The organism is Blautia sp. Marseille-P3087, from assembly GCF_900120195.1.
Lineage (GTDB): Bacteria > Bacillota > Clostridia > Lachnospirales > Lachnospiraceae > Blautia_A.
Genome location: NZ_LT635539.1, coordinates 807,401 through 909,157 on the forward strand (window position 1 = coordinate 807,401; position 101,757 = coordinate 909,157).

The 101,757-nt window shown below is 43.0% G+C and carries 111 protein-coding genes, 7 tRNA genes, 2 rRNA genes, 2 riboswitches and 1 other annotated feature (1 of these 123 running past the window's edge); of the genes, 19 read left to right on the top strand and 101 right to left on the bottom strand.

Annotated elements, in window-relative coordinates:
* Positions 1 to 267, top strand: the final stretch of a protein-coding gene (locus BQ7344_RS03850; RefSeq protein ID WP_072521491.1) for a sensor histidine kinase. It extends 1,140 nt beyond the left edge of the window; 267 of the gene's 1,407 nt are visible here — the last part of the coding sequence; the start codon falls outside the window, past its left edge; its stop codon occupies positions 265 to 267.
* A gap of 135 nt (positions 268 to 402) precedes the next feature.
* On the opposite strand, the gene BQ7344_RS03855 is transcribed toward BQ7344_RS03850, so the two are convergent.
* The 49 genes from BQ7344_RS03855 to BQ7344_RS16135 form a co-directional block, all read right to left on the bottom strand.
* Complete coding sequence (locus BQ7344_RS03855; RefSeq protein WP_072521492.1) at positions 403 to 1,827, bottom strand: glycoside hydrolase family 25 protein; 1,425 nt, start codon at positions 1,825 to 1,827, stop codon at positions 403 to 405.
* Between the two features lie 34 nt (positions 1,828 to 1,861).
* Complete coding sequence (locus tag BQ7344_RS03860; RefSeq protein ID WP_072521493.1) at positions 1,862 to 2,191, bottom strand: ribonuclease; 330 nt, start codon at positions 2,189 to 2,191, stop codon at positions 1,862 to 1,864.
* A gap of 2 nt (positions 2,192 to 2,193) precedes the next feature.
* The gene (locus tag BQ7344_RS03865) at positions 2,194 to 2,496 is read right to left on the bottom strand and encodes a hypothetical protein (protein WP_200793031.1); all 303 of its coding nucleotides are present in this window, start codon (positions 2,494 to 2,496) and stop codon (positions 2,194 to 2,196) included.
* A gap of 89 nt (positions 2,497 to 2,585) precedes the next feature.
* Positions 2,586 to 2,714 carry an XkdX family protein gene (locus tag BQ7344_RS03870; RefSeq protein ID WP_083585477.1) on the bottom strand — a complete coding sequence of 43 codons (129 nt, stop codon included), beginning with the start codon at positions 2,712 to 2,714 and terminating at the stop codon, positions 2,586 to 2,588.
* Positions 2,711 to 3,013: a hypothetical protein gene (locus BQ7344_RS03875; protein ID WP_072521495.1), complete on the bottom strand. Its 303-nt coding sequence runs from the start codon at positions 3,011 to 3,013 to the stop codon at positions 2,711 to 2,713. Before BQ7344_RS03875 ends, BQ7344_RS03870 begins: the two co-directional genes overlap by 4 nt.
* Positions 3,010 to 4,503: a hypothetical protein gene (locus tag BQ7344_RS03880; protein WP_072521496.1), complete on the bottom strand. Its 1,494-nt coding sequence runs from the start codon at positions 4,501 to 4,503 to the stop codon at positions 3,010 to 3,012. The genes BQ7344_RS03875 and BQ7344_RS03880 overlap by 4 nt, the downstream gene beginning before the upstream one ends.
* 11 nt (positions 4,504 to 4,514) lie before the next feature.
* Complete coding sequence (locus tag BQ7344_RS03885) at positions 4,515 to 5,396, bottom strand: hypothetical protein (RefSeq protein ID WP_072521497.1); 882 nt, start codon at positions 5,394 to 5,396, stop codon at positions 4,515 to 4,517.
* 1 nt (position 5,397) lies between these two features.
* Positions 5,398 to 7,758: a hypothetical protein gene (locus tag BQ7344_RS03890; protein ID WP_072521498.1), complete on the bottom strand. Its 2,361-nt coding sequence runs from the start codon at positions 7,756 to 7,758 to the stop codon at positions 5,398 to 5,400.
* Positions 7,759 to 7,762: 4 nt separating this feature from the next.
* Positions 7,763 to 8,125, bottom strand: coding sequence for a hypothetical protein (locus tag BQ7344_RS03895; RefSeq protein ID WP_072521499.1), 363 nt, complete (start codon positions 8,123 to 8,125; stop codon positions 7,763 to 7,765).
* Between the two features lie 8 nt (positions 8,126 to 8,133).
* Complete coding sequence (locus tag BQ7344_RS03900) at positions 8,134 to 11,154, bottom strand: phage tail family protein (RefSeq protein ID WP_072521500.1); 3,021 nt, start codon at positions 11,152 to 11,154, stop codon at positions 8,134 to 8,136.
* A 195-nt stretch (positions 11,155 to 11,349) separates the two neighbouring features.
* Positions 11,350 to 11,718, bottom strand: coding sequence for a Gp15 family bacteriophage protein (locus BQ7344_RS03905; protein ID WP_330392897.1), 369 nt, complete (start codon positions 11,716 to 11,718; stop codon positions 11,350 to 11,352).
* Entirely contained in the window at positions 11,682 to 12,014 is a 333-nt protein-coding gene (locus BQ7344_RS03910; protein WP_072521502.1) for a hypothetical protein, read from the bottom strand. Before BQ7344_RS03910 ends, BQ7344_RS03905 begins: the two co-directional genes overlap by 37 nt.
* A 16-nt stretch (positions 12,015 to 12,030) precedes the next feature.
* A complete protein-coding gene (locus tag BQ7344_RS03915) occupies positions 12,031 to 12,480 on the bottom strand; it encodes a phage tail tube protein (protein ID WP_072523345.1) in 450 nt (149 codons plus the stop codon).
* A complete protein-coding gene (locus tag BQ7344_RS03920) occupies positions 12,477 to 12,893 on the bottom strand; it encodes a phage tail terminator protein (RefSeq protein ID WP_072521503.1) in 417 nt (138 codons plus the stop codon). Before BQ7344_RS03920 ends, BQ7344_RS03915 begins: the two co-directional genes overlap by 4 nt.
* Positions 12,890 to 13,282 carry a hypothetical protein gene (locus tag BQ7344_RS03925; RefSeq protein ID WP_235816035.1) on the bottom strand — a complete coding sequence of 131 codons (393 nt, stop codon included), beginning with the start codon at positions 13,280 to 13,282 and terminating at the stop codon, positions 12,890 to 12,892. The genes BQ7344_RS03920 and BQ7344_RS03925 overlap by 4 nt, the downstream gene beginning before the upstream one ends.
* The gene (locus BQ7344_RS03930) at positions 13,279 to 13,617 is read right to left on the bottom strand and encodes a hypothetical protein (protein WP_072521504.1); all 339 of its coding nucleotides are present in this window, start codon (positions 13,615 to 13,617) and stop codon (positions 13,279 to 13,281) included. Before BQ7344_RS03930 ends, BQ7344_RS03925 begins: the two co-directional genes overlap by 4 nt.
* Positions 13,618 to 13,621: 4 nt before the next feature.
* Positions 13,622 to 14,008, bottom strand: coding sequence for a head-tail connector protein (locus BQ7344_RS03935; RefSeq protein WP_072521505.1), 387 nt, complete (start codon positions 14,006 to 14,008; stop codon positions 13,622 to 13,624).
* A gap of 1 nt (position 14,009) precedes the next feature.
* Positions 14,010 to 14,252 (bottom strand): hypothetical protein, encoded by a 243-nt coding sequence (locus tag BQ7344_RS03940; RefSeq protein WP_072521506.1) that lies wholly within the window; start codon positions 14,250 to 14,252, stop codon positions 14,010 to 14,012.
* Positions 14,252 to 15,151, bottom strand: a complete 900-nt coding sequence (locus BQ7344_RS03945; RefSeq protein ID WP_072521507.1) for a capsid protein — start codon at positions 15,149 to 15,151, stop codon at positions 14,252 to 14,254. The genes BQ7344_RS03940 and BQ7344_RS03945 overlap by 1 nt, the downstream gene beginning before the upstream one ends.
* 18 nt (positions 15,152 to 15,169) lie before the next feature.
* On the bottom strand, positions 15,170 to 15,820 hold the full coding sequence (locus tag BQ7344_RS16435) for a hypothetical protein (protein WP_072521508.1): 651 nt from the start codon (positions 15,818 to 15,820) through the stop codon (positions 15,170 to 15,172).
* Between the two features lie 126 nt (positions 15,821 to 15,946).
* Entirely contained in the window at positions 15,947 to 16,126 is a 180-nt protein-coding gene (locus tag BQ7344_RS03955) for a hypothetical protein (RefSeq protein WP_072521509.1), read from the bottom strand.
* Positions 16,127 to 16,159: 33 nt separating this feature from the next.
* Positions 16,160 to 16,654: a DUF2829 domain-containing protein gene (locus tag BQ7344_RS03960; protein ID WP_072521510.1), complete on the bottom strand. Its 495-nt coding sequence runs from the start codon at positions 16,652 to 16,654 to the stop codon at positions 16,160 to 16,162.
* A gap of 73 nt (positions 16,655 to 16,727) precedes the next feature.
* Positions 16,728 to 16,949: a hypothetical protein gene (locus BQ7344_RS03965; RefSeq protein ID WP_072521511.1), complete on the bottom strand. Its 222-nt coding sequence runs from the start codon at positions 16,947 to 16,949 to the stop codon at positions 16,728 to 16,730.
* Positions 16,912 to 19,470 (bottom strand): phage minor capsid protein, encoded by a 2,559-nt coding sequence (locus BQ7344_RS03970; RefSeq protein ID WP_072521512.1) that lies wholly within the window; start codon positions 19,468 to 19,470, stop codon positions 16,912 to 16,914. The genes BQ7344_RS03965 and BQ7344_RS03970 overlap by 38 nt, the downstream gene beginning before the upstream one ends.
* Complete coding sequence (locus tag BQ7344_RS16265; protein WP_200793068.1) at positions 19,451 to 19,594, bottom strand: hypothetical protein; 144 nt, start codon at positions 19,592 to 19,594, stop codon at positions 19,451 to 19,453. The genes BQ7344_RS03970 and BQ7344_RS16265 overlap by 20 nt, the downstream gene beginning before the upstream one ends.
* Positions 19,566 to 21,191, bottom strand: coding sequence for a capsid protein (locus tag BQ7344_RS03980; protein ID WP_072521514.1), 1,626 nt, complete (start codon positions 21,189 to 21,191; stop codon positions 19,566 to 19,568). The genes BQ7344_RS16265 and BQ7344_RS03980 overlap by 29 nt, the downstream gene beginning before the upstream one ends.
* Complete coding sequence (locus BQ7344_RS03985) at positions 21,188 to 22,558, bottom strand: terminase (protein ID WP_072521515.1); 1,371 nt, start codon at positions 22,556 to 22,558, stop codon at positions 21,188 to 21,190. The genes BQ7344_RS03980 and BQ7344_RS03985 overlap by 4 nt, the downstream gene beginning before the upstream one ends.
* Positions 22,558 to 23,061: a terminase small subunit gene (locus tag BQ7344_RS03990; protein ID WP_072521516.1), complete on the bottom strand. Its 504-nt coding sequence runs from the start codon at positions 23,059 to 23,061 to the stop codon at positions 22,558 to 22,560. The genes BQ7344_RS03985 and BQ7344_RS03990 overlap by 1 nt, the downstream gene beginning before the upstream one ends.
* Before the next feature lie 222 nt (positions 23,062 to 23,283).
* A complete protein-coding gene (locus tag BQ7344_RS03995) occupies positions 23,284 to 23,835 on the bottom strand; it encodes a hypothetical protein (RefSeq protein WP_072521517.1) in 552 nt (183 codons plus the stop codon).
* A gap of 13 nt (positions 23,836 to 23,848) precedes the next feature.
* A complete protein-coding gene (locus tag BQ7344_RS04000; RefSeq protein WP_143143533.1) occupies positions 23,849 to 24,850 on the bottom strand; it encodes a DUF6731 family protein in 1,002 nt (333 codons plus the stop codon).
* A 312-nt stretch (positions 24,851 to 25,162) separates the two neighbouring features.
* Positions 25,163 to 25,576, bottom strand: coding sequence for a hypothetical protein (locus BQ7344_RS04005; RefSeq protein ID WP_072521519.1), 414 nt, complete (start codon positions 25,574 to 25,576; stop codon positions 25,163 to 25,165).
* Positions 25,576 to 25,869, bottom strand: coding sequence for a hypothetical protein (locus BQ7344_RS04010; RefSeq protein ID WP_072521520.1), 294 nt, complete (start codon positions 25,867 to 25,869; stop codon positions 25,576 to 25,578). Before BQ7344_RS04010 ends, BQ7344_RS04005 begins: the two co-directional genes overlap by 1 nt.
* Positions 25,859 to 26,188 carry a hypothetical protein gene (locus BQ7344_RS04015; RefSeq protein ID WP_072521521.1) on the bottom strand — a complete coding sequence of 110 codons (330 nt, stop codon included), beginning with the start codon at positions 26,186 to 26,188 and terminating at the stop codon, positions 25,859 to 25,861. Before BQ7344_RS04015 ends, BQ7344_RS04010 begins: the two co-directional genes overlap by 11 nt.
* Positions 26,181 to 26,459 (bottom strand): hypothetical protein, encoded by a 279-nt coding sequence (locus BQ7344_RS04020; RefSeq protein WP_072521522.1) that lies wholly within the window; start codon positions 26,457 to 26,459, stop codon positions 26,181 to 26,183. Before BQ7344_RS04020 ends, BQ7344_RS04015 begins: the two co-directional genes overlap by 8 nt.
* 18 nt (positions 26,460 to 26,477) lie before the next feature.
* Complete coding sequence (locus BQ7344_RS04025) at positions 26,478 to 28,085, bottom strand: DNA cytosine methyltransferase (protein WP_072521523.1); 1,608 nt, start codon at positions 28,083 to 28,085, stop codon at positions 26,478 to 26,480.
* Between the two features lie 90 nt (positions 28,086 to 28,175).
* Positions 28,176 to 28,331 (bottom strand): hypothetical protein, encoded by a 156-nt coding sequence (locus tag BQ7344_RS16120; protein ID WP_159431349.1) that lies wholly within the window; start codon positions 28,329 to 28,331, stop codon positions 28,176 to 28,178.
* 3 nt (positions 28,332 to 28,334) lie between these two features.
* Positions 28,335 to 29,201, bottom strand: a complete 867-nt coding sequence (locus tag BQ7344_RS04030) for a DUF4373 domain-containing protein (protein ID WP_072521524.1) — start codon at positions 29,199 to 29,201, stop codon at positions 28,335 to 28,337.
* A gap of 6 nt (positions 29,202 to 29,207) precedes the next feature.
* Positions 29,208 to 29,456 (bottom strand): RusA family crossover junction endodeoxyribonuclease, encoded by a 249-nt coding sequence (locus BQ7344_RS16440; RefSeq protein ID WP_442855820.1) that lies wholly within the window; start codon positions 29,454 to 29,456, stop codon positions 29,208 to 29,210.
* A 36-nt stretch (positions 29,457 to 29,492) separates the two neighbouring features.
* Positions 29,493 to 29,642: a RusA family crossover junction endodeoxyribonuclease gene (locus BQ7344_RS16445; RefSeq protein ID WP_235816036.1), complete on the bottom strand. Its 150-nt coding sequence runs from the start codon at positions 29,640 to 29,642 to the stop codon at positions 29,493 to 29,495.
* A 54-nt stretch (positions 29,643 to 29,696) separates the two neighbouring features.
* Complete coding sequence (locus BQ7344_RS16125; RefSeq protein ID WP_159431350.1) at positions 29,697 to 29,837, bottom strand: hypothetical protein; 141 nt, start codon at positions 29,835 to 29,837, stop codon at positions 29,697 to 29,699.
* Positions 29,838 to 29,932: 95 nt separating this feature from the next.
* Positions 29,933 to 30,760 (bottom strand): recombinase RecT, encoded by an 828-nt coding sequence (locus BQ7344_RS04040; RefSeq protein ID WP_072521525.1) that lies wholly within the window; start codon positions 30,758 to 30,760, stop codon positions 29,933 to 29,935.
* 13 nt (positions 30,761 to 30,773) lie between these two features.
* Positions 30,774 to 31,712: a YqaJ viral recombinase family nuclease gene (locus tag BQ7344_RS04045; RefSeq protein ID WP_072521526.1), complete on the bottom strand. Its 939-nt coding sequence runs from the start codon at positions 31,710 to 31,712 to the stop codon at positions 30,774 to 30,776.
* On the bottom strand, positions 31,709 to 31,909 hold the full coding sequence (locus BQ7344_RS04050; RefSeq protein ID WP_072521527.1) for a hypothetical protein: 201 nt from the start codon (positions 31,907 to 31,909) through the stop codon (positions 31,709 to 31,711). Before BQ7344_RS04050 ends, BQ7344_RS04045 begins: the two co-directional genes overlap by 4 nt.
* On the bottom strand, positions 31,906 to 32,112 hold the full coding sequence (locus BQ7344_RS04055; RefSeq protein WP_072521528.1) for a hypothetical protein: 207 nt from the start codon (positions 32,110 to 32,112) through the stop codon (positions 31,906 to 31,908). Before BQ7344_RS04055 ends, BQ7344_RS04050 begins: the two co-directional genes overlap by 4 nt.
* Before the next feature lie 92 nt (positions 32,113 to 32,204).
* A complete protein-coding gene (locus BQ7344_RS04060; RefSeq protein ID WP_072521529.1) occupies positions 32,205 to 32,528 on the bottom strand; it encodes a hypothetical protein in 324 nt (107 codons plus the stop codon).
* On the bottom strand, positions 32,516 to 32,659 hold the full coding sequence (locus tag BQ7344_RS16130; protein WP_159431351.1) for a hypothetical protein: 144 nt from the start codon (positions 32,657 to 32,659) through the stop codon (positions 32,516 to 32,518). The genes BQ7344_RS04060 and BQ7344_RS16130 overlap by 13 nt, the downstream gene beginning before the upstream one ends.
* Positions 32,656 to 32,988 (bottom strand): hypothetical protein, encoded by a 333-nt coding sequence (locus tag BQ7344_RS04065; RefSeq protein WP_083585479.1) that lies wholly within the window; start codon positions 32,986 to 32,988, stop codon positions 32,656 to 32,658. The genes BQ7344_RS16130 and BQ7344_RS04065 overlap by 4 nt, the downstream gene beginning before the upstream one ends.
* A 17-nt stretch (positions 32,989 to 33,005) precedes the next feature.
* On the bottom strand, positions 33,006 to 33,233 hold the full coding sequence (locus tag BQ7344_RS04070) for a hypothetical protein (RefSeq protein WP_072521530.1): 228 nt from the start codon (positions 33,231 to 33,233) through the stop codon (positions 33,006 to 33,008).
* A 13-nt stretch (positions 33,234 to 33,246) separates the two neighbouring features.
* Positions 33,247 to 33,387, bottom strand: a complete 141-nt coding sequence (locus BQ7344_RS16135; RefSeq protein WP_159431352.1) for a hypothetical protein — start codon at positions 33,385 to 33,387, stop codon at positions 33,247 to 33,249.
* Positions 33,388 to 33,519: 132 nt separating this feature from the next.
* Here BQ7344_RS16135 and BQ7344_RS04075 point away from each other — a divergent pair, with 132 nt between their 5' ends.
* A complete protein-coding gene (locus BQ7344_RS04075) occupies positions 33,520 to 33,720 on the top strand; it encodes a hypothetical protein (RefSeq protein WP_072521531.1) in 201 nt (66 codons plus the stop codon).
* Here the strand turns inward: BQ7344_RS04075 and BQ7344_RS04080 are convergent.
* Entirely contained in the window at positions 33,713 to 34,114 is a 402-nt protein-coding gene (locus tag BQ7344_RS04080) for a hypothetical protein (RefSeq protein WP_072521532.1), read from the bottom strand. The genes BQ7344_RS04075 and BQ7344_RS04080 overlap by 8 nt on opposite strands.
* A gap of 12 nt (positions 34,115 to 34,126) precedes the next feature.
* Complete coding sequence (locus tag BQ7344_RS04085) at positions 34,127 to 34,345, bottom strand: hypothetical protein (RefSeq protein ID WP_072521533.1); 219 nt, start codon at positions 34,343 to 34,345, stop codon at positions 34,127 to 34,129.
* A gap of 190 nt (positions 34,346 to 34,535) precedes the next feature.
* On the opposite strand from BQ7344_RS04085, the gene BQ7344_RS04090 reads away from it, so the two are divergent.
* The 5 genes from BQ7344_RS04090 (at position 34,536) to BQ7344_RS04110 (ending at position 38,333) form a co-directional block, all read left to right on the top strand.
* On the top strand, positions 34,536 to 34,862 hold the full coding sequence (locus BQ7344_RS04090; protein WP_072521534.1) for a hypothetical protein: 327 nt from the start codon (positions 34,536 to 34,538) through the stop codon (positions 34,860 to 34,862).
* A 21-nt stretch (positions 34,863 to 34,883) separates the two neighbouring features.
* On the top strand, positions 34,884 to 35,594 hold the full coding sequence (locus BQ7344_RS16450; RefSeq protein ID WP_235816037.1) for a Zn-ribbon domain-containing protein: 711 nt from the start codon (positions 34,884 to 34,886) through the stop codon (positions 35,592 to 35,594).
* Positions 35,595 to 35,622: 28 nt separating this feature from the next.
* Positions 35,623 to 36,090: an ImmA/IrrE family metallo-endopeptidase gene (locus BQ7344_RS04100; protein WP_072521535.1), complete on the top strand. Its 468-nt coding sequence runs from the start codon at positions 35,623 to 35,625 to the stop codon at positions 36,088 to 36,090.
* A gap of 27 nt (positions 36,091 to 36,117) precedes the next feature.
* The gene (locus BQ7344_RS04105) at positions 36,118 to 36,975 is read left to right on the top strand and encodes a restriction endonuclease (protein WP_072521536.1); all 858 of its coding nucleotides are present in this window, start codon (positions 36,118 to 36,120) and stop codon (positions 36,973 to 36,975) included.
* Between the two features lie 179 nt (positions 36,976 to 37,154).
* On the top strand, positions 37,155 to 38,333 hold the full coding sequence (locus BQ7344_RS04110) for a tyrosine-type recombinase/integrase (protein WP_072521537.1): 1,179 nt from the start codon (positions 37,155 to 37,157) through the stop codon (positions 38,331 to 38,333).
* 182 nt (positions 38,334 to 38,515) lie between these two features.
* On the opposite strand, the gene trmL is transcribed toward BQ7344_RS04110, so the two are convergent.
* From trmL to BQ7344_RS04135, 5 genes are all read right to left on the bottom strand, one after another.
* A complete protein-coding gene (gene trmL, locus BQ7344_RS04115; RefSeq protein WP_072521538.1) occupies positions 38,516 to 39,016 on the bottom strand; it encodes a tRNA (uridine(34)/cytosine(34)/5-carboxymethylaminomethyluridine(34)-2'-O)-methyltransferase TrmL in 501 nt (166 codons plus the stop codon).
* Positions 39,003 to 39,605, bottom strand: coding sequence for an AIR synthase-related protein (locus BQ7344_RS04120; RefSeq protein WP_072521539.1), 603 nt, complete (start codon positions 39,603 to 39,605; stop codon positions 39,003 to 39,005). The genes trmL and BQ7344_RS04120 overlap by 14 nt, the downstream gene beginning before the upstream one ends.
* 203 nt (positions 39,606 to 39,808) lie before the next feature.
* Positions 39,809 to 41,461, bottom strand: a complete 1,653-nt coding sequence (locus BQ7344_RS04125; protein WP_072521540.1) for a B12-binding domain-containing radical SAM protein — start codon at positions 41,459 to 41,461, stop codon at positions 39,809 to 39,811.
* Positions 41,462 to 41,485: 24 nt separating this feature from the next.
* A complete protein-coding gene (gene trxA, locus BQ7344_RS04130; protein ID WP_072521541.1) occupies positions 41,486 to 41,788 on the bottom strand; it encodes a thioredoxin in 303 nt (100 codons plus the stop codon).
* Positions 41,789 to 41,857: 69 nt separating this feature from the next.
* Positions 41,858 to 42,754, bottom strand: coding sequence for an NAD(P)/FAD-dependent oxidoreductase (locus tag BQ7344_RS04135; RefSeq protein ID WP_072521542.1), 897 nt, complete (start codon positions 42,752 to 42,754; stop codon positions 41,858 to 41,860).
* Between the two features lie 268 nt (positions 42,755 to 43,022).
* Here BQ7344_RS04135 and BQ7344_RS04140 point away from each other — a divergent pair, with 268 nt between their 5' ends.
* A complete protein-coding gene (locus BQ7344_RS04140; RefSeq protein WP_072521543.1) occupies positions 43,023 to 44,207 on the top strand; it encodes an iron-containing alcohol dehydrogenase in 1,185 nt (394 codons plus the stop codon).
* Between the two features lie 95 nt (positions 44,208 to 44,302).
* Here the strand turns inward: BQ7344_RS04140 and BQ7344_RS04145 are convergent, their stop codons facing one another.
* Entirely contained in the window at positions 44,303 to 45,373 is a 1,071-nt protein-coding gene (locus BQ7344_RS04145; RefSeq protein ID WP_072521544.1) for a 3D domain-containing protein, read from the bottom strand.
* A gap of 169 nt (positions 45,374 to 45,542) precedes the next feature.
* Between BQ7344_RS04145 and BQ7344_RS04150 the strand changes: the two genes are divergently transcribed.
* On the top strand, positions 45,543 to 46,214 hold the full coding sequence (locus BQ7344_RS04150) for a lysozyme family protein (protein WP_072521545.1): 672 nt from the start codon (positions 45,543 to 45,545) through the stop codon (positions 46,212 to 46,214).
* 128 nt (positions 46,215 to 46,342) lie between these two features.
* Positions 46,343 to 46,415: transfer RNA gene (locus BQ7344_RS04155), tRNA-Gly, on the top strand.
* Positions 46,416 to 46,833: 418 nt separating this feature from the next.
* Here BQ7344_RS04155 and BQ7344_RS04160 read toward each other — a convergent pair.
* From BQ7344_RS04160 to BQ7344_RS04205, 10 genes are all read right to left on the bottom strand, one after another.
* The gene (locus BQ7344_RS04160; protein ID WP_072521546.1) at positions 46,834 to 48,018 is read right to left on the bottom strand and encodes a phosphoribosylaminoimidazolecarboxamide formyltransferase; all 1,185 of its coding nucleotides are present in this window, start codon (positions 48,016 to 48,018) and stop codon (positions 46,834 to 46,836) included.
* Between the two features lie 16 nt (positions 48,019 to 48,034).
* Entirely contained in the window at positions 48,035 to 48,748 is a 714-nt protein-coding gene (locus tag BQ7344_RS04165; RefSeq protein ID WP_072521547.1) for an IMP cyclohydrolase, read from the bottom strand.
* An 87-nt stretch (positions 48,749 to 48,835) separates the two neighbouring features.
* Positions 48,836 to 48,916, bottom strand: a riboswitch (ZMP/ZTP riboswitch).
* Between the two features lie 52 nt (positions 48,917 to 48,968).
* Positions 48,969 to 50,423, bottom strand: coding sequence for an IMP dehydrogenase (gene guaB, locus BQ7344_RS04170; protein WP_072521548.1), 1,455 nt, complete (start codon positions 50,421 to 50,423; stop codon positions 48,969 to 48,971).
* A 68-nt stretch (positions 50,424 to 50,491) separates the two neighbouring features.
* Positions 50,492 to 50,995: a DUF6106 family protein gene (locus tag BQ7344_RS04175; RefSeq protein ID WP_072521549.1), complete on the bottom strand. Its 504-nt coding sequence runs from the start codon at positions 50,993 to 50,995 to the stop codon at positions 50,492 to 50,494.
* A 90-nt stretch (positions 50,996 to 51,085) separates the two neighbouring features.
* On the bottom strand, positions 51,086 to 52,711 hold the full coding sequence (groL, locus tag BQ7344_RS04180) for a chaperonin GroEL (protein WP_072521550.1): 1,626 nt from the start codon (positions 52,709 to 52,711) through the stop codon (positions 51,086 to 51,088).
* A 170-nt stretch (positions 52,712 to 52,881) separates the two neighbouring features.
* Positions 52,882 to 53,166, bottom strand: coding sequence for a co-chaperone GroES (gene groES / locus BQ7344_RS04185; RefSeq protein WP_015540859.1), 285 nt, complete (start codon positions 53,164 to 53,166; stop codon positions 52,882 to 52,884).
* Positions 53,167 to 53,421: 255 nt separating this feature from the next.
* Positions 53,422 to 54,210 (bottom strand): GTP-sensing pleiotropic transcriptional regulator CodY, encoded by a 789-nt coding sequence (codY, locus tag BQ7344_RS04190; protein WP_015540858.1) that lies wholly within the window; start codon positions 54,208 to 54,210, stop codon positions 53,422 to 53,424.
* Between the two features lie 130 nt (positions 54,211 to 54,340).
* Entirely contained in the window at positions 54,341 to 56,410 is a 2,070-nt protein-coding gene (gene topA / locus BQ7344_RS04195) for a type I DNA topoisomerase (protein ID WP_072521551.1), read from the bottom strand.
* Between the two features lie 62 nt (positions 56,411 to 56,472).
* Positions 56,473 to 57,360 carry a DNA-processing protein DprA gene (dprA, locus tag BQ7344_RS04200; RefSeq protein ID WP_072521552.1) on the bottom strand — a complete coding sequence of 296 codons (888 nt, stop codon included), beginning with the start codon at positions 57,358 to 57,360 and terminating at the stop codon, positions 56,473 to 56,475.
* Between the two features lie 66 nt (positions 57,361 to 57,426).
* A complete protein-coding gene (locus BQ7344_RS04205; protein ID WP_072521553.1) occupies positions 57,427 to 58,947 on the bottom strand; it encodes a YifB family Mg chelatase-like AAA ATPase in 1,521 nt (506 codons plus the stop codon).
* A gap of 254 nt (positions 58,948 to 59,201) precedes the next feature.
* Here BQ7344_RS04205 and BQ7344_RS04210 point away from each other — a divergent pair, with 254 nt between their 5' ends.
* A complete protein-coding gene (locus tag BQ7344_RS04210) occupies positions 59,202 to 59,417 on the top strand; it encodes a helix-turn-helix domain-containing protein (protein WP_015540854.1) in 216 nt (71 codons plus the stop codon).
* Between the two features lie 83 nt (positions 59,418 to 59,500).
* On the opposite strand, the gene BQ7344_RS04215 is transcribed toward BQ7344_RS04210, so the two are convergent.
* The 10 genes from BQ7344_RS04215 to BQ7344_RS16270 form a co-directional block, all read right to left on the bottom strand.
* Positions 59,501 to 60,427: a YARHG domain-containing protein gene (locus BQ7344_RS04215; RefSeq protein WP_072521554.1), complete on the bottom strand. Its 927-nt coding sequence runs from the start codon at positions 60,425 to 60,427 to the stop codon at positions 59,501 to 59,503.
* Positions 60,428 to 60,475: 48 nt separating this feature from the next.
* Positions 60,476 to 62,431: a fructose-1,6-bisphosphatase gene (locus tag BQ7344_RS04220; protein ID WP_072521555.1), complete on the bottom strand. Its 1,956-nt coding sequence runs from the start codon at positions 62,429 to 62,431 to the stop codon at positions 60,476 to 60,478.
* Between the two features lie 84 nt (positions 62,432 to 62,515).
* A complete protein-coding gene (locus BQ7344_RS04225; RefSeq protein WP_072521556.1) occupies positions 62,516 to 66,991 on the bottom strand; it encodes a PolC-type DNA polymerase III in 4,476 nt (1,491 codons plus the stop codon).
* Positions 66,992 to 67,006: 15 nt separating this feature from the next.
* Positions 67,007 to 68,062: a flavodoxin-dependent (E)-4-hydroxy-3-methylbut-2-enyl-diphosphate synthase gene (gene ispG / locus BQ7344_RS04230; protein WP_072521557.1), complete on the bottom strand. Its 1,056-nt coding sequence runs from the start codon at positions 68,060 to 68,062 to the stop codon at positions 67,007 to 67,009.
* A gap of 65 nt (positions 68,063 to 68,127) precedes the next feature.
* Positions 68,128 to 69,306, bottom strand: coding sequence for a toxic anion resistance protein (locus tag BQ7344_RS04235; protein ID WP_072521558.1), 1,179 nt, complete (start codon positions 69,304 to 69,306; stop codon positions 68,128 to 68,130).
* Positions 69,307 to 69,373: 67 nt separating this feature from the next.
* The gene (locus BQ7344_RS04240; protein ID WP_072521559.1) at positions 69,374 to 70,570 is read right to left on the bottom strand and encodes a 5-bromo-4-chloroindolyl phosphate hydrolysis family protein; all 1,197 of its coding nucleotides are present in this window, start codon (positions 70,568 to 70,570) and stop codon (positions 69,374 to 69,376) included.
* A gap of 136 nt (positions 70,571 to 70,706) precedes the next feature.
* The gene (locus BQ7344_RS04245) at positions 70,707 to 71,732 is read right to left on the bottom strand and encodes a branched-chain amino acid aminotransferase (protein ID WP_072521560.1); all 1,026 of its coding nucleotides are present in this window, start codon (positions 71,730 to 71,732) and stop codon (positions 70,707 to 70,709) included.
* A 93-nt stretch (positions 71,733 to 71,825) separates the two neighbouring features.
* Complete coding sequence (locus BQ7344_RS04250; RefSeq protein WP_072521561.1) at positions 71,826 to 72,317, bottom strand: dihydrofolate reductase; 492 nt, start codon at positions 72,315 to 72,317, stop codon at positions 71,826 to 71,828.
* Positions 72,318 to 72,363: 46 nt separating this feature from the next.
* Positions 72,364 to 73,212, bottom strand: coding sequence for a thymidylate synthase (thyA, locus tag BQ7344_RS04255; RefSeq protein ID WP_072521562.1), 849 nt, complete (start codon positions 73,210 to 73,212; stop codon positions 72,364 to 72,366).
* A 24-nt stretch (positions 73,213 to 73,236) separates the two neighbouring features.
* On the bottom strand, positions 73,237 to 73,389 hold the full coding sequence (locus tag BQ7344_RS16270; protein ID WP_200793032.1) for a hypothetical protein: 153 nt from the start codon (positions 73,387 to 73,389) through the stop codon (positions 73,237 to 73,239).
* Positions 73,390 to 73,524: 135 nt separating this feature from the next.
* Between BQ7344_RS16270 and BQ7344_RS04260 the strand changes: the two genes are divergently transcribed.
* Positions 73,525 to 74,058: a VanZ family protein gene (locus BQ7344_RS04260; RefSeq protein ID WP_072521563.1), complete on the top strand. Its 534-nt coding sequence runs from the start codon at positions 73,525 to 73,527 to the stop codon at positions 74,056 to 74,058.
* Between the two features lie 51 nt (positions 74,059 to 74,109).
* Here the strand turns inward: BQ7344_RS04260 and BQ7344_RS04265 are convergent, their stop codons facing one another.
* From BQ7344_RS04265 to BQ7344_RS04275, 3 genes are all read right to left on the bottom strand, one after another.
* Positions 74,110 to 74,550, bottom strand: coding sequence for a DUF308 domain-containing protein (locus tag BQ7344_RS04265; RefSeq protein WP_072521564.1), 441 nt, complete (start codon positions 74,548 to 74,550; stop codon positions 74,110 to 74,112).
* A complete protein-coding gene (malQ, locus tag BQ7344_RS04270; protein ID WP_072521565.1) occupies positions 74,550 to 76,124 on the bottom strand; it encodes a 4-alpha-glucanotransferase in 1,575 nt (524 codons plus the stop codon). Before malQ ends, BQ7344_RS04265 begins: the two co-directional genes overlap by 1 nt.
* Positions 76,125 to 76,185: 61 nt before the next feature.
* Positions 76,186 to 77,118, bottom strand: a complete 933-nt coding sequence (locus tag BQ7344_RS04275; RefSeq protein WP_072521566.1) for an alpha/beta fold hydrolase — start codon at positions 77,116 to 77,118, stop codon at positions 76,186 to 76,188.
* 156 nt (positions 77,119 to 77,274) lie between these two features.
* Between BQ7344_RS04275 and BQ7344_RS04280 the strand changes: the two genes are divergently transcribed.
* A complete protein-coding gene (locus BQ7344_RS04280) occupies positions 77,275 to 78,372 on the top strand; it encodes a DUF5067 domain-containing protein (protein WP_072521567.1) in 1,098 nt (365 codons plus the stop codon).
* A 94-nt stretch (positions 78,373 to 78,466) separates the two neighbouring features.
* Positions 78,467 to 78,682 carry a DUF378 domain-containing protein gene (locus BQ7344_RS04285; protein WP_072521568.1) on the top strand — a complete coding sequence of 72 codons (216 nt, stop codon included), beginning with the start codon at positions 78,467 to 78,469 and terminating at the stop codon, positions 78,680 to 78,682.
* On the opposite strand, the gene deoD is transcribed toward BQ7344_RS04285, so the two are convergent.
* From deoD to BQ7344_RS04305, 4 genes are all read right to left on the bottom strand, one after another.
* Positions 78,683 to 79,396 (bottom strand): purine-nucleoside phosphorylase, encoded by a 714-nt coding sequence (gene deoD, locus BQ7344_RS04290; RefSeq protein ID WP_200793033.1) that lies wholly within the window; start codon positions 79,394 to 79,396, stop codon positions 78,683 to 78,685.
* A gap of 61 nt (positions 79,397 to 79,457) precedes the next feature.
* Positions 79,458 to 79,530 (bottom strand) — tRNA-Gly (locus BQ7344_RS04295).
* A gap of 5 nt (positions 79,531 to 79,535) precedes the next feature.
* Positions 79,536 to 79,606, bottom strand: a tRNA-Gly gene (locus tag BQ7344_RS04300).
* Between the two features lie 159 nt (positions 79,607 to 79,765).
* On the bottom strand, positions 79,766 to 80,698 hold the full coding sequence (locus tag BQ7344_RS04305; protein WP_072521569.1) for a serine O-acetyltransferase: 933 nt from the start codon (positions 80,696 to 80,698) through the stop codon (positions 79,766 to 79,768).
* A gap of 159 nt (positions 80,699 to 80,857) precedes the next feature.
* Between BQ7344_RS04305 and BQ7344_RS04310 the strand changes: the two genes are divergently transcribed.
* Positions 80,858 to 80,945 (top strand) — tRNA-Ser (locus BQ7344_RS04310).
* Between the two features lie 70 nt (positions 80,946 to 81,015).
* A tRNA-Trp gene (locus BQ7344_RS04315) sits at positions 81,016 to 81,086 on the top strand.
* Positions 81,087 to 81,203: 117 nt separating this feature from the next.
* Here the strand turns inward: BQ7344_RS04315 and BQ7344_RS04320 are convergent.
* From BQ7344_RS04320 to BQ7344_RS04375, 12 genes are all read right to left on the bottom strand, one after another.
* Positions 81,204 to 81,797, bottom strand: coding sequence for a thiamine phosphate synthase (locus BQ7344_RS04320; protein ID WP_083585480.1), 594 nt, complete (start codon positions 81,795 to 81,797; stop codon positions 81,204 to 81,206).
* Positions 81,778 to 83,037 (bottom strand): 2-iminoacetate synthase ThiH, encoded by a 1,260-nt coding sequence (gene thiH, locus BQ7344_RS04325; RefSeq protein ID WP_072521571.1) that lies wholly within the window; start codon positions 83,035 to 83,037, stop codon positions 81,778 to 81,780. Before thiH ends, BQ7344_RS04320 begins: the two co-directional genes overlap by 20 nt.
* Before the next feature lie 15 nt (positions 83,038 to 83,052).
* Complete coding sequence (locus BQ7344_RS04330) at positions 83,053 to 83,817, bottom strand: thiazole synthase (RefSeq protein ID WP_072521572.1); 765 nt, start codon at positions 83,815 to 83,817, stop codon at positions 83,053 to 83,055.
* Positions 83,818 to 83,865: 48 nt separating this feature from the next.
* Positions 83,866 to 84,060, bottom strand: a complete 195-nt coding sequence (thiS, locus tag BQ7344_RS04335) for a sulfur carrier protein ThiS (protein WP_015540832.1) — start codon at positions 84,058 to 84,060, stop codon at positions 83,866 to 83,868.
* A 239-nt stretch (positions 84,061 to 84,299) separates the two neighbouring features.
* The gene (locus tag BQ7344_RS04340) at positions 84,300 to 85,475 is read right to left on the bottom strand and encodes a cation:proton antiporter (protein ID WP_072521573.1); all 1,176 of its coding nucleotides are present in this window, start codon (positions 85,473 to 85,475) and stop codon (positions 84,300 to 84,302) included.
* Positions 85,476 to 85,524: 49 nt separating this feature from the next.
* A riboswitch (Fluoride riboswitch) is annotated at positions 85,525 to 85,603 on the bottom strand.
* Between the two features lie 438 nt (positions 85,604 to 86,041).
* Positions 86,042 to 86,671: a flavodoxin family protein gene (locus BQ7344_RS04345; RefSeq protein ID WP_015540830.1), complete on the bottom strand. Its 630-nt coding sequence runs from the start codon at positions 86,669 to 86,671 to the stop codon at positions 86,042 to 86,044.
* A gap of 26 nt (positions 86,672 to 86,697) precedes the next feature.
* The gene (locus BQ7344_RS04350) at positions 86,698 to 87,843 is read right to left on the bottom strand and encodes an aldo/keto reductase (RefSeq protein ID WP_072521574.1); all 1,146 of its coding nucleotides are present in this window, start codon (positions 87,841 to 87,843) and stop codon (positions 86,698 to 86,700) included.
* Positions 87,844 to 88,125: 282 nt separating this feature from the next.
* On the bottom strand, positions 88,126 to 88,746 hold the full coding sequence (locus tag BQ7344_RS04355) for a methylated-DNA--[protein]-cysteine S-methyltransferase (RefSeq protein ID WP_072521575.1): 621 nt from the start codon (positions 88,744 to 88,746) through the stop codon (positions 88,126 to 88,128).
* A gap of 37 nt (positions 88,747 to 88,783) precedes the next feature.
* A complete protein-coding gene (locus BQ7344_RS04360) occupies positions 88,784 to 89,323 on the bottom strand; it encodes a phosphohydrolase (RefSeq protein WP_072521576.1) in 540 nt (179 codons plus the stop codon).
* A 273-nt stretch (positions 89,324 to 89,596) separates the two neighbouring features.
* Complete coding sequence (locus BQ7344_RS04365; RefSeq protein WP_083585481.1) at positions 89,597 to 90,955, bottom strand: M20 family metallopeptidase; 1,359 nt, start codon at positions 90,953 to 90,955, stop codon at positions 89,597 to 89,599.
* A 78-nt stretch (positions 90,956 to 91,033) separates the two neighbouring features.
* Positions 91,034 to 91,516 carry a CinA family protein gene (locus BQ7344_RS04370; protein WP_083585482.1) on the bottom strand — a complete coding sequence of 161 codons (483 nt, stop codon included), beginning with the start codon at positions 91,514 to 91,516 and terminating at the stop codon, positions 91,034 to 91,036.
* A 49-nt stretch (positions 91,517 to 91,565) separates the two neighbouring features.
* Entirely contained in the window at positions 91,566 to 92,450 is an 885-nt protein-coding gene (locus BQ7344_RS04375; RefSeq protein WP_072521578.1) for a 4Fe-4S dicluster domain-containing protein, read from the bottom strand.
* Positions 92,451 to 92,574: 124 nt separating this feature from the next.
* On the opposite strand from BQ7344_RS04375, the gene BQ7344_RS04380 reads away from it, so the two are divergent.
* The 3 genes from BQ7344_RS04380 to BQ7344_RS04390 are packed head-to-tail and all read left to right on the top strand — an operon-like array spanning position 92,575 to position 95,924.
* Positions 92,575 to 93,486 (top strand): LysR family transcriptional regulator, encoded by a 912-nt coding sequence (locus BQ7344_RS04380; protein ID WP_072521579.1) that lies wholly within the window; start codon positions 92,575 to 92,577, stop codon positions 93,484 to 93,486.
* 36 nt (positions 93,487 to 93,522) lie between these two features.
* Positions 93,523 to 94,551: an RluA family pseudouridine synthase gene (locus BQ7344_RS04385; RefSeq protein WP_072521580.1), complete on the top strand. Its 1,029-nt coding sequence runs from the start codon at positions 93,523 to 93,525 to the stop codon at positions 94,549 to 94,551.
* 32 nt (positions 94,552 to 94,583) lie between these two features.
* Positions 94,584 to 95,924, top strand: a complete 1,341-nt coding sequence (locus BQ7344_RS04390; RefSeq protein ID WP_072521581.1) for an MATE family efflux transporter — start codon at positions 94,584 to 94,586, stop codon at positions 95,922 to 95,924.
* A gap of 8 nt (positions 95,925 to 95,932) precedes the next feature.
* Here BQ7344_RS04390 and BQ7344_RS04395 read toward each other — a convergent pair whose 3' ends face one another.
* The 5 genes from BQ7344_RS04395 to rrf all read right to left on the bottom strand — a co-directional run bounded on the left by BQ7344_RS04395 (position 95,933) and on the right by rrf (position 100,383).
* Positions 95,933 to 96,574, bottom strand: a complete 642-nt coding sequence (locus tag BQ7344_RS04395) for a DUF4317 family protein (RefSeq protein ID WP_072521582.1) — start codon at positions 96,572 to 96,574, stop codon at positions 95,933 to 95,935.
* Positions 96,575 to 96,850: 276 nt separating this feature from the next.
* Positions 96,851 to 99,738 (bottom strand): 23S ribosomal RNA (locus BQ7344_RS04400).
* A 200-nt stretch (positions 99,739 to 99,938) separates the two neighbouring features.
* Positions 99,939 to 100,012, bottom strand: a tRNA-Ile gene (locus BQ7344_RS04405).
* A gap of 175 nt (positions 100,013 to 100,187) precedes the next feature.
* A tRNA-Ala gene (locus tag BQ7344_RS04410) sits at positions 100,188 to 100,260 on the bottom strand.
* Positions 100,261 to 100,265: 5 nt separating this feature from the next.
* Positions 100,266 to 100,383, bottom strand: a 5S ribosomal RNA gene (gene rrf / locus BQ7344_RS04415).
* 31 nt (positions 100,384 to 100,414) lie between these two features.
* Positions 100,415 to 101,740, bottom strand: a sequence feature (23S ribosomal RNA rRNA prediction is too short).
* Positions 101,741 to 101,757: the final 17 nt, after the last annotated feature.

Consider the following 101,757-nt stretch of genomic DNA (forward strand, 5'->3'; position numbering starts at 1 on the left):
ACGATTACGATTGAAACCACCGAAAAGAATGGCAAAATCTTTGTTTCTGTCAAAGATCACGGAATCGGAATCCCCAAAGCAAGCATTCATAAAATATGGGAACGTTTTTACAAAATCGACCGATCCCGTGGCAAAGACCAGAAAGGCACCGGTCTCGGTCTGGCAATTGTCAAAGAAATCATCAACGCACATGGTCAGCACATCAATGTTATCAGTACTGAAGGTATCGGCACCGAATTTATTTTTACATTAGAAAAGGCAAAGTAGTGCCACATGCCCAGTTTATGCGGGTTTCCAGTTTTTATTTGTGACCAACGTGTGACTAACCAGAATATTCTAATGCTTTCAAAGATGATACAATATTCTCCGGCAGATGGGTACCTGCCGGAGTTTCTTCTTATATTACTGTTTCTTCAGATATCTCTTTGCAGCAAATCCATAGTACTTACCGGCAATCCGGATATAGTTCCATTCTGACTTGTCTGCTGCCTTGATGGTATCGCATACATCTATCAGATTTCCTTTCTTCAGGAGTGGCCACTTTTTAATCTTCGGCTTCTCTGCACCAGCCCAGGAACGCACATTGAGTTCTGTTGCTGTAACTTTCGCTACATACTTCGGTGTCTTGTTCAGCTTAATTGCTGTCGCTGTTGATGTCTGATCTGCGGTTGCACCGTAATCGATCCAGACATATCCGTCAATCGCGGAATCTGTGAGCTTATATTTTTTGTTCCGGCACGCGCCGCCATTGGCAACAACGCCTGGTGCACTGGAAGTGTTACCTTCGTTTGTATACACGTACTTTGTATCGTATGTACGCACGGATCCAATGTGAGCGCCATTCCGGAAGATGATCAGTGCCCCTTTCTTTGGAGTCTTCTTCCATGTGCCGTTTGCTTTTGCATGTCGTGTGACGCTCTGGCAGTTGTAGAAACCGCCGCCCATGATTTCCAGCGCCTTACTCAGTCCGAATACTTTTACCAGTTTCCAGAACTGATATATCGCACACCATGGCTGTCCCTGGCATCCTGGCTGTCCCCAGCTGTTGACATCTCGTGCAAACTTTGTGTAGTTGTTATATCCTGCATTACGCTGGAAGTCGTCCAGATATGCGAGTGTACCTTTTTCCAGATATGGCTTACCGGTTCCTTCTCCGGCATAGAAATCACCAAGATCGTTGAATTCCTGCAGTTTTGTTTTTGTTGACACTGCTGTTACCTCCTTCTGTGGTTCTGTATAATCCTTGTAAAATACATCTCTGTCTACGTTACCGGAGATTCCCGGAATTTTCGCTTTTGAGCTGTACTGCCATCCAATACCAATATCCGGCCGGAGCCTTTCCTGCAGGGTTCCGCTGTCATTGGCTGGATAGCGGGCAATCCAGAACTCATATTTTCTGAGGTGACTGCAGATCACGTTCATGTACCAGTCAAGGTTGCAGTAGATTGCAAACTTGTACCCTGCTGCCTCGATGATCTTCCGGAAGGCATCCGCCATCTTGTGGATACTCTCTGCTCCGAGTGTTCGCTGGTTGTGATATTCCAGATCAAGGAATACCGGGAACTGGATTTTCCGGCCGTTAAGTGTTGAGACTACCTTTCGGGCTTCGCTCTGGATCTCAGCGATGGTCATTGCGTACGAATACTTATATACTCCGACTGGGATCTTGTGCTTATTGCATGCTGCGAAGTTAGTTTCGAAGTATGGATCCACAACGTTCCCGAGTTCGGTGATGCGCAGAAATACGAAATCCATGCCGTAAGCGGCGACCGTGTCCCAGTTAATCTTGCCCTGATGCGCAGAGACATCAATACCTTTTATTTCCATCTATCATCCCTCCTATGTAGTAAGTGAGGGACGATCACTCGTCCCTCGAAGCATATTTTGTACGGTCCCAGATATCCTTCACTTTCTCCCAGCCGCCGGTGGATACCAGATAAACAATAAATGCGGCCAGAAATGAAGCAAAGACATAGTACCAGGTGATCACAATCTTATAATATATACACATGACCACGACCGCCACAGGGCACAAGATCAGTGACGTGACCAGTGCTACAATACTGGTTGGAATCTTGTTGAGTTTCGGAAGCTCTTTGATTGTCTGTACAACGATCGACACCATGAAGGCAAGCACTCCGAGTGCTGCAAGTCCATAAGTTACATACTGCATCATTACATTCATATCCATGTTCATTCTCCTTTGCGCTTGATATGTAATTCTTCAATTTCCTGTTTCATTTTTGTCACCATCCCATTCCCACCCAAAGCATGATAAGCATCATACATTTCGCAAAAATTCTGATACGCATACGATGGGATATCTCCCAGCTGCATATATTTCGCATGATACTCAATCAGCTGTGTGCGGAGCAGGAGCATTGTTCCCTTGCTGTTGGCATCACGGTCCTTTTTCTGGTTCTTCAAGAGCCAGACGATATACCCCAGAAGGATAGGTAATGCAATGGTATAAGTCTGTATTAATAATTCATTCACTCTTTCACACTTTCTCCGGTTGCGCCGGCGCAAATTCCAATAAAATAAGAGCCTTGCGGCTCTGCTCTGATTTTCATATGTTTTCCCTCTTAGTACTCTTCTCCGGTGATCTGCTTATACTGTTCCGGTGTGATTACACCTTTCGTACAAAACTGTCTGATCTGTTTTGCCGTGTAAAGTCGCAAATTGAAAAATCTCTTAATTTTCTCAAACATCATGCTTCCTCACTTTCTGTAAGTAATGTGTCAGTCATCAGTGCCGTATACATAACCTGTGCCTCGATACGATCTTGCTGAGTTGGTTGCTCTTCTGGGAGTTCTGTCTGAATCTTCTCCAGTTCAGCAATCTCTTCGGGTGTCATATCTCTGTAGACCATTCCCATCACTGGTACTTCACGGGTACGGGTTTCTTCATGTTCTTCAGAGATGAGATTGCCCTCTTCATCGTATTCGGCTGGAATGGTTACTGTGTAGGATTCTGTACGTGTTCCTGTTTGTTTGTATTCTGCTATTTTCAATTTCGTTCTCCTCTCACTCCATACAGCATAAATTTACATCCGGGATATATCAACATTGATGTACCTCCTATAGAGGTTATAGATTGTATGTTAATATTGTCAGAAATAATAACCCCTATATTATCGGTTGCAACCCCGTAATATGTATCAGCCCATCCACTGTTAACGGATCGTTCGCGTTTTTCAATCCTCTGTGGGCCAGATATGTCGATTTCGTAGATCATTCCTGTTCTATTATTTTTTGATAGCTTATTCCATGCTGATGTATAATACAATGGTGCGTTTGGTCCTGTACTCACGCCGTTTATTGACATAAAGCTATAATTCGGAATTGTTGACTCTCCGGTGTATTTTGGAAACAATGCACAAAGTCTTGCTTTTATAAGCCGAAATGATTTCCCATTAATATCAGTATCAATGGTTAGTGCATTTGCTTCTTCGGCATCTTCCGGCATTGTAATTTCAGCAATAAGTTCCCAATCATTCATCCCCATCCTCTCCCTAGCCGCTACCTGTTCATCTGCTGTCCATGCTGCACCTTTTCCGTCACACATGGCGGCTTTAACAGCGTAGTCGAGATTTGCAGGAACAATAGGGCAATATGCAGTATTTCTTCTATCGATAGATGTTTCCTCGGCAGAGTATATTCTAATAAGTCCTATCTTTTCATTTGCACGATGAATACCCCCTTGAACAGCATAGGCATCTATAGATACCAATCCAGGTTTACGTGCAGGAGCTATCGGTATCTCCGCAACTCCATCCTGAACGATACTCTCTCCATTAATCCGCACATCCAAGTTACTTCCACCGTCAGCCCACTCGCAGACGAATGTGCCGTCTTCGTTGACTGATTTAATTTTGAGGATTTTACCGGGTTCGGGAGTTGGGGGGGCGGTTAATTTGGTGTTGAGATCCTGTTTGATGTTTTTCAGTTCCTCAACTGCGCTTCCGGATTCTCCGAAGCCGTCAAGGATCTCCTTTCCTTTTTCGGTGAGTTGATTTTTGAGTTTTTCGGTGTGATCGTTGAGGTCTGCCTTGATCTGGGTTTCCAGCTTGCCAAGCAAGGTCTGCTGTTGCTCCGGAGTGACCTGTGTTTCTGCCTCGAATCCTATATAGACTCGGCCTACTGCAGACCGGGTGTTGAATTTGTGGAGTATGTTGTCTCCCTCTGTCTGATACAGGGTGAGGGAGAATCTTACATGTCCGGTGTATGCCGTAATATCCGGTGTGATTGGCCAGATGAAGTAACAGTTGGATTCATCGGATTCCATGGTAGATTCATAGTAGTTTGTGTCACCGTTTGGATTGACATAATTAATGCGTGGTGTTAATTTTTTCAATTCCAGTTCCCTGTATGTAAGTGGAAGCTGGAATTGTACTGCATTAACTTCCACATCTCCGTTAATACCCAGAACCAGTTTTTCTGATGGTAAAATCAGTTCTCTCAGTTCTGGATCAACTGTAATTGTTGGTATGTTAGTGTTCATGTTTCTTTCCTCTAAAATTCAGCAAATTGTAAAACAAGAAATGCTGCATCGGTGCTGTGCGTGTTTGCGGTGGGGTTGATAAAACCTACCTTCAGGCTGCCGGCAATAGCTGAGCAGCTTGAAGGTGCAAGCCATCCGCTCGCAAGGCATACCGGAACAAATACGGTTGCCCCATCAACAGCGTTAAATGCTGTGGTTATATTTCCTGTGTACGCTCCACTCGCGGTAGATGGAACTTTGAATTTAACTGTTGTGGCTGCCAATAATTTCATTCCAGAAGATACACCGAAAAGCTCTTTTGCCTGCGCCACGGTTGTTTTTTTCACAGCATTTTCTGTGGCTCCTAAAAAATAATCTGCATCTGCCGGTGCTGTATTTTCCGGAAGATCTGTTACCGTCTTACCGGTCACAGTACCATCTGCAGTATCTGCCATGAGTGACTGCTGCACTGCTTTTTCAATCTCTGCCACATGTTTCTCATCGAGTAGGTTCTTGCAGTCCTCTGCGGCCTTGGACGCGGTCTCAGCTGCCTTGGATGCAGTGCTAGCTGCAGCGTTCGCACTTGATGCCGCTGTATTTGCACTGGAAACTGCCTTGTCTGCATTCGTCTTTGCATTCTGCGCTGCTTTTGTGGCATCCTCACAGGCTTTCAGGGCTGTACCGACTTTTTCGTCAATGTGATTGTCGATGGCTTCTCTTCCGGCCTCGTCGATCTGATCTACCATGTCTTCATAGGTTGCCATGCGCTTGGTGTCACCTGGGGAAAAGCACTGGTAGATTGCTTTCCCGTCCGATGCATGGGGATCTCCTTCTGTCACTACTGCAAGCTCACCGGTGCGGAGCTTCTGCGGGTCAAATTTGCTATATGGCCCGTGTCTCATTGTTATTGCCATGTTAATTACCTCTCATTTCTTTAACTGCCTGTTTCAAGGATTCGATTTCTTTTTTCTGCTGTTTCAACATTGCGAACATTGCCGGGATCATCATACGATAATTCCAGTCTTCTACTTGACCGTTCATGTGTGTGACCGCCTGTGGAAAATGTTCTTCTACATCCTCAGCGACAAACATAGGCAGATAGCGTCCCTCGTTTTCGTCTCCTTCAGCAAGATAACCGTCTTTGTATTTCGCCCAGATCGGTTCGATTTTGTACCATTCTTCGATTTCGGATGAGATTATGGAATTTCCAATATCTTTGTAGCGTTTAGACGAAGATGCGGCTCTGGTGACCGTTCCATCTGTCATAAGCAGCAAATCATAAGCATTTGTATTTTGTTTGACATTTAAAAGTGTTGTGGCTTTTGACGTTAGTGTATCAAGTGTTAAATCGCCTTTATCACATACAAGTTTATTATTTATTCTCGTTTGATAATAATTGCACCACAGTGGAGAACGCGGGTATTTTTTCGAATCTACACCATCATTAAGTGCAAACGCAATTTCTCTATCCGCCATTATATTTACTCGATATTTTTCGTCAGTTTCGTCCCACCACATTCCAACTTCTCTATAAGAAAGAATCGGTACTTCAGAGTCCGTATCCCAGTAACTTAGTCTATATCCATCTACATTAGGATTTACAAATTTTAGGCTTGTATCATTCAGATCCCATCCTAAAAGGAGCCCTCTTTCTTCAATCATTCCCGCTAATCTGTTGTTCTTATCAAAGACCTTTAGTACACCATTCTCGTTACCCACACCACCCAGGCTTAATGTTCCACCATAAGCCCAGTCCCAATGGATGCCGATCACGGATAGGATGTTGAGGGCTGCATTGCCGTTACTGTCGAATCCTGCTTTCCAGACTGTGGTGGAGTCTTTGCCGGTGTAGTTCCGGGTCACAAAGAAACCGTCAATACCGGATTTGTAGACAATTTTGGATTCGGACAGTTTCGGCTTATCATGCCGGTACACGATCACAGAGCCGTCATCCTGGATGATCTTGGTCTCGTGGAATCCCAGGGTGTTGGCAGCAAGTTGGCTTATCTGCTGGACAACAAGGTCATAGGCAGACATTTCCTGATCAGTGTAATTCCGGGCAGCTTCCAGTAGCTTTGTTGCTGCTCCGTAGTGTGTGAATGTTTTTGCAGTCGGTGTCTCGGCCGTGGATGAAATCGACTGTGCCGCAAACAGGCTGAACGTAGTGTCTGTGATCACTGTTGTATACGAAGATGTTGTCTTTGGTGATACCACAGCCACATCACCAGCTTCGATTGCCGGATTCCCCTGAATGGAAATGCTCATTGGACGAAACGGTCTGTCGATGATCTTATCTCCTATATGTTTCGCTACCTGCTGCATCGTATCTGTCTGGATCAGAGGGTTATCTTTGATTTCCAGTGCGTATGTATCCGTGCCGTACAGGTATTTTTTATCTGCATTATCTTTTTTTGTTGTGATCTGAATTCCTGTGACATTGATGTCGGTTCCGTTTATTGACTTATTGTACAAATCATAGAAATGATGATAAGTATCCATGTCAACCAATGTTCCACTATCGTATGTATAGCCGGAACTATAATTGTCAAACGTTCCTCCGTCAGCTTCATCACCGGAAAGATATTTTTCCTGTGATGCCATATCGAAAATCCCGCCATCCAGATCACCGGATCCTATCGTCGAAAAATCGTACCATCCGAAAGCAAGCCGTCCCAGATGATTGATTCTTGCATAGCATCCCATTATCTGCGCGCAATACGAAATCACGTCTCGATACGTTATGCTTCCTTCTGGTTTTGTTCTGACAATGTAGTTTCCCATCTCAATTGAACCGGACTCGCAATCCACCTGACAATGCCGGCAGGCATCCAGTACAATGTCCCGAATCGTTGCCGGATAGGAAAGTGTACATTCACTGTACGGTCTGTCGAAATAGATCATTTCATCATAGGCTGTGATCTGCAGTGTGGTTTCGCCAAATATTGCCGTATATACCCGATACAGTCCTTTTTTCAGGTCTTCCCAAGTTCCGTCCGCCAGTTTCAGACCGATTACCGCCTGTATATTGGCACCTTCAAAATCGCAGTCATCATACTGTTCTTCTGAATTGTCCAGTGTGATCTTGTATTCTTTGATCACTGCGGCTCCTATTTCGAATTTCCCTGATGTAGACGTGGCTTCATTGATCTTATACTCTCTCAGGTCCATCATTGGAATCAGAATCTCTTTTTTATTTTTCAGGGTGATCGTATCTTTTATTCTGAACTCCCTGTTTCCGCTTAACGCTCTGCGGAATGCTATACTTGTATTGATCATCTTATCACCTCTGTATCACATCTACTGAAACAGTCCTGTAGTAATAATTCCCGTCACCCAGATATCCGTAATGTTCTTTGGTCAATGTTCCCCTGTAAGCTTCGATTGTGAAATCAATCCCTGAATCATGGAATGTAAACGGGAAAAAGCCGGCTATTAACCGGCTTTTAATCAGCTTTACTTCTTCGTCTGTCAGCCATTCCCACTTTATACTGATGTTTTTCTTCTCAGCTACTACATCTCCAACCATCCGTCCCATCAGCGTCCTTCCGGTGTCTGAGGTCCATATAATCTCATCTGCTACAGACAGGGATGTTGGTGCAGGAAGGACCACATCTCCCGATTTTAAAATTTCACCTTTTTTCATGCTCCCTCCTACTTAATGTCCACGGTGTTGAAGCGTCTGTCGATTTCTGCTTTTACTGCATTCTCAGCTTCTGCCAGCTTTTTACCATCAAGGTAGAATCCCATCTGCGAAAGAGCTGCTATAATTCGCATCACTGCGCGGTTCATTATGGTTTCCAAGTCTTCTCTTGTAATACCGGATCCGCCTGCTGCCCTGACAGCTTCTATTGCCATTTCCCTCAGCTTATTCTCCGGAGCTACAACTTCTCCCTGATGCAGGTTATCACCGATCATGGCAAGCTGTGGTGTGTTTGGCTTGACGTATGCGCCCTGTGCCAGATGTGGAATAGTTGGTACTCTCGGAAGAGACATTCCATAATGACCATAATGTCTTGTTCCGGTAATCGGATTCTTAAAGTCATAACTGAATGAGAACGCGTTTTCAATTGCCGACAGTCCTGAGTTTAGTTTGTCCATTAATCCGTTGATCAGATCAATAACCGCATTCAGCGGTGCTTTTGCCAGCGCTATAAGGGAGTCAAACACTCCTCCGAAAATTTCCTTAATTCCGTCCCATGCCTGCTTCCAGTTGCCCGAGAAAACACCAGTAATAAATTCCACAATCCCGTTGAATACGCGTTTTATGTTTCCCCAAATGCGCTGTACGGTACCAAGAAAGGTGTTTAAAACAGAGCCTAATGTTCCGAAACTCTTTGACCAGTCTGTCTGAAAGATTCCTTTTACAAAATCAATAAACGGCTGCAGGATATTTTTCTTTGCAAAGTCAAAGATTGAGACTATAATCTTTTTAAATCCCTGCAGAATCTCTTCAATCCCCTGCCAGCACATGCTGAAATCTCCGGTAAATACTCCTGTACAGAAATCAAGAAATCCGCCTAAGATCGTAGTGATTCCGCTAATCACATCACCTGCCACCGCCAGAAGGTCAAGAATCAGATTGCCGATAGTTCCAATAATCGGCGAAATGACCGGCATGATGTTGTTGATGATCCATTCAATAAACGGAACCAATGTGTTCTGCCATAAAACCCCCAGATTCTCTAACAATTTTCCTACCAGTTCAAGGATCCCGTCCAGAGCCGGCTGGATATGCTCTGACCACACAGTGCTGAACTTATCCGCCAGATAATCAAGAATCGGTGAAAGATATGTATTATACGCATCCAGAAATGTTCCAAGGATATCCGAAATCCCCTGCGTGATTGCATCCATGAACGGCGCGAAATACTGATCATAAACTTCATTCGCTTTCTCAAATGTATCTGTAACGCTCTGTGAAAGAGCATCAAATACAGTTCTCCATCGAGAAAGCATATTCTCCAGAGTTCCAGAGATTTTTTCCGTATTCTGGATAATTGGAACGACGCAAAGTTCTTTAAAGTCTCTTGCGAACTTGATTTCTAAGTCTGTCGCGCCAAGAAATCCATCTGAAAATACCTGAATGATATCTGAAGTGATTGCCTTAGCATCATCACTTGAAAAAATATCAAAGATATCTGCCAGTGCAACACTGAAATCTCCCGAAAGCTTTGCAATCTCTCCTGTCGCATCGAACATTGAAACAATGCGTTTTTTAATATAGTTCTTGCTCTTCGCAAGATATTTATCAACACCACCAACAAGATTATCTGCTAATGTAAGCCCTATCCTTGCTGTGGATCCTGTGATTTTTCCAAATGCAAGAGCAATATTGTTCGCGCATCGGTTCGCCGCATTTACGACTGCAGCGTCTGTGAAGATTTCCTTTAAGTTCTTACCAATACTTTTTGCAGAATTATTTATGGAATCAATTTTCTTCTGCGAATCCCCGAATCCGATTTCGAATCCTTTTTTGAACAGTTTCGCAAGTTCCTGGCACCGTTTTATCAGTGCAGACATTTTTTTATCTGTCTTATCAAGAACCGTATCGCCCTCAGCAAGGTTTCCGAAATCAACCGCGCTTCCAAGCGCTCCGGTACCTCCTGTTCCGGTTGATGGAGAGGAAGAACTGCCGGAACTTGAATCTGACTGTGAATCCAGCTTATTAACCTTGTCAAAGCCCATGAGGGCTTTCATCTTTTTCGCCGCGTTCTGTGCTGCCTGTCCAACCTTATCTGTATTGCTTGCCAGATTGGACGCGGAATCAGACGCGTTTTCCAGACCGGTTCCTGCATCATCTGCTGCTCCTGCAACTGCCGCTACACCGTTGCTGTCTGAACCACTGGATTTATTTCCCGTGATTAATTCCGTAAAGGACTTAAATGCATTTGCCAATGTAGCAAGCTTTCCGATCACCGTATTGATTACCCGAATGATCGGAGTAAATAAGTTAATCAGTCCCTGTCCGATCGTTGCCATGAGAGACTGCATCTGCAGGCTCAATATCCTGCACTGGTTCGCCCAGCTTCCAGAAGTGCGTGCGAAGTCGCCCTGTGCGGCTGACAGCTTATCCTGTACGAACTGATAACGTAGGGCTACCTTTTCCGCTTCGGACATTGCCGAAGTTGTTTTCCCAAATCCATTCGCCATAGCGTAGGAATCAAGAGCTGTCTGTGTCATTACGACACCGAGATCTTTTAAACTTTCCGTTTCACCGGTAAATACCGATTTTAGCTTTGTGTATGCCTCGTCCTGCGAAATGTTGTAGAACGATGCCACATCACCTGCCAGTCCGGTCAGGGTTGAGCCCATATCGTAAGCCTGCTTTTCAGTAAACCCGAAAGCTTTTGCCATGGCACCGAATGTACCGGTGTACTGTTTCGCCATGGTCTCTGACAGACCAAAGCTCTGTGCTGCACTTCTGGCGAATTCATCGACCTGTGCGGTCATCTTCGGAAAAGTGACATCTACAACATTCTGAACTTCCGCAAGATCAGACCCCAGTTCCAGACACTGTTTTCCGAAGTCAACCAGTTTTTTTACTCCAAAAGCCGCCGCAAGTGCCGCTCCTGCTTTTTTCGCCATGCCGGTTATCCCGGCCATCTGATTTTCGAACTGATTTTTATTTACAACCAGATCAAGACCGATCTGTCCGATACTTGTTGCTGACATATATACCACCTGCCTCTGTCACGAGGACATCGGCACAGTGGCACTACTTGTCCTGGTTTATTTTTATTTCAAATTCTTTCTTGCAGTGCCTTGCCTGACACTTAAAAAAGACACCCCGGCATTTTGCATCCGGGGCATACTGTACTTTCTGTTCGTGTCCACAGAAAGGGCATCTTACCTTTAACCTTTCAATTTTTAATCACCTCCAAGGCCTGCCATGCGCATGAATGCCATCTTCATTGCCTGCATCTGTGCATCCATCTGTTCTTTCGATGTATGTGTTTTCACAAATTCTGCATGCCTCGACTGCCATGCATTTCGAATTCGGTGCTGTTCCGGTGTAAAATTCTCTAAAACTTCTTTCCGGTCTTCCGCGCGGATAGCAACAACTCTTCCGAGAGCCGTGTCCGGACTGATTCCGATAAGCATCTGTCTAAACTCTTCCCATGGCATTTCATGCACTTCTTTCGACAATCTTATCCCGTACTGTGACTGAAAAGAGGATACGATCAGATCATAGTCCTCAATCAGGTCGTAGTAGGGGTCTGAGACTCCCCCTCGGATTCATCATCTTCTGCACCTGTGATGAGTTTCTGAGCTTCCATAACAACAACTGTCAGGTCATTAAAGCTCAGTTTCAGTTTTTCAATCTTTTTCCGACTTTCTTCCGGGAACATCAGATTGTACAGATCCAGAATATCTTTTGGTGTTGCTTCACTTTCCTCAAGATCTCCGTATTTTCCCATAATCTTTAACATGGTTGCTGCATCTGCATTTACTTCCAGTTTTTCATCTTTGATCACCAGAAATGGATTTCCATCCATTTCCAGTTTGTCTGTGATATTTACGATCTTTGCCATCTTGTCTTTCCTTTCTTTACAGTGCCGGTGTTACCGTCGGTTTTCCATTACTGATCACATCAATTTCCAGCGCACCTACGTTTGTAGAATCGCCACCTCCGTTGTTTTTGACATCGATCACGGCATTTGTCCAAGATATACTTGTACCATCCGGCATGATCCACTCAAAATATCCCTCTGCATCATGCCCGTTTTTGAACGCTTTGCCTGCCGCATAATCGTTTCCAGCATCGCCAATGTTTCTCTTACCGTTGAGCGTGATAGTGATTGCTTTCGCAGTCATTAAGGCTCTCTGCCATCCTTCCATATCCATTGGTGTCCAGGTTTCTACACCGTTGGAAAAGGTCGGAGAAAATGTTTCCATGTCTGCGATCGTGGTTGCTTTTTCCTTGGACTCGCCAATTTTGAACTGGTTATCAAGTACCGGAAATACATTGGTCTTCCCTGCAAACTTCTGAAGATTCATTTCCATGTCTCTTTACCTTCTTTCTTCTCAAAAATAAAAGCCCCTTCTATGACCATTTCGTAGATGCCGGCATCATCAGCGCCGACATCCTGAATATCATATAGTGGCTGAAAAAACTTAATTGTCTCACTATTTACTTTTGCATCACGTACCGTTCTCAGCTTCTCGAACAGCTCCACAGTGGCTTTTTCAGTCTCTCGTGGGGATTTGTTCCAGTGAACGAGCAAAGTCACGTATTTCTCGCCGTAGCCTTCCAGAGAGGGACCTCCAAGCGCTGTGTGGTATGCGTTCTGATGCTTGCTATTGTATACTCCTACAGATTTATCTTCCTTATCCGGGAGTTTTCCCATATACACATGCTCTGCCACATCAAGAGATGCGATATAATCTCTTACATCTTTCAACATCATCATATTCCCGTCAGCCTCCTGTAGATCTCTTCGAATGCTTTGGCCGCAAAATCAGCTTCTTTACCTCCTGGAAGCCAGTCTGTATACCATTTGCCGCGTGCATTCGGATTCTCTCCTGTCTGGAAGTGATATTCCGGATGGAAATACAGGCGGCGGGCATATGGTGTGCTGGACACAATGGAAACTTTTCCATTCTCATTTTCAGAACGGTCCAGGAATGTACTTTCATTTTGGAGATTTCCGGTATCTCGTGGAAATACCTGTGCCTGCACAACTTCCGTATGTAGTGCTTCCGCAGTCTGTTCCAGAGCAGTTGTCTGTGCCTCGGTCAGTTTCCGGATCATCGGAAGATTCAGTTTTATTACTGAGTTCACACTGATCATATTACTCATACCAGCATCACCTCTGTATAATTCACGGAACCATCAGGATTTCTTGCCTTTGTTCCCTGTTCGATTCGTCTTTTCACCCCAAAGATCACAGCGGATCCACCGGAGATCACCGGCAATTCCGGGCAGATATCACCCGGAAACAGCGCTGTGCCGGTAATCTGTACCAGCTTTTTCTCTGCTGTCAGGACTGTTCTTGCTTTGTCCTGATAATTACACTTGCCAGAAAACTCTATCGTCTTAAGTGGTTCGCCGTATTCGTTCAGACCTTCCTGCTCAAACGTACAGGCAATATCTGTCTTGCATAGTCTTTTCGGTACCAAACACGGGTATTTCATACGATCACCTCGCTAACATACAGCATAATCCAGTCTGCTGTAACAGTGCATATACATCACGTTTCATAGCCACACCTTTGTCGGTAAACACATTCCAGCTGCTGCCGAACTGTGCAGACACTCCATTGATGCTGTACGAAGATAACACGCTGTTGATCTCATCTGCATTTTCATACTCGAAATCTGCCTGCATGCACACGACTTCCCTGATGATTTCCTGCTGGTAAGCTGTAAGATTAGAAAATCCCCGACCTACAATGCGGTTGTAAGTCAGGGAATCAACGTGCCTGGATGCCTGCTTCAGGGCTTTCTCCAGTTCATCTTCAGGGATGGTACTGCCTTCATGTTGGCCCATGTAATAATCTTCGGATGCATATGATTTGTAAGCCATATCAGGCACCCGCTTTCTTCTTCGGAGTCTCCTTTGTCTCTTTGCTCTGCATATCCTGAATCTTCTGTTTCAACTCCTGATTTTCGGCTTTCAGTGCCATATATTCTTCATATGGTACTGTTTTTCCTTTTCCGTATGCAACGATTTCGCCATCATCATCGTAGATATCGTAACCCTGATTCTGGTAATCAGGTACCATGGTTTCATCGATCACATATTCTTTGTTTCCTCTTTCCGCTCTCATTAAGCTCCCTCCTTATTAATTGCAAGGCCGCAGGCTTTGCGCTGGATCAGGAAAGTATCTGTATAATACCGGTTCTGATAGATGTATTTATCTGCTGTCCTTGAATCGGTTTCCGGAGTAAATACTTTCATGTAAGCATATTTATCGCGAGAGATGACGCAGGACGGATGTACCAGTATCATGTTTATCTGTTTCGCACCGGCGGCCGGTACGCAGCCATCAGTAAAGTTATACTTTGTTTTAAAACGGCCAGAAGGTACCGGTTTCATTGTAACATCATCAATGCTGTGGACATTTCTGTTGATAACACCAGCAGCTCCTACAGACATGGTTCGGGTGATTCCTTCTGCCTCTTTAAACAATTTCTGCATTGCAGAAGTAAGGTACAGGAGACGTCCATCCTGAGGTACGGAATTATCGTCCATATGTGCCATCTGTTCGTCAAACCATTCCAGAATGTTTGCCGTTGTCAGTACTGTTTCATCTACTGTTGCTCCATCAGATGCATAAGTGGTTGCCTCGGTCAGAAGCTTAGAGAATCTGTAGGAATCTTTTTCCGGGATAGCCTGTTCCTCTTCGAAAACATTCTGGATGTTCGCCATTTCCGCAACCAGATTCGTTTCGTCTACATCCATCGGATCAATCGGGATTTCAATATCTCTGTCATGCTGCAGTTTCTTTGGCTCCCAGTCATTGGATACAGAACCAGTATTGAAGCCAATGGAGCCTCTGTTGTGATCTTTATATCCGGATACAGTTAATCTCGGGATCTTGATTGTCTGTGCGTTCAGGAATTTGATTCCCTGATTAGAAAGAGTTAAGTCGTAAGATACCAGTTCTCTTTCGTATTTCTGCGCCAGCTGTCTGGTAAATAATTCTGCATAATCATATACTGCCATAGTTTTTCCTCTTTTCTTTTATTTTTTGTTTCCGAAAATTGCAGCAAGCTGGTCTTCCTGTCCATTCGGCGGTGTTCCCCCGCCAGGAGCCCCAAAATGAAAACCGTTCTGCTGCTGTGCCTGCGGTTTCAGTGCCGGAACGTCTTCCAAAACCTTGTTCACTGCATTTTTCAGTGTTTCTTCGTTGATTTTTCCATCTTCGCCCACTGCCTGACTGAAATCTGCCATTTTCAGGACATATGGAATTGTTTTTGCATCCAGTCCAAGGGATACTGCTGTCATTGTTGCCGCCGATTCCACCTGAGCCTGAAGTGCTGTTTTTTTTGCTGCTTCTAATGCTGCATTCCCATCTGAGATCTGTTTCTGCAGTCCTTCCACATCCGGCTGGTTGGCTGCCTGCTGCTGTTTGAATGCGGCAATAGCCTGATCCATCTGTTCTTTCGTTAAGCCTTGCTGCTTAAAATAGCCTTTCAATACAGAATCCTCTGTTACGGTCTGTTTTCCAGCTATTAAACCGGCCAGTTTGTCATAATCAAACTGTGGTGTCTGTGTTCCTGTCGGTGGTGTGCCGCCTCCGGCTCCTGCATTTCCCGTATCGCCATCTCCAGATCCACTTTCTGCAAACGTCTGCAGGTTCATTGGTAATTTACATCTAAATCTTTTAAACATATCTACATACTCCTTTACAGTTTTTTATGTGCTGTCTGCACTTACAGTTTTACGTGTGTCTCACAAAACAGTTGTTGTCTCGGTGTCTCCGCGTAGTTTAATGCCTTCGGGCATAAAATAAGACGCTTAACCCTGCACCTCAATGGGGGATTCCGGATCACCGCCTTTCGAATCGATAATCTCTGCTACTTTCATGTGCGCCAGATACTCAGCTCTCTCTTTTGATACTGTCATTGTTTCACCGACAGATCTGAGCTTCAGGTTATTTTCAATGTCTTTGAAATCGTGGATTACTCTTATCCTCACCGTTCTCACCTCCCTCCATTGCGCCGGCGCAAATTACTCCGCAAAAATCCAGTCTTCTGCAAGCATATCTGCCTGGGATGCAAGCCATCCCATCTGTACACCGGAAGTTCCCACAAAAGCCACTGCTTTGTTGCCGATTGCATCATGTTCACAATTCACAACTTCGCCATTCGCTGTCTTGTAAGAAATGCCGGTCGCAAGCTGAATATACTGTTTCTTGCCATTCCAGCCTTTACGCGCAACTTTCATCCCTCTTTTTAGATATTTGATTGCTTCTCCGAAGGAAAATGTTGCTTCTCCTCCAAGCTGAGGGCAATTAGTTTTATCCGCAAGAGTCCATTCATCAGAAAGAATATTCTGTAAAGTATATTCAACATTCTGTGTCTCACGAATATCCAATTCCTGTCCATCTTTGGTGTGCATGATGATTGCTTCTTTCTCTGGATTCCAGCACCAGTACCCTCCCCATGATGGTAATTTGACTTTACTTCCACATTTCATTGCTTTTAATACTTCTTCAAATTTCATGTTTCATGTCCTCTCTTTCTTAAGATTTAAAAATGGGTATAAAAATACCACCGGCCATTTCTGACTGGTGGTATTAATACCATAATACTGTTTTTTCTGTGGGCGGATTTCCCATTTTCCCCAAACGTATCAATTCATTCATAACATGTGAAGATCCATAACCTCCATTTTCATGTTCTACAATTTCACCATCGGAGATCCTTACTTTCATGAATCCCTTGGGTCCTGTTCCCTCAATATAGTAATCTGCTGAAATATCATTTTGTGTTTTCTTTATGTTTTTTAAGATTACCATAATATTCTCCTGCCTCCTTTGGATAATTGAATTTGCTTGCTGCTAATCTATGTGCCTCCAAATGTTCTATGCCGGGGTTTTCTTTTTTAATCCTCATTTCAAGAAGCTCATGCTCTATCAATGTCCTATCATGTTTCTTAATATCTTTTCCATTCATAAGACGTTGCCAGCTTTGAGCGATAGCACAATCTGGATCAAATCTCCTATAGCTTTTTGTGTCTGGATCATACAAAGACTTATCTTCAAAAAGATATGCTTTAACCTTCTTGATATCTGGTTCTTCTTTTCCAAGATTTTTCGCTATTTTCTTTGCGTCTGTCGAAAAGTTCCTAATCTCATCATAATACATTTTGGCGAATTTAATGCCATCTGTACTATCCGGGTCTATAATTCTCGCTCCTGTTATCAGTATATCAGAATCAATAGTTTTTGCAATATTTTTTACTCCTGCTCTGCTCTTTGCTTCAGCAATTACTTTTGCAATCTGCTCTGGAATTTTTTCGCCCTTTTCCATTGCAAGGAACCCTTCCGCAAAAGTCTCGTATGGATTTTTTGCTGCGTATCGACTGATGCTGGATGCTGCGATTTTTGCTTTTGCAGAATAATGTTTGTTTATATCATATACCCAGTCACTTCTCAGACTTCCTCCCAGTTCTTTCATTCCGTAAACAGTCTTTTTCTGAATATAATTCGTCTCTGCATGTCGATGAATAAAATGCCCGTACTCATGAACAAAACAATCCATGGCATTCTCTCTGACTGCCATTCTTGTCTCTTTAAGCTGTATTTCCGCTTCAACTTTCTGTATTCTGGCCTTTTCTCTCTCGTAGCCTTTTACTGATTTATCTGCCAAAATTCTTTCAGCCTCATCAAGTCTTTGTTTTGCTTTGTTTTTGATATCATAATGCTTATTATACTCGATCAGTGACTGCTCCGATTTCCTTACCTTTTCCAGATATTTTTCAGGATCATTAAAATTATTGGAAATGTAAATAGTATCGTCAATCCAGTTGTATGTAGCTGTCGCATCCTCTACCTTTGCAGGACTGTATATAATTCCTTTTGGCATGATGCCGTATTTTTCATGCAGGTTTCTAATTGTGCTTTCCAGCTCATCAACTGTTTCTGGATTCATTTTTCTTGAAAATTTGACTTTCTCAAGAACCTTGTCTTCAATCAGTCGTTTCTCTACTCCATTTTTGTAGATTTCCTGTGTGCTCAAGATTTGATCTTTCAGGCTAGAAAGCGTTTTCTCTATTGCTTTCTTTTCTTCATTAACTTGCTTTAACCGTTTTATCTCCTCTGGAGTTCCTGTCATTTCAAAGTATACTTTCTGTGTAAGTGTTCTTTCATCCTCTTTTGCTTTTGCCAGTTGTTTTTCCAGAACACTCTGTCTGATATTCATATCTGCAATTTCGGACTTTATATCGTCCTGTACAGCCTCTTGTTCTTTTATGTTTTCACTCTGTTTATGCCACTCTTTTTGTTTCTGTTCGTACCTCTGCCGATTCTCCGGATCCAGTGAGAAATCCGCAAGCCTTCCAAATCTCTTTTCCTGACGCTCAGCATATTGCTGTTTAGCCTCCTGCTGTGCCTGATCTTCCAGATCAGAGATTTCCTGCTTGTTGTATTTCGGATCTACAGTAGTGATACCCGGAAAATATGTAGTATGAGAGTCCTTACAGCGAGGATGATAAAGCCCTGCTGCTATTGCAGAAGACATAAGCGGATATTTGCCGTCTTTACTGCTGCCGCCGCTCCACACATCATCTATCAAGATCTTACCCACGAAAGACAGGCATTTCGGGCAGGGGCTTCCGCGCTTGTTCATAATCACAAGATGCAATCCCCACTGCTGCCGCATTTCACCCTCTCCTTGCAGGTAAGCTCTCTTACTTGCAGTCCGTATTGCCATATCTGCATAATCAGCAATCGTATGCCTTGCTCCATTGGTGTACTGGATGCAATTCAAACCTGCAGAAAGAAAATCCTTTGTTGCCATGTCTACCGCTTTCTCATAGGTACCAGCTCCGGTATTAGCATATACCTGCGCATTGTAGATGATCTTACGGTACTGGTCATTTGCCATACGCAAAACTGCTGTCTCTGCTTTCTGCATGTCCGATGTGGTTGCCTGAATCAGCGCATCCAATTTTCTATCATTGACTTTAAAAAACTCTGCAGTGCCGCCTTTTGAAATACGTTTTGCAGGAAATCCTTTCTTGATTTCTTCCAGTATCCGTTTCTCCTGATTCATACCGCCTTCGCTTCTTGCAAGTCTGATCAGTACCTCGATCTGTTTGTTGATGTCCTTAAACTGCTTTCCATATTTCTTCTGGTTGTCATGCTTGTACTTTTCCAGAGATTTTAACATCTCTGTCTGCCACATGGACCAGTGTTTCTTTTCATCAAGCTCTTCCTGCTTATGATTTTCGAAATTCCGGATCATGGATGTTATCAGTTCATTCTCGATCGCTTCGAAAGCAGTGCCAATATCGTACTCATCGTTTATCTTTGCCATTTGACCACACCTTGAAGCCCTGTGCTTTGAACTGTCGTGTCAGTTCCTTTAGCTTTGTAATGCTTTCACATTTATCCCGTCGGAGTTCTGCATAGTCAGCTTTTTCCACCGCGTAGATTCCCATCGGCACCTGCTCCTTTGCTATTTGGAGCAGCCCCTGAAACTCCTTGCGGCTCATTCTGAACATTCGCGGTCCTACTTTTACCCTCATCACCTTCGCCACCTTCCAGATCTGTATGAAAATCACCGACTGTCATGTTCACTGCCGGTTCTTCCATATCCTGTATGCCCTGTTCCACTTTCAGACGTGCAATTTCTTCCTCTTTGCAATGCTCGTCCAGTGTGTCACCATATAATTCTTCAACACAACGCTCGATACTCATAATTCCGCCCTGTTTTGCTTTTGCGATCGTCTCAACCTGACTCTCGAAAGATGGATTTGCATATTCTCCGAACGGAATATTGACTTTAACTTCTTCTGCTGCCTGATTGTGCAAAAAGTGTTCTGCATTGATGCACATTTCAACTACATCCGGAAGCGTTTCCTGAAGTGCTTCTATAATGGCATTTCGAGTATAAAGCGTCGTTTTCTCTTTTTCTCTCTGTGCTTCTGCATTGTCCAGCTTTTTCGTATCGATGCCAAGAGTGCTAGGGCTGATTACACCCTGCAGACACAGATCCAATGCTGTTACATAAGATGCCAGATAGCTTTCATGCGGAATTACCGGCTGGTCTGTAATAACCTGATTCTTCTGTCCTTCCCTCATATCACCATCAGATGCGAAATATCGGTTGTCAAACGGATTAGGTTTGACCAATTTTCCGGTTAATGGATCATGCGGAATCAAGCACTCCGGAATATAGGTTTTTGCCCTGCCAGCTCTTAATGCATCCATCCACTGGGACCATGTTTCGTCCAAGGAATCGAAATTATCAAGCTTCCCATCAAAGATGCTACCGCCTCTGCCCTCGTATTTTGCAGATTCATAGATCATTAACGGAATTGCTAAAATCACGTTATTATCAAATGTTACATCTCTTAAACCAGCTGTGGCTGACACAGAATCCAGCGATACCATTTTATTTTCGCGATAAAGTTCGTTTATGATATAGCCGTATCCATACCGTTCGTTCAGTACATACAGTCGTTCTCTTTCCCGGTATGGTGTTTTGAAAATAATTTCCTGTATTCTGCCTCTGGTTCTGATAAATTCTACCCTGTCTCCCGGACACCACTCCAATATAGGATGTTCGCTGTTCTGAGGATCTATAGATATTTTAAAAGCTCCGTCCCCTATATAGAGCGTTTCTTTCAAAGCCTTTTCGATTTTCTTTGCAAATTTGTTTTCCTCTGCAATCGCTTTCCAGATACTCTCCTGCTCCGGGCTCTCAAATTCAAAATCATTCATGTCAGGAAGTACTGTGGCAGCCAATATTTTTACAATCAGCCCCGGCAATCCTGTATGGATTTTCCTTATTTCCATTCCGGAAGTGCATTTGCTTCCCCAGAATTTGTGTTTGTCTACATATTCCTCGCTTTGCATATAAAGCTGTTCCAGCTCATTGCCATCTCCACGATACCAGATGCGATTTCTGATTGCGTGAGCCTCGAAATCCAGTATTTCATTGATCTGAAAACTATATGGATTCGAAGGAACAATGTTCAGCCAGCTCCTGACGGTCTTTTTTATGTTTTCATTTATTTTTTCCATCCATTTCACCTTTTCTGTTCCTCCACCTCAAATCCGATCATATTGCGGAACGGGATCCATCCATACTGCTGTGAGTTGATCGTATGGTCATTTTTATCTTCCGGAACGTCTTTGTCTTCATTCCATGAATATTTTTCCATTTCCGTAATATGATTGGTACATGCGTCCAACACCCAATAGCATCCCTGCTGGATCCAGCCTAACTGGAGCTTGATTCTGTCCAGTATTTCTACTTTCTTGTAAGATTCTACGAAATTGTATAAGCATCCACGCAAACGCTTATATTTCCGCAGTTCTGTAATTGTTGCTGCATCTGCGCAGTCAACAAATGTGTCTTTAGCAAACCCCCAGTCTTTACGGCATCTTTCCAAAAACTCAACAAATTTCACTGCTGTATCTGACGGGGCAAGCGGCTGATCCAGCTCTTTGTTGCTATATACTTTTTCAGCAAGCGTGATGAGTTTCCTGTCTTCTGTGATTCCCTGAAACATCATTGCGATTGTATCCGGGGATTTTGAAGAATAGGAAGTGTCTAGTCCACAGGTGAACTTCTTGAATTTAATCTTTCCTGCTGCCATCTGGGACCTTAACCATTTCTCAGATACAACATGTTTCTTTCTGCTGAAATTCGGGAACACCAGCCCGGTTGCCTTGCCTCTCAGCCCCTCAATCTTGTTTTTCCAGATTTTTGTTCCCTTCGGGGTATTCTGTATGATTCGCTGTTTCTTTTCTTCCGGAAGTCCGGCATTATCATCAAAAGAAAAGAACCAATGGACCCAGCCGGGCTTTGGTTCTTCCTTTAGTTCATCTTTAATTTCTCTTGGAGTGCTGTCTTCCCACTCCGGAAGTGGTCTGGCGCAGTTGATATACTCTTTGTACACATCAAGACTCGGATCATCCGGATTAAGCGTTGCCATCAGATAATCACAGCGCATGGATGCCTCACGAACAAATTCTATATTTGCAGTGTTGATTTCATCAATATACAGGCATCCATACTGACCGCCGAGGGCATCCTTCCACTTGCTCTTGTTTCCATATCCAACCACAAAGATGATTTTATCTCCGCCGGATGTATGGAACAGGATATGTGGCATCTTGTATTCGCCAGATCCATTGCCTTTATACTCAGTCAATATTCCGAAATCATCCAAAATGCCAAGGTCTTTATTGATGATGTTCTTCTCTGCGGCGCCAGTGTCATCTGCTGCCAGGATATGCAGTTTCTTTGGTGATTCCGCAACCTTGCACATAAATTTGAATAGACCGACGGTCGTCTTGCCCGCTGCAGTCGTGCCTTCAAGGAACTCAACCGGTGCATCGCATCTCAGGAATGCTTTGTATTTTTCTGATAGTATCAGACGTTCAGTGCTCACTATCCACCACCACGCAACTGTTCCAGGATATCTCCCAGTTTCTTTTTCTCTTCTTCCAGGCCGGATACTTCCACCCTGTCTTTGAACATTCCGAGGTGTCTGCCAAGGAGCTCCAATGCTTTTTCCTTGTCATTCAATTTCAGTTCAATGCCAAACTTACCTTCTTTTATTCCGGCAATAGCTTTGATCTGCTGTTCTGATAAGCCCGATGTATCTTTTATGATAACAAATCCGTCTTTTACTTCTGCGAAATCAGTAGCTCTTGCAAATGCAATAGCCGCCAGTTCTTCCAGAACCCTGTCCTGCGTTATTTCTGTGCGTTTCTGACGGTCCTGCATTCGTTTCTGTATATAATCCGCAACCTTGACATTTCTCAACATCCTGCTGCCGGCCTGAGCTGCTGTTTCATCCCTCTTCACGGCCGGATATGCTACCTTGTAAGCCCTTGTGGCATTCAGGTCTATCAGGTATTCATCTGCAAAAATCTTCTGTTTTTTTGTCACTCAGGCTCACCTTCTTTCTTTTATTCAAAAATACAGTCCTGCCAGCACCATAATGGCGGCCGGTTGTCGCCATGCCGAAAGGAGGTGCAAACACATGCATACAGTGATTCCCATGCCTAAAGTATGTATGTGCTGGTGCTGTGCACGCTGTACGAAAATTGGCATTAGAAAAGCACCCCGAAGGGTGCCTGTGTTGTAATATGTTATTCTTAATATGCTTTGTTAATTATTATCACTATTTTTTGCTATTTTCTTTAAATACGCTTCTATCGTATCTCTGTATCTTTCCTCTTCATCCATAGAGGCCGCCATACTTTCCATATTTCCTTTAAAAATTTCAAGTAGCAATACAATAAATTTCATAAATGAAATCAATGAAAGAACAACAAAAATAACCAGTATGTGTTTTGTAAACTGATTTATAGGTAAAAAAATTGCTCCTCCTGCCGTAATAAGATTTTCCGTCATTCCACCAATAATAACATACAATAATCTTTTATCCAAACGCCGTCTTAGCAACTCTCTACTAATGCCAATTTCGGACGTCGCTAATACTGTAATCACTGCAATGTATATTCCAATTGTTATAGCAAAAAAGGAAGCAATTCCATCAACCCTTGTTTGAGATAAATAATCTTTCAAAACAAAATAATCAAAACATTTTAATATTTTCAATCTACGAAGAATTAAAGCAATGACATAAATAAGCAACACAGCAATCTCGCATATCCAATCTTTTAAATACCTTTTTTTCTCCGCGTTGAAATTTTTCATCCTATCACCCTAATTAATTTTGCTCATTCCAATGAGTAACGATTCTTAATCCTTCAGCATTATATTGTATTACATTTCTATGATAATCCCTTAGGCTTCTTGTTATAATTACAATTTTATCAGCTACAGCCATATTAATGTTTTCCCTTAATGTTTCTGGTGAAATCTGATTTTCTGATGTTCCTGTACAAGTATAGAATAACAACATATTTGTATCTTTTAATCTTGCTGTATCTATTTTTTCCTCATCACCATTTTTATAATTAACAAGTATTTCCTTTATAAACTCAGCGCCAACATTAATATGTTCTAACAAAGACAACATACTTTCTAAGTTCAATGTATCTGTCTTTTTTCCTCCCCTACCAAGTCCCAAAGTAAGGGACAATGTTTTTCCTTCTGCATCATCTTTAGCAGATTCAGCCAAATTTCTAAATGCATCCAGCAAACCTCTTTCAGCATTATCTTCCAGCTCCCCTAAATAAAATCCATTAAGAGCTTTTCCTAAATCCAAATTCAATGTTATATTTCGTACTAATTGTGCATTTCGTACTTTTTCAATTCCTGTATTATATTGGATAGGTACAAAACTTATTTTTAATCCAATGGTCTCCTGAATAAAAGTATTAAGATAGTCTTCAACATTCTGTATTGTCGGACCATCTCTATTAGTTGTATATAAAGCAATACCATAATCCATGTCAATACCTAGAGAATTAATGTCAAATAAGCTCATAGGAACTTCCTCAAGACGATTATTTTGCAGGTTTATCCAGTATGGTTTGTTCTTTTCTTTTAATTTTCCAAATGGAATTACAAACTGCCGTCCATTTGTTGTATAATGGAATGGAAACATTCTCAATGTTTTCTCTTGTATTTCTCTTACGAGGTTTCCGTCATTTTCTTCTGCAAACATTGTCTCTTCAATATTTTTCAAGAACTCACAAGCTTGATAATTTGTTATTCTGTCATTTAAATTCATAGACATTAAATAAAAATTAACTTTTTTAGACATACGCTTTTCCCCCATAAAATATAATCTGCTTAAATCATACTCCACAATCTGACATTTTTCAACAAATAGTGTTTCCGATATATATTTTATAAGGTATCTGCATTATAGAACATTCGTTCGTAAATGTCCATATCGGAAAACTGTACAAAAAGAACCTCGTAATTTCTACGAGGTCCCTTCTGAAAATTATATTCTTGGGGTAGAATATTTTTATCTTCTCTTTTCGGAGAAGCGGGGAAAGAGCCGCCGGCCTTTAAGCCTTTGGCTACATTCTCATTGTACAACGAATTAACCGAATAATCCGAACTATTTTTACTTTATACCCTGATTTTTTAAATACTTGTCTCGAATCATCAGTCTCGGATAATCCTCATTGTGTGGCATGCCGATCTGCTTCGCAATCGCCTTCCACGTCATGTTCTGTTTGTAGAACATCCGGAACACGCATCTGGTCTGTCCATCCTTGATATCGTCAATCCATTGATCCATGGCTTTGACTTTCTCTTTCTTGCGCTCCAGAACCTTCTCACGGCGGTCATACTTCTTCTGATCAAAGCCGACAACACTCTGTGGTCTGGGATAACCGGTCTGGTAATCGAAGATCGTATCATTCCCCAGACCTGCTTCTGTATTCTTCATCATCAGTAGTTCCAGTTCCAACACCGGTATCTCCTGTTTCAACTTCCGATACCGGTCCAACATATCCCTGGTAACCTTAATTTCCATTACACAACACCCCTCATCATCATTTGCAGCTGTATGTATGACGGTGCTGTGCGATATCCCTTATCGTCTTTCAGCAACACACAATACTTGTACAGCTCAAGAACGATATAGGTTCTCTGGATTTTTCTGGCCGGCTTATGTTCTTCTCTGTACATTTCAGTGAGTACAATCTTCTGACCGCGTTTCAAGCCATGTTCCTTCTCACGTAACTGCTGTAATTCTTCCCAGTGGGTGTTCTGCATAGCCTGTCCAGAAGTCGGATCCTGATACCCCTCATGATTTTTATATGCCATTGTTCTTCATCTCCTTAAATGCTTTCTCTGCATCTTCGCTTCTTCCGTAGGTGATCATCTGTACTTTTCCATCCTTCAGGTATTCAATCGTGGTGTTGCTCGTCATTCTGGGATAATGGATTTCTTCCCACTTCTCGGGTGCTGGGGCGCGATCAGTTATCGCTGGACAGCTATTGTGCAAAACGCATCTGCTACACAGAATCATTCCTTCCTGCTGTTTGCAGAATTGTATCAGCGTATTATATGCAGCAATAGCAAGCTCCGGTGTGATGTCCAATTTCTTTGGTTCTGCATCCTTAACATCAAGTATTTCAATCATCTTCTACCTCCTCAAAAAAGAAATCAGCCAAATACTGTTCTTTTCCTGAATCATCTTTAAAGTAAAAATCTGCACAATCTCCATATCCTTCTACTTTGTAGATCTCGTATATTTTTCCCGGTGTCACGTTTTGAATCCACTTCGTTCCTACTGTTTCACTGAAGAACTTCTTCAAGCTTTCCTTTTCCGTTACCTTTACCTTAAAGTTCACCTTTCGTTCTCCAGTAAACGGATGTCTGTCTAAATCACTGTAATATCTAAAAGAATTCATTTCAGCTTCTCCCCTTTCCTATGCAAATCTCAGTTGCCCGCCGGTTTCCTCTTTCATCCTGTCCGTCCTGCAAATCGGATTTCTGACTGCAACACAAAGCTCAGGCAGATTACTTTTTACCAATGCAGCGGGTATTGGTGGACACACTGCATTTCCGCATCTCCTGACCTGTTCACTTCTCGGATACCTCTTTCCAGTGTAATCATGATCGATTATGTAATCTTCCGGGAAACCATGACATCCGTACAATTCACTTGGCTCCAACATCCTCAATCCGATATCTACAATCTGGTATTCTGTCCCGGCAATTGCTACCAAACCAAAACGGTCTTGTGCGGTTATGGTATCAAGAGGATCTTTTACACTCTGTCCCGTGCCTGTTCCATAATATTTCGTCAAGAAAGCTCGTACCTCTCCAAAATGTCCCGGTGACGTTGTAATTGTGTGCAAAGGTTCTCTGAGATCCTGCCCCGTACCTGACTTGTAGAATTTACTCAAAAACGATGTAACCAGCCCATATCTGTTTGAACTATCAACAGTCATAACCGGAGCATCTATTGTCTGTCCTCTCACCTCTCCCTGCACTGTTTCGGAATGATACTGAATCAATAACGGGCTGATTACACATTGCTGATTTCCGGTTGTAATGGTATGTATAGGATCTTTACAACTTCCTCCCGGATGATTTGTTGTATTGACACCCATATACGGTGCAAGCGTTGGTTCGACAATCCCATATCCGTGTTTTCCTGTAATAGTCGGCATTGGCTCTTTTATATTGTTTGGCCTGCGCTTTCCACCGTGATTACACTGAATAATAAACGGCTCTGGATTCTCAAGAACAAACTTTTTCAATCCTCTTGCAATTCGTGCCATTGTTTTTGGTGCAAGCGGCCGCACTGCACGGATACCATATTTTTTCTTGATCTGCTCAGATGTATCAAAAATTGAAGGGCATGGTCTGTTAAAATCAATCTGCGTATATGCTCCGACATAAGGTTTAAGGCTACCATTTCTCACCGCTTCACTGTCCGCCGGTCCGTGTGTTGGCTTTGGCCACACAATCGGGTTTCCGTCACATCGGGCAATCAGAAAGAACCTCTTTCGCATGGTCGGCGCACCATAATCTGCAGCTACCAGTTCGCGAAACTGTACTTCATATCCGAGATCTGTGAGCTGCTGCACAAATTTCTCAAATGTCTTTCCCTGCTTGAACTTGATTGGATGTTTTTGCCGGTTAAGTGGTCCCCATGTTTTGAATTCTTCTACATTCTCCAGCATAATCACTCTCGGTCTTACAAGCCCCGCCCATCTGCACGCTACCCAGGCAAGGCCGCGAATAAATTTGTCCTTTGGCTTTCCGCCTTTCGCCTTAGAAAAATGCTTACAGTCCGGTGAGAACCACGCAAGTCCTACCGGATAGCCCTTACATGCTTCGACAGGATCAACCTGCCAAACATCCTCGCAGTAATGCTTTGTGTTCGGATGATTTGTCTTATGCATCCGTATAGCTTCAGGATCATGGTTAATTGCTATGTCAACACTGTATCCCGTAGCCAACTCTATTCCGGTGGAAGCACCTCCCCCACCTGCGAAATTATCTACAATCAATTCTCCATGAATCATCTTTTCAAGAAGCCCGGTATACCCTTGCCCCGGCCGGAGGCTGGCTCCTTTCTGTCTATTTTCATAACCCCTTCATTACGAGTGAAGGACTCAATACCTCATTGTTCTTCTGTTGAATTGCCTTAACATCGCATCTTTCCATGATTCTTTATGCTGACTGCAGGTATCATCATCATGGACCAGGATCCCTTTGCGGTCACACAGCCCATCGTCATTCTCAATACATGTTGCACAGGTCTTATCCATAAGCTATCCCTCCTGTCCTTTATTCAACAACTGCTTCTCATAATCATCAAAATCGTATTCTCTCTGTTGAAAGTTATTGAACCGGTTCTTGCTGTTCTTCAATTCTGTCTTCTTGCCACGACTTTTCTTCAATGGATAAAATGTCTTCCATCCACTCATCACTGACTTCTTTACAATGGCGGTCAGTTCTTCCGGTTTGTCAGACATGGAGCTCAGTTCTTCCCTCAGAAGCTGTATCTGTTCATCCGTCAGACGATCTCCATTGTTCTGTCTCACCTTCAGGAACAACAGGAAGGCTTCATTCAAAGAAGAATCAGCAAAGTATGTACCCGGCGGAGCCGCATATATATACTCTCCTTTCCTTTCTTTTCCTTTTATGTCATTTTTCTCGGAATTATCGTTATTTTTCTTGGAATTATTCGGATTATTCTCGGAATTATTTAAAGAAGGGTTCACTTTAATAAAGGTTTCCGTTTCTTCCTCCTGAAGGAGCCAAAACCTTTCTACTGTGATCGGATTTTTCAGTGCTCTGGCTTTTACCATTGCCTGATATCTCCTCTGTATTCCGGCAGAGGTCAAGACCTTGTCCGACTGAAAAAGTGTGTTGTCAAACAGTGACCGTTCCAATAAGAAGTTCAAGACCTGCTTCACCTTATTACTGTCCATGTTCAGATCATCCGATACAATGAACTCAAAATCATCATCAATCTTTAAATAATATCCTGATTTATATATCTCGCACAGAAGATACATATACAGGGTGATCCCATCGGCTCCATATCTGGCCTTTAAGATCTTTATCTTTTTATCTGAGAAAAAATCCACATCCAGGCGAAAAAAGCGATTTCCTTCCTGTTTTCGCCTTGCCATATCCGGTTATACCTCCAGTTCTTCCATGCAGATCTCTACTCGTGGCTTTTCGCTGTATTGTTTCCTTAACTGCAATTCCACTACCTGGGTATCATCCCGGTACGCTACGCTGTTCAGTGCATCCAAAACAGCTTTTGCAATATTATCGATATCCGGTTTCTTCGCCGGAAGGAGCTCGCCTTTCAGCATTGCTTCTCTCTTCACTTTAGAGCTGCTCTTCGGTATTCCATAGAATGCCTGAATACGGATCCGGATATATGCAGTATCTGCAAATCTTTCTTCTCCTGCTGCCTACATATAACAGGTCGAAATCAAATTCTCATACAGAACGGTCTTCTCCGGTGTCACGCTGCTCATTCCCTGTGTCTTGGGGTTATAAAATGTACGTGCCCTCGCTTTTCCCTGCGGCTTGCCGGGCACTGTAAAACAAATCGTTTTCATGTATTCCTTTCTATCTCCCCGCCTGTTTCCAGACGGGGTACGTATAACCAATAATTATGCAATGATTGTGATCTTGCTCTTTGCGGTTGCATCCGTATTAGGATCCTGAATGTTTTCTGTCACTTTCTTCAACTCCCGGTTGATCTGCTCTGTGAATGCTCCATTCGCAAAGGTTTCCATATTGATGTGTTTCATGTTGCCCCTTTCCGCCCCGGTAGTTCCCGGGGCTGTCTGTTATTTTGTGTGATATATTTCAATGCTTTTGATGGATCATAAGCACCGTTACTGGGTTATGCTTCTGCGGCTGCTGTCTCCTGCTCTGCTGCAACTTCGTTATATTCTGCATCGATGACCGGTTCCTGCTCATTTGCAATCTCAGACATGTCTACGCTGAGTTCTGACTTGACGGTCTCGTCATTGGATACCTGCATAACGAAATCCGATTTCACCGGAGCATATTTCAGACATTTCTTGATAACCGTCTTCTTTGCCATCTCCTCATAGTTCGTTTTCCACGGACTGTAGCTGCTGGAAAAGCTCTGGCTGTACTTTCTTGCATGAATATCAATATCTTCCTTGCTCATCACCTCAAAGCCAAAACCGCCGTTTTTTGCTTTCCAGAGTGCATATACAAGAAGCAGATTTCCTCGATTCTTTAATACCGGTTTATGTACCAGTTTTGGTTCCAGACCAAGTTCATACTCAAATTCATCATTTTCATATACGCACTGTGCCTGCACCGTCTGGATATTGTCGTTCCTGTATACCATATCGATAAGACCTTTGTAACCGATCTGGAACTGGCACTCGAGCTTGCCTTTATTTCGGTAAGGAATCAGGTATGCCTGTCCCAGTGGAGTGTTCGGTTCCAGACCAAGCTGTGCAGCATTCATCAGAGCACCGAGGAAGGACATCTGACTGCACTCTGCAAGCTTTGGTGTCGTGTTCAATGCAGATAATGCCATTCTGGTAAAACGCTCCGGTGTTATCACCTGAGGCAGTGCTTTCTTGATCTCAGGCTCCATAGCCTTGATCATGTCTGCGATACTCATAGATTTTGTAAGTTTTACAGCACCTTTGCTCTCCGTTTTTTCAGCTAATGCATCTTTTACTCCCATTCCATTTATCCTCCTATGCAATTTCCTTTACTACAAACCTTCTGCTCGGAGCAGGTTTCACACACTCTTTGTAGACTTCCGGATAGACGGATTTCAATTTCTTTGAATCCACACGGTTCGAAGTTACCGATTTCCATGTAACCGAATAACTATCAGAATCAGCTCTTTCCGCATCTTCCATATAGACTTTTACTTCCTGTTCGATCTGTTTCTTCTCTTTCTCCAGTTTGTCCTGAAGATCAGTGATCTCTGCCCTGCGCTTTAGCTTCTCATCGAATCCAACCAGTGGAATCATCTTGTCCGGATCAGATGTTTTGTAATATTTCGAAAGTAATTCTTCTGCTGCCTTGCTTCCGTCCGGTGCCGGCATCTTATCCGCAAGCACATTATTATTCCAGAAGTCGGATTCTACACTGATCAGCATCTGAATGATTTCTTCATCACGTTCGATCTTGTGCCAAACAAATTCTTTTCCAAGAATCACACATGCGATATACCAGGCATCCGCTCCGGTCACTGCCATATAATGGTGACACTGGATCTCATAAGATTCCGGAATGTGTCCGTCTTTCCATTTATCAGCAGAATACGCAGATGCTGTCTTACACTCCAATCCGGCATTTTCGCCAACGATCAGGCGGTCTACATTTGCAAGCATGAAGGGCTGCTCTTCTTTATAGAAGATTGCATTTGCCCTGCGGACCTTTTTACCAGTTTCTTCCATGAACCGGCGGGCAACATATTCTTCCAGATCACGCCCCTGTCTCATCGATTCGTTATCTGGCTTTTCTGTCAATGGCTGTGTTTTATCCTGAAATACTGCAATTGCGGAAGAATAAGGATTCAGTCCACAGATACTTCCGGCATCAGAACCGCCGATGCCTTTACGTCTGTTTTCCAGCCATTCTTTATGCTCCATATTTAAAGTAGATACCAGTTTATTTAATTTCATTTAATCTTCCTCGCTTTCAGTTCCCTTAATTCTTCAATACTTCCGATGTCTTCATAAGCACCCAGCCGATCAGCAATGCTTCCATATATAACTGGCTGGTCCTGCTGCCACTCTGTCCGGAAGTTCCCGCCCCTGCAGGCAGGAATGCGGTATCCGGCACCATTGGGATTAGGAATTGTAAATCTTTCTTCTTTCATTTACTTTCCTTTCCCTCTGCCACTATATTATGTACCATTGTGTGTAAGAGATCTTCTGCGGTAAATGGAGCAGCCTTTACAAGGTTTCTATCCAGTACTTCACACATTGCTTTCAGTACAACATCAAATTCACAAATCAAATCATGTGTATCTCCTTTAATTTCCAGTTCCATTTTGTTTCCAGTTTTCTCTGCTTTAATCATTGACTTTTCCTTTCTACCCTCATACAATGAAAGGGTGATAAACTATTATTATCTTTTGGGTCCTCCTGAGTTGCAGCTCTGAGGATCCTTTTTCATTCCACAGGCTCAATCGTATAGCTGCCGCCGTATTCGTCTTTCTTTTTCTCAGCAATTTCTACAGCATACTTCCTTTCGTATAGCTGGTATCCAACTGTTCCATCCGCATACCGGATTCTCCATTTTGGAGTCGCTGTAAAATACCCTCTCTCTACATTTCTGTTTGCGCCTTCCTCTGCCACACTCAAAAGACCTGCGGTATATGCTGCCTGATGTCTCGCATCTGCTGTCTGATCATCCAGTAAACAGATCGCGGCTTTTATGTAGTCTGTCAGTGTCAGGTTCCTGATTTCCAGCTGCTTTTTGCTTAACCCTGCCATACTCTCCACCTCCTCGCTATGTATATCATGACGCTCAGTGCGATTGCTCCGGCGATCTGATCTGCTCTGCTGTCCCATGTCCAGAACGGAAGATAACTTGCACATCCTCCGATCAGGATGGAATCAATCAAGTCTCTCGTGTCAGCGCCTCCTTCCCTTTCCAAATATGACCGGTTATCTCCCATACCTTTCTGGGGGATATAATATAAGTAATTCTTCCATCAGATAATGATTTAGCCGGCTTGTTGTTGTGAATTGCTATTCCAATTGGTAACCATCCGTATACAATACCTGCTCTGATTGCTGTTGCAGGTAAGCCAATCAGCTTACTTGTATCTGCCACTGACATATTTTCTGAAGAAAACTCAGGTATCTTTGCACCGGTTAGCATCCTTACTACTTCTGAAGCAAATTCGTGAATTTCAGCAGTTTTATTTACAAGACTTTCTGCATTCTCCATGTACCTCACCTCCTCACCTAAATAGTTAAAAGAAACTGTCGAAGAGCTGAATAAACAGTATTCACAGACTCAAGACACATGCTCACCTGTTGAAGCAGGTAATGATAATTCTGAATCAAGCGAAGACACTGACATCCAAAAATAATGGTAAATACAATTGTTGATATCTGCGTAAGCATTAAGCTGTTTTTTAAGCTTTTTACCTGCTTACGCAGATTTTCAATCTCTTCTTTTTGATCATCCATCTCAACTCGCCTCCTATCCTGCTTTTTTTTCCATGGTCTCTTTCATGGCAGTCATACCCTCTGCCACTCCCAAGATTCTTTCCTGTTTAGTCTCTGGAAGTTTTGGAATAATCTGTGCAAGACGTGCCAAAATATCATTTTCTCTTTTTGTCATAGTATTCACCTCTTTCCTTTTTCTTCGATTTCTGTCTATTCTGGTTGTGCATATTGTGTTTTATGCTGTATCCTCCTATACTGTAATTACAGGCACTGCCATGCCGAATATTGAAGAAAGGAGGAATCTATCATGGATGAAAAATTATTTTTTCATACTGTAGCTACCGAAACCGCAAAGGCTTATGTTTCTTCTAACATGCCGCAATATCGCACTGATGGTTCTCAAAAATTTGCCGAAGATTTTTCTGAGAAATATTTTGAAGCTTACAAGGTAGCTCAGGAGGTATTTGACAAGAATCGCGTTCATCTTAAAGCCGATAAACTCATTTAATTTTTGTCATTATCTTAATAATTTTTGATGCATCTTCCAGAATGGCCTCTGCTTGTTCTATCGTACAATCTTTCATTACTTCAATTACTTTAATGATAGAAGTAAGGTCATCTGGTTGTGCATTAAACCCTCTCATTCTTTGAGAAAAAATCTCTGAGATTTCTTTGTTTCTAGTTTCTTTCTTTTCCTCCGTCACGCTTTTCTCTGGCTTTTTAGCAAGAATTGATATTCGGTCGTACTCTACCGGCGCATCTGTTGACGAAGCAAATAATCTTTGCAATGGCCATCCTTCAGGTCCCGGTAGAGTTACGATTGTAGGTGTTTCAACATCCTGTCCGTTAATTTTCAAAATTCCTTTGTCGATGTCTACTTCAAAGGATCTAATCTCTCTCATTCTCTCACCCCTTTACGCTGATTCCTTGTTGTCTGAATCAGTTGCAAATAAGTAGTCCAATGTCTTGTCTGGGAAAAAAGTGTTTTTTATTTTTACACACTCTTTTAAGGAAATTGGAGCTTTACCATTTAACTTAAAAGAAAATGTTGTTGGTGTAATTCCCAATGACAATGCAATACTAGATTGTGTTATTTTTCCTCGTGCCATCTCTGCTTCTAAATTTGGAAACACTTTCTCACCTCTCTTTCTCGATTTTTCGTGATTATATTTTAAAGTATATACGAATTTTCGTGAATGTCAATATATTTTTTCGATTTTTCGAGATTTTATATTGATTCATTATATATTTATATTGATTTTTCGAGATTTTGGTGTTATTATCAATTTAGTTAGAGATTTGAAAAAGGAGGGTTAATCGTATATGCAAGAGCTTGAAGCCAATATTAAATCTCTTATTATAGAAAGGTATGGAAGTCTCAAGAAATTTTCTGAAACGATTAATATGCCTTGGACAACATTAGACAGTATTCTTAAACGAGGAATGGCAAATTCCAATATAACTAATGTATTAAAAATCACTCGTGAATTAGGTCTTGATGCGGAAAAGATAGTTGATGGAGAAATCGTTTTTTCAGGCAAGCAAGAGCCAACTACTATTGCTGCACATTTTGATGGAAGTGAATATACAGAAGATGAACTGGATGAGATCCGCCAGTTCGCAGAATTTGTTAAGAATAAAAGAAAATAAATAAAATGGGGGGTATATGTTATGGCATTAATAAAATGTTCTGAATGTGGTAAGGAATTTTCTGACAAGGCTTCGGCATGTCCAAATTGCGGGTGTCCAACCAGTGAAATGGTTGAATCTCCGATTGCAGAAGATCAGGAAGACAATTTGGATGCTATATGGAAAACAGTTCCAGGGAAAAACAACTCCTCAATTAAGCCACATATCACTCAAAAAGTAAGTGCTGTCAAAATTGATGAAGTTAATCATATGTTCCAAATTCATGGTTCAATTCCTAACAATGGCAAGAAAAGTGGTCTTCTCGGAAAGTCTTTCAAAGGCTTAATGGCTGTAAGCACAATGGGAATGTCTGTGGCTGCTGAAAAATTAATTACTGGTGGAAAAACAAGAGTTGGTTCTAATACTTGGTATCCTTTCTCCGGTCTTGTCAGTTACGATCTTTTAGAGGATGATTCACTTATTACAAGTGGTGGTGTAGGACAGGCCTTGATTGGTGGCGCTTTGTTCGGTGGTGCAGGTTCAATTGCAGGTGCTATAACTGGCAAACGTGTGCAGAAAAAACGCATTGATTCATTATATATAAAGGTTACATTAAACAATTTTGATACACCATGCATACTAATTCCATTAATTACAAAACCAACCAAAACCAATAGTAAAGAATATCAGATTGCTTTCCAAGAAGCACACAAAATCTTATCAGTTTTAGATGTAATATCTCATAATCAATAGTGCTCTTAAAAAAAGTCGAGGTGTTTACGTGACTTATGAAGAATTACAAGATGTAGCCTGCAAGGACGGTATAGATGTGATTGAACGTCGTTTTAAAAGTAACAATATCAAAGGTTTATATTGCAATGGTACTGTTGCTCTCAACGAAGATATGACTCAGGTAGAAAAATCCTGTGTACTTGCAGAGGAAATCGGTCATCACTGCACCAGCTCCGGAGACATTCTGGATCAGACCGACATTATGAACCGCAAACAGGAATATCGTGCACGTTTCTATGGATATAACCTCAAGATTGGATTAACCGGTCTGATCAGAGCGTATGAAGCAGGTTGCAGAAACTTTTTCGAAATGGCTGAGTTTCTGGATGCTACAGAAGAATATCTGAAAGAAGCTATACAGTGTTATAAATCCAAATATGGAATATGCGCTGTTGTTGACAACTATATAATTTACTTTGAACCATTTGCAGTAATAAAATTTGTTGCTGCTGAATGATAGATATAATATAAAGGAGGAAGCATTATGGCCAGAAGGCGAAAGTCTCACGGATGTTTATATACCCTACTTTTTTGGCCAGTGACTTTAACTTTGGACATAATATGGTGGATAATACGTTTTACTATATATGTATCATTATATTTCATTCTATTTGTATTCACCCTTATTTGGTGTTTTATATCCACCTTATTTAGTTGCCTGTTTAATTGGATTCTACACAAACCAGGTTTCCATGTCGCATGTAATAATGGAGAAGAATATGAATTAGCCTGCTGTCAGAAACTAAAGAAATATGGATTTACCCACATTGAGACAACTCCAAAATCAGGAGATCACGGTATTGATATACTTGCTCACAAAGCAGGTAAAAAATATGCAATCCAATGTAAATACTATTCTTCACCTGTCGGTAATCATGCTGTACAAGAAGCATACTCCGGTTGCTATTATTATCGTTATGATATACCTGTGGTATTGACCAATAATACATTTACTAAAAATGCTATTGATGAAAGCAAAAAACTTGGTGTTCAGCTTTGGCAACAAAACAAAATACCATTTACAAACAAATCAATATTCCGTGGGCTCTTCAAACGAAAGAATAATATGAAACAGTACGATCACGAAACTTACCAGCAACTTCTTAATAATCTTGGAAATACTTATGTCGATACTCTTTCAAATAAATTAGGCGGATCTATTAAATTATTGAATATAGAAGAAACGTCTAGTGGCTATCATATGATATATGAAACAGATACAACTAACATTAATAATATCCATGCAGTGCAATCAGAATTTAACGACAATTTAAAAGACCATTACATATTTACCCAACTAACGGATACTACTTTTTCCATTGACCAAATAAACGCTTTGTAATTTTTAATATAAAAAAATCGCCCCGGTGTTGGCGCACCAGGACGATTCAGATCTCCGAAGAGATACCTCATTTTGCAAAGATATTGTATCATCTTCGGAGCAGTCGCACAACCCAAACGTTTGTGTGGCTGTTATTTTTGTACCTATTTTTCAATTATCGATGGAAAGAAGGATTGAAAATGCCGAAGAAAAGAAAGAAACACCCCAAACTGCCGAATGGATTCGGAAGTATCCGTTATCTTGGCAAGAACAGACACAACTGTTATGCAGTACATCCACCAGCAAAGATAGATCAGCTTGGAAATGTGGTTCGCTCACCTGCAATCTGTTATGTTGATGACTGGATCAAGGGTTTTACCATCCTGACTGCATACAAAGCAGGTACCTATCAACCTGGAATGGAAAGGGACTTGTCAGTCTCTCCAACATCTGACACCGACACACTTGTAAGCCGTATTATTGCAGATTACAGTACAATCAAAGGAGTAGAGAGTAAACATCCAGAGATTAAAAAGCCAACCTTCAAAGAGGTATACGAACAGTTCCTTAAGTGGAAATTTGCTGAAGGAACGAATTATTCAGAATCCACAAGAAACAATTACACTGCTGCGTATACATATTGCACAGAGTTGTATGACAAAATATTTGAAGATTTGAAAGCAACAGAGTTGCAAAATTTTCTCGATAAACAAAAGGGGTTAAAAAAAGGCAGTCTTGTAAAAATCTTATCTCTGTTCAATCAAATGTACAAATATGCAATGTTTGCCGAGATTGTTACTGAAAGAAAATCTCAATATGTGAGAATCAACGCTGTCGACGATGAAGAACATGGAACTCCATTCACTGAACATGAACTCAGAATCCTGTGGAAAAATGCCAATAATCCAGACATACAATTAATCTTGATCATGAGCTATTCTGGTTGGCGAATTGGTGAATTATCAGGATTGGAAGTTAATCTGAAAGAAAAATATTTTAAAGGCGGTATCAAAACCCAAGCCGGTAAAGGAAGAATTGTCCCGATTCATCCCATGATATACGATTTTGTAAAGACAAGAATCACTGCTGATGGAACACTGCTAAATATGAACAAAGTCACCTACAGAATGTTTCGCTTCTATCCAATACTGGAAAAGTTAGAAATATCCGGAAGTCCAAAACATACTCCTCATGATTGCAGACATACCTTTTCTGCTCTATGTGAAAAGTATTCCGTCAGAGAAAATGACCGAAAACGAATGCTCGGACATTCATTCGGAAGTGATATTACCAATGCCGTATATGGACACCGAACTCTGGAAGAACTCAGATCTGAGATTGAAAAGATCAAAGTACCATTTGTGACCAACTGTGACTAACCGTCCCATTTTAAACCGTTTTTGTTCCATTAAAAACAATGTAACACAATCCCGCAGCCCCGCATAAAATCAACATTTTCCAGTATTTATGCAGGTTTGCGGACATTGTAAAAGGATTCACATTAGAAAAGGCAAAGTAGAGATTTTTCTCCGCTTTGCCTTCTTTTTTCTTATATATGCTTTTATTCCCATGTGTGGTTGTGAAGTTGTCCCTTAAGCTGCATGTGGTCAAACTGATTCTGTCTCAGCGCCTCATATAACACAATTGCCACAGAATTACTGAGATTCAGTGAACGAATATCATTGATCATCGGAATCCGGACACATTTTTCTTTATGTTCCATCAGAATTTCTTCCGGAATTCCCGCACTTTCTTTTCCGAACATGATATAACAATCATCTTCATACTGTACATCTGTATAAGTTTTTAATGCTTTTGTCGTTGCATAATAAATCTTTGCATTGGGATTTTTTTCTACAAAATCTTCATAATCCAGATAAGTTGTCACATCCAGATCTTTCCAGTAATCCATTCCGGCTCTTTTGAGTGCTTTTTCACTGATGCTGAATCCCAGCGGCTCGATCAAATGCAGTTTTGTGCCGGTTGCCACACAGGTTCTTCCGATATTTCCTGTATTTGCCGGAATTTCCGGTTCCAGCAATACAATATTAAGCTTTGCCATGTTTCTTTTCCTTTCCTGAGTGATGAAAACGCGGACGTTCCAGATATCTGGTGATTTCTCCACTGTGAAGCAGCCGGTCATTTCCTTTATCTGTATGGCCAATCACTGCCGCATGAATTCCCCGTGCTTCAAGCTCACGCACTAGGGCATCCCCCTGTCCGGTGCCTAAAAGTACCGTTCCTTCAGACTCCAGTTTATACGGATCCACATCCAGTCGTTCGCAGACTTCAATCGTCTCCTGACGTATCGGAATCTTCCGAAGATCCACATCCAGACCGACTCCCGATGCCTCTGCCATCTTCCAGAGACCGCTTAAGATTCCGCCTTCTTCTGTAAAATACAATGCAGAAATCCTCTTGTCCATCCAGAAGTCATCTTCTCTGGAAACTTTACATTTCTGCAGCGTATCTGTACTCATATAAAGAAAACTCTCCGAAAAATATTTACGCAATTTTTCTTTTTCCCGGCTGATCAGTACCAGAGTACCAGATATTCCGATTTCTCCCGCTACTACCAGATCTTCTCCCGGTTTCAGTCTCCCCGTGATTTCTGCCTGCAGTGCCTCCAGTGCCTGCTGTCCTAATTTCATAATCTCCCTCCGGTATTTCTTATTTCGTCATTCTGCTCTGTGCTCACAGCAGAATAGAAAGAATACTCGGAACTACCATTGCAAGAACAAGGATCACTGCAATCACTGCTGTGATGATTTTTCTTTTTTTTGGATCAAACATTCCCATTTTATCTGTCACCTCGTGTCATTTATCACATTATTAACTAATTTTGCCCTAATAACTACGCTGTTAATTGAATCGTTTCTGTGTACGCATTATTGGACAGCGGATCGCGTCTTTCATAATCAAACAGAACTGCTCTGCCGTCCTCAAATACTTCTATATGCGCCGTTTTGGAGATATGATTTGCTTTTCTGTAATCCCATATGGCTGTCTCATATACTTTCTGATCCGGTGCAAATGATGGACGTTTTTTCAGTTTTTCTCTGAGATACAGATCATAAAGCATCTTCTGCGATGCTTTCTCAACTGAAACATCTGTTTCTTCCTGCAAATACTCGAGCAGAATCTCATAACGTCTCATTCTGGAGTGAGAAATTTCACTGTAACCTTTCTTTTCATAAAAAGCACCCAGACTCTCATAAAAAGTAAATGCATCTTTTGCCAGCGGAACCAGATATTCCAGTGTATGCTGAAACTGACCACTATTATAATACACTTCCACCATACTTTCCACTGCTTTTAACTTCAACACATCTCCGTACGGCAGCCATTTCGTGGAAAGCACTTCATATGGTTCTTTTTCTTTGTGAACAATTCCATATTTTTCCGCTTCTTCTTTCATCAGGGAACCTTTCAGAACTTTCAGGAAGCCCAGCTGCAGCTGGTCCGGTTTCATCTGGTACACGTCATTGAAAGAGCGGTGAAATGTATCATAATCCTCGTACGGAAGACCCGCGATCAGATCCAGATGCTGATGAATATTTCGGAAGCTGTGCACACGGTCAACACACCTTTCCAGCTTGTCAAGATCCATATGACGATGAATCGCACGAATCGTCTCCTGATTTGTTGACTGCACACCAATTTCAAGCTGGATCAGTCCCGGACGCATTTTTGCCATCAGATCCATTTCCTCATCACGAAGAAGATCTGCCGAAACTTCAAAGTGAAAATTCGTCACACCATTGTCATGTTCCAGAATATATTTCCAGATAGCCATGGCATGTTCGTGTTTGCAGTTAAATGTACGGTCTACAAATTTCACCTGTGGAACTTTGTGATCCAGAAAAAACTGCAGTTCTTTTTTTACCAGTTCCAGATCACGGAATCTGAGTTTTTTGTCTATAGAAGACAGGCAGTAACTACAAGAAAACGGGCAGCCTCTGCTGCTCTCATAATAAATGATACGATTCTCAAACTCCTCAAGATGCTGGTAAACAAATGGGATCTCACTTAAATTCATCAGCTCCCGCCATCCATTATGTCGTATTTCTTCACCATCACGATAGGCAATTCCTCTGATTTCTCCAAGGCTTCCCTTCCCGTCTATGTAATATTCGAGAAGATCGTGGAATGTCTTTTCTCCTTCGCCCACCAGTACTCCTGTCACTTCCGGCATTTCTGTCAGAAAATTTTCCGCATCATAAGAAACCTCCGGTCCACCGGCCCAGAAAGCGGTTTCCGGAAGAATTTTGGCCAGATCACGAATCAGTTCCCGTACAAACGAAATATTCCAGATATAACAGGAGAAACAGACAACGTCTGCTCCACTGCCATAAATATCTTTAAGAATCTCATCCTTTGGCTGATTGATCGTGTATTCCCGAAGAAAGACTTCCTTATCATAATCCGAGGAATATGCTTTCAGATCATAAACAGCCAGATTTGAATGAATATATTTTGCATTGCATGCTGCAAGTAAGATTTTCATGAATGTCCCAAATCCTTCCCGCTATTATTCATCCAGAATTTTTTTGATATCTTCTTTTGCAGTCAGACCTACCAGACGATGTACTTCTTTGCCGTCTTTAAAAATCAGAAGTGTCGGAATACTGACAACCCTGAACTGCTGCGCAAGTCCCATTTCCTGATCTACATCGATTTTACCGACGTTATAACCTTCCTCTGCAAGTTCTTCTACGATTGGGCCCTGACGCATGCATGGCCCACACCATGTTGCCCAGAAATCAATCAAAATCGGTTTTTCTGATCTTAAAACTTCTTCTTCAAAATTCTGTGAAGTAATTGTTTTTGCCATAATTGTTCTCCTTTTCTATATTCTGTGATTTAGTATCTGCGTTTTCAGTAATATTATCAAGTCTGTAGATTATTTTTTATGCCGGACATATTTACCGGCACTGATTCCAGCCATGCTGCCTTCATAAACCGCTTTCGATACCTGAAGCAGCCCTCCGGTACAGTCTCCTGCCGCAAAAAGTCCCGGAATCGTTGTCTCCATCTCTGAATTGACTTTAATATTTTCCTTATCGGTCAGCTCAGCACCCATCTGACGTGCGATTTCCGCACTGCCGGCTGTTCCGAGCGCTACAAAAATACCGTCCGCCGGATAAAAGGACGCTTCTGCTACTCCGTCTTCCTGTGCATGGATATCATTTTCCATTCGAAGACCTGAAACAAGATCATCCCCCTCGATTGCCTGAATCTTCATGGTATTGACTGCAATCGGATGTTCTCTGGAAAACTCCGGTTCCTTTCCATTTGTATAGATGGTTACAGATGGGGTCACATTTCGAAGTTCTTCTGCTTCATGAAGGGCAAAATCACTGTTTCCGAGAACTGCCACTTCACGGTTTCTGTAAAAGAACGCATCACAGACTGCGCAATAGCTGACACCTTTTCCCTCAAACTCACGTATTCCAGGAATCGATGGTGCAGTCCGTCTGCTTCCTGTCGCAAGGATCACACTGACTGTATCAAAATCTCCTGCCGTTGTCTGCACCGTAAATGTGTCAAAACCTTTGATTCCAAGCACCTGTGCCTCAATGATCCGCACGCCCAGAGCTTTTGCCTGTACAAGTCCACGCTCATAAAGCTCTTCACCGGATATCGGTTCTTCCAGCCCATAATAGTTTTCGATTTTTTCTGCTTTTGCCAGTGCTCCGATCCCATTGTTGATCACTATTGGATTCAGATTACTTCTGGCAGTATATAACGCTGCGGAAATCCCTGCCGGGCCCGCACCGATGATGATTACATCTTCCATCTTATCACCTGCGTTTCTGATTCATATTTCATTGCTTTATAATATACACTATTTTGTAAAAAATTTCAGCATTTATTCCTGTTTCTGCTCTTTTATTATACGAGAGATTTCTGATTTCCTCAAGAGAATTTGTTTTATTTAACTTTTTAAAGACATGTTTTTTTCATTTTTCTTAATTTTTTCATCGTTTTTTCTGTAATTTCTGTTACATTTGTGATATATTTTTATTGTATTATGCCTGATTCTGAATAAGGAGTATTACTACACTATGAGAAGTTTTGAATATTACACACCGACTAAGGTGATTTTTGGAAAAGATACACATTTAAGAATAGGAGAAATCCTGAAAGATTATAACTGTCACAAAATACTGATCCATTATGGTGGCAAAAGTGCTGTAAAATCCGGTCTGATCGATGATATCAAAAAATGTCTCACAGATGCCGGATTTGATTTTGTTACTCTGGGCGGAGTTGTTCCAAATCCACGTCTTTCCAAAGTGCGGGAAGGAATTTCTCTTTGCCGGAAGGAAAACATAGATTTTATCCTCGCTGTCGGTGGCGGAAGTGTCATTGATTCCGCAAAAGCAATCGGCTACGGTGTCGCAAACCCATGGACAGATGTCTGGAACTTTTTCTTAAAGACCGAAGTTCCAACTGCCTGCATTCCAATCGGTGCGATTCCTACAATTGCAGCTTCCGGAAGTGAAATGAGCGGTTCCTGTGTCATCACAAACGAGGACGGATGGCTGAAACGCGGAAGCACCCGCAGCGACCTCTGTCGCCCGAAATTTACACTGATGAACCCACGTCTTACTTATACATTACCGGAATATCAGACAGAAAGCGGCTGTGTGGACATTCTCATGCATACAATGGAACGTTATTTTGTCAACGTTGAAACCATGGAAATCACAGACAGCATCAGCGAATCTCTGATGCAAACTGTCATCTATAATGCACGTATCCTTTTGAATGAACCTGGTAACTATAATGCAAGAGCCGAAATCATGTGGGCAGGAAGTCTTTCTCACAATGGACTGACCGGATGTGGTACTGGTGGCGGTGACTGGGCCTGCCATCAGCTGGAACACGAACTCGGCGGCATGTTTGATGTAACACACGGTGCCGGACTTTCCGCAATCTGGGGAAGCTGGGCACGTTATGTATATGATGCCAACCCTGAACGTTTTGCACAGTTTGCAACCAACATTTTTGATATTCCCTGCTTTGCAGATTACGAAAGCACAGCACTTGCCGGAATTGAAGCCATGGAAGATTTCTTCCGTTCCATTCACATGCCGACAAATCTTCGTGAACTTGGTCTGGATCTCACAGATGAGCAGATTCATGAGCTGGCTTTCAAATGCAGTTTCGAAGATACCCGTACAATCGGTGTATTCAAACAGCTCAACATGAAAGATATGGAAAAAATCTATATGATGGCACGATAAAAAACATTTCAGGAAACAAATTTTAAGGCAGGAGCTCTTCTTCGAGTTCCTGCCTTTCTCTGTTATAAACACTTTTCTGTAAAATGTTTCTCCTCTTATTTTAAAAGATATACTTCGGTATCATATGTACCTTTTGCTTCTCCCTCGGCATGTGTGGCAACGTAAATATCAATACGTTTGTTCTTAATTGCACCACCACAGTCTTCTGCCACATAAACCTGTCCATTGATCACAACTTTGCTTCCGTAAGGAATGACAGATGGATCAACTGCAATCGTATGGTTCGTCGTCGCTGTCACACCGGTGGATGTAATACCATTTGCGTACGGGCCACAGCAGATACTGCAAGGGCAGTAATGTGTTATCTTAAACACACCCAGATCCACAAGATTTGCATCTGAAGATGCTGCTATCGGCGTGCCAACCTGCACTCCATTCTCTTCTGTGACTTTCTGCTCATCTTCTTCCAGTGCATCGGCAAATACACCCTTGCCTTTACTTTCATGAAGTGTTCCTGCATCTTTATCCTTATCAATCGTATCTTCTTCTGTCTCAGCGGTCTCCGGAAGATTCAGACAGCTTGTAGGAATATATCCCACCGCATCTGTCCCGTCTGCATTCTGATATTCAATCCTGCTCCAGACCTTATTTACCGTTCCCGTCTGTTTTACCTGATCAAGTTCAAGAACTTCTCCTATTACCTCTCCATCTTTCCTTCCGGGATAATCCAGCACTGTGGCATCACTCTTGACCTCCACTTCTTTATTGGCAGGTTCAATCTGATCGGTATCGCTCAACATCTGATTCTGAATGTAGCCAATTATCTGATTTTCGTCCACCTCACAGGAAACTTTACTCCATCCATTGTCGCAGACAGCACTGCGGATGAGTTCATCTCCCAGTGAGACGTCAGCCAGCTTCTCTGTATCTTCACCCGGTTTTGAATAAATTCCGGCATCCTTCGCCGTCACATATAAAGTATCCTGAACGGCAGCAACCGTCACCGCATTGCCGTCGCCATCTTCTGTCTGAAATGTCTGTATTGTTTTGTTATCTTCTTTATCTGCTTTCGTCACTGCCTGATAATCCTGTACCGCACCATAAACTGATGCTGTCTGACAGATCAGGACTGTCCCAACTAAAATCGCACATACTTTTTTCTTCACATGCTTCACCTCGTTTCCATAGACTTGCTTTCCCTGTCTCTTATACTCGGGCTTATTTTAGCACAAGAAATTCATCATTTCAAATTTATACCGTTTTTTCACGAAATTTTAAGAAAATCCTTAGAATTTTTTTCTTTTCAAATCCCCCACTACAAGCTACAATAAGAATATGAAAACACAAAAGAAAAACATAAATCTTACAAAAAATAAACGGCTTAAGAATCGCCAAAAGCAGGTACGACTCCAGAAAATATTTCTGGCACTGGTGTGTATACTCCTTCTTTGCATTGCAGTTCTTCGTCCCGTTGATAACCATAAACAAAAGACCTATACGATTAACTCTACCTGTGAGGGATATCGCAGTAAAGTAGAAGCAGAGGCTGCGAATTATGATATGTCAGATTATGTTGATCTGATTCTTGCACTCATGATGCAGGAAAGCTCCGGACAGGGTACAGATGTTATGCAGTCTTCAGAAGGTGCCTACAACACCCAATACCCACAGGTGCCTAATGGGATCACTGATGTAGACTACTCCATTTCCTGCGGCATTCAGGAGCTGAGATATGCCCTTAATAAAGCCGGTGCCACAGGGCCTGATGATCTGGTTCATATCCGCCTTGCACTTCAGGGGTACAATTTCGGTGCAGATGTATACTTCAATTATCTCGAAAAAACCGGAATCACCTCCTGGTCTGTCGAAAGTTCCGAAGCTTTCGCAAAGATCGCCAGCGGCGAGACTGCACGTTCCGAAGAAAATCCACTGTATACTACAGCCGGACCGTGGGACTACGGAGACCAACATTATCCCGAACACGTATTACGCTATTATCATATTTAATCCCTTTTTCATGCCAGAATTATATTTTTATAAATTTTTCAAATTTTTTCAAAAAAACATTTGACAAGTACAATTATATCTGGTATTATATGTCTTGTCGATGAGGGACACGCCTCAGCAAGACACATGCGATAGTGGCGTAGTTGGTAACGCGCGACCTTGCCAAGGTCGAGACCGCGGGTTCGAGCCCCGTCTATCGCTCTTTTTATTTAAGAGTCAGGATAATTTCCTGATTCTTTTTTATTTTCAATAATGCACCTTTTATTACACAATGCCCTGTTAATCCTATTTCTTATATTATCAGCAACCTTCTATATATTTAATCTTATATTTCCTTCACCAATACCTCCCACTGCTTCGCTTTGCTCCCGTCCCCTATATACAGACCACCCGGTCATTTATGTATCTCGTTGAAAACCTCTGCAGAAAGTTCCAGATTTCTTAGTTGTATCCATCCTGTGTTACTCCCCCAACAATACACTGTCCGAACCTGTGAGTTTGTATTGTTGGGGGAATGCCCTTAACAGGATTGATACATCTTAGAAACCTGCACTTTCGAAGCCGTTTTCATGCAGATACATAAATGACCGGGTGGTCGTAATAATATATACTCTTTTCTTTAATGATGGAACAGTCTGATTCCCGTAAACGCCATCACCATTCCATATTTATTACATGTCGCGATCACATCGTCGTCTCTCACTGATCCGCCTGGCTGTGCAATAAATTCCACACCGCTCTTATGTGCTCTCTCGATATTATCACTGAATGGGAAGAACGCATCGGAACCAAGTGTTACACCTTTTAACTGATCCAGCCATGCACGTTTTTCTTCTCTTGTAAATACTTCCGGTTTCTCAGCAAATACTCGCTCCCATGCTCCGTCAGCAAGCACATCCATGTATTCCTCGCCAATATAAACATCGATTGCATTGTCTCTTTCTGCTCTGCTGATACCCTCCTTAAACGGAAGATTCAGCACCTTCGGGCTCTGACGAAGAAACCAGTTATCTGCCTTCTGTCCTGCAAGTCTGGTACAGTGTACACGTGACTGCTGTCCGGCTCCGACGCCAATTGCCTGGCCGTCTTTTACGAAGCACACAGAGTTGGACTGTGTATATTTCAGAATGATCAGAGAAATCTTAAGGTCTCGTTTTGCCTCTTCTGCAAGAGTTTTATTGTCAGTTACGATATTAGAGATCAGTTCATCGTCAATTGCCAGTTCCTGACGTCCCTGCTCAAAAGTCACACCAAATACCTGTTTGTGTTCCAGCGGTGCCGGTACATAATCAGGATCAATCTCGATCACATTGTAATTTCCTTTTTTCTTCTGTTTCAGGATTTCCAGTGCTTCTTCTGTATATCCCGGTGCGATCACACCATCAGAAACTTCTCTCTTGATCAGCATTGCTGTATCCTTATCACAGACATCCGAAAGCGAAATAAAATCACCGAAAGAGGACATTCTGTCCGCACCTCTTGCTCTTGCATATGCACATGCAAGCGGAGAAAACTCTTTCCAGTTCATATCATCTACCCAGTAGATCTTTGCAAGTGTCTCTGTAAGCGGAAGTCCTACAGAAGCTCCAGCCGGAGAAACATGTTTGAAAGAAGTAGCCGCCGGAAGTCCTGTGGCTTTTTTAAGATCACGTACAAGCTGCCAGCCGTTAAATGCATCAAGAAAATTAATATATCCCGGTTTTCCGGACAGAACTTTGATCGGAAGATCTTTTCCCTCTTCCATGTAGATTCTGGAAGGTTTCTGATTCGGGTTGCATCCGTATTTTAACTGTAATTCATTCATCTTCGTCTGTTCCTCCTTAGTGGTTTTTGTTTACGATCTTTGTTGTATAAGTACCTGTTGCAATATCAATATAACGTACAAACAGAGAAACTTTGTTGTCTTCATTCAGGCTGTTCCAGAGCAGTTCTGTAAATGCCTCTATATCATCTGGAATATCAACCAGTTTCGGTTCTCCTTCAAAGCTCGGAAGCGGATTTCCGTCACATTTGTATGTATGAATGAAACGGCCTTCGCCGGCAACTGCTTTTTCATAAGCGTATGTATAACGGAGACAGGAATCCGGATTTCCATTATCACTTTTCAGAATGGACATCGCATAGCTGTAATTTCCATTCTCAATGTGCATCACACCGGAAATTCGAGGTGTATAATTCGGTCCATCCGGTTCAAATTCACGAGATCTTAAGGACTGCTCAAAAGTAAGCTGTTTGTCCAGCCCCTCATAAATTGTATCGGTCTGATCACCATTTGTCACGATGGTTTTGTTTCCAAGAACACGCACCGGTGCATAAATGATCAGGCTCGGATCTGTCAGCTTAGAAGGATCAAACGCCTGTGTACGGATACCCTCTCCTTCTGTGACAAATACGCGGTTTCTGCTGTTTTCGCTTCTTCCCATGATAAAGTAAGCAGTTACTGCTTTTGTTCCGTCTGCAGAACGTCCGATGATAATTCCGCGTCCCGGATAAGAATTGCTTTTCAGTTCATTTTCCAGTGAGATTTTTTCCATGATCATTCTCCTTTTTTGTACATAATAGAATCGGATGCGCCACCTTGATTTTAAATCGAAAGTAAAGACCGCCTGGTCAGTCTGTTATCAGGCTGCCCAGGCGGTCGGCACATTCACTTACTGCACTCCCTGTAGTTCATCCTACTTCCGCCAGTCATGCAGTCGTTGTCTTCATAATATACTAATTTATTCAGTTTAGCAAGAACAAAAATTTAAACAATTATTCGTCTACGCTGTAGTTTGGAGCTTCTTTTGTGATATGAATATCATGTGGGTGAGATTCTTTCAGGGAAGCTGCGGAGATTTTTACAAATTTGCCGGTTGTCTTCAGTGTTTCGATATCTTCTGCTCCACAGTAACCCATACCGGAACGAAGACCTCCCATAAGCTGGAATACAGTATCCTCCAGATGGCCTTTGTAAGCCACACGGCCTTCTACACCTTCTGGAACAAGTTTCTTCGCATTCTCCTGGAAATAACGGTCTTTACTGCCGTTTTCCATAGCTGCGATAGATCCCATACCGCGGTATACTTTGTATTTACGTCCCTGATAAAGTTCGAATGTTCCCGGGCTCTCATCGCATCCTGCAAAGATGCTTCCCATCATGCAGACATTTGCTCCGGCAGCAATTGCTTTTGTGATATCTCCGGAATATTTGATACCGCCATCTGCGATGACCGGAATACCGTAGCGGTTTGCCACTTCATAACAATCCATAACTGCTGTGATCTGTGGAACACCAATACCTGCAACTACACGTGTGGTACAGATAGAACCAGGTCCGATACCAACCTTAACCGCATCTACGCCAGCATCAATCAGAGCCTTTGTAGCTGCACCGGTTGCAACATTACCTGCAATTACCTGAAGATCCGGATATGCATCCTTGATCTGGCGTACGGCACGGAGAATGTTTTCGGAATGACCATGCGCAGAATCTACTACGATTACGTCAACATTTGCTTTTACTAGAGCATCTACACGTGCAAGCACGTTGGATGTAATACCAACAGCTGCACCGCAGAGCAGACGTCCCTGCTCATCTTTTGCTGCAAGAGGATATTTGATCTGTTTTTCGATATCTTTAATCGTGATCAGACCTTTTAAATTAAAATCGTCATCTACAATGGGTAATTTTTCTTTACGGGATTTGGCAAGGATTTTCTTTGCCTCTTCAAGTGTGATTCCTTCTTTGGCTGTAATCAGTCCCTCAGAAGTCATGCATTCTCCGATTTTCTTTGTGAAATCAGTTTCGAATTTCAGATCTCGGTTGGTAATAATACCTACCAGTTTCTTGCCTTCTGTGATCGGCACACCTGAAATACGGAATTTTGCCATCAGATTGTTGGCATCTTCAAGTGTATGATCTGCGGATAAAAAGAATGGATCAGTAATAACACCGTTCTCAGAACGTTTTACCTTATCTACTTCCTCAGCCTGTGCTTCAATGGACATATTTTTATGAATGATACCGATACCGCCCTGTCTGGCCATTGCAATTGCCATTCTATGCTCAGTAACTGTGTCCATTCCTGCACTCATCATAGGAATGTTCAGCTTGATTTTTTTCGTTAAGTGTGTTGTAACATCTACCTGATTCGGAATTACTTTTGAATATGCCGGAACTAACAGGACGTCATCAAATGTAATGCCTTCACCGATAATTGTACCCATTGCATTTCCTCCCTTGTATTATGTTGTTTTGATTTTGATTCAAAGTGTAACAAAAAAGAACTGAGGTGTCAATCCAAAAAAACTTTGCTCGGAGCTGAATTTTTGATAGCTTTTGCCATCTCATCATCCGGCTCAATGATGATCCGGCTGTTCTCCCCACCGGCTTTCATGATGATTGCAAAGCGTTTGTGTTCCGGATTTCCCGAAGAATAATCCAGTGTTTTCATGCGGCTGTTTCCGTTGTAATAATCCATTTTGTGGGAATTCAGCGGAGCGATCAGATCTGCTTCTGACAGATTCACAGACATCACTTTTTTACGTTTGGACTTTGCCATAACCATGTCAATGTCAAATTCCCCGTTTACAAAAAGATACTCATACTCCAGATCCGTCCGCGGAATCACAAAATAACATGCAACTCCCAGCGCAATTGCCAGAACCAGAAGCAATGGACTGATAAACAGCCCGGCTCCTGCCGCAAGAATGGTCAGCACGATCAGCCCGTACTTAACTATTGCATCCTTTGCTGTCGATTCTTTCTTCACCAGAAATTCTGAATAAAGGTCACTCATATCATCTTCTCCTTAAAGGTATTTTAAATAATTCTATCACAAAAAGGGATCAGCGTCTATGACGCCAATCCCTTAAATTTTGTACTTTATTTACATCATGCCGCCCATTCCTGGCGCACCTGCCGGCATAGCCGGAGTATCTTCTTTGATTGTGGCAACTACAGACTCTGTAGTCAGGAGTGTAGATGCAACACTTGTTGCATTCTGAAGAGCGCTTCTTGTAACCTTAACCGGGTCAAGGATACCAACGCCTACCATATCTACATATTTCTCATTCAGAGCATCGAAACCAATGCCTGGTTCGGATTCTCTTACTTTGTTAATGATAACGGAGCCTTCCAGTCCTGCGTTTGCAGAAATGTGGAATAACGGAGCTTCCAGAGCTTTGAGAATGATATTCGCACCAGTCTTCTCATCACCTTCCAGAGTTGCAGCAAGCTCAGCAACTTTTTTGGATGCATGGATGTATGCAGATCCGCCACCTGCGATGATTCCTTCTTCTACGGCTGCTCTTGTAGCTGCAAGAGCATCTTCCAGACGAAGTTTTGCTTCTTTCATCTCAGTTTCAGTTGCAGCACCAACACGGATAACAGCTACGCCACCTGCCAGTTTTGCAAGTCTTTCCTGTAATTTTTCTTTATCGAATTCAGATTTTGTTTCTTCGATCTGTTTACGGATCTGAGCAACACGGTCTTCGATTGCTTTCTTGTCACCAAGTCCATCAACGATAACTGTGTTTTCTTTTGCAACTTTAACAGATTTTGCACGTCCAAGCTGAGCCATTGTAGCTTCTTTGAGTTCAAGTCCCAGTTCTTCGGAAATCACCTGTCCGCCTGTCAGGATTGCGATATCCTGAAGCATTTCTTTTCTTCTGTCACCATATCCCGGAGCCTTAACAGCTACTACCTGGAATGTTCCTCTTAATTTGTTTACAATCAGAGTTGTAAGTGCTTCACCTTCTACATCTTCAGCAATGATGAGAAGCTTTGCACCAGCCTGAACAACCTGCTCCAGTAACGGAAGAATTTCCTGAATATTGCTGATTTTCTTATCTGTGATCAGGATGTATGGATCTTCAAGGTTTGCTTCCATTTTTTCCATATCTGTGGACATGTATGCAGAAATATATCCACGGTCAAACTGCATACCTTCTACAAGATCAAGTTCTGTATGCATGGTTTTGGATTCTTCTACAGTGATAACACCATCGTTGGAAACTTTTTCCATTGCGTCTGCAACTAACTGTCCGACTTCTTCATCGCTTGCAGAGATAGAAGCAACGTTTGCGATCTGAGCTTTTCCACTGATTTTCTGGCTCATCTCTTTGATTGCATCTACTGCAGTATCTGTTGCTTTTTTCATACCTTTTCTCAGGATAATCGGGTTTGCACCTGCTGCCAGGTTCTTCATTCCTTCGTGAACCATTGCCTGCGCAAGTACGGTAGCTGTAGTAGTACCATCACCTGCTACATCATTTGTTTTGGATGCTACTTCTTTGATAAGCTGTGCACCCATATTTTCGAATCCGTCTTCCAGTTCGATTTCTTTTGCGATTGTAACACCGTCGTTTGTGATAAGCGGAGCACCAAACTGTTTATCAAGTACTACGTTTCTTCCTTTTGGGCCGATTGTGACTCTTACTGTGTCTGCAAGTTTGTTTACGCCGGCTTCAAGTGCAGCTCTTGCTTCTGCGCCGAATTTAATTTCTTTTGCCATGATGACTGTCCTCCTGAATATTATTCATAACTGTTCAGTACCCTCTCAGTTACGAGTCAAAATGCATTCCAACTCACCTTCGGTGATAGCATTTTGCCTTGTATGTCTCGGGCTTTTGGCAAAAACATGCCAAAGCACCTCGCGGGATACTACCTACTGAATACTTACTACTATTCTACAATTGCCAGAATGTCGCTCTGTTTTACGATGATGTATTCTTCACCGTCAAGTTTTACTTCTGTTCCTGCATATTTGGAATAGATAACTTTGTTTCCTACAGCAACTTCCATCTTCACTTCTTTGCCTTCAACTACTCCACCAGGTCCTACAGCGATAACTTCTGCCTGCTGTGGTTTTTCCTGTGCCTGTCCCGGAAGTACGATACCGGATTTTGTTGTTTCTTCTGCTTCTAACTGTTTTAATACAACTCTGTCACCTAAAGGTACTAATTTCATGATCTATGTCCTCCTTTATTGTTGCCTTTCTTTTTATTACTAGCACTCATTTCGCTTGAGTGCTAATCACTGTCCCTATATTATTGAAATTCGTGATTTTGTGCAACTCTTTTTACAGTCACAAATCAATACATTTTTATTTATATTCTTTTATTTTCTCTTATTTTCTCTTGTTTTCTCACTTTCTTATTTTAAGTAAAGAAAAACCTCTCCCAAAATGGGAAAGGCTTTTGCTTTTTGTACGACTATATTCATTTATGAAGATTTTTTATTCCTCTGTGCCTTAATCTCTTCCAGTTCGTCAAAGATCACTTCATTCAATACTTTAATGTACGTACCCTTCATTCCGGAGGAACGAGATTCGATAACTCCGGCACTTTCAAACTTCCGAAGTGCATTGACAATAACTGATCTCGTAATACCCACACGGTCTGCAATCTTGCTTGCAACCAGAATACCTTCCTCACCATCAAGCTCATCAAAAATATGAATAATTGCCTCCAGCTCGGAGAATGACAGCGTATTAAATGCGGATTTAACGACCTGCTGCTTACGATCCTCTTCTGCATTTTCTTCATGGACTGCACGCATCATTTCCAGACCGACAACGGTCGTGCCATATTCACTGACAATGATATCCTCTATATCATATGGTCTGTCATTTCTGTACATAAATACAGTTCCCAGACGTTCTCCCGCGATATCGATTGGATTGATGATACCATAGCAGCTGCTGTTTACATGTTCAAAGCCAAGTGTCTGAAGATTTACATTTTCTTTTGTAGATAATACGCCCAGAAAACGTTCATTCAACAGGGAATCAATATGTCCGCCTACGTTGTCCTCGATCAGTTCAGTGATTTCTTCGACACCCGGACACAGACTGATTCCAAGCACTTTACCCTTTTTGCTGAGCACCAGAATGTTAGAGCTTAAAGTTTCCATCAGAACCTGACAGATATCATTAAACACAACTTTACTGGAACTGCTGTTGTGCAAAAGTTTATTAATTTTTCTGGTTTTATCCAACAACTGAACGCTCATTACGGCCTCCTTCTCATGTTTTCTCGATGTTTCTGTCTTTATGTTCTAATTTTACACGTTTTATAACGAAAACACAAGATATTTTTATATTTTTTTCGATTTTGTCCGCATTTTCAGAAAATTTATATATTTAGTCTTCTTTAGACTTTTGCTCCACATAACCGCAAGTTGTCTCACTGCAGACAATCTTATTTCCTTTTTCGACCATATAGCTTCCACACTTCGGACATTTCTTTGCCGATGGCTTCTGCCATGACATGAAATCGCATTCCGGATTGTCAATGCAACCGTAATATTTACGTCCCTTCTGAGTCTTTTTCAACACGACATCCTTACCGCACTTCGGACATGCCACACCAATCTTTTCATAATATGGCTTGGTGTTTCTGCACTCCGGAAATCCCGGGCACGCAAGAAATCTTCCATGAGGTCCATATTTGATGACCATGTTACGTCCACAGACATCGCATACCTCATCACTGACTTCATCCTGAATCTCAACCTTTTCCAGTTCCTTTTCTGCCGCGTCAACATCTCGCTTCAGATCCGGATAGAAGTTACGCACAACTGTCTTCCACTGAACCGTGCCTTCTTCCACGCAGTCAAGCAGTCCTTCCATCATCGCAGTAAAACGAACATCTACAATACTCGGGAAAGCCTGTTTCATAATATTATTGACAACTTCTCCGAGTTCTGTCACGTAGAGATTTTTCTGTTCTTTAGACACATAACGACGGCTGATGATCGTTGTGATCGTCGGCGCATACGTACTCGGACGTCCGATTCCCTGCTCTTCCAGCGCTTTTACCAGAGATGCTTCCGTATAATGTGCCGGCGGCTGTGTGAAATGCTGTTCCGGCTTTAATTCTGTCAGTTCCAGTTTCATGCCTTTTTCGAGGCTCTGGCTTAATACATTGCCTTTCTGATTATCTTCTTCCTGCACATACACAGACATAAAACCATCAAATACAATCTTTGAAGCCGCAACTGTAAAGGTATATTCTCCTGCTCCGATTTTTACAGATGTTGTCTCATATTTCGCTGCTGACATGCGGCTGGCAGTAAAACGTTTCCAGATAAGCTGATACAGGCGGAACTGATCTCTGGACAAAGACTCTTTGATCATTGCCGGAAGTCTGGTAATATCGGTTGGTCGGATTGCCTCATGCGCATCCTGAATCTTCTGTTCCTTCTTGACAGTCTTACCTGTAGTGGAAACATAGTCGTCTCCATACTGCGCTTCAATATACTCTCTTGCTGCCTGATCTGCTTCCTGTGAGATTCGCGTGGAATCGGTACGCAGATAACTGATCAGACCAACAGTACCACTGCCCTTGATGTCCACACCTTCATACAACTGCTGTGCCAGACGCATAGTTTTCTGAGTGGAAAAGTTTAACGTCTTGGCAGCCTCCTGCTGCAGAGTACTGGTCGTAAACGGAAGCGGTGCATTCTTGGTACGCTCACCCTTTTTAACTTCTGTGATCTCATACTCCGCATTTTCCAGTGCTTTCAGTATCTTATCCATCTCTGCTCTGTTATGGACCGGAAGCTTCTTATCCGTACCGTAGAATTTAGCCTGCAGAGGTTTCTTCTCTCCCTTTATCTTGAACTCGCCGTCAAGACTCCAGTATTCTTCCGGAATAAATGAATTAATCTCCTCTTCTCTGTCACAGATAATACGCAGTGCAACCGACTGTACACGGCCTGCACTTAATCCTCTTTTGACCTTTACCCACAGAAGCGGGCTGATCGTATAACCTACCATTCGGTCAAGCATTCTTCTCGCCTGCTGTGCATCCACAAGATTCAGATCCAGATCGCGTGGCTGCTTGATTGAAGCTTTTACTGCAGTCTTTGTAATCTCATTGAAGGAGATTCGGCGCATTTTAGACGGATCTTCTTTCAGTGCCTGCATCAGATGCCAGGAAATTGCTTCTCCCTCACGGTCAGGGTCAGTTGCGAGATAAATCTTATCTGCTTTTTTGGCAGCCTTTCTGAGATTTGCCAGAAGTTCGCCTTTTCCTCTGATCGTGATGTATTTCGGTTCAAAATCATTCTCTACATCAATACCGAACTGGCTTTTGGGAAAATCCCGCACATGTCCGTTGGATGCCTGTACATCATAGTTACTTCCCAGAAATTTCTTTATAGTTTTTACTTTCGCAGGTGACTCTACTATCACCAGATATTTCGCCATGCTATCTCTCCTACTTATCCATTATTCATAAAAACTTCCGGGAAAATCATCGTCACTCATTGTTATGTTGTCTTTACGTAGTAGTGTCTGCCGACTTCAAGTGCCAATCCTGACAATGTCAGTTCCAGCAAAAGACTGCCGATTTTTTCCGGCGGAAGTCCTGTTTTCTGAATCAAAAAATCCATAGATTTTGGTCGTAAATCGAGACAACTATACACCAATTTCAAATCGGTTGCAAGCCCTAAGTCATTTTTTGTCTTTATTTTAACAGGATTTTCATACTCTATTCCCATCTCACGGAGCAGGATTTCCGGTGTGTAAGCAATTCCTGCACCATCATAGATCAGTTTATGACATCCCATACTTCTCTCCTCATTGACCGGTCCCGGTACAGCAAAAACTGCCTTGCCCTGATCCAGGGCCCACTGTGCCGTTATCAGGGAACCACTCTTTTCACATGCCTCTACGATCAGAACAAGATCTGCCAGTCCACTGATAATCCGGTTTCTTGCCGGAAAAAAATAATTTCGTGCTTTTGTCCCCGGTGTCTGCTCGCTGATGATTCCTCCACCTGTACGCAGGATACGTTGATACAGCCCTCTGTTGCCTGACGGATAGCAGATATCAGGTCCGTTTCCAAGAACAGCCCAGGTTCCTCCTCTTCCTTCCAGAGCCCCTTTATGTGCCTCCGTGTCGATTCCGTAGGCCATCCCACTAATGACCTGTACTCCCGCCTCACTTAAGTATCTCGCATACCGAAATGCCTGTATACGCCCGTAAGGAGTTGCCGCCCGCGCACCGACAATCGCTGCTGTCGGTTTTTCCGGATCCGGAAAGTTACCTCTGATATATAACTTCTCCGGCATTCCAGTATACTGACGCAATTTTTCCGGATATTCTTTATCCTTCGCCCCTACTTCCCTGATTGGTATTTTTTGAGTTTCTTCCATATAAATATCTCCTCTATACATTATCTCTTTTACCTGATTTTTATTCTGAATGTTTTTAATCATTTTTCAGTTCCAGTATTTTTTGTCAAAGGAACGATACGATAAAGCTTCCCCTAAATGTTCTTTATTGATATTCTCCGAAGCCTCCATATCTGCAATCGTACGTGCCACCTTCAAAATCCTGTGATACGCTCTCACACTGAACGGCATATGCTGAAATGCCATCTTAAGAAGCCTGCCTGCCGAATCATCCAGATGGCAGAATTTTTCGACCTGCTTTCCGCTCATTTCTCCGTTAAACTGAATCTTCTCATCCTTAAAGCGTTCTTTCTGTATCTGCTGTGCTGCTTCTACCCGCATACGTATCTGTTTCGTGTTTTCGCCAATCTTTCCATTGCTCATCCCATCGAAATCTACCGGTGAAACATCTGCACAGAGATCCAGTCTGTCCAGAAGCGGCTGGCTGAGTTTCCCCAGATATTGCCCTACCTGTGCCGGTGTACATCTGCATCGGTTCATATCCGGATAATATCCACAGGGACATGGGTTCATTGCTGCACACAACATAAAATGTGCCGGAAAATCATACGTTCCATAAACACGCGAAATATGGATCACCTTATCTTCCAGTGGCTGACGCAGGATTTCCAGGCTTCTTCTGGAAAACTCCGGCATCTCATCCAGAAACAGTACTCCTCTGTGTGCCAACGTGATTTCTCCCGGACGTGGATTCCTTCCGCCGCCTGCCAGTGCCTGTGCAGAACAGGTATGGTGCGGACTTCGAAAAGGACGTATCCGGATCAGTGGGTCTTCTGCCGGCAGTAATCCGGCAATACTGTAAATTTTCGTCAGTTCCAGTCCTTCTTCTACTGTAAGCTCCGGCATGATTCCCGGAATTCGCCTGGCGATCATCGTCTTACCGGCTCCCGGCGAACCGATCATCAGAAGATTATGAAATCCACTGACAGCAATCTCGACTGCTCTTTTCAGACTTTCCTGTCCATGGATCTCACAAAAATCCACTGCATTTTCCTGTTTCTCTTTTCTTTTGGTCTCCACTGCCTTTTTATAAGAATCCGGTGCACCAACATAGCGGATCATCTCCTGCAGATTAGATACACCGATCACTTTCATATCAGGGATCAGATGTGCTTCCCTCAGATTATCATACGGAACTACACAGAAACGACACTTTTCTTCCCTTGCCCGAATGATCATCGGCAGGATTCCAGATACCGCATGGATTTCTCCATTCAATCCGATTTCTCCCGCCATCATTACATTTCCCAACTGTGCTGCTGAAAGCACGCCGGCAGCCGCAAGTACAGCCGCTGCCAGTGGAAGATCAAAACCTGCGCCCTCCTTCCTGATATCCGCCGGTGCCAGATTGACGGTGATCCTCTTGGGCGGAAGCGCGATTCCGTTATTCTTAAGGGCTGTACGTACCCGATCCTGTGCTTCTTTTACCTGAGTCGACGGCAGACCGACCATAGTGAAGGAAGGAAGTCCGTCACTTACATCTGCTTCAACCTTTATGAGATGAACTTCCATTCCTGAAATGGCTGCTGAAAAAACACTTGCAAACATAAATCTCCTTTCTGTCTGTAAATGCTCCCGATTTGCATTTTCTTCTCAATGAACCTCATATAAATCTGTATTTTGTTATATCACTCATGGGATTTTAAAGATTTTAGCCCTCCATAAATAAGAGCGGCAAAAAAGATAGATAGAATTTGTATATAAGCCCTCTGTATTTCATTTCATTATAGTCCATTTTGCTCCCAAACGCAATAGCACATTTCGGTCTGTTTTATAATTGCAAAAAAACAGGAGGTGAGCTTATGAAGTTTCAACGTATTCAGGATCTTCGTGTAGATTCTGACCTTTCTCAGCGACAGCTTGGTGAAATTCTGCATATCAGTCAGCGTTCCTATTCTCATTATGAAACAGGCTCACGTGGCATTCCGATTGAAATGCTCATCCGCCTTGCTGACTATTATGACACAACGATTGATTATCTTGTAGGTCGTACCGACAACAAAGCACCTGTAAAATAGTCATTTCTGTTTCATCAACGAAAAAAAGAGGAAGCCATCCCGATTGGATTGCTTCCTCTTTTTCATTATAAAATCAAAATTTCTCAGTTTCCTTCACTTGCTTTTTGATCTTCCCACTGCTGGATTTTATTAATATTTGCGATTTCATACTCATTAAAAACAGAACCCTGTTCTGCATCAAAAGTCTCCGGATCTATCGTTCCCTGATACCAGGATTTGCTGTTAAAATAGTCCGCAATATAATCCGTCACGAACTGTCTTCCATGACGCGCATAAATCTCATTTTTTGCAAGCTCCAACTGATCTGAGGTATAGTTGGAAATTTCTTCATCTGTAAGATAACGGCTGCTACTCTCCGGGAAGAAATATTCCCCACTCTCCGCGGTGACCTGTGGCTGCTCTTCTGAAGGTGTCGGTGTAGCCGTCGGTTCCGGCGGGTTGATCACGACCTGATTTCTGCTCATGATACAGCTTACATTCGGATACACGGAAGATACCGGCTCTGCTGTAGTCACTCTCAGATAAAGCTGCCCATTATCAAATGTCAGATTACCTGACGCTGAGTTTCCCGCTGAATCACCGAAGGAAAACGCCGCTGCATTTCCGGCAACTTCTGCAGTTATATCCGCAGATACTGCCTGTGTCTGTCCTGCATCCGTCTGATAAAAACTAAATGATACGGTATCCTGACTGATATTGTAAATATTGATTGTTACAAGGCCATCTGTACTGTACCAGTAATCCCAGAAATTATCCGGATTAAACGTAACTCTCTGCTCCGGAACCGGAGTAGGTGTAGCCGTTGGTCTCGGCGTCGGACTTGGAGACGGTATCGCTGTAGGCTCTGCCGTTGGTGTCAGTTTTGCCGCATTTTCAATTGCTTCCTTTTTTTGCTTCGCTTCTCTCGCACTTCTCTGAAAGCTTGCCAGAAGAAGTGCCGCTGCCGCAAACATAATAAAGATCGATATCAGGATAATCAGCAGCATTTTCAGCCTGTTTTTTCTTCTCATTGGTACCACCTCTGTTTCAGTCTTACCTGTTGTGTTTCTTATTTCTGTCTATTTCTTTTCTTTTATGTAACCTTTACGATATGCATCCAAAAGCTGCATAAGTTCTTCAATACGTTCCCTCAGTGCTTTTCCGGTATCGGTGTCTCCCACCAGACGTCGCTTCGATGTATAGTGTACGGATACCCTGTTGGATACAATATCACTTTCCTGGGAAACAGCCTGCTCTTTTGATGCAAATGGCTCATGTGCACTTAAGATCAATCCATAAGAATTGTAGATCAGAGTATAACCGGCAATTCCGGTTACCTTCTGGTATGCTTTACAGAAACCACCGTCAATAACGATCACTTTACCATTGCACTTGACCGGGCTTTCTCCCTCTCCCTGATGCACTGGTACATGACCGTTGATAATATGCCCTGACTTCGGAGAAAGGCCAAATTCTTCAAGGAGTGTATCAACTACGTTTTCGTTTTCAAGCAGGCGATAATATGCACCTTTTGTTTCTTTATGCGTTTCTTTATCTGCTATAAAATATCTCTCAAATGTAGTCATCTTATCCTTGCCAAATAATGGAGAGGACGGACTTGCCCAGATAAACCAGAGGATATCCATACCTTTTCGCTGCTCAGCACTATCGACTGCAAAAAAAGCTCTTCTTACATAAGTTTCAAGCACATCATACAGCTCACGACCCTTATATTTTTTTCCGTAAATCTGAATTTCTTTCAGACTGCCGTCCTCATTCAGGGGAATACATCCATGGAAAAGCAGGTTTCCATTATATATCTTGTACAAACCACCCTTATCCAGAAGCAGACGCATATGTTTCTGAAGTTTTTCGCAGTTGCGGAAAGCTGTTTCCATACGTTCTATCACATCTCGCTCTCCTGCGGTCAGCTCATACGGATGTTTCCAGTCAATCGTCGGAAATTCTGTATCCAGCATCGGATATTCCTTTCCGTCCGGAAGCGTCACAGTTCCCTTCACCGGATCGATCCTGTGAAGCAGACAACGGTCTTCCATATGGAATTCCCTGTGTCTTCGGATAAGCTGTCCCTCCAGCTTGAACTGAATGATAGAAATCGCTTTGTGCATCTTCTGGCCGAGTTCTTTTTCCAGTGCATTATAATTAGAAGTACCTTTCATCTCAAAAGCACTGCACGGATCATCTTTGTAAACTTCCATGGAAAAGGTTGCAAGCGGCAGCATATTGATTCCATAACCATCCTCAAGAATGTCAAGATTTCCATAACGAATGCTGTTGCGAAGTACCGTCGCAATACATGCCCGCTGTCCCACAGCTGCTCCCATCCATACAACATCATGATTTCCCCACTGGATATCAAGGGAGTGATATTTCATCAGACGGTCCATAATAAAATGCGGTCCCGGTCCACGGTCAAAAATATCCCCGAGAATATGAAGATGATCCACAACAAGACGCTGGATCAGTTCTGCAAGTGCAATGATAAAATTCTCTGCACGTCCGATCTGAATGATCGTATTTACAATTGAATCATAATACGCTTCTTTATCAAGAACCTCCGCCTTTTCCGTGATCAGTTCCTCGATCACATAAGCATAATCCGGCGGCAGGGCTTTACGTACCTTGGATCGTGTATATTTCGATGCCGTCGTCTTGCAGACTTCGATCAGTCGGTACAATGTAATCTTGTACCAGTTTTCCATATCATCTTCTGTTTTTTTGACCAGCTGTATTTTTTCTTTTGGATAGTAGATCAAAGTTGCCAGCGCTTTCTTATCGCTGTTGCTCAGGGTATGCCCAAATACATCATCTATTTTCTTTCGGACTGCACCGGAGCCATTTCGGAGCACGTGTGAAAACGCTTCGTATTCGCCATGCAGATCCGACATAAAATGCTCCGTGCCTTTCGGAAGATTTAAAATCGATTGAAGATTGATGATCTCCGTAGAAGCCTTCCCGATCGTCGGGTACAGTTCCGCAAGTCTCTGTAAATATCTCAATTCCTCTTTTTTCATGTTCTTCTCCTTTTTGCCATGTTAACATATCCCACATTCCAATCAGTAATACAAACTTACTACATGACTTTTATATATGCAGGATCATGCAATTACCCCGTCGAACAGTGAAAACTGGTTCGACTGCGGAATATCTCCAAACAATCCCATATCATCCATAAGGTCGATGACTGTTTTGCTGACTTTTGTCCTGTCACGGAAGTCATCCTTTGACAGGAATTTTCCCTGCTTTGCCGCATCTACCACGGCCTCGGCAGCCTTATCTCCCATACCTTCAATACAGTTCAGTGCCGGCATCAGTTTCCCATCTATGATCTGAAAACGGTTTGCCTTTGCGCGGTAAAGGTCGATCGGCATAAACTCCAGACCACGCGCATACATTTCCTGTACGATTCGCATATCTTTGATAGTATCCTGTTCTTTCTTTGATGCTGCATCACCCTTTTTACGCAATTCTGCCAGATAAAAGTCCAGACGCTCACGACCCATACACATTGTCTCATAAGAAAATGCCGTTGCCCGGATACTGAAAAATGCCGCATAATATGCCAGCGGTTTAAACACCTTGAACCAGGCAATACGCCATGCCATCATAACGTATGCCGCAGCATGTGCCTTCGGGAACATGTACTTAATTTTTTTACAGGACCAAATATACCATTCCGGTACATTATGTTCTCTCATAGTTGCTTCCCACTCATCACGAAGTCCCTTTCCTTTACGGACGGCCTCCATGATAGTGAACGCAAGACTGCTCTCTACGCCCATACTGATGAGGTAGATCATGATGTCATCTCGTGTACAGATTGCGGTGGAAATCGTTGCTTTTCCCTCTTCGATCAAGGTCTGTGCATTGCCAAGCCATACGTCCGTACCATGAGACAGACCGGCAATACGTACAAGGTCAGAAAAATACTTTGGCTTTGTATCAATCAGCATCTGCATCGCAAAATCCGTACCAAACTCCGGCACACCAAGGCAGCCAAGCTTACAGCCGCCGATATTTTCCGGTTTTATTCCCAATGCCTCCGTACCTGCAAACAAAGACATAACTTCTTTGCTGTCCAGAGGAACATCTCTGGCACTTAAGCCGGTAAGATCCTCCAGCATACGGATCATTGTCGGATCATCGTGTCCGAGAATATCAAGTTTCAGAAGGTTTCCGTCAATGGAATGATAATCAAAATGTGTCGTGATGATATCACTGTTTTCGTCATTTGCCGGATGCTGCACCGGTGTAAATTTCTCAATCTCCTCACCAACAGGAAGAACAATGATACCGCCCGGATGCTGTCCGGTCGTTCTTCGGATACCGGTACATCCCTGTACGATACGGTTGATCTCACAGTAACGTTTGTGCTGTCCACGTTCTTCGTAGTAGTTTTTCACATAACCAAACGCTGTTTTTTCCGCAAGTGTACCGATGGTTCCTGCCTTGAATGTCTGACCCTTTCCAAAAATAACCTCTGTATAACGATGGGCATTTGCCTGATATTCACCGGAGAAGTTCAGGTCAATATCAGGCTCTTTATCACCTTTGAAACCAAGGAATGTTTCAAAAGGAATATCGAAGCCTTCTTTGTTCATCTTTGTTCCGCACTTCGGGCAGATACGGTCCGGCATATCACAACCTGCCATACCACCAAATTTTTTCACCTCCGGTGAATCAAAATCACTGTATTTGCAATTCGGACAAAGATAATGTGGCGGCAGCGGATTTACTTCCGTAATACCGGACATCGTTGCTGCAAGCGAAGATCCTACAGATCCTCGGGAACCTACCAGATATCCATCCTCATTGGATTTCCACACCAGTTTCTGCGCAATGATATACATAACCGCATAACCGTTGGAAATAATAGAGTGAAGTTCTTTATTCAGTCGGTCTTCTACAATCTGCGGAAGTACTTCTCCATACATCTCATGTGCTTTATTAAAACAGATATCCTTCAGATCCTGATCAGAGTTTTCAATGACCGGAGGATATTTATCCGGATGAATTGGTGAAATCTTCTCGATCATATCTGCGATTTTGTTTGTATTTGTAATAACGACTTCTTCTGCTTTTTCGCTTCCAAGATAGGAAAACTCTTCCAGCATTTCCTCGGTAGTACGAAGATAGAGAGGTGCCTGGTTATCCGCATCAGAAAAACCATTTCCAGCCATGATGATACGGCGGTAGATCTCATCCTCCGGATCCATAAAATGCACATCACAGGTCGCAACGACCGGCTTCTTGAACTGGTCACCCAGCTTGACGATTTTTTTGTTGATCTCGATCAGGTCTTCATTGGACTGAATACGGTCGTTCTTTTCATCTGCCAGCATAAATGCATTGTTTCCGAGCGGCTGGATTTCCAGATAATCGTAGAAATTAACAAGTCTTGCAATCTCCGGTTCCGGTGCATTTCGAAGAATTGCCTGATACAGTTCTCCCGCCTCACAGGCACTTCCGATCAGAAGCCCATCCCTGTGTTCGAGAAAAAGACTTTTCGGTACACGCGGACGACGGCGATAATATTTCAAGTGCGACTGGCTGACAAGCTTATACAGATTAATTCGCCCGGTCTCATTTCTTGCAAGAATAATTGCATGGTAAGTTGGCAGCTTCTTTATCGTATTGACCGAAACATTTCCCTGCTGATTCAGTGCATCCACATCATAAATATCGCGCTCTTTCAGCATTTCCACAAATCGTACAAAAATTTCTGCCGTACATGCTGCATCATCCACTGCCCTGTGGTGATGATCCAGAGATACGCCAACTGCTTTGGCAACTGTATCCAGTTTAAAACGGTTCAGCGCTGGCAGAAGAAAACGCGCCATACCGACTGTATCGACATATGTATACTCCTGTGGAAGCCCCTGTCTCTTGCAGTTTTCAATGATAAAGCTCATATCAAAGTCTGCATTATGCGCCACCATGACAGCACCCTCACAAAATTCCAGGAACTGTGGAAGTATCGTCTGAATATCCGGTGCATCCATGACCATTGAATCATTGATACTTGTCAGCTGCTCGATTCTGTATGGAATCGGTACTTTCGGATTTACAAATGTTGAAAAACGATCTGTGATCACTCCGTTTTCCACACGGACCGCACCAATTTCAATGATCTGACAGGTCAGCGGCGAGAAACCTGTCGTCTCGATGTCAAATACAACAAATTTTCCATCTATCAACTGTCCTTTACTGTTGGTCACAATACCTTTCAGGTCATCTACCAGATAAGCTTCCATTCCGTAAAGAACTTTGAAATCGGATTCCTTCGGTACACACCCGCCCCATGCATCAAAACAGTGATTCGCCTCAGGGAAGGCCTGTACAACACCATGATCCGTGATTGCGATTGCCTTATGCCCCCACTCGTACGCTCTTTTGACCAGATCTTTTGCAGTGGTAACACCATCCATATCGCTCATCTTTGTATGACAGTGCAGTTCCACACGTTTCTGCGGGCTGGTATCCATTCTCGTACTGCGGAAGTCAGCAATCTTTTTGATTCCGGAAATCGAACCGACAGTAAGTTCACTGTCAAATCTGTCGATTGTCGTAACACCTTTAAATTTCAGGAAAGCCCCTTTCTTCACAGAATCTGTTATCTCCGGCACCTGTTCATTACGAAGAAACATCTTGATCACAATGGAATCTGTAAAATCCGTCACAGGAAAAATCAAAATCGTTTTTTCGTTACGGATCTCCCTTGCCTCTACATCCATGACCTGACCGCGGATAATAACTTCGCCCATCTCACCTGTTATGGATTCCAGATCGATCGTATCACCCTCAAAATCTCTTCCATAAACCACGTCCGGATTGCTGTCCCTGCGGAAGCCGCCATGGAAATCCCCACGTGCACCTTTCTTTTCGAAAGTTTTCTGCTTCTGATCTGATTTAGCTTTTGTCTCTGTTTTTTGGCTGTCCTTTTGGGCTTCTGCGGCCTCTTCCGTCTTTTCTTCCTGCACCTCTTCCGGAGTCAGTTTTGCATGTTTTAATACGTTTGCAACTTCCTGTCGGATCTGCAGAGCTGCATTCTTACGGTATTTGCTTTCTTCTGCTTCAACAAACTGCAGATTGATCTTAAGGTTCATGCCACAACGCTCACAGAAGACTTTCTGCAGATATTCTACAAGAATCTCACTTTTTTCTCTGGAAATTACAGAATCCGGAAGTGTCAGATCCATCTGTTCGTCAGACGGAAAACTAATCTGCGAACGTTTGAACAGATTGTACTCAAGCATATTATAGTTCTTCAGCTCTATTTCCATGCTGGAACGGTAAACATCCAGAAAATTCGCCGGTGAATACTGTTTGGACAAATGAAACCGTTCGATCACTGTCACCTGCATTTCCAGCCCTGCAAAAAACTGTCGTTCAATCTGATTTTCCAGCGCCATGATATATTTCTTATGAATCCAGCGCTCACTGTGGATATACACCCACAGTCTGGTTTTTGCCGGATTGCATGCCACTCTCGAAACAGTAACTATCTCAAGCCATTCCTGCAGCTGATCATTCACTTTTAAGTTGGGAAATACATCGAAAAATTCTTTTTCCACGTTTTATGCCTCTCTTTATGCTTCCCAGTGGAGCAATTCCTCACGAAGTGTATCCAGAAGCTGATCTTCCGGTACCTTCCTTACAATTTCACCTTTTTTGATAAGAAGTCCCACGCCGACTCCACCTGCAATTCCGATATCTGCTTCCTTTGCCTCTCCCGGTCCGTTTACTACGCAGCCCATGACGGCAACTTTAATATCCAGCGGAATATCCTGTACCATTGCCTCAACCTGATTTGCAAGTCCGATCAGATCAATACGTGTACGTCCACAGGTCGGACAGGAAACGACTTCAATGCCTCCCTTACGCAGTCCAAGTGTTTTAAGAATGCGTTTCGCAGATTTGATTTCTTCCAGCGGTGCACCTGTCAGAGAAACACGTATCGTATCACCGATTCCCTGTGACAGAATAATTCCCAGGCCTACTGCTGATTTGATATTTCCAGAATAAAGAGTTCCTGCCTCTGTGATTCCCACATGAAGCGGATGATCTGTCTTTTCGGCGATCAGCTCATGCGCTTTGGCACACATCATAACATCAGAAGATTTGATACTGATCACAAGATTATCATACCCCATTTCTTCGATAATACGAACTTTGTCCAGTGCACTTTCCACAAGACCTTCTGCCGTCACACCATGATATTTTTCTACAAGTTCTTTCTCGAGGGAACCGCTGTTTACACCAACACGGATCGGAATGTTACGTTCTTTTGCCACATCCACGACAGCCTGAATCCTGTCTGTACTTCCGATATTTCCGGGATTAATACGGATTTTATCTGCGCCGTTTTCCATTGCTGCAATTGCAAGGCGATAGTCAAAATGAATATCTGCAACGAGCGGAATATGAATCTGTTTCTTAATTTCTTTTAAAGCCTGTGCTGCTTCCATCGTCGGTACTGCACAGCGAATGATATCACATCCGGCAGCTTCAAGTTCCAGAATCTGACGCACAGTTGCCTCTACATTTTCTGTTTTTGTGTTTGTCATAGACTGGATCAGGATCGGGTTTCCTCCGCCGATCTTTTTATTTCCTATCTGTACAACTTTTGTATGATCACGATACATAATCTTCTCTCCTTTTAGCGAAAAAGCGGAGCTGTCTATGTCAAACAGCTCCTCTTATCCATATGTCAGTGCTGGATTTCCAGCAGTTTTGCCTTCAGATCATTCTCCATCTTAAGCATTTCTGCCTCAGCAGCCTGTCGTTTCTCTCTGCCTTCTCTCTGAATTTTCATCACATCATCCAGTGTCTGGATCAGGTCGGCATTTGTTTTCTGTAAAGTTTCCATATCAACAATACCACGCTCGGATTCTTTTGCAGTCTCCACAGATGCCATATGAAGTTTCTCAGCGTTTTTGCGAAGCAGTTCATTCGTAAGATCAGACACCTGGCTCTGTGCCTGTGCCGCCTCTGTAGAATGTGCAATACCAAGAGCAAGCACCATCTGGCTTTTCCAGAGCGGGATTGTGTTGACCAGTGTCGTCTGGATCTTTTCTGCCATCATTGTATCGTTATTCTGCACCAGACGGATCTGCGGTGCTGTCTGAAGGGAAATCATTCTGGTAAGTTCCAGATCATGAAGCTTCTTTTCGAATCTGGCACATTTGCTGTCCAGATCTTTTGCTGCCTGTGCATCTTCCGGAAGACCGGTTAGCTTTGCTTTCTCTTCCAATTCTTTAAGCTTGCCGTCCCGCATTCTGGAAAGGCTTAACTTGCCTGCCTGAATGTACATGGACAGTTCCTTGAAATACAGAAGATTCTGCTCATACATCTTATCCATCATCGCAGAATCCTTAAGAAGGCGCACCTGATGCTGCTCCAGTGTCTCGGAAATTTTTTCGACATTTGCCTCAGCTTTGTCATATCGGTTTTTCAAAGTTTCAATCTTGTTGGCCTGTTTCTTAAAGAAACCGAACAGTCCCTTTTCTTCTTCCGCATCAAACCCTTTTAATTCCCCGACTACACCGGTCAGAAGATCGCCTACCTCTCCGAGATCCTGTGAACGTACGTTTTTCAGTGCTTCATCGGAAAAATCCGCCATCTTCTTCTGTGTTCCGGCACCATACTGCATAACCTGTGTCAGATTTTCCAGATCAATCTTTCCTGCAAAATCTTCAACCATCTGCTGTTCTTCCGGCGTAAGAACAGTCTGTGCCATCTTCTGCTGCACAGGATTCATTTCCTGCGTAACTTCCATCAGCTGCACCGGTGCCTGTACTTCCGGTTCTTTTTCCGGTTTCATGACCAATTCCGGCTCCAGTGTCAGCGACGGCATTCCTGTTTCTGTTTGTTTCATTTCATCACCCATAACGTTTCCCTCTCATTTTCTGCGTGTCGTATATCCTTGCTGCTGATTTTATTTTGAATTGCTTAAATCACTTTTTCACAAAATCATTTACTGTCAGCCCCTCCTGTGCAAGCATGGTATGCAGAACGGATATATCACTTGACACATCCCATGCCGTATCCTGAAATACAGAATCCAGAAGTTTTGCAAATGCTTCATTCAATGTATCCAGAGTATCCTCAATTTCTTTCTTTGAAGCCCGGATCGTCTCCCCCTGAATCGGCTGTCTGTCCATATCTTCATAAGCATCCAGAAGTTTCACTGTCATCGGAAGATAATAATCCATCATCTTTTTGAGATCCGGAATAATCTCCGGGTGCTCCTCTGCTCTCTGGAAAATCTGCTCTACGATCTGTTCCATTTTTGCAATTTTTGCTGAAATCTCTTCTCCCGGAATCGCATCATTACTTGCATGGATTTTCTTAATATATGCTTCACCCTTATCAAGGACTTCCTGCACCTGAGGATTGATCCGGCTCTGCTTTTCACTCTCCTGCATTCTCTTCTGCGCTTCCTCGGCACTGCGCTGTTCCAGCGCCTTCTGCGTTTCTTCATACTGTCTGTAAGTTTCATTGCTTGTGATCAGGCAGGTTTCCTTTGTATCTGTTCTGCCTTCCAGAAACCAGCTTTTCGCGATCATATAGTGAATATCTTTTTTGACTGATTTTATGCTTCTGCCGACTGTTTTCGCCAAATCTTCAAAACTACAATATGTTTTGTGTCCCAGTGTTTTTTTGTATTTCTGAAAACGTTTCAGTCTGCCCAGACCAGTGCATCCGCTGCCGATCATCCCGACTCCGACAAGTGTACCAATCAGTGTCACAACTGTGGAACCAATACCTCCGTGTCCCATGACCGCCTGCAGGATCTGCACGGTCAGAAGCCCGATTGCCATACTTCCGGAAATAATTCCGCCAAACACGATCAACAGGATATCCTTTACTTTTTCTCCGCCGGTATTACCATAAAGCTCCGGATGCGTTTCTGTATTTTCGACAGTCCCCCACACTTTCTGTGCCCCTGCTTCCGGCTTACGATATCCAACCTTCTCCGGATGATCTTTCTGATATTGTTTCAGAGTGCTGTTTACCATTCTTGTGATTGACTGGTTCAGTTCCTGATAATTGCTTGTTTTGACCGCATTTTCTATAGTTGTCTGAACTTCGCGGACTTTCTGCTCTACAAAGCTGAAATCCGATCCGTTGTCATAAGATTTTTTATCCATGCCATCCTCCTGTAAACTATTCTTATTATACAGAAATACAGACAAAAAAACAAGGCACAGGAAAACGTCCTGCACCTTGTCTTGAATTTATGAGTAAGCTCATATGGATTTAAATCTTTTGGCCCTGCATCATAAATTATTCGATAACTTTGATCCATCCTTCCGGAGCTTCGATGCGTCCCATCTGGATTCCGGTAAGTGTCTCGTAAAGTTTCTTTGTTGTCGGTCCCATTTCTTCCATTCCGCTTGGGAAGCAGATTTCTTTGCCATGGTCTACGATCTTTCCAACCGGAGAGATAACTGCTGCAGTACCGCAAAGTCCGCATTCTGCGAAATCTTTTACTTCGTCCAGATATACTTCACGTTCTTCGACTTTCAGTCCGAGATAATGTTCTGCAACATATATCAGAGAACGGCGTGTGATAGATGGAAGAATACTATTGGACTTCGGTGTTACAACGGTGTTGTCCTTTGTAACGAAGATGAAGTTTGCTCCACCTGTCTCTTCAACTTTTGTTCTTGTAGCAGAATCAAGATACATATTTTCGTCATAACCCTGACGATGTGCATCCATAATTGCATGAAGGCTCATTGCATAGTTCAGACCTGCTTTGATGTGTCCTGTTCCATGCGGTGCAGCACGGTCAAAATCTGTAACACGGATCGTGATCGGTTTTGCGCCGCCCTTGAAATACGGTCCAACCGGTGTAGTAAGGATACGGAACTGATATTCATCAGCCGGTTTTACACCGATAACAGGGTTGCTTCCGAACATATACGGACGTACATAAAGTGTTGCACCTGAGCCGTATGGCGGTACATAAGCTTCATTTGCTTTGATTGTCTGCACGACAGCATCAACAAAACGATCCTCCGGGAATACCGGCATTTCCAGTCTTCTTGCAGAATTTGCAAAGCGCTCTGCGTTGAGGTCCGGACGGAATGTTACAATATGTCCGTCTTCTGTTGTGTAGGCTTTCATACCTTCAAATACAGTCTGTGCATACTGGAATACACATGCACATTCGTTCAGTGTAACGTTCGGATCTGTGGTCAAAGTTCCTTCATCCCATTTACCATCTTTGAAGTTGGCAACATAACGATAGTCTGTCGGAATATAGCCGAATCCGATGCTGCCCCAGTCAATGTTCTTTTTTTCCATAATATATCTTCCTCCATTCGTATGGATATCTTTGCTACCCATTTTAGCACTTTATTGTGGTGACTTCAATGTAAAAATCACAGAGAAAAAGATTTATTTTACTCTTTCATATTTTACGAAGGAATATTCCAGATCAAAATATGTCTGTTCATCACTTTCTGCAGTGATTTCCCATTCCGGCATCTCATCAAGATTCGGGAAATAACTGTCTGCTTCATATCCAAAGTCAATCTTTGTCACATGGGCGATATCGCAGTAAGGAAGAAGCTGTTTGTACACACTGTCTCCACCGATACAGTATACTTCCTCTGACGGATATTTTTTAATTTCTTCAAGGAGTTCTTCAATAGTATGAACGATAATTGCATCTTTTACTTTATAATTTTTGTTTCCGGTAAGTACGATATTGGTTCTGTTTTTGAGCGGAAGCCCGTTCGGAAAACTTTCCAGAGTCTTGCGTCCCATAACAACGACCTTACCAGTCGTTTCCTGACGGAACATTTTCATATCTGCCGGAATACTCACCAGAAGTTTGTTGTCTTTGCCGATTGCCCAGTTTTTATCTGCTGCTACGATAATATTCATTTTAACGTTCCTTTCTCCAGGTAGATTTCTTTCCCGTTCACACAGATCAGACTGCGATCGGAATATTTTTGATCTGCGGCCATGTCTGATAATTTTCTACGATCAGATCATCCGTTGTAAAATCATAGAAATTTTTGATTTCCGGGTTAAGTTTCACGGTCGGTGCCGGATAAGGTGTACGACTGATCAGTTCTTTGATCACCGGTACATGACGGTCATAAATATGACAGTCTGCGATCACATGCACAAGCTCTCCAGCCTCCATATCACATACCTGCGCAATCATCATCAGAAGGATGGAATACTGACATACATTCCAGTTGTTTGCAGCCAGAATATCCTGTGAACGCTGGTTCAGCACCGCGTTTAGTGTAAGTTTGTCTTTTCCCGGTTCTTTCGTCACATTAAAAGTCATAGAATATGCACATGGATACAGATTCATCTCGTGGAGATCCTGATGCACATAAATATTAGTCATGATACGACGACTGTACGGATTATTTTTGAGATCATATAAAACACGGTCAACCTGATCCATCATGCCCTCTTTGTACTGGTGTTTTACCTGCAGCTGATAGCCATATGCCTTGCCGATAGAACCATTTTCATCTGCCCAGCTGTCCCAGATATGACTGTGCAGGTCATGGATATCATTGGATTTTTTCTGCCAGATCCATAAGATCTCATCCATTGCACTCTTCAACGCTGTCCTACGTAGAGTCAGTGCCGGAAATTCTTTACGTAGATCATAACGGTTCACCACGCCAAATCGTTTGATCGTGTAGGCCGGTGTGCCGTCTTCCCATACCGGACGTACTTTCTCGCCTTCTGTACTTGTCCCGTTTTCTATTACATCTTTGCACATATTAATAAAAGTAACATCTGCCAAACTCATTGCATTTCTCCTTTCATTTCCCCATCATATAAACTTTATATTCTCCAGATCCGCTTTCGGTCCCGGCTCTGTATCATTTCCGTATAAATTATAACACATCACAACATAAGATGCACCTTCTGAAAATTCCGGTTCATCATAAATATTCATCTTTTTTCCTGACATTCTTTTTAACACTGTTTCCTTTCATTTTACCACCTATCGTTTTTTCTGTGAACCTTCGGATTCATTTAAAAACCATTGTATTTTTCAGCATTTTTGTCATTTTTTCCTATCTTTACTTTTTTCTGGAGCCATGCTATATTAAAACCCATGAAAATACTGATTACACTTTTGAAACCTTTATCTTTTCTTCCTGCGCTTCTTATGATGTATCTGATCTTTTCATTCTCAGCCCAGACCGGGGAGGTGTCCGGGGAATTAAGTTACAAGATCAGCTATAAGATTGTAGAAGTCAAGAACGAGGTTTTACACGAAAACAAGGATTCTTATGAATTAAGCTATGAAGCAGACAATATTCATTTTTATGTAAGAAAAGCAGCGCATATGACCGAATATTTCCTTCTGGCCGTAGCAATTTCTTTCCCACTTTACGTTTATCGTATCCGCGGTATCTGGCTGTTCCTTCTTGCCGGCATTTTCTGTGTCGGTTTTGCCGGACTTGACGAATACCACCAGTCCTTTGTCGGCGGCCGTGGTCCCTCTGTCAGGGATGTTTGCATTGACAGCTCAGGTGCATTGATCGGAATTATTCTGGTTCAGCTTTTTTGCTGGTCCTCCTTACATACACCTGGTTCTTCTTCACGCAAACGTAAAAAAAATCGCAAAAAGCGCCGCAGATCCTGATTCTGCGACGCTTTTTCTTATCTATAAGAATCTCTGTCGATATTCTTATTCTTATTCTTCTTTTTCTGTATCAGCCTGTGTTTCAGTCTCCCCGACATCATCCAGACTTTCTGCAAGTCTTGCACGTTCTGCAATACTCATGGTCTTCTTTTCTTCTGCCGGCTGTGTTTCCCTGATAACCTGTGTCTGTGCTTCCTGTTCTGCACGTTTTTCCTTTTCACGGCGCAGATAATTTCTTCCACCTGTAAAAAGCATTACAGCACCGACGATGATAAATCCGACACCTGCCGCAAAAAATCCCCAGCTGCCGCCTTCTACACCCTCCAGCACATTCTTGCAAAGCCGATAGCCCGTATACAAAAGATAACATCCTGCCAGAATCATCAATATCATACTCCTGGTTGGTACTTCCGGTTTCTTTTCTTCCTGCGAGTTCTCACCAGAGGCAGTCACTTCTGTCTCCTGCTCTGTCATTTTATCCTGTTCACTCATTATGCCTCTCCTTTTTTCTCAGCCTTAGTGTCTGTTTCTGCCTTAATCTTTTCTTTCTCAGTTTCTTTTTCTTCGGAGACAACCGATTCTTTTGCCAGGCGGCCATAGATTCTGGTTACTTCTCTTATATGGTACAGTGTTGTCTCGGAAATCTGATTCTTTGTAAGTCTCCATTTCCAGTTATCACCAAGTGTAGACGGTGCATTCATACGTGCTTCATTACCAAGACACAGATAATCCTGAATCGGGATGATTGCAAGTTCTGCCACACTTGACAGTGCCGTACGTATCAACGCCCATACACAGTCATTAACCGGCTGTTCATAACAATTTATGTACTCTCTTACAAAGTTCAGGTCATGACCCTGAAGGTTTTCGAGCCAGCCTTTTGTTGTTTCATTGTCATGCGTTCCTGTATAAACGACACAGTTACTGTCATATTTGTATGGAAGATAACTGCTGTCCTCACTTCCGTCAAAGGCAAACTGTAATACCTTCATTCCCGGGAAACCGCTTTCTTTCAGCATGTCCAGAACACTCTCTGTAAGGAATCCCAGATCCTCGGCGATCACACGCAACTCTTTGATATCTTTATGCAGAGCGCGGAACAGATCCATACCCGGTCCCTTTTCCCATTCACCGTTTTCGGCAGTCTTGTCCCCATACGGGATCGCATAATACTCATCAAATCCGCGAAAATGGTCAATACGCACAACATCATAAAGCTTCAGACTGTGGCGCATTCGCTGAACCCACCAACCGTAATTGTCTTTTTTCAGCTTTTTCCAGTCATACAGAGGATTACCCCAAAGCTGTCCGCTTGCAGAAAATGCATCCGGCGGACATCCCGCAACAGCTTTCGGATTATAGTCTTCATCAAACTGGAGCATCTCTGGATTTGCCCATGCATCTGAACTGTCCAAAGCTACATAGATTGGCACATCTCCAATGATCTGGATTCCCTTTTTGTTGGCATATTTTTTAAGCTTGCTCCACTGCGTGGTAAAGCAATACTGCTGGAAACTATAGAATTCAACTTCTTCTGCCAGTTCTTTCTCTGCTTCTTTTACGGCTTTTGAATGACGGTCCTTTAATTCTTCCGGCCAGTCGATCCAGCATTTACCATTCTGTGCATTCTTGATTGCCATAAACAGGCAGTAGTCCAAAAGCCAGTCTTCTTCTTGTTTCAAAAATGCAACATAATCCGGATCATTTTTTAAATTGGCTCTTTCATATGCTTTGCGGAGCAGTTTGAAGCGGGACAGGTACATCTTCTCATAATCAACATAAGATTCGCTTCCGCCCCAGTCACAGCTTTCACATTCTTCCTTTGTCAGTAATTTCTTATCGATCAAAGTCTCCAGATCAATAAAGTACGGGTTTCCTGCAAATGTGGACACTGACTGGTATGGCGAATCACCATATCCGGTTGGTCCCAGTGGAAGAATCTGCCAGTACTGCTGTCCGGCCTTCTCCAGCTGATCTACAAAATCATAGGCCTCCTTTGAAAAACATCCTATTCCATACTTTGACGGAACACTGGATATTCCCATCAAAATGCCACTTGCTCTCATTGTCTCTCCTCCAAATCTGGTAAATATTCACAAAAATCATTATACCAGAATTGTTGCTATTTTAAAATCCTTTTTTCTTTATGTATACAGCAATATCCTTCCAGACTTTTTCGTGATCTTTTTCATTCAGAATTTCATGCCGCATGCCCTGATAGAGCTTGCCTTTGACATCCAGATAACCGGCTCTGCGCATCGCATGGACAGCACTCGCAAACTTACGTACATTACCAAGACACGGATCCTCTGCTCCACTTATAAAAAGAACCGGCATTTTGGATCGTGCACATCTCCAGCCGTGAACATCATATGCCTTTTTCATCAGGTCAAACAATGCCAGATATGCATCATCCGTAAAGGTAAATCCGCATAAATCTGATTCAGTATATGCTTTATAAACTTCCGGGTCCGAACAGATCCACGAATTTCTGTTCCCTTCGCCGCGGAATTTCATTGCATACGCGCCAAGCGATATTGCCTCAAGCAGTTTACTTTTATGATGCGCACCCAGAATTCTGCCTTCAACACAGGCAATCGCCTTACCGAGCGGTCTCGCCTTGTTTTCACTCGGAGAGCCACAGACAATCAGCATATCGATACAGTCATCATGCTCCGCTGCAAAAGCACGAACCGCCAGAGATCCCATGCTGTGCCCAAACAAAATCACAGGGAGGTCCGGAAAATGCCTGTGTATTTCTTTATTTACTGTCCCGATATCCTGAAGCATCGCCTCTGCTCCGCCGCCATACATATATCCCAAATCATCCGGATTCTTCACGCTCTTTCCATGTCCGCGATGATCATGAATAACTGTTATGTACCCTTTTTCCGCCAGATATTCCATAAAAGGAATATAGCGTTCTTTATGTTCGCTCATTCCATGAACCAGCTGAATCACTGCTCTGTACTCTGTCTTTTCTTCCGGCATGATGCATAATGCAGAAATTTCCAGTCTATCCGCCTCAGACAAAAATGTGCCTTCCTGTTTTCTTATCATATTTTTTCCTCCACAGTTTTATCGGTAGTTTCTTATATGTTATTAATCTTCATTGTAGAGTGGGGAATTGACCTTGTCAAGCAATGCCGGCTTCTGCTATAATGAAATTATATATAAATAAAAAACTTTTTAACCGGAACTTCATAAGGAGGAAATATGGATACAAACAATCAGGAATTTTTTGAGGATGAGGAAGTGCAGAAAACTCCAGTCCGAAAGAAAAAGAAGAAAAAAGGACTGATCATCTTTCTGGTCATCCTTGTTCTGGTTATCGCGGGCGGTGCCGGATATTACTTCTACGAACGTCAGAAACCAATTGAAACCACCAAAGATTTTCTTGAAAACATGCGCGCAATGAATTTTGACGGCATGAAGGCTCTTCTGCAGAGCAATGACATGTCCGCCCTCGATGACGCAGACATCACGAGTAATGCCTACACCTCATTTTTCAAAAAAATCAACGAAAAAATGAGCTACAAAATCACGAAGACAAGTTTCCAGATCCAGAACGGAACTGCTTCTGTAACTGCGCACATCCGTTATATTGACGGTGCCGACATTTACAAAGAAACTATCACCGAGTTTCTGAAACAGATCGTTTCCACCGCATTTTCCGGTTCAACACTTACCGAAGAAGAAACAGAGCAGAAACTTGCTTCCCTTCTCGATGAGAAATCATCTACTGTAGAAGATAAATTTACAGAAACCGATATTACTTATCCGGTAATTGAATCCGATGGTAAATGGAAGATCGTTGCCCTTGATGCTGATACTGTAAGAGTCATGTCTGCAAACTTTACCAACGTACAGGATGAGATTGACCAGTCTCTTGCAGATCTGAACAATCCGGACGCTACAGTTGAAAATACAACACCGAGCAGTACCACAAGCATTGATATGGAAAATGATCATTTCACACTGAGACTGACGCAGTTCCGTATCGCACAGGAAATCGATGACAGCGACTGTCTGATGCTCTACTGTGATTATACAAACAACAGCAGTTCTACTTCCAGCGCGCTTGTCGATGTACAGCTTTCAGCCTCACAAAATGGAGAAAAACTTTCTCCGGCAGTACCGAAAGAAGATGATCCGGCAATCAACAACTACATCGCAGAAGTTGAACCGGGAAAAACCGTGACCATCTGTTACGCATTTTCTTTGAATGATAAATCCGATGTAACGCTGGAAGCATCCGAAGCGTTCGCATTCGGAGATGGTAATGTCACTTCACAGACAATCAAATTACAGTAAAATGAATTTTCAAAAAAATTCGCAGCAGAAAAATCTGCTGCGAATATTTTTTTTGCGATTATGGAATACTAGCACTGTGAAAGGATGGTGACTTATGGGAAATAAATTCTTACAGTATTTTTCACTTACAATTGCCATAATCGGTGCGATCAACTGGGGCCTGATCGGTTTTTTCAATCTGAACCTCGTTGCCCTTCTCTTTGGCAGTATGAGCTGGCTCTCCCGTATTATCTACGGTCTGGTCGGAATCTGCGGTCTGTATCTTCTGTCTTTTTACGGACTGATTGAGAAGGACAGAACAACTTCCTGATCAGCAGGATTCCAGAGCCACCTTCATCATATTTTCAAAAGATTCCTGTCTTGCCAGTGAAGAAAGCTCTTCATGTGTCACGAAAGAATCTGAAATTGTCAGAAGGCAGGCTGCATTTTTTCCAAGAAGCTTCGCATTGTGAAACAGTGCGAAGCTTTCCATTTCTACACACTCGCACTGATGTTTCCGATAAAGTTCCCGGAAATCGTCCATATTATCTTCTGCATAAAATACATCAGAGGAATGAACTCTCGCCGGTTTTACCGGTATCTGCAAGCGTTCTGCTGTCTCAAGGATCTTTGCATTAAATTCTTTTGACGGATACATTACATCATCCTGACATCCGTTCTGTACTTTTGCAAAGCTGGATTGGCTCCATGCACTGTCCGCAAGAACTACGTCATACACTGCCAGGTGGTCTGTATATGCGCCGGCCGATCCAATACGGATAATATTTTCCACATCATAAAATTTAAACAGTTCATAAGAATAAATCCCCATGGACGGCATGCCCATTCCACTTGCCATTACAGTAAGTTCCTTACCTTTGTATGTTCCGGTATAACCATACACATTCCGGACTTTATTTACTAGTTTTGCATTCTCCAGAAAATGCTCGGCTACATACTTGGCACGAAGCGGATCACCCGGCATGATGACCGTTCCTGCGATTTCCTCTTTTTTTGCTTCAATGTGCGGGGTTGGTATCGGCATATTTCATTCCTCCTTATTTTTATAATAGAAAAAAGGACTCTGAAATCTCAGAGTCCTCAAGAGCGATAGACGGGGCTCGAACCCGCGGTCTCGACCTTGGCAAGGTCGCGCGTTACCAACTACGCCACTATCGCATAAGAGCGGGTGATGGGAATCGAACCCACGTATCCAGCTTGGAAGGCTGGTGTTCTACCATTGAACTACACCCGCATATCGCTGTGCTTGCGATGCGTTTTTGTTTCGCTCGCTTCAACGATATTGAGTATATCTTATAACTCATGATTTGTCAACAGGTATTTTTAAATTTTTTTAATTTTTTTTATAATATATTTTTTTCTGTTATTTTGGGTAGTTTTGTCAACTTATGTTTTAGTCCTGCCAGTCCCACACATCGGCTTTTGATACAGCATTACGCGGCTTCTTAATTACAAGTTCCGGACTCTTGGCGCTGACCTTTGTATTCGCCGGAATAGATTCTGTAATAAAGGTATTACCACCAATGATTGTATTCTCTCCAATCACAGTCTCACCGCCGAGTACAGATGAATTTGAATAAATCGTTACATTATCACAGATTGTCGGATGACGTTTGACATTTGCAAGCTGCTGTCCCTGTCTGGTAGAAAGTGCTCCCAGAGTCACTCCCTGGTACAGCTTCACATTGCGGCCAATTTCTGTAGTCTCACCGATTACCACACCGGTTCCATGGTCAATAAAGAAATAATCGCCGATCACAGCCCCGGGATTAATATCGATACCGGTCTTGCCATGTGCATACTCTGTCATAATTCTAGGAATATGAGGAACATTCTCCACATAGAGAATATGTGCCAGACGGTATACATAGATTGCAAACACGCCCGGATAGGAAGAAATAATCTCTTCTTTGCTCTTTGCAGCCGGGTCTCCATCAAAACCAGCCTGCACATCTTTCAGAAGTCTCTCCTGCACTTCCGGGAGCTTTTCAAAAAATCCGCCGCAGATACGATCTGCCTGCTCTGATGCCTCCTGCTGCTCTATTTCCTGATTTGCATACAGAAGTGCGATTTCAATCTGCTCTTTCAGTCTGTCGTAAAGATCATTTAGTCTGTAGCCTGTATAATATTCCGGAAACATGCCTGCTGCAGAATCTGACCAGAAATATCCCGGGAAGATTACAGCACGCAGCTCCTTTACTACATCAATGATCACTGCTCTGCTCGGAAGACTTCTTCCGTTCTTCGGCATAAATAATTCTTCATTTTTATAATTTTCAGTCAATGCAGCTGTTGCTTTTAAGATCGCATCTTTTTTTCTGTCCATAAGTCAACCTCTTTCCATTCAATTCAATGCTTTTATATTAACATATTATTATAGTATCCTTTTCACGTCAACAAAAAGAATTGTCCTTTCCGCATAAAAAAGATTGACCTTTCCCCCATCACCTTATATAATGGAACATGTTTGGTGGATATCAGACATGGAGATGTACCCAAGTGGCTGAAGGGTCCGCACTCGAAATGCGGTAGATCGGGCAACCGGTGCGAGGGTTCAAATCCCTCCATCTCCGCTTGACAACAACAGCGTTATCTGTTATAATTTCATTCGTTGCAGATGAAGTAATTACACTTCGCTGATACAGGGGATTGGTCAAATGGTATGATAGGGGTCTCCAAAACCTTTGGTGGGAGTTCGATTCTCTCATCCCCTGCTCATTAAGAGCCTGAAAGCCTTTAACATCAAGGCATTCAGGCTCTTTTGTTTTGCCCGAATAGGGGCAGGGTACCACTCAGGATACCACCCTCTTATTCTTACAGCAGATTTTATGCTATATTTTCATAAAACCGGACATCATACATCCGCCGGCCGCACCTGCATCAATCACCTGCGGCAGACGCTCCATATTGATACCGCCGATTGCATATACCGGCACCGGACATGCTTTGCAGATTTCCCGAACAAATTCCAGTCCTTTTCCCTTAAGTCCTTTTTTGCATTCCGTTTCAAAGATCGTTCCAAGAATAATCTGCGTGGCTCCGTTTTTTACAGCAGTTTTCATATCTTCCATACTGTGACAGGAAACACTGATTTCCTGAAAATCTTTTCTGAGATTTCTTTGTTCCTCTTCTTTCATTTCCTCAATTACGGGAATGGACAGATGAATCCGTCCGCAGCCCAGACTTTTTGCTATAGTAATTCTGGAGTGCAGGAAACAATTTACGTCTTCTTCTCTGCACATGTCCAGAACTTTTTCTGCAACTACTTCATACGCATCATCCGGCAGATCTTTTTCTCGTAAAATCACCGCATGTGGATGCAGAAGAATCACTTTTTGCATCTGCTCAAAAAAATCTCCCTGCACCAGTGTACGATTCGTAATTACTATAGTATGTTCATATTTTTTATACATAGATGTAATCATTCAGAACCGGCTGTAAACCGCCCTGCTCCATATCTTCATACATTTTTCCGAAGGAACGGTCATCGTTAATTTCAAACTGCTCGTCTCCGACATTATCATCTTCTTTGCCTTCATATTTTTCTTCATGATCACCAATTCCGGTAGAAACGCCTGCCGACACCTTCGTTGCACAGATTTTTGCGATTCCATTTCGAAACGTGGCACTTTCACGGCTTGATACTGTAATTCCCGCGAACGGAAGAAATATACGATATGCACACAATACCTGACAGAGTTCTTTTTCTCCCACATCACGCGGATTGATTCTGTCGTTGTTGACAATCGGACGTAGACGCGGACAGCTCAAAGAAAGCTCTGCATGTGGATATTTGCGGTTAATGTAGTAAACATGCAGTGCTGTAGCCAGTGCATCTTTCCGGAAATCATCCAATCCCAGAAGTGCAGAAAATCCGGCTCCTCTCATGCCTCCCATCAGTGCACGTTCCTGTGCATCAAAACGGTATGGCCAGACACGTTTATGTCCCATAAGATGAAGTGTCTCATATTTGTCTGTATTATAAGTTTCCTGAAAAACCGTGACGTAATCCACACCACATTCATGCAGATATTGATATTCGTCTACATTCACAGGATAAATCTCAATTCCGATATTTTTGAAATATTTTCTTGCAATCTTTACAGCTTCACCGATATATTTCACATCAGAATATGCGCGGCTCTCTCCTGTCAGCATCAGGATCTCTTCCATACCGGTCTTTGCAATGACCTGCATCTCATGTTCAATTTCTTCAAACGTCAGCTTTTTACGCCTGATATTATTGTAGCAGTTAAATCCACAGTAAATGCAGTAATTCTGGCAGTAATTCGCAATATATAGCGGTGTAAAAATATAGACCGTATTTCCGAAATGATTCTTTGTAAGTTCCTCTGCTTTTCTTGCCATCTGTTCAAGATACGGTGCCGCTGCCGGGGACAAAAGTGCTTTAAAATCTTCTATCGAACAGGATTCATGGGAAAGCGCCCGTTCCACATCCCCTGCGGTATAAGCGTCATAATCATACTCTTCCATTGCCCGAAGTACTTTATCTTTTATATCAGATTGAATAACCTGCATTCCTTCCATATATTCCATATGATTTGTACGGAAAGACGGATCCTGCTCAAGTCTGTGTTTTCTCTCCAGCGCTGTCGGTGGAAGTTTGTCACTGTCTATAAAATATACCTGATTTTCTTCATTCATGATTCCGCTTCCTCCTTAGCGCAAAAATCCTGTCAACGGATCGGATGCGCTTCCACCTCTGGCAAGAACTCGTCCCATTCCGGTAAGATAAGCTTTTCTTCCGGCTTCAATCGCCAGTTTAAATGCAGATGCCATTTCCGGCACATTTCCCGCTGTTGCAATCGCGGTGTTGGCCATGATCGCTGCTGCACCCATTTCCATTGCTTCACATGCCTGAGATGGTTTTCCGATTCCCGCATCTACAATAACCGGCAGATCAATCTCATCAATCAGTATCTGGATCATAGCTTTTGTTGCAAGACCTTTGTTGCTGCCGATTGGGGCTGCCAGCGGCATAACCGCAGCCGCACCTGCATTCTGAAGGTCTCTTGCCACATTCAGATCCGGATTCATATAAGGCAAAACAACAAATCCTTCCTTAGCCAGAATCTCCGTTGCCTTGACCGTTTCATAGTTATCTGGGAAAAGATACTTCGCATCACGCATAACTTCAATTTTTACAAAATTTCCGCATCCCATTGCCCTGCTCAGTCTCGCGATACGGACCGCCTCTTCTGCTGTTCTCGCTCCTGATGTATTTGGCAGCAGCGTCACTCCTTTTGGAATAAAATCAAGAATATTTTCACTCTCCTGCGTATTTGCACGACGAAGTGCAAGCGTAATGATCTCCGCACCACCCTGTTCAACTGCAGCTTTGATCAGATTCAGATTATATTTTCCTGATCCAAGAATAAAACGACTTTTAAATTCTTTTCCGCCTAATACTAATTTATCTTCCATCTTCTGTTCTCTCTTTCTGTTTATTTTGCCTGGTTCATTGCAGGATTTTCAGCCTCCTCCGACAAAACGAAGGACTTCTATTTCATCATTATCCTGAATCGTCACATTGCCGAGATTTTCTCTTGGGATGATCTCAAAATTGCGTTCTACAACTACCCATTCTGATTTATATCCCGCTTCATTCAGATATTCCAGAAGATTTTTTCCTGCAATGTCTTTATCCTCACCATTGATTTTTACCATCTATACGCTCCTTTCACTTTCTTATATACGCAAAAAGGCACCGGACAACACACTTATGGTGTTGTCCGGCGCCTGAAATATCCTGTGAAAAGTGGTGCCCCCAGTTCACACTCAACCCATTCATCCGGGCTGCATATATGCAAAACATTATACAAAACTCAGGAAGACTTTGCAAGTGTTATTCTGAAAGATTTACAAAAGATTTTGCATTATTCTCTTTACATATTTTATCCCATTCATTATTTATTCAGTAATTTCTTATATGACAAATCAATAGCAAATGCCCCCAGCGGTGCAGTAAATACTATTGCAAGAACCGCCACAGTAAGTACGGTATCTCCACAGGCCAACCCCAATGCAAGCGGGATTCCTCCAATCGCAGCCTGAACAGTTGCTTTTGGTGTATAGGCCATCATAGCAAACAATTGCTCTTTTCTTTTAAGATTTGTTCCCAGCAGACATACAAATACACCAAACATTCGAAATATCAATGCCCCAATAATAACAACGAAAGCTTTGGCTCCGACTTTTCCAAGGTATTCAATATTTACAGTTGCTCCTACAAGCACAAACAGAAAAACTTCTGCCGCAACCCATAACTTCCCATATTTTACAGAGAGTCTTTTAGCAACAGCTTCTCTCTTTTTCTGTAATCCTATTCCGATAAACATAACCGCAATCAATGATGAAAATGTAATTGCTGTTGTCAATTTATCCTCAATTACTACAAGCAAAAATGAAATGCTCAAAATAATAAGCACTTTTGATGTATCCCGTATATGTACTTTTTTAAAGAAATATGCCAGTAACACACCCAGGAACAATCCTATTGCAATTCCAAAAAATATGGAAACCGGAATATTTACAAACTTAAGTATAGAAGCGCCTTCCCCCTGCATCATTCCGACAAATGTGGAAAACAGAACTATGACATACACATCGTCAACGGATGCGCCTGCAAGGATCAATTGTGGAATTCCTTCTTTTACTCCATAGCCCTCATCCATAAGCTTCACCATTCTGGGAACAACAACAGCCGGTGAAACTGCTGCAAGTACTGCACCCATAACAGCCGACTCTAATACGCTTAATCCCATTAGTTTTGGTGCCAGCAGAATCATACCCAGCAATTCAAAAGATGCCGGTACAAAACACATAAGAACTGCAGGTCTTCCAATCTTTTTAAGTCCGGACAGATCCAGCCCGAGACCTGCTCTTGTAAGAATGATGATCAATGCTATTTTACGAAGTTCTGCAGATATTCCAAGAATACTGCCATCCAGCAGATTAAGCCCATATGGTCCCAGAATAATGCCGGTGATTAACATTCCAAGTAAAGCCGGTAATTTAATTTTCTGGCATATCCATCCCATGAACATTCCCAAAATTAGAATCAGTGAAATACTTAATAACATAAAATTCCTCCCTATATACGCAGAAAAAGCTGAGACTTTCTGCGTCAGTTTACTCGCAGAAGTCATCAGCTTTCATAAGCGGTTTAAGTAATTTATTACTCAGGGAGAACTTCATTCCCTTTATAGCCTTAATAAGAATAGCACATAAGCTCCTCTTTCGCAAGAAAAAATCATTTTACTCAAACGATCCTACCCCAAATCAGACTTATTCACATTTGAACCATCCATTTTTGTCGCTTGCCATGACTTGCACTATATTTTCCAAGGTATAAGTCATCTAATTTTTAAAATCTGGATGACTTTATACTCATTTACTATTATCTGAGGTATCTTAAATCTGAAATTTGGTGGACCCGGATAACCAATAAAGAAATTGCAGCAATCCCTGCCAGTACCTGTCCTGTCATATTTATTTCCCCATCGTATAGAATTAACTATTTTGTCAATTTCCAGAGATTTTCCCCTGTCGCCTCTAGTTAGTTGCCACTGACTTTATTTTAGTACTAAAAACAGCTATTTATATTCTCAATTAAATATACACAGCTGTTTATGTAGATTTTTTTTTCTTATCGGATAAAATGTGTTGCTACTCTTTCTTCTTTTTCAGGAAGTCCTAACTGCTCTTTGCCAAGTGCGATGCTCTTCATCAGGAATGTCATATTGGCAGCAAGGGTGCGCATGGTCTGCTTGCCTTCTTCGTCCTTTTCGGCTTCACCCGGAGTTCTTCCGTGAATACTGTTCCAGTACTGGCTGGATGCAATCGGCATTCCGGATATGGTAAAATATTTATTGAGTTCGTCAAATGTCGCCGAACATCCGCCTCGTCTGGCACAGGCGATACTTGCACCGACTTTCATCGTCTTATCAAAATGACTGCTGTAAAACAGGCGGTCAAGACAGGCGACCAGCGTTGCATTTGCAGACGCATAATAGACCGGACTTGCAACCACAAGACCATCTGCTTCTTCAAATTTCGGTGCAAGTTCATTTACGATATCGTCAAAGACACATTTACCTTTTTCATAGCAGGAATTACATGCAACACATCCACGAATGGCTTTATTTCCAACTGTCACTGTTTCCACATCGACTCCGTTTTCTTTAAAAACTTTCTCCATCTCTCGCAGTGCGATTGATGTATTTCCATTTGATTTCGGACTTCCGTTTATCATAAGTACCTTTAAATTTTCTTTCATAATCTTCTTTCTCCTGTCTGTGCTTTTTAACATCCAAATAATTTTGCTGTTTTTTCCATACGTTCTGCGATTGGCACACCGAACGGACACCTTGCTTCACATGCCTGGCATCCGATACATTCAGATGCTTTGTGCTCCAGCAATTCATAATGCGATTGAACCGTTGCCGGAACTTCCGGCTGCATCATCGCAAGATCATAAAACTTGTTGATCATTGCGATATCCAGATTAGATACACATGGTTTGCAATGACCGCAGTATGTACACTCTCCTCTGTAGGAGTGAAAAGGTGCACTGGCAATCACTGATGCATAATCCTTCTCCTCTTCGTTCGCATTTTCGTATGCTGTTGCCTGATCCACCTGTTCTTTTGTATCATAGCCGCACATGATCGAACAGACCGCCGGACGTGTCAGTGCATAGTGAATACACTGTACCGGTGTCAGGCTTACTCCGAACGGGGAACGTTTTTCATCAAAAAGTCTTCCGCCTGCAAAACCTTTCATTACTGTAATTCCCACATCATTCTGTTCACATACCTTGTACAGACGTGCACGATCCGGGTCTGTTCCTTTCAGATTTTCATCAAATTCCTCCGCGAACATCGTATCAATATTTTCACTTGCAGGAAGCATGTCAAATGCCGGATTGATGCTGAAAAGAATCATTTCCACATAACCGGACTCTGCCGCCTTTACCGCTACTTTCGGGTTGTGGGAACTCATACCGATATGATGGATCACTCCGTTCTTTTTTAAATCCATCACATACTCCAGATAATCCGAATGCTGGATCTGCTCCCATTCTTCTTCAGAATCCACATAATGAATCATTCCGAGATCAATATAATCTGTCTGCAGTCTCTTCAGAAGATCTTCAAAAGCCGGACGCACATATTTCATATCTCTTGTACGGAAATACTGCTCATCTTTCCATGTAGAACCGATATGTCCCTGAATAAACCATTTGGAGCGGTTTTCTTTGATTCCCTCTCCGATAATATTTCTGGATTTCGGATCTGCCATCCAGCAGTCCAGAATGTTGATTCCCTTTGATGAAGCATAACGAATCAGCTCAATACTTTCCTCTTCCGGATGACGTTCCAGCCACTCACCGCCAAAACCAATTTCACTGACCTCTAATTCAGTTTTGCCCAATCTGCGTGTTTTCATTAGTTTTCCTCCAATAAATATAATCATCCTATTTTCACACGAAATATCAAACATTTCTACAACAGTATAACATAAGCTTTTCCGAATTATAATCGTCTAAAAAAGTGGCTATCGTTACCGGTACCGCAGCATTCCCGCTTGGGCTGTCATTTTCACCATATTGCCGATATTTATCCTGCTGTTTCCATTTCGAATCATCGGTACATTACATATCGCTGCGATGACTTCCATGTTGGTCTGGATGATCCTGCTATAAGAAAGTGATATGCTCCCTTCTTTTTTTCAGATTCCATATTTTTTGAGATCCACTTTGCCATTGACCACTTCTACACCGTCTGCTTCCAGAAGTTTTGCCTGTGCGCCGCCTCCTCCGAATGCAAAGGCTCCGGCAAGTTCTCCCTTCGAATTGACTACCCGAAAACACGGGATATGCTCCGGATCCGGATTTTTATGCAGCGCATTTCCGACTGCCCGTGACATTTTGGGGTTCCCTGCCATTTCTGCAACTTTCCCATATGTTGCAACATGGCCTTTTGGGATTCGTTTTACTGCCTCATAGATTCGCTTCGTCGGACTGTCTGTGATCAGATCATAACTTTCGGCAATCATTCTCTTGATGTCTTTATCCGGTATGCTTCCATCCAGTATAATCGTATTCCAGTGTTCTTTATTCTGGTGGTATCCCGCTGTCACAGACTCATATGCGGATCGCCAGAAATCGCGCCATTCCGGATCTGTTTTTACATTCAGATTGATATATCCGTTACGTTCATAAATCCATAGGAAAGCCTTTTTGCTTCCTTTTACCCTTATCAGCTGCCAGTTCGGATCATGGAAAGGTTTTTCTTCGTATACACTTTTAAATGACAGTCCAAATTTTAATGCTTCTTCACGTGTTTTCATATACACAACACTTCCTTATTTCTGCAATTTTTATAACTTATTTCTCCTTTATCAGTGCCTCCGCCAATATTATAAATTCCTCTGCAACATCTTTCCAGTTTCGCTCTGTCATATCCGTAACAGATGCCAGTAACTTTACGGGTCTGTCTTTTTCTCCGATCATCAGTTCTCTGAGTTCATGATCCAGTATCTCATCATCGATCTGCCTCCATCTGGAATTTTCTTCTTCACTCAGATCACCCAGACCAAATTTCTCCAAAATACAGTCCATTATTTTGCTTTCAATTTTATAATACTCTGGCAGATGTACTTTTACCGGTCTGATAATATCCGCAATATATGCCTCACTCGCATCATGCAGAAGACATGCAAGCTGTACCCTCTTCGACCATCCTCTTGCCCTTGCTTCTTTCATACAGTTTATCGAATGCTGTCCTACGGAATAAAAATATTTTAAATGTCCTCCTCCACGACATAACAGACTCAGTGCATGCGCAAGATCTTCCAGTGATACATCTTCACTGTTCATGTGCATAGGATCAAACTTTTTCCCGGAAAATGTGTTCATCACACTCATATCTTTCCAACTCCATTCTCATCTCTTCCAAACGATGCAATGCCTCGTCCAATGTCTCTTTTTCATCATCACTTCTGTTTTCCCACAGGTTACCACGATTTCTTTATTCGGGTCAATACCCCTGTAGATTGCTTTTCCAGCTTAATTTTCATTGTAAATATCTTATCTCATCCAAAAAGAGAACCTTCCCTGTCCGGTGGCAGGGAAGATTCTCTTTATTTGTTTATGCATTATCATAATTTCTGTTATAAATCAACAGATTTCAGAAAACGATCAGATTGCAAGAAGATTTTTGATTGCTTCCATATATACAAGTACAGCTTCTTCCATTCCTGATACAAGTATAAATTCATCTGCACCGTGAATACGGTAATCGATTCCCGGCATTTCCGGTCCGAATGCGATAATGTTTTTAAGTGATTTCGCATAAGTTCCGCCGCCGATAACCATCGGTTTATTCTCTGTGTCACCTGTTACATCGACATACGCTTTGTACAGTGCATTTACAAGCGGAGACTCTCTCGGGAAGAACAGAGAATCACCAATTCCAAGGATCTCAATACGTCCGTTTTCATCTTCCAGTCTGTCTTCGCACATCTTACGGACTTCCTCACTCTTGAGAGTAACCGGTACACGGATGTCAATTGTTGCAGAAATCACGCCGTCTTCTGTCTTAACGATACCATTGCACAGTGTCAGTTCGCCGTATTCGTCAGCAAACTTAAGACCAAGACCGGAACCATCGCAGGCTGTACCGATATGTTCATTATAGAAGTTCACAAAATCATCTTCAAATCCGACTTCTGCAAGGCATGCAAATGTCACTCCTGCTGCATTGACGCCAAGAGTTGGTGTGCTGGCATGTGCCGGAACGCCTTTTGTATAAATGCTGATCTCGCCATTTTCTTCTGTTACTTTGTATTCCTGAAGCTTTTTCTCAGCAAACGCTGACTCAAGCTTTTCTTTCAGTCCTGATTCTGCCGGAACTATAGTATTACAGGTGTCACACACAGCGTTGGAAACAAAACCGCCATTCATGGAAATAATCTTTGTATTTTTAGAATATGCCATCATTCCCATCTGACCCTTTTCACCATGGATACATGGGAAGTTTGCATCCGGTGTAAAACCACAGGATAATTCCTCTTCTACTTCATTGTAATGTTCCATACATTTTGATCCGGTTTCCTCGTTACATCCCATGATCAGGCGGACTCTTTTGTTTAATTTCACACCAGAATCACGTACGAGTTTCATTGCATAAAGTGCCTCAAGAATCGGTCCTTTGTCATCTGTTGTTCCACGTCCGTAAATATGATCTCCATCACGTGTAAGAGTAAATGGATCATATGTCCAGTCACCGCCTACCGGTACAATATCAAGATGTCCGGCGATACCAACAATTTCCTCTCCCTCGCCCATCTCTGCATAACCGCAGTAGTTATCAAGATTTACTGTTTTGAAACCAAGCTCATCTGCAATTTTTAATGCTTCCTCAAGAACCTTTGCAGGTCCTTCGCCAAACGGCATTCCCTCTGCCGGTGTACCAAGCTGCGAATCAATCGCAACCAGTCTGCCCATATTTTTAATAATTTCGTCTGATAATCCGTGAATTTCTTCTTTTATACTCATTACCATTTCCTCCAGATATTATTCTCCTGCCAAAAACCATATATTCTGCAGTCTTTCTTAAATATACACTTTTTTTCTCTACATCACAAGTGTTTCCAGCTTTTCAAATACCATATCGGTATACATCTGCTTAATTTCATGACGCTCCAGTCCTGTAACCTCTGCATGCACTTCAAAAGTATTTACTTTATCTCTTATGCGAATGCAAAAATATACAACTCCCTGCACACTGTCCGAATTATTTGGATCAATATTACCGGTCGTTCCCGTTATTCCGACAGCAATATCCGTATGCAACTTTTCCTGTACTGTTTTTGCCATTGCCTCTGCACATTCTTTGGAATATACCCCGTACTTTTGTATAATTTCTTTCTCAACACCAATAAAGATTTTGGTCTCATTCAGATATGTGACATAGCCTCCCGGAAAAATTGCGGATGCACCTTCTGTATCTGTGATTGTGGATGCAATCATACCAGATGTGCAACTTTCCATCGTAGAAATTGTTGTATGTGTATCAATCAGTTTTTTAATGATACTGTTTTTTTCTTTCTGTTCCATACTCTTCATCTCCGAATCGAATTGCTACCTTTATCCTAACAGATATTGCTCATCCAATCAATTCTTTTTCCACGTTTTCAAAACCGATGCGCTCTATTGTTTCTGCAAAACGTTCCCCTTTATTTCCATGATCCCTGAAAAAAAGAATCGCTTTTTCAACGACATCAAGTGCTTCTTCTCTGGAAGTAAAAATTTTGCTGAGTGCTCTGCCCTTTGATACTTTTTTCCCCCAGCGTCCGCCGACATAAATCTTATAACCATATGTACCATCTTCGATTGTGTGGAACGGACATTTTCCAACACAGCGTCCGCAGTGTCGACACTTTGTCTCATCAATTGTGATTTTTCCATCCACTACTTTTGCAACCTTGTTTGGACAGGCTGCTTCGATCGCACATTTTTTGCATCCTTTGCAAATGTCAGTATTTACTTTCGGAATGCGCTGACCGATGATTCCCACATCATTTAAGTTCGGTTTTACACAGTTGTTCGGACATCCGCCAACTGCAATCTTAAATTTGTGTGGCAGTACAATGTCTCTGTATCCTTCATAAAAGCGTTTATAAATTTCCTCTGAGATTGCATAGGAATCCAGAAGGCCATACTGACAGGTTGTTCCCTTACAGGATACGACTGGACGGACTTTTGCTCCTGTTCCTCCTGTCACCAGATTTTCTTTGGCAATAAACTCTCTAAATTCATCAATCTTTTCATATGGGATTCCCGGAATTTCCACAGAAAGTCTTGTTGTATATAGAAGTTCACCGCTGCCAAACTTTTCTGCAGCTTCTGCCATACAACGATGCTGCGCTGCCGTTACTTTTCCGTTTATCGTCAGGACCCGTGCGGAAAAAAGATCTGTTCCGCGGTTATTCAGAAATCCCATTCCTTTTACTCGTTTTTCGTCCTCTTTACTTACTGTTAATGCTGACATGTATTTCCCTCATCTCATTTCATATTTTGATTTGCATTTCATAATATACCACTTGAGTATGTATTTGAAAAATGATATTATTTTATAGAAATAATAGGTATTTTCTATAAAAGGAGCATATCATATGACGATACGACATCTGACTATTTTTGTTGCGGTAGCTGACCAGGGTTCCATGAGTGCTGCTGCTGCTTCTCTGTATTTATCGCAGCCCACCGTAAGTCAGGCAATCCGTGAGCTGGAAAAACATTACAATGGACTTCTCTTTGAACGTCTCGGTAAAAAGCTTTACCTCACAGAACGTGGCAGACTTTTGCTTTCTCAGGCCCGCAGTCTGATTCAGCAGTTTCGACAGATTGAGGAGCTGATGCTGAATCAGGGACAATCTCAGATTCTGAAACTTGGTTCTACGATTACAGTCGGAACCTGCCTCACTCCTTTCCTAATTCCGAAACTTCAAAAGGACCTTCCGGATGTCCACGTCCATTCTTATGTGAGTAATACCAAGGACATTGAGCAGAAACTTCTGCGCGCTGAACTTGACGTTGGAATTGTAGAGGGCGAAATTCTTTCTCCTGACCTTACCGTTCTCCCGATTATTGATGACTGTCTGGTACTTGCCGTCGGCAAATATCATCCTTTATATCATAGAAATTGCATTCAGATTCGGGATCTTGCAGGAGAAGGCTTTGCAATGCGAGAGCAGGGGAGCGGAACCCGACAGCTTTTTGAGGACTATATTGCCAAACATCAGATTTCTGTTCGTACGGTCTGGGAAGCAAACAGCCCTCGAACACTTTTAAATGCTGTGCTCTATGACCAGGTACTTTCTGTTATGTCGCTTCGCCTTATGACACATGAGATCCGCCACAATACAATTCGTGTTTTCTATAACAAAAATGGCGAATGGAACCGTAAATTCAAACTTGTCTATCACAAAAACAAATTTCTTACTCCTGTGATCCATGACCTGGAAAAACTGCTCCACACATACAAGAATATCAAACTCCCGCCAAATATAGGAATACTGGAATAAAATGAATCTTACTCATATGATAAAGGAATTTTTTTTATGGAAAAACATATTACTTTCGACGTTGAAGAACATATGACCGGACAGACTGTCGAAAAAGTTCTACGCACCGCTCTCGGTCTCACAAAAAGGCAGATCAGCCGTGCCAAATTTCAAGCGGACGGGATACGTAAAAACGGTGTGCAATGCCGGACAACCGATATCGTACAGACCAATGATCAGATCATGATCTGTATCGAGGCTGCCAAAAACGATTTGAATCATCTGGTGTCATTTTGTGGAGATGCACATCCTCTCGAAATCTTATATGAAGATGAAGATATTCTCGCAGTAAACAAGCCAGCCGGAATACTTACTCACCCTTCCGGTGCACATTACGCAGACACACTTTCCAATCAGGTATCCGGATATTTTCATAAGAAAAAAGTCTCCTGCCGCGTCCGCCCGATAGGACGGCTCGACAAAGAGACTTCCGGTATTGTTTTATTTGCAAAAAATCAGGTGTCTGCACAGCGGCTTCAGGCTCAACGTGAGTCCGGCATTCTTCATAAACAATACATTGCCATAGTAATGGGAAGTTTTTCTGATGATACAAGTGCTTCATCGAATACTGCGTGGCACACGGTTTGTTTTCCGATCAGAAAAACAGCAGATCATCCATTGCGGATGGAAGCAATAACTGATTTCGGCAGTTCTTTTGTTCCTGAATCTGCTGACTTTGTGACACCTCTGGCTGGTATGACAACATTGCTTTCTGCTGTCACACATTACCAGGTTCTTTACAGGTCACCAGACTGGTCGATCGTAACTTTAAAGCTGGATACCGGACGCACGCATCAGATCCGTGTCCACATGAAGGCTCTCGGGCATCCGCTTCTTGGAGATACTTTGTATCAGAAAACTTTTCCGGCAGATTCTTTATCCGAACAGCCTGTATTTCATCGCACAGCCCTGCATGCATGGAAGATCCAATTCCGGCATCCGTTTAACAATGCATGGATTTCACTGGAAGCTCCACTCCCTGATGATTTCTGTAACTGTTTTCAAAACATCAATTTTAGTTTATAATTACTTTTATACACAGAATATTGGAGGTTTTTATGTCTGCTCAAATTCGGGATATGACAAAGGGTTCTCCGGCGAAGCTTATTCTGCTTTTTGCAGTACCGTTGATGCTTGGGAATATTTTTCAGCAATTATATACGATGGTTGACACGATTGTTGTCGGACAGGTTGCCGGAGTACAGGCTCTTGCCGCACTCGGTGCTGTCGAATGGATCATGTGGATGGTTCTTGGTGTTTCCACAGGTGTCACACAGGGATTTTCTATTTTGATCTCTCAGCATTACGGTGCACGTAAATGGAATGATCTCAAAAAAGCTGTCGCTCACAGTTATCTGCTTACTGCCATTACTGCGATTTCTCTTCTGATTGTCAGCCAGCTTGCAGCCAGATGGATCCTGCTGCTTTTAAATACACCGGATAATATCATCGGAATGTCTCTGATCTATCTGCGGATTGTTTTCTGCGGAATTCCGGTAGTTGCGGCTTATAACATTTTTGCGTCTGTGCTGAGAGCTCTTGGAAACAGCCGCACACCGCTGATTGCCATGATCATTGCAGCTCTGATCAACGTTATTCTGGATCTTACTTTTGTTGCCGTACTTCACTGGGGTGTTGCCGGAGCTGCGCTTGCAACCGTTACCGCTCAGGCTTTTTCCGCACTGTATTGTTTTATGATTGTTCGCAAAATCGATATTGTACATACTTCTAAAGAAGATTTTGAAACAGTACCCGGCCTTAACAGAAAGCTTCTCGGACTTGGTGCACCAATCCTTTTTCAGGATGTCATCATTTCCGTCGGAGGTCTTGCCGTACAGTTTGTCATCAATGGTTACGGTTTTCTCTTCGTCGCCGGTTTTACTGCCACCAATAAGCTTTACGGAGTACTTGAGATGGCTGCGATTTCCTACGGTTATGCCATTGTCTCTTACGTAGGTCAGAACCTTGGCGCAGGAAAGATTGACCGAATCAAAAAAGGTATATATACAAGTGCTTTTCTTGCCTTTCTCACTTCAGCATTTATCAGTATCATGATGTTTCTTTTTGGAAAATTTTTACTTTCTATGTTTATCTCCGGTGATCCCACGCAGGCGGAACAGGTTCTTGGAATTGCATGGCATTATCTGTCGATCATGGCATCCTGCCTTTGCATTCTGTATTTTCTCTACGTCTATCGTTCTGCACTTCAGGGACTTGGAAATACGATGCTCCCCATGCTGAGCGGTGTTGTGGAATTTTTTGTACGTGTCGGTGTTGCTCTCCTGCTTCCGAAGTTTATCGGACAGAATGGCATTTTTTATGCAGAGATTGCTGCATGGACAGGAGCTACCGTACTTCTTATTGTCAGTTATTACATCAGTATTCGAAAATTTATGTGATCCGTTCATCAGTCGCATAACTGTAAAATTTTTAATAAGTCATTTTGGGGGAGATCTGGATTGCTTTGATAGACATCAATGTAGTCTGGATCTTCTGTTCTGTCCTGAAAAGCCGGAAACAAAAATCCACACTCCGGCTCTCCCGGCTCATAATCGCCACTCACCGGACAAATTGCACAGATAAGATATTCATACATTTCTTCTGATTCCCAGAGATTTTTCTTATCTGATGTCTTCAGAGGAATATCATACGTATTATGAAAAAGATATATCGCATACTCATGATCTGTATGATATTTTTCAGCCACATATTCATAAAATGCTTCCAGAAGCGCATCATTTTTCAGTGCACTGGATTTCATGCCCAGAAGGAGCTGGCGGATTCCTCCCGGTCGACATGCGTTCTCAGGAAGAATGTATCGTTTCAGATTTTTGTTTGTAGGCGAAAATGGAATTATTTTGGCTATCGCAAGATTTTTTTCCTTCTCTTTTGGTTTGAGTTTCAGAAAATTTGTATTAAACGTTCCATCAATAAAACCTTCTGAATCCATATAACTTCCCGCAATGCGCGTCATTGAAGTCCGGGACAATGTCATTCTCCGTGTCAGCTCCAGTATTTCTTCTCTGTTGATCGGTATAATGGATGTCATGATAAATTCCTTTCCTGATATTTTTCTTATTTTAACGCTAAAAAGCCGGAACAGATTTTATCTGCTCCGGCTTCATTATCGTATCTTCAAAACCACATACATGTTGACTAAGCAATCGATCATCTTAACCATGCTTTCGCTTTCGCCGAGCTTGGTCACCTCGCAACTTCGTTGCTCAGTGCCTTTTGCTTCGCAAATGTCTGTCTCCTCACGTTTCCGTTCTGAAATGCAAGCATTTCTCACTCCACGCTCAGCGACAGCCGCTCGTCTCAGCTTTTTGGTCAAGCCCTCACCCTATTAGTAGCAGTCAGCTCCATGTGTTACCACACTTCCACCCCTGCCCTATCAACCTCGTCGTCTTCAAGGGGGTTTACTCCTTTCGGATGGGATATCTCATCTTGAGGGGGGCTTCACGCTTAGATGCCTTCAGCGTTTATCCCTTCCGGGCTTGGCTACCCGGCTATAGACTTGGCAGTCTAACCGGTGCACCAGCGGCCCGTCCATCCCGGTCCTCTCGTACTAAGGACAGCTCCTCTCAGATATCCTACGCCCACGCCGGATAGGGACCGAACTGTCTCACGACGTTCTGAACCCAGCTCGCGTACCGCTTTAATGGGCGAACAGCCCAACCCTTGGGACCTACTACAGCCCCAGGATGCGATGAGCCGACATCGAGGTGCCAAACCACTCCGTCGATGTGAACTCTTGGGAGTGATAAGCCTGTTATCCCCAGGGTAGCTTTTATCCGTTGAGCGATGGCATTCCCACTTAATACCACCGGATCACTAAGCCCTACTTTCGTACCTGCTCCACCCGTCGGTGTCGCAGTCAAGCTCCCTTCTGCCTTTGCACTCTTTGGATGGTTTCCGTCCATCCTGAGGGAACCTTTGGGCGCCTCCGATACCCTTTCGGAGGCGACCGCCCCAGTCAAACTCCCCGTCTGGCATTGTCCCACCGCCGGGTCACGGCGGCTGGTTAGAAACCCAATACTGCAAGGGTGGTATCCCAACAGCGGCTCCATGGCAACTGGCGTTACCATTTCATAGCCTCCCACCTATCCTGTACATGCAGTACCGGATCCCAGTACCAAACTGGAGTAAAGCTCCATGGGGTCTTTCCGTCCTGGCGCAGGTAACCAGCATCTTCACTGGTACTTCAATTTCACCGGATGCATTGTCGAGACAGCGCTCAAATCATTACGCCTTTCGTGCGGGTCGGAACTTACCCGACAAGGAATTTCGCTACCTTAGGACCGTTATAGTTACGGCCGCCGTTTACTGGGGCTTAAATTCAAAGCTTCGCTTGCGCTAACCTCTCCTCTTAACCTTCCAGCACCGGGCAGGCGTCAGCCCATATACCTCACCTTACGGTTTCGCATAGACCTGTGTTTTTGCTAAACAGTTGCTTGAGCCTATTCTCTGCGGCCTGCTTGCGCAGGCACCCCTTCTCCCGAAGTTACGGGGTCATTTTGCCGAGTTCCTTGACAATGCTTCTTCCGCCGGCCTTAGGATTCTCTCCTCATCCACCTGTGTCGGTTTACGGTACGGGTATGGTATGAACAATAGCGGCTTTTCTTGACGCACAGCTCACGGACTTCATTACTAAATTTCACTCCGCATCACGTCTTCCCATTGATGCGCGGTTTTTCCAACGCATCTGGTACCTCGCTTGCACCGGGATACCGTTCCCGGCTTCCGCTCTCTGCACGTGTCCCCACAGTTCTGTCATATCATAGTACAGGAATCTCCACCTGTTGTCCATCGGCTACGGCTCTCGTCCTCACCTTAGGCCCCGACTTACCCAGGGCAGATCAGCTTTACCCTGGAAACCTTGGATATTCGGCCTAGAGGATTCTCACCTCTATCTCGCTACTCATTCCGGCATTCTCTCTTCCATGCAGTCCACAGCTCCTTACGGTACTGCTTCTTCCCGCATGCAATGCTCCTCTACCAATCTATTGCTGGATTCCTTAGTTTCGGTGGTACGTTTCAGCCCCGGACATTTTCGGCGCAGGACCTCTCGACCAGTGAGCTATTACGCACTCTTTGAATGAATGGCTGCTTCTGAGCCAACATCCTGGTTGTCTTCGAAATCCCACATCCTTTTCCACTTAACGTACACTTTGGGACCTTAACTGAAGGTCTGGGCTCTTTCCCTTTTGACTGCCCAACTTATCTCGTGCAGTCTGACTCCCGGTAAGCAATTACGCGGCATTCGGAGTTTGATATTCTTCGGTAGGCTTTGACGCCCCCTAGGAAATTCAGTGCTCTACCTCCGCAAATCTCTACCAAGGCTAGCCCTAAAGCTATTTCGAGGAGAACCAGCTATCTCCGGGTTCGATTGGAATTTCTCCCCTATCCACACCTCATCCCCACCCTTTTCAACGGATGTGGGTTCGGTCCTCCACTGCCTCTTACGGCAGCTTCAACCTGGACATGGATAGATCACCCGGTTTCGGGTCTGCCCACACTGACTCTGGCCCTATTAAGACTTGGTTTCCCTACGGCTCCGGACCTTGAGTCCTTAACCTTGCCAGTGTGCGCAACTCGCCGGACCGTTCTACAAAAAGTACGCGGTCGTGCATATAAAGCACTCCCACAGCTTGTAGACACAGGGTTTCAGGTTCTCTTTCACTCCCCTCCCGGGGTCCTTTTCACCTTTCCTTCACAGTACTATGCGCTATCGGTCACTAAGTGGTATTTAGCCTTAGGGGGTGGTCCCCCTTACTTCCCGCAGGGTTTCTCGTGTCCCGCGGTACTCTGGATCCTGCTCAGTCTGCTCTGTTTTCGTGTACGGGGCTTTCACCCTCTCTGGCCGGCTTTCCCAAAACCGTTCTACTAACATCACAGAATCTTAAATGCAGTCCGTAACCCCAGATCGCACGCGACCTGGTTTAGGCTCTTCCGCGTTCGCTCGCCGCTACTTACGGAATCGAGTTTTCTTTCTTTTCCTCCGGGTACTTAGATGTTTCAGTTCCCCGGGTTCCCCTCCATACGTTATGGATTGGCGTATGGATACATGAGGTTTGCTCATGTGGGTTTCCCCATTCAGAAATCTCCGGATCAATGGATATTTGCTCCTCCCCGAAGCTTATCGCAGCTTATCACGTCTTTCTTCGGCCCTTAGTGCCAAGGCATCCGCCCTGTGCCCTTTCTGCTTGACCATTTGCTTCTGATACCCTAGCGTAGGTATCAGCGGTCTTTGATTCTCGTTGCTTTTGATAAAAAAATTTATCGATGTCTTCCTATCTTACGTTTGTATATCAAGGATATTTGATTAGTTAATCAAATTTACATGTATGCAGTTTTCAAGGTACGATATCAGGCTTACTCACTTAACCTCACGGCTAAATCTTATAAGCCAATGGGCTTAAGTGGACTCGAACCACCGACCTCACGCTTATCAGGCGTGCGCTCTAACCAGCTGAGCTATAAGCCCATTTTTGAAATCTTTCGATTCCATCCGGATTTGCCTCATGCAGTCTTCCCTGAGCCCTCGGAACAAGTTCCTCGGTCACGGGAATCCTCATATGCGTCCACATCTGCTTCTATATCCGGAAGCAAGCTTCCTCCTATATCAGCATCTTTTGTCCGCGCATTCGGAAAATCCTGCGTGGAGATGAAGAGATTCGAACTCTCGACCCCCTGCTTGCAAGGCAGGTGCTCTCCCAACTGAGCTACATCCCCATTTAATCTGGCATCCACCTGCTCTCCCACACCGTCTCCAATGCAGTACCATCGGCCGCTTGCGTCTTAACCGTCGTGTTCGGGATGGGAACGGGTGTTTCCCACAAGCGCATCGATACCAGAAATGTTGTTATTCAATTGTCCTTGATAACTCAACAGTAAAACACATTCAATTCTTTACTTATCTTCCCTAGAAAGGAGGTGATCCAGCCGCACCTTCCGATACGGCTACCTTGTTACGACTTCACCCCAGTCATCGGTCCCGCCTTCGNATTGCTGGATTCCTTAGTTTCGGTGGTACGTTTCAGCCCCGGACATTTTCGGCGCAGGACCTCTCGACCAGTGAGCTATTACGCACTCTTTGAATGAATGGCTGCTTCTGAGCCAACATCCTGGTTGTCTTCGAAATCCCACATCCTTTTCCACTTAACGTACACTTTGGGACCTTAACTGAAGGTCTGGGCTCTTTCCCTTTTGACTGCCCAACTTATCTCGTGCAGTCTGACTCCCGGTAAGCAATTACGCGGCATTCGGAGTTTGATATTCTTCGGTAGGCTTTGACGCCCCCTAGGAAATTCAGTGCTCTACCTCCGCAAATCTCTACCAAGGCTAGCCCTAAAGCTATTTCGAGGAGAACCAGCTATCTCCGGGTTCGATTGGAATTTCTCCCCTATCCACACCTCATCCCCACCCTTTTCAACGGATGTGGGTTCGGTCCTCCACTGCCTCTTACGGCAGCTTCAACCTGGACATGGATAGATCACCCGGTTTCGGGTCTGCCCACACTGACTCTGGCCCTATTAAGACTTGGTTTCCCTACGGCTCCGGACCTTGAGTCCTTAACCTTGCCAGTGTGCGCAACTCGCCGGACCGTTCTACAAAAAGTACGCGGTCGTGCATATAAAGCACTCCCACAGCTTGTAGACACAGGGTTTCAGGTTCTCTTTCACTCCCCTCCCGGGGTCCTTTTCACCTTTCCTTCACAGTACTATGCGCTATCGGTCACTAAGTGGTATTTAGCCTTAGGGGGTGGTCCCCCTTACTTCCCGCAGGGTTTCTCGTGTCCCGCGGTACTCTGGATCCTGCTCAGTCTGCTCTGTTTTCGTGTACGGGGCTTTCACCCTCTCTGGCCGGCTTTCCCAAAACCGTTCTACTAACATCACAGAATCTTAAATGCAGTCCGTAACCCCAGATCGCACGCGACCTGGTTTAGGCTCTTCCGCGTTCGCTCGCCGCTACTTACGGAATCGAGTTTTCTTTCTTTTCCTCCGGGTACTTAGATGTTTCAGTTCCCCGGGTTCCCCTCCATACGTTATGGATTGGCGTATGGATACATGAGGTTTGCTCATGTGGGTTTCCCCATTCAGAGATCTCCGGATCAATGGATATTTGCTCCTCCCCGAAGCTTATCGCAGCTTATCACGTCTTTCTTCGGCCCTTAGTGCCAAGGCATCCGCCCTGTGCCCTTTCTGCTTGACCATTTGCTTCTGATACCCT

Coding starts and splice junctions, on each gene's coding strand:
- BQ7344_RS03855 (WP_072521492.1), bottom strand. CDS start 1,827: ATGGAAATAAAAGGTATTGATGTCTCTGCGCATCAGGGCAAGATTAAC.
- BQ7344_RS03860 (WP_072521493.1), bottom strand. CDS start 2,191: ATGGATATGAATGTAATGATGCAGTATGTAACTTATGGACTTGCAGCA.
- BQ7344_RS03870 (WP_083585477.1), bottom strand. CDS start 2,714: ATGATGTTTGAGAAAATTAAGAGATTTTTCAATTTGCGACTTTACACG.
- BQ7344_RS03880 (WP_072521496.1), bottom strand. CDS start 4,503: ATGAACACTAACATACCAACAATTACAGTTGATCCAGAACTGAGAGAA.
- BQ7344_RS03885 (WP_072521497.1), bottom strand. CDS start 5,396: ATGGCAATAACAATGAGACACGGGCCATATAGCAAATTTGACCCGCAG.
- BQ7344_RS03890 (WP_072521498.1), bottom strand. CDS start 7,758: ATGATCAATACAAGTATAGCATTCCGCAGAGCGTTAAGCGGAAACAGG.
- BQ7344_RS03895 (WP_072521499.1), bottom strand. CDS start 8,125: ATGAAAAAAGGTGAAATTTTAAAATCGGGAGATGTGGTCCTTCCTGCA.
- BQ7344_RS03900 (WP_072521500.1), bottom strand. CDS start 11,154: ATGTCAGCAACAAGTATCGGACAGATCGGTCTTGATCTGGTTGTAAAT.
- BQ7344_RS03910 (WP_072521502.1), bottom strand. CDS start 12,014: ATGGCAAAGATCGTAAATATCACAGACAAACTGGAAATGGATGGAAAT.
- BQ7344_RS03915 (WP_072523345.1), bottom strand. CDS start 12,480: ATGAATCTTCAGAAGTTTGCAGGGAAGACCAATGTATTTCCGGTACTT.
- BQ7344_RS03920 (WP_072521503.1), bottom strand. CDS start 12,893: ATGATGATGTTGAAAGATGTAAGAGATTATATCGCATCTCTTGATGTG.
- BQ7344_RS03925 (WP_235816035.1), bottom strand. CDS start 13,282: ATGAGTAATATGATCAGTGTGAACTCAGTAATAAAACTGAATCTTCCG.
- BQ7344_RS03930 (WP_072521504.1), bottom strand. CDS start 13,617: ATGAAATACCCGTGTTTGGTACCGAAAAGACTATGCAAGACAGATATT.
- BQ7344_RS03935 (WP_072521505.1), bottom strand. CDS start 14,008: ATGGCTTACAAATCATATGCATCCGAAGATTATTACATGGGCCAACAT.
- BQ7344_RS03940 (WP_072521506.1), bottom strand. CDS start 14,252: ATGAGAGCGGAAAGAGGAAACAAAGAATATGTGATCGATGAAACCATG.
- BQ7344_RS03945 (WP_072521507.1), bottom strand. CDS start 15,151: ATGGCAGTATATGATTATGCAGAATTATTTACCAGACAGCTGGCGCAG.
- BQ7344_RS16435 (WP_072521508.1), bottom strand. CDS start 15,820: ATGTTTAAAAGATTTAGATGTAAATTACCAATGAACCTGCAGACGTTT.
- BQ7344_RS03960 (WP_072521510.1), bottom strand. CDS start 16,654: ATGAAATTTGAAGAAGTATTAAAAGCAATGAAATGTGGAAGTAAAGTC.
- BQ7344_RS03965 (WP_072521511.1), bottom strand. CDS start 16,949: ATGGTAATCTTAAAAAACATAAAGAAAACACAAAATGATATTTCAGCA.
- BQ7344_RS03970 (WP_072521512.1), bottom strand. CDS start 19,470: ATGGCAAAGATAAACGATGAGTACGATATTGGCACTGCTTTCGAAGCG.
- BQ7344_RS16265 (WP_200793068.1), bottom strand. CDS start 19,594: ATGGGAATCTACGCGGTGGAAAAAGCTGACTATGCAGAACTCCGACGG.
- BQ7344_RS03995 (WP_072521517.1), bottom strand. CDS start 23,835: ATGAAAAATTTCAACGCGGAGAAAAAAAGGTATTTAAAAGATTGGATA.
- BQ7344_RS04000 (WP_143143533.1), bottom strand. CDS start 24,850: ATGTCTAAAAAAGTTAATTTTTATTTAATGTCTATGAATTTAAATGAC.
- BQ7344_RS04005 (WP_072521519.1), bottom strand. CDS start 25,576: ATGGAAATTAAGGTTACCAGGGATATGTTGGACCGGTATCGGAAGTTG.
- BQ7344_RS04010 (WP_072521520.1), bottom strand. CDS start 25,869: ATGGCATATAAAAATCATGAGGGGTATCAGGATCCGACTTCTGGACAG.
- BQ7344_RS04015 (WP_072521521.1), bottom strand. CDS start 26,188: ATGATTGAAATACTTGATGTTAAGGATGCAGAACCAAAGAAATTGGAC.
- BQ7344_RS04020 (WP_072521522.1), bottom strand. CDS start 26,459: ATGAATTCTTTTAGATATTACAGTGATTTAGACAGACATCCGTTTACT.
- BQ7344_RS04025 (WP_072521523.1), bottom strand. CDS start 28,085: ATGATTCATGGAGAATTGATTGTAGATAATTTCGCAGGTGGGGGAGGT.
- BQ7344_RS16120 (WP_159431349.1), bottom strand. CDS start 28,331: ATGGATAAGACCTGTGCAACATGTATTGAGAATGACGATGGGCTGTGT.
- BQ7344_RS04030 (WP_072521524.1), bottom strand. CDS start 29,201: ATGGCAAGGCGAAAACAGGAAGGAAATCGCTTTTTTCGCCTGGATGTG.
- BQ7344_RS16445 (WP_235816036.1), bottom strand. CDS start 29,642: ATGAAAACGATTTGTTTTACAGTGCCCGGCAAGCCGCAGGGAAAAGCG.
- BQ7344_RS16125 (WP_159431350.1), bottom strand. CDS start 29,837: ATGAAACACATCAATATGGAAACCTTTGCGAATGGAGCATTCACAGAG.
- BQ7344_RS04040 (WP_072521525.1), bottom strand. CDS start 30,760: ATGGGAGTAAAAGATGCATTAGCTGAAAAAACGGAGAGCAAAGGTGCT.
- BQ7344_RS04045 (WP_072521526.1), bottom strand. CDS start 31,712: ATGAAATTAAATAAACTGGTATCTACTTTAAATATGGAGCATAAAGAA.
- BQ7344_RS04050 (WP_072521527.1), bottom strand. CDS start 31,909: ATGAAAGAAGAAAGATTTACAATTCCTAATCCCAATGGTGCCGGATAC.
- BQ7344_RS04055 (WP_072521528.1), bottom strand. CDS start 32,112: ATGATTAAAGCAGAGAAAACTGGAAACAAAATGGAACTGGAAATTAAA.
- BQ7344_RS04060 (WP_072521529.1), bottom strand. CDS start 32,528: ATGGCAGGGTTAAGCAAAAAGCAGCTGGAAATCAGGAACCTGACACTG.
- BQ7344_RS04065 (WP_083585479.1), bottom strand. CDS start 32,988: ATGGAGAATGCAGAAAGTCTTGTAAATAAAACTGCTGAAATTCACGAA.
- BQ7344_RS04070 (WP_072521530.1), bottom strand. CDS start 33,233: ATGGATGATCAAAAAGAAGAGATTGAAAATCTGCGTAAGCAGGTAAAA.
- BQ7344_RS16135 (WP_159431352.1), bottom strand. CDS start 33,387: ATGACAAAAAGAGAAAATGATATTTTGGCACGTCTTGCACAGATTATT.
- BQ7344_RS04075 (WP_072521531.1), top strand. CDS start 33,520: ATGGATGAAAAATTATTTTTTCATACTGTAGCTACCGAAACCGCAAAG.
- BQ7344_RS04080 (WP_072521532.1), bottom strand. CDS start 34,114: ATGAGAGAGATTAGATCCTTTGAAGTAGACATCGACAAAGGAATTTTG.
- BQ7344_RS04090 (WP_072521534.1), top strand. CDS start 34,536: ATGCAAGAGCTTGAAGCCAATATTAAATCTCTTATTATAGAAAGGTAT.
- BQ7344_RS16450 (WP_235816037.1), top strand. CDS start 34,884: ATGGCATTAATAAAATGTTCTGAATGTGGTAAGGAATTTTCTGACAAG.
- BQ7344_RS04105 (WP_072521536.1), top strand. CDS start 36,118: ATGGCCAGAAGGCGAAAGTCTCACGGATGTTTATATACCCTACTTTTT.
- BQ7344_RS04110 (WP_072521537.1), top strand. CDS start 37,155: ATGCCGAAGAAAAGAAAGAAACACCCCAAACTGCCGAATGGATTCGGA.
- trmL (WP_072521538.1), bottom strand. CDS start 39,016: ATGGCAAAGCTTAATATTGTATTGCTGGAACCGGAAATTCCGGCAAAT.
- BQ7344_RS04120 (WP_072521539.1), bottom strand. CDS start 39,605: ATGAAATTAGGACAGCAGGCACTGGAGGCACTGCAGGCAGAAATCACG.
- BQ7344_RS04125 (WP_072521540.1), bottom strand. CDS start 41,461: ATGAAAATCTTACTTGCAGCATGCAATGCAAAATATATTCATTCAAAT.
- trxA (WP_072521541.1), bottom strand. CDS start 41,788: ATGGCAAAAACAATTACTTCACAGAATTTTGAAGAAGAAGTTTTAAGA.
- BQ7344_RS04135 (WP_072521542.1), bottom strand. CDS start 42,754: ATGGAAGATGTAATCATCATCGGTGCGGGCCCGGCAGGGATTTCCGCA.
- BQ7344_RS04140 (WP_072521543.1), top strand. CDS start 43,023: ATGAGAAGTTTTGAATATTACACACCGACTAAGGTGATTTTTGGAAAA.
- BQ7344_RS04150 (WP_072521545.1), top strand. CDS start 45,543: ATGAAAACACAAAAGAAAAACATAAATCTTACAAAAAATAAACGGCTT.
- BQ7344_RS04160 (WP_072521546.1), bottom strand. CDS start 48,018: ATGAATGAATTACAGTTAAAATACGGATGCAACCCGAATCAGAAACCT.
- BQ7344_RS04165 (WP_072521547.1), bottom strand. CDS start 48,748: ATGGAAAAAATCTCACTGGAAAATGAACTGAAAAGCAATTCTTATCCG.
- guaB (WP_072521548.1), bottom strand. CDS start 50,423: ATGGGTACAATTATCGGTGAAGGCATTACATTTGATGACGTCCTGTTA.
- BQ7344_RS04175 (WP_072521549.1), bottom strand. CDS start 50,995: ATGAGTGACCTTTATTCAGAATTTCTGGTGAAGAAAGAATCGACAGCA.
- groL (WP_072521550.1), bottom strand. CDS start 52,711: ATGGCAAAAGAAATTAAATTCGGCGCAGAAGCAAGAGCTGCACTTGAA.
- groES (WP_015540859.1), bottom strand. CDS start 53,166: ATGAAATTAGTACCTTTAGGTGACAGAGTTGTATTAAAACAGTTAGAA.
- codY (WP_015540858.1), bottom strand. CDS start 54,210: ATGAGCGTTCAGTTGTTGGATAAAACCAGAAAAATTAATAAACTTTTG.
- topA (WP_072521551.1), bottom strand. CDS start 56,410: ATGGCGAAATATCTGGTGATAGTAGAGTCACCTGCGAAAGTAAAAACT.
- dprA (WP_072521552.1), bottom strand. CDS start 57,360: ATGGAAGAAACTCAAAAAATACCAATCAGGGAAGTAGGGGCGAAGGAT.
- BQ7344_RS04205 (WP_072521553.1), bottom strand. CDS start 58,947: ATGTTTGCAAGTGTTTTTTCAGCAGCCATTTCAGGAATGGAAGTTCAT.
- BQ7344_RS04210 (WP_015540854.1), top strand. CDS start 59,202: ATGAAGTTTCAACGTATTCAGGATCTTCGTGTAGATTCTGACCTTTCT.
- BQ7344_RS04215 (WP_072521554.1), bottom strand. CDS start 60,427: ATGAGAAGAAAAAACAGGCTGAAAATGCTGCTGATTATCCTGATATCG.
- BQ7344_RS04220 (WP_072521555.1), bottom strand. CDS start 62,431: ATGAAAAAAGAGGAATTGAGATATTTACAGAGACTTGCGGAACTGTAC.
- ispG (WP_072521557.1), bottom strand. CDS start 68,062: ATGTATCGTGATCATACAAAAGTTGTACAGATAGGAAATAAAAAGATC.
- BQ7344_RS04235 (WP_072521558.1), bottom strand. CDS start 69,306: ATGGGTGATGAAATGAAACAAACAGAAACAGGAATGCCGTCGCTGACA.
- BQ7344_RS04240 (WP_072521559.1), bottom strand. CDS start 70,570: ATGGATAAAAAATCTTATGACAACGGATCGGATTTCAGCTTTGTAGAG.
- BQ7344_RS04245 (WP_072521560.1), bottom strand. CDS start 71,732: ATGGAAAAAAAGAACATTGACTGGGGCAGCATCGGATTCGGCTATATT.
- BQ7344_RS04250 (WP_072521561.1), bottom strand. CDS start 72,317: ATGAATATTATCGTAGCAGCAGATAAAAACTGGGCAATCGGCAAAGAC.
- thyA (WP_072521562.1), bottom strand. CDS start 73,212: ATGAGTTTGGCAGATGTTACTTTTATTAATATGTGCAAAGATGTAATA.
- BQ7344_RS04260 (WP_072521563.1), top strand. CDS start 73,525: ATGAAAATACTGATTACACTTTTGAAACCTTTATCTTTTCTTCCTGCG.
- BQ7344_RS04265 (WP_072521564.1), bottom strand. CDS start 74,550: ATGAGTGAACAGGATAAAATGACAGAGCAGGAGACAGAAGTGACTGCC.
- malQ (WP_072521565.1), bottom strand. CDS start 76,124: ATGAGAGCAAGTGGCATTTTGATGGGAATATCCAGTGTTCCGTCAAAG.
- BQ7344_RS04275 (WP_072521566.1), bottom strand. CDS start 77,118: ATGATAAGAAAACAGGAAGGCACATTTTTGTCTGAGGCGGATAGACTG.
- BQ7344_RS04280 (WP_072521567.1), top strand. CDS start 77,275: ATGGATACAAACAATCAGGAATTTTTTGAGGATGAGGAAGTGCAGAAA.
- BQ7344_RS04285 (WP_072521568.1), top strand. CDS start 78,467: ATGGGAAATAAATTCTTACAGTATTTTTCACTTACAATTGCCATAATC.
- deoD (WP_200793033.1), bottom strand. CDS start 79,396: ATGCCGATACCAACCCCGCACATTGAAGCAAAAAAAGAGGAAATCGCA.
- BQ7344_RS04305 (WP_072521569.1), bottom strand. CDS start 80,698: ATGGACAGAAAAAAAGATGCGATCTTAAAAGCAACAGCTGCATTGACT.
- BQ7344_RS04320 (WP_083585480.1), bottom strand. CDS start 81,797: ATGATTACATCTATGTATAAAAAATATGAACATACTATAGTAATTACG.
- thiH (WP_072521571.1), bottom strand. CDS start 83,037: ATGAATGAAGAAAATCAGGTATATTTTATAGACAGTGACAAACTTCCA.
- BQ7344_RS04330 (WP_072521572.1), bottom strand. CDS start 83,817: ATGGAAGATAAATTAGTATTAGGCGGAAAAGAATTTAAAAGTCGTTTT.
- thiS (WP_015540832.1), bottom strand. CDS start 84,060: ATGGTAAAAATCAATGGTGAGGATAAAGACATTGCAGGAAAAAATCTT.
- BQ7344_RS04340 (WP_072521573.1), bottom strand. CDS start 85,475: ATGTTATTAAGTATTTCACTGATTCTAATTTTGGGAATGTTCATGGGA.
- BQ7344_RS04345 (WP_015540830.1), bottom strand. CDS start 86,671: ATGAAAGAAAATTTAAAGGTACTTATGATAAACGGAAGTCCGAAATCA.
- BQ7344_RS04350 (WP_072521574.1), bottom strand. CDS start 87,843: ATGAAAACACGCAGATTGGGCAAAACTGAATTAGAGGTCAGTGAAATT.
- BQ7344_RS04355 (WP_072521575.1), bottom strand. CDS start 88,746: ATGAAAACACGTGAAGAAGCATTAAAATTTGGACTGTCATTTAAAAGT.
- BQ7344_RS04360 (WP_072521576.1), bottom strand. CDS start 89,323: ATGAGTGTGATGAACACATTTTCCGGGAAAAAGTTTGATCCTATGCAC.
- BQ7344_RS04365 (WP_083585481.1), bottom strand. CDS start 90,955: ATGAGTATAAAAGAAGAAATTCACGGATTATCAGACGAAATTATTAAA.
- BQ7344_RS04370 (WP_083585482.1), bottom strand. CDS start 91,516: ATGGAACAGAAAGAAAAAAACAGTATCATTAAAAAACTGATTGATACA.
- BQ7344_RS04375 (WP_072521578.1), bottom strand. CDS start 92,450: ATGTCAGCATTAACAGTAAGTAAAGAGGACGAAAAACGAGTAAAAGGA.
- BQ7344_RS04380 (WP_072521579.1), top strand. CDS start 92,575: ATGACGATACGACATCTGACTATTTTTGTTGCGGTAGCTGACCAGGGT.
- BQ7344_RS04385 (WP_072521580.1), top strand. CDS start 93,523: ATGGAAAAACATATTACTTTCGACGTTGAAGAACATATGACCGGACAG.
- BQ7344_RS04390 (WP_072521581.1), top strand. CDS start 94,584: ATGTCTGCTCAAATTCGGGATATGACAAAGGGTTCTCCGGCGAAGCTT.
- BQ7344_RS04395 (WP_072521582.1), bottom strand. CDS start 96,574: ATGACATCCATTATACCGATCAACAGAGAAGAAATACTGGAGCTGACA.